The organism is Kordia sp., from assembly GCF_050633145.1.
Classification (GTDB): domain Bacteria; phylum Bacteroidota; class Bacteroidia; order Flavobacteriales; family Flavobacteriaceae; genus Kordia.
This window is the reverse complement of record NZ_JBOEFY010000022.1, coordinates 1-87,780: the sequence shown is the minus strand read 5'-3', so window position 1 is coordinate 87,780 and position 87,780 is coordinate 1. Positions and strand designations below refer to the sequence as shown.

The 87,780-nt window shown below is 33.5% G+C and carries 71 protein-coding genes; 40 read left to right on the top strand and 31 right to left on the bottom strand.

Features of this window, described 5'->3' with window-relative positions:
* The first annotated feature begins 213 nt into the window (after positions 1-213).
* Positions 214-762: an NUDIX hydrolase gene (locus ACRBBL_RS11400; RefSeq protein WP_431369177.1), complete on the top strand. Its 549-nt coding sequence runs from the start codon at positions 214-216 to the stop codon at positions 760-762.
* A gap of 219 nt (positions 763-981) precedes the next feature.
* Here the strand turns inward: ACRBBL_RS11400 and ACRBBL_RS11395 are convergent, their stop codons facing one another.
* From ACRBBL_RS11395 to ACRBBL_RS11370, 6 genes are all read right to left on the bottom strand, one after another.
* Positions 982-1,401 carry a hypothetical protein gene (locus tag ACRBBL_RS11395; RefSeq protein WP_431369176.1) on the bottom strand — a complete coding sequence of 140 codons (420 nt, stop codon included), beginning with the start codon at positions 1,399-1,401 and terminating at the stop codon, positions 982-984.
* 79 nt (positions 1,402-1,480) lie between these two features.
* Positions 1,481-2,599, bottom strand: coding sequence for a hypothetical protein (locus ACRBBL_RS11390; RefSeq protein ID WP_431369175.1), 1,119 nt, complete (start codon positions 2,597-2,599; stop codon positions 1,481-1,483).
* A 20-nt stretch (positions 2,600-2,619) separates the two neighbouring features.
* Positions 2,620-3,318: a S1 family peptidase gene (locus tag ACRBBL_RS11385; RefSeq protein ID WP_431369174.1), complete on the bottom strand. Its 699-nt coding sequence runs from the start codon at positions 3,316-3,318 to the stop codon at positions 2,620-2,622.
* Entirely contained in the window at positions 3,318-4,697 is a 1,380-nt protein-coding gene (locus ACRBBL_RS11380; protein ID WP_431369173.1) for a serine aminopeptidase domain-containing protein, read from the bottom strand. The genes ACRBBL_RS11385 and ACRBBL_RS11380 overlap by 1 nt, the downstream gene beginning before the upstream one ends.
* Positions 4,698-4,860: 163 nt before the next feature.
* Positions 4,861-5,802: a helix-turn-helix domain-containing protein gene (locus tag ACRBBL_RS11375; protein ID WP_431369172.1), complete on the bottom strand. Its 942-nt coding sequence runs from the start codon at positions 5,800-5,802 to the stop codon at positions 4,861-4,863.
* A 490-nt stretch (positions 5,803-6,292) separates the two neighbouring features.
* Positions 6,293-8,767, bottom strand: a complete 2,475-nt coding sequence (locus ACRBBL_RS11370; protein WP_431369171.1) for a M14 family metallopeptidase — start codon at positions 8,765-8,767, stop codon at positions 6,293-6,295.
* 474 nt (positions 8,768-9,241) lie between these two features.
* Here ACRBBL_RS11370 and ychF point away from each other — a divergent pair, with 474 nt between their 5' ends.
* From ychF to ACRBBL_RS11320, 10 genes are all read left to right on the top strand, one after another.
* Positions 9,242-10,333 (top strand): redox-regulated ATPase YchF, encoded by a 1,092-nt coding sequence (ychF, locus tag ACRBBL_RS11365; RefSeq protein WP_431369170.1) that lies wholly within the window; start codon positions 9,242-9,244, stop codon positions 10,331-10,333.
* A gap of 159 nt (positions 10,334-10,492) precedes the next feature.
* Entirely contained in the window at positions 10,493-11,644 is a 1,152-nt protein-coding gene (locus tag ACRBBL_RS11360; protein WP_431369169.1) for a DUF4274 domain-containing protein, read from the top strand.
* 81 nt (positions 11,645-11,725) lie between these two features.
* On the top strand, positions 11,726-12,622 hold the full coding sequence (locus ACRBBL_RS11355) for a DMT family transporter (RefSeq protein ID WP_431369168.1): 897 nt from the start codon (positions 11,726-11,728) through the stop codon (positions 12,620-12,622).
* 161 nt (positions 12,623-12,783) lie between these two features.
* Positions 12,784-13,584, top strand: coding sequence for a hypothetical protein (locus ACRBBL_RS11350; protein WP_431369167.1), 801 nt, complete (start codon positions 12,784-12,786; stop codon positions 13,582-13,584).
* A 141-nt stretch (positions 13,585-13,725) separates the two neighbouring features.
* Positions 13,726-15,582, top strand: a complete 1,857-nt coding sequence (locus tag ACRBBL_RS11345; protein WP_431369166.1) for a DNA topoisomerase IV subunit B — start codon at positions 13,726-13,728, stop codon at positions 15,580-15,582.
* 8 nt (positions 15,583-15,590) lie between these two features.
* On the top strand, positions 15,591-16,067 hold the full coding sequence (locus ACRBBL_RS11340) for a hypothetical protein (RefSeq protein WP_431369165.1): 477 nt from the start codon (positions 15,591-15,593) through the stop codon (positions 16,065-16,067).
* Positions 16,067-18,682, top strand: coding sequence for a DNA gyrase/topoisomerase IV subunit A (locus ACRBBL_RS11335; protein ID WP_431369164.1), 2,616 nt, complete (start codon positions 16,067-16,069; stop codon positions 18,680-18,682). Before ACRBBL_RS11340 ends, ACRBBL_RS11335 begins: the two co-directional genes overlap by 1 nt.
* A 402-nt stretch (positions 18,683-19,084) precedes the next feature.
* On the top strand, positions 19,085-19,492 hold the full coding sequence (locus ACRBBL_RS11330) for a hypothetical protein (RefSeq protein ID WP_431369163.1): 408 nt from the start codon (positions 19,085-19,087) through the stop codon (positions 19,490-19,492).
* A 373-nt stretch (positions 19,493-19,865) separates the two neighbouring features.
* Positions 19,866-20,027, top strand: a complete 162-nt coding sequence (locus ACRBBL_RS11325; RefSeq protein WP_431369162.1) for a hypothetical protein — start codon at positions 19,866-19,868, stop codon at positions 20,025-20,027.
* Between the two features lie 129 nt (positions 20,028-20,156).
* Positions 20,157-21,116, top strand: a complete 960-nt coding sequence (locus tag ACRBBL_RS11320) for a sterol desaturase family protein (protein WP_431369179.1) — start codon at positions 20,157-20,159, stop codon at positions 21,114-21,116.
* A 14-nt stretch (positions 21,117-21,130) separates the two neighbouring features.
* Here the strand turns inward: ACRBBL_RS11320 and ACRBBL_RS11315 are convergent, their stop codons facing one another.
* The 8 genes from ACRBBL_RS11315 to ACRBBL_RS11280 all read right to left on the bottom strand — a co-directional run bounded on the left by ACRBBL_RS11315 (position 21,131) and on the right by ACRBBL_RS11280 (position 30,154).
* Positions 21,131-21,568 carry a hypothetical protein gene (locus ACRBBL_RS11315; RefSeq protein WP_431369161.1) on the bottom strand — a complete coding sequence of 146 codons (438 nt, stop codon included), beginning with the start codon at positions 21,566-21,568 and terminating at the stop codon, positions 21,131-21,133.
* An 81-nt stretch (positions 21,569-21,649) separates the two neighbouring features.
* A complete protein-coding gene (locus ACRBBL_RS11310; RefSeq protein WP_431369160.1) occupies positions 21,650-22,375 on the bottom strand; it encodes a hypothetical protein in 726 nt (241 codons plus the stop codon).
* A 176-nt stretch (positions 22,376-22,551) separates the two neighbouring features.
* Positions 22,552-23,415, bottom strand: coding sequence for a GIN domain-containing protein (locus ACRBBL_RS11305; RefSeq protein WP_431369159.1), 864 nt, complete (start codon positions 23,413-23,415; stop codon positions 22,552-22,554).
* Positions 23,416-23,571: 156 nt separating this feature from the next.
* The gene (locus ACRBBL_RS11300) at positions 23,572-24,315 is read right to left on the bottom strand and encodes a response regulator transcription factor (RefSeq protein WP_431369158.1); all 744 of its coding nucleotides are present in this window, start codon (positions 24,313-24,315) and stop codon (positions 23,572-23,574) included.
* Positions 24,316-26,355 (bottom strand): tetratricopeptide repeat-containing sensor histidine kinase, encoded by a 2,040-nt coding sequence (locus tag ACRBBL_RS11295; RefSeq protein WP_431369157.1) that lies wholly within the window; start codon positions 26,353-26,355, stop codon positions 24,316-24,318.
* Between the two features lie 219 nt (positions 26,356-26,574).
* The gene (locus ACRBBL_RS11290; RefSeq protein WP_431369156.1) at positions 26,575-27,603 is read right to left on the bottom strand and encodes a hypothetical protein; all 1,029 of its coding nucleotides are present in this window, start codon (positions 27,601-27,603) and stop codon (positions 26,575-26,577) included.
* 244 nt (positions 27,604-27,847) lie between these two features.
* The gene (locus ACRBBL_RS11285) at positions 27,848-28,264 is read right to left on the bottom strand and encodes a thiol-disulfide oxidoreductase DCC family protein (protein ID WP_431369155.1); all 417 of its coding nucleotides are present in this window, start codon (positions 28,262-28,264) and stop codon (positions 27,848-27,850) included.
* A 642-nt stretch (positions 28,265-28,906) separates the two neighbouring features.
* Entirely contained in the window at positions 28,907-30,154 is a 1,248-nt protein-coding gene (locus ACRBBL_RS11280) for a mechanosensitive ion channel family protein (protein ID WP_431369154.1), read from the bottom strand.
* 258 nt (positions 30,155-30,412) lie between these two features.
* Here ACRBBL_RS11280 and ACRBBL_RS11275 point away from each other — a divergent pair, with 258 nt between their 5' ends.
* A complete protein-coding gene (locus ACRBBL_RS11275) occupies positions 30,413-31,843 on the top strand; it encodes a pyridoxal phosphate-dependent decarboxylase family protein (protein ID WP_431369153.1) in 1,431 nt (476 codons plus the stop codon).
* Between the two features lie 215 nt (positions 31,844-32,058).
* Entirely contained in the window at positions 32,059-34,860 is a 2,802-nt protein-coding gene (locus ACRBBL_RS11270) for a triple tyrosine motif-containing protein (RefSeq protein ID WP_431369152.1), read from the top strand.
* A gap of 92 nt (positions 34,861-34,952) precedes the next feature.
* On the opposite strand, the gene ACRBBL_RS11265 is transcribed toward ACRBBL_RS11270, so the two are convergent.
* The gene (locus ACRBBL_RS11265; RefSeq protein ID WP_431369151.1) at positions 34,953-35,123 is read right to left on the bottom strand and encodes a hypothetical protein; all 171 of its coding nucleotides are present in this window, start codon (positions 35,121-35,123) and stop codon (positions 34,953-34,955) included.
* Positions 35,124-35,467: 344 nt separating this feature from the next.
* Here ACRBBL_RS11265 and ACRBBL_RS11260 point away from each other — a divergent pair, with 344 nt between their 5' ends.
* From ACRBBL_RS11260 to ACRBBL_RS11160, 21 genes are all read left to right on the top strand, one after another.
* Positions 35,468-38,569 (top strand): SusC/RagA family TonB-linked outer membrane protein, encoded by a 3,102-nt coding sequence (locus ACRBBL_RS11260; protein WP_431369150.1) that lies wholly within the window; start codon positions 35,468-35,470, stop codon positions 38,567-38,569.
* Between the two features lie 86 nt (positions 38,570-38,655).
* Positions 38,656-40,170, top strand: a complete 1,515-nt coding sequence (locus ACRBBL_RS11255) for a RagB/SusD family nutrient uptake outer membrane protein (protein ID WP_431369149.1) — start codon at positions 38,656-38,658, stop codon at positions 40,168-40,170.
* A 32-nt stretch (positions 40,171-40,202) separates the two neighbouring features.
* Positions 40,203-42,059 carry a hypothetical protein gene (locus ACRBBL_RS11250; RefSeq protein WP_431369148.1) on the top strand — a complete coding sequence of 619 codons (1,857 nt, stop codon included), beginning with the start codon at positions 40,203-40,205 and terminating at the stop codon, positions 42,057-42,059.
* Between the two features lie 156 nt (positions 42,060-42,215).
* On the top strand, positions 42,216-45,401 hold the full coding sequence (locus ACRBBL_RS11245) for a glycoside hydrolase family 2 TIM barrel-domain containing protein (RefSeq protein WP_431369147.1): 3,186 nt from the start codon (positions 42,216-42,218) through the stop codon (positions 45,399-45,401).
* A gap of 12 nt (positions 45,402-45,413) precedes the next feature.
* Positions 45,414-46,850, top strand: coding sequence for a carbohydrate-binding protein (locus tag ACRBBL_RS11240; RefSeq protein ID WP_431369146.1), 1,437 nt, complete (start codon positions 45,414-45,416; stop codon positions 46,848-46,850).
* A 107-nt stretch (positions 46,851-46,957) separates the two neighbouring features.
* Positions 46,958-47,782: a glycoside hydrolase family 16 protein gene (locus tag ACRBBL_RS11235; protein ID WP_431369145.1), complete on the top strand. Its 825-nt coding sequence runs from the start codon at positions 46,958-46,960 to the stop codon at positions 47,780-47,782.
* A gap of 67 nt (positions 47,783-47,849) precedes the next feature.
* Positions 47,850-51,311 carry a hypothetical protein gene (locus ACRBBL_RS11230; RefSeq protein WP_431369144.1) on the top strand — a complete coding sequence of 1,154 codons (3,462 nt, stop codon included), beginning with the start codon at positions 47,850-47,852 and terminating at the stop codon, positions 51,309-51,311.
* A 15-nt stretch (positions 51,312-51,326) separates the two neighbouring features.
* Positions 51,327-52,616: a glycosyl hydrolase family 17 protein gene (locus ACRBBL_RS11225; protein ID WP_431369143.1), complete on the top strand. Its 1,290-nt coding sequence runs from the start codon at positions 51,327-51,329 to the stop codon at positions 52,614-52,616.
* A gap of 2 nt (positions 52,617-52,618) precedes the next feature.
* Positions 52,619-54,133 (top strand): glycoside hydrolase family 30 protein, encoded by a 1,515-nt coding sequence (locus ACRBBL_RS11220; protein ID WP_431369142.1) that lies wholly within the window; start codon positions 52,619-52,621, stop codon positions 54,131-54,133.
* Between the two features lie 15 nt (positions 54,134-54,148).
* Positions 54,149-55,585 carry an MFS transporter gene (locus ACRBBL_RS11215; protein WP_431369141.1) on the top strand — a complete coding sequence of 479 codons (1,437 nt, stop codon included), beginning with the start codon at positions 54,149-54,151 and terminating at the stop codon, positions 55,583-55,585.
* A 27-nt stretch (positions 55,586-55,612) separates the two neighbouring features.
* Complete coding sequence (locus ACRBBL_RS11210) at positions 55,613-56,521, top strand: glycosyl hydrolase family 17 protein (RefSeq protein ID WP_431369140.1); 909 nt, start codon at positions 55,613-55,615, stop codon at positions 56,519-56,521.
* Positions 56,522-56,533: 12 nt separating this feature from the next.
* The gene (locus tag ACRBBL_RS11205) at positions 56,534-57,418 is read left to right on the top strand and encodes a glycosyl hydrolase family 17 protein (RefSeq protein ID WP_431369139.1); all 885 of its coding nucleotides are present in this window, start codon (positions 56,534-56,536) and stop codon (positions 57,416-57,418) included.
* A gap of 314 nt (positions 57,419-57,732) precedes the next feature.
* Positions 57,733-59,319, top strand: coding sequence for a T9SS type A sorting domain-containing protein (locus ACRBBL_RS11200; RefSeq protein WP_431369138.1), 1,587 nt, complete (start codon positions 57,733-57,735; stop codon positions 59,317-59,319).
* A gap of 109 nt (positions 59,320-59,428) precedes the next feature.
* Entirely contained in the window at positions 59,429-60,427 is a 999-nt protein-coding gene (locus ACRBBL_RS11195; RefSeq protein ID WP_431369137.1) for a LacI family DNA-binding transcriptional regulator, read from the top strand.
* Positions 60,428-60,531: 104 nt separating this feature from the next.
* A complete protein-coding gene (locus tag ACRBBL_RS11190; protein WP_431369136.1) occupies positions 60,532-62,487 on the top strand; it encodes an endonuclease in 1,956 nt (651 codons plus the stop codon).
* Positions 62,488-62,506: 19 nt separating this feature from the next.
* Positions 62,507-63,610: a helix-turn-helix domain-containing protein gene (locus ACRBBL_RS11185; RefSeq protein WP_431369135.1), complete on the top strand. Its 1,104-nt coding sequence runs from the start codon at positions 62,507-62,509 to the stop codon at positions 63,608-63,610.
* Positions 63,611-63,759: 149 nt separating this feature from the next.
* Entirely contained in the window at positions 63,760-64,233 is a 474-nt protein-coding gene (locus ACRBBL_RS11180; RefSeq protein ID WP_431369134.1) for a hypothetical protein, read from the top strand.
* 268 nt (positions 64,234-64,501) lie between these two features.
* Positions 64,502-65,569, top strand: coding sequence for a hypothetical protein (locus ACRBBL_RS11175; RefSeq protein WP_431369133.1), 1,068 nt, complete (start codon positions 64,502-64,504; stop codon positions 65,567-65,569).
* A gap of 11 nt (positions 65,570-65,580) precedes the next feature.
* Positions 65,581-66,207, top strand: coding sequence for a hypothetical protein (locus ACRBBL_RS11170; protein WP_431369132.1), 627 nt, complete (start codon positions 65,581-65,583; stop codon positions 66,205-66,207).
* Between the two features lie 13 nt (positions 66,208-66,220).
* Complete coding sequence (locus ACRBBL_RS11165; RefSeq protein ID WP_431369131.1) at positions 66,221-67,081, top strand: alpha/beta hydrolase; 861 nt, start codon at positions 66,221-66,223, stop codon at positions 67,079-67,081.
* A 247-nt stretch (positions 67,082-67,328) separates the two neighbouring features.
* Positions 67,329-68,255 (top strand): hypothetical protein, encoded by a 927-nt coding sequence (locus ACRBBL_RS11160; protein WP_431369130.1) that lies wholly within the window; start codon positions 67,329-67,331, stop codon positions 68,253-68,255.
* A 141-nt stretch (positions 68,256-68,396) separates the two neighbouring features.
* On the opposite strand, the gene upp is transcribed toward ACRBBL_RS11160, so the two are convergent.
* The 3 genes from upp to ACRBBL_RS11145 form a co-directional block, all read right to left on the bottom strand.
* Entirely contained in the window at positions 68,397-69,053 is a 657-nt protein-coding gene (gene upp / locus ACRBBL_RS11155) for a uracil phosphoribosyltransferase (protein ID WP_431369129.1), read from the bottom strand.
* A 170-nt stretch (positions 69,054-69,223) separates the two neighbouring features.
* The gene (locus ACRBBL_RS11150; RefSeq protein ID WP_431369128.1) at positions 69,224-72,088 is read right to left on the bottom strand and encodes a T9SS type A sorting domain-containing protein; all 2,865 of its coding nucleotides are present in this window, start codon (positions 72,086-72,088) and stop codon (positions 69,224-69,226) included.
* A gap of 9 nt (positions 72,089-72,097) precedes the next feature.
* Positions 72,098-73,006: a hypothetical protein gene (locus ACRBBL_RS11145; protein WP_431369127.1), complete on the bottom strand. Its 909-nt coding sequence runs from the start codon at positions 73,004-73,006 to the stop codon at positions 72,098-72,100.
* Positions 73,007-73,332: 326 nt separating this feature from the next.
* Between ACRBBL_RS11145 and ACRBBL_RS11140 the strand changes: the two genes are divergently transcribed.
* Positions 73,333-73,995 carry an HAD family hydrolase gene (locus tag ACRBBL_RS11140; protein ID WP_431369126.1) on the top strand — a complete coding sequence of 221 codons (663 nt, stop codon included), beginning with the start codon at positions 73,333-73,335 and terminating at the stop codon, positions 73,993-73,995.
* Here ACRBBL_RS11140 and ACRBBL_RS11135 read toward each other — a convergent pair whose 3' ends face one another.
* The 10 genes from ACRBBL_RS11135 to ACRBBL_RS11090 form a co-directional block, all read right to left on the bottom strand.
* Positions 73,996-74,973, bottom strand: coding sequence for a hypothetical protein (locus tag ACRBBL_RS11135; RefSeq protein WP_431369125.1), 978 nt, complete (start codon positions 74,971-74,973; stop codon positions 73,996-73,998).
* Between the two features lie 120 nt (positions 74,974-75,093).
* The gene (locus ACRBBL_RS11130) at positions 75,094-75,312 is read right to left on the bottom strand and encodes a hypothetical protein (RefSeq protein WP_431369124.1); all 219 of its coding nucleotides are present in this window, start codon (positions 75,310-75,312) and stop codon (positions 75,094-75,096) included.
* A gap of 22 nt (positions 75,313-75,334) precedes the next feature.
* On the bottom strand, positions 75,335-75,709 hold the full coding sequence (locus tag ACRBBL_RS11125; protein ID WP_431369123.1) for a hypothetical protein: 375 nt from the start codon (positions 75,707-75,709) through the stop codon (positions 75,335-75,337).
* A 37-nt stretch (positions 75,710-75,746) separates the two neighbouring features.
* Positions 75,747-76,280: an RNA polymerase sigma factor gene (locus ACRBBL_RS11120; protein ID WP_431369122.1), complete on the bottom strand. Its 534-nt coding sequence runs from the start codon at positions 76,278-76,280 to the stop codon at positions 75,747-75,749.
* A 166-nt stretch (positions 76,281-76,446) separates the two neighbouring features.
* Entirely contained in the window at positions 76,447-77,166 is a 720-nt protein-coding gene (locus tag ACRBBL_RS11115; RefSeq protein WP_431369121.1) for a metallophosphoesterase family protein, read from the bottom strand.
* 10 nt (positions 77,167-77,176) lie between these two features.
* The gene (locus ACRBBL_RS11110; RefSeq protein WP_431369120.1) at positions 77,177-77,752 is read right to left on the bottom strand and encodes a pyridoxine/pyridoxamine 5'-phosphate oxidase; all 576 of its coding nucleotides are present in this window, start codon (positions 77,750-77,752) and stop codon (positions 77,177-77,179) included.
* Between the two features lie 179 nt (positions 77,753-77,931).
* Positions 77,932-78,198, bottom strand: a complete 267-nt coding sequence (locus ACRBBL_RS11105) for a type II secretion system protein GspG (protein ID WP_431369119.1) — start codon at positions 78,196-78,198, stop codon at positions 77,932-77,934.
* Positions 78,199-78,325: 127 nt separating this feature from the next.
* Positions 78,326-78,697: a hypothetical protein gene (locus tag ACRBBL_RS11100; RefSeq protein WP_431369118.1), complete on the bottom strand. Its 372-nt coding sequence runs from the start codon at positions 78,695-78,697 to the stop codon at positions 78,326-78,328.
* Positions 78,698-78,747: 50 nt separating this feature from the next.
* Positions 78,748-79,227: a hypothetical protein gene (locus tag ACRBBL_RS11095; protein WP_431369117.1), complete on the bottom strand. Its 480-nt coding sequence runs from the start codon at positions 79,225-79,227 to the stop codon at positions 78,748-78,750.
* Between the two features lie 47 nt (positions 79,228-79,274).
* Entirely contained in the window at positions 79,275-79,712 is a 438-nt protein-coding gene (locus ACRBBL_RS11090) for a DUF1801 domain-containing protein (protein ID WP_431369116.1), read from the bottom strand.
* A gap of 205 nt (positions 79,713-79,917) precedes the next feature.
* On the opposite strand from ACRBBL_RS11090, the gene ACRBBL_RS11085 reads away from it, so the two are divergent.
* A complete protein-coding gene (locus ACRBBL_RS11085) occupies positions 79,918-80,343 on the top strand; it encodes a COG2426 family protein (RefSeq protein ID WP_431369178.1) in 426 nt (141 codons plus the stop codon).
* 534 nt (positions 80,344-80,877) lie between these two features.
* Complete coding sequence (fusA, locus tag ACRBBL_RS11080; protein ID WP_431369115.1) at positions 80,878-82,950, top strand: elongation factor G; 2,073 nt, start codon at positions 80,878-80,880, stop codon at positions 82,948-82,950.
* A gap of 255 nt (positions 82,951-83,205) precedes the next feature.
* On the opposite strand, the gene ACRBBL_RS11075 is transcribed toward fusA, so the two are convergent.
* Positions 83,206-83,640: a hypothetical protein gene (locus ACRBBL_RS11075; RefSeq protein WP_431369114.1), complete on the bottom strand. Its 435-nt coding sequence runs from the start codon at positions 83,638-83,640 to the stop codon at positions 83,206-83,208.
* A 131-nt stretch (positions 83,641-83,771) separates the two neighbouring features.
* Positions 83,772-83,960: a hypothetical protein gene (locus tag ACRBBL_RS11070; RefSeq protein ID WP_431369113.1), complete on the bottom strand. Its 189-nt coding sequence runs from the start codon at positions 83,958-83,960 to the stop codon at positions 83,772-83,774.
* Positions 83,961-84,238: 278 nt separating this feature from the next.
* Between ACRBBL_RS11070 and ACRBBL_RS11065 the strand changes: the two genes are divergently transcribed.
* The 3 genes from ACRBBL_RS11065 to ACRBBL_RS11055 are packed head-to-tail and all read left to right on the top strand — an operon-like array spanning position 84,239 to position 86,820.
* Positions 84,239-84,784, top strand: coding sequence for an RNA polymerase sigma factor (locus ACRBBL_RS11065; protein WP_431369112.1), 546 nt, complete (start codon positions 84,239-84,241; stop codon positions 84,782-84,784).
* Positions 84,768-85,355, top strand: coding sequence for a hypothetical protein (locus ACRBBL_RS11060; protein WP_431369111.1), 588 nt, complete (start codon positions 84,768-84,770; stop codon positions 85,353-85,355). Before ACRBBL_RS11065 ends, ACRBBL_RS11060 begins: the two co-directional genes overlap by 17 nt.
* Positions 85,348-86,820 carry a hypothetical protein gene (locus ACRBBL_RS11055; RefSeq protein WP_431369110.1) on the top strand — a complete coding sequence of 491 codons (1,473 nt, stop codon included), beginning with the start codon at positions 85,348-85,350 and terminating at the stop codon, positions 86,818-86,820. Before ACRBBL_RS11060 ends, ACRBBL_RS11055 begins: the two co-directional genes overlap by 8 nt.
* 177 nt (positions 86,821-86,997) lie before the next feature.
* Here ACRBBL_RS11055 and ACRBBL_RS11050 read toward each other — a convergent pair whose 3' ends face one another.
* A complete protein-coding gene (locus ACRBBL_RS11050) occupies positions 86,998-87,642 on the bottom strand; it encodes a response regulator transcription factor (protein ID WP_431369109.1) in 645 nt (214 codons plus the stop codon).
* Between the last annotated feature and the right edge of the window lie 138 nt (positions 87,643-87,780).

Sequence of the window (87,780 nt, the reverse complement as noted above, 5' to 3'; positions counted from 1 at the left end):
GGTATTTGGTATTAGTAAGTTTTTTAAGAACGTACAGATGCATGAACAGATAACTGACAACGAATGAAGTTCAGCTGTTTATAAGTTTAAGAGTTTGTGCTTTGAAAAAAACAGGAAGTAAAGAACTTAACTCACAACTCACAACTCACAACTCACAACTCACAACTCACAACTCACAACTCATAACAAGAGCAAAGCGACAAACCAAAAACCATGGAACAAATCGACATCCTAGACCAACACGGAAAACCCACAGGCGAAATTCTTCCCAAACGAGAAGTACATCGCCACGGACATTTTCATGCGTCAACACATTTATGGTTATATACAAAGAGTGGAAAAGTGGTCTTACAATTGCGTGCAGCGATCAAACCAAACTTTCCAAACTGTTGGGACGTTTCTGTTGCAGGACATATTAGTGCAGGAGAAACAGCTTTAAATACTGCCGTAAGAGAAGCACAAGAAGAACTTGGCATCAAAGTACAGACAGAACAACTACAACAAATAGGACATTTCCGAATCGATTACCAGCATGCGGAAGACTACCGCGATCGTGAATTCATCACCATTTTTGCCTGTGAAATTCCAGACGAACCATTAAACGCAATACTCCAAGAAGAAGAAGTTGCCGATGTAACAATGCTTCCACTAGCACAAGTAGAAGCTGAATTAGCAGACACTGAACTTGCTAAGAAATACGTTCCCTTCAATAAAGCGTATGCGAAGGAAGTGTTTGAGAAACTTACGGAGCTTTTTTGTTAGTTATTAGTATTGAGATATTAGCATTGAGTATTGAGATTGTTTAAAACGTCATTGCGCGGAAGTATGACAAAGCAATCTGTTTCTACAATTACAAATCGTCACTTCGAGTGAATTTCTGTAAAGAAATTAGTATCGAGATGTGCTTGGAGTTTCAAAATAGTTAGCAATAATTCTATACCAAACTGGAGCTGTCCAATTAGCATTAGTATTGAATGATATCTATTTTTGGTGCTGTAAAAACTGTTTATAAGGCGCTATTAATCGTTCCGATATGAATAGAACTTCATGGGGTTTATTTCTCACGGCTGTGGCATTGGTAATAAAAAAGGTTGCCTCAGGAGTACTATGTGTGGGTTCTCCATAAAGAGATTTAAAATGATTAACAAACTGTTGTTCTTCATGAGCATCCGTTAATATCCAAACAATATCCAAAGTATCATCAGCAAAAATGAGTTCTACTTTTCGTTTTTTACCAGCATACATAAAACCATGTACATCCAATTGCGATTGATTGTTTTTTGCCGTAGGCAATTGAATGGGCTCATTGAGTCTTACAGTAATAGAATCTGATAATGTGCTTAGACGTTCCTTCATTTCAGCCATAGAATTACCAAACTCAAAAACGGATGGCTTTACCATGATTTTCTTTTGGCTACCACAGGAGCTAAGGAATAGACTCATTAATACGGAGATATATAAAATATAGTGTTTCATTATTTTAACTTTTTATTTCTTTTAAATTTTCATCATATTGTTTCATTCCAGATATGCTACCATCTTCAGCATATTTGTACTCTATAGCGGCAAAATTTGCTCCTTGAGGTTTCTTAAGGTTTCCATCAGCATCTACATATCTAATCCATTCAATACGCTTACCATCTTTGCTGTATTGTCGTTGTACCCTTTGAAGTAGCTTATCTTCTATATCTAGCGCCTTAACTTCTATTTGATTGTTGTACTTGTCGTAGGTATTTAAAACTCTAGCCACTCCAGATGGCATCGCTCTTTTTTTGCCATACACTCCAAAACCTCTAAGTTCTACTTTATTTCCTTTAGCATCGTACAAATGCTCGCCAATGGCAAAATCTGGAGCGTTACCGTTAACTGGTTTTAAATCTTTATCGAATACCATCCAACGAGAAAAATTCTCTTCTTGATCATACACAATGCGATCCAAGCCAGCTTTCATTACGTTGTTAATAATAGTTCCATCATCGTCTAGGTGATATACAAAATCCAACAAATCATCATCGCCGTATTCCAGTCTTACGGTATAGAAGGTGAAATTTGGTCGAATGGTTTTTGGTTCACCTTTTAGGTCAAAACGTTTTTCCAGAATTTTTCCTTCTCCTAAGTCAGTCCATTGATACTCATGAATTCCCCAAGCATTTTCTGATGGTTTGTTATCCTTATCGTAGAACTTTACAGCTTTTCTCTTACCGTTTTCATCCAAATCGAAAACAGCTTTGTACATTTTGCCATGGGCTTCTATTTTTTCATTCAAGCGATTGTAGTAATGTCTTATTTCTTGGTTGCCCTTGTATTCAATCGTCATCTTGGCTGAAAACCAAATAAAACTATCCCAATTGTCATTGTTATTTATAATAAAATCCCCAAGCCTGTGAGAGACTTCAATTAACCGATCTTGATTGTCGTACACAAAGCGGTAATGTGTTTCTTTTTGTGCTGTTTCTTTATTAATTGGATGATTTCCTCTAGTATCTGAAAATGGAGTTTCTCTAAAAATAAGATGCCTGTAGTATGCAGTTTTTTGAGCAAAAAGCTCCGTAGAAACTAATGACATAAGTAATGATAATGTTATGAGTATATTTCGCATAGTATTCAATGTAAATTTGATTATTTGTGTGTGTTAATTGCAGTTTTGAAATAGTCTAAAGAGGCTGGTTCAAAAACATATTTTTGTTCTTTTTCATTGAAATACCCCATAGAGACTATTCCAACTAATTTTCCGTTTTTATCAATTACTGGACCTCCGCTGCACCCTCCGTAGTTTCCTTTTGGTACATCGAGTTTTAAATTATTGTCTTCTGTGAGTCCAATAAAAGTCCCTGATACGGTTATGGGATGTTCATTTTTATAGGGGTAGCCTAAAAAGTGAACTGTTTCATTCATTTTTAAAGGAGTATTTCTTAGGGAATAAATGGCGATGTTATCAGGAATTTTCCCTTTTACTTCAAAAATTAACCAGTCTCCTTTAGGTGGCATTATGATGGGTTCATCTATATTTTCATTGATGAGTTTCCCAGTAATTAGCCTATTAGCTTTATTCTCCTTCGAGTATAAAATCCACGACTTTAATTCATCACCAAAGCTGATGGTTTTCATGCTATCCGTTTTGGCGAAAAACAAAACATGTTTTGCTGTTATTGCATAAATTTTATTGTTGTGACGTAGCAAAAATCCGCTTCCTGCATGTTGGTTATCAAATTTGGAATTTTTGAAGGACGCTTTGCATACCAAAACAGAGTCGATTTGGGCATTTGTTTTACAAGTAAAAGCGAAAAGGCTAAAAAAGATTACTAATTTTAAATACATTATTTTTTGATTTTGCTTCGTATCCATTTCACACTTTCCTTACCTAAACTAGTACTATAATTGTCTCGTGCATGACTCATATAGCTTCCATTGCCTAAGGTTTCAACATTGTGTTGCATGGAATCAAAGTTTACAAAACCGTGATCTGCATTTTTTATCAGGATAAAATCGCCACGACCTTTATTTTTATTTACGATCTCAGCGATTCCCTTAGCACTTTTAGGGCTAATAGCCTGAATATCAAATTCACCATACATGGCCAAAACGTTTGTAGTTACTTTGGACCAAGCTTCAGGAATATTGACATCTGCTAAGTTTTGCCAAAAATCAAAATGACGACCTATGTATTGATTTTGTTTAAAGTTGAGTTCGTTTGCACTGAAGAACGCTGCGTACGCCGTATTCTTCAGTATTTCTGTACCTGATAGTTTATTGATCAGGAAATCTTCGTTAAACTTTAGGTTTACTTTATTAACTTCTTTAATCTGTGCATCAGACACACCAAAATGTTTGGGTTGAATGGTATATAAGTCTACCATATAATCATACCAGTTTTGCGCTATGCTTCCATACGTTATAATACCTCGAGGTGATTTTATAGTATGTATAAGAGGTGCGATAACACCGCCCATAGAATGCCCAAACATGAAGATGTTATTTGCATCTATAGATTCTTGCTTCAAAAGGTCTTTATACCCTTCCTTAAAGGCAGTAAGCTCTTCGTCGAAGCTTAGTTGCATACAGTGTTTTTTACTCTGACTATCTCCAACACCTGGCTTTTCAATTCTATAAACAGCATAACCAGCATTCACCCAATCGTTCATAAGTTTTTTCATTGGATTACTGTCTGAGACTGTTTCTATTGAACCACAAGTATATCCCTGCAAGAAATAAACCACAGGTGCTTTTTTAGTTTCTTTTGGTGTTACCAAAATACTTCTTAAAACGTTACCTTCATAAACAACCGCTCCATAGGTAACATTACCATTTTTAAATGTTTCATGGGGGCGACCTAATAATGATGTAGATTTTGTTTTCTTTTTGCTATTAGCATAAAATTCGACTTCTATTGTATCACCTTCATATAGATTGCTAGTAATTGCCAGTACATCTTGAATTGTATGTACCAATGTATCATTTATCCGTATTAAGATATTTCCTTGAGCAATACCCAAGTTCGCAAACGTCGAATTGGGCATTACTGTCATGATACGTATACCCGAATTGACTTTTAAGTTATGCTGTTGTGCGATGCTATCATTTATCGTTTGCATTGTAATGCCTAAAAGACCTTTTCGTTTAAGGGTTTGGGCACTGATGGTTTGTAAACTGAAAACAAACAGAAAGATTAGTAATTTAAAAAAGTGTAAATGTTTCATTAATATATATTTGCTGAGAGTGCATTGCAACACTCTATAATAGATTTTCTAACGCAAACGTACTTTTTAAATCAAGTCGTGTCGTCCGAATACCTGCAAATACAGAAATTAGTACCTTTATTTAAGAGTTATTTAACAAAACAAGAAGGATACACCTAAAGGTTTATCCATAGAGAGAAGTCATATAATTTTTTCTGTAAGCAGAAGGTGTTTGTCCTTCCATTTTTTTAAAGACCGTATTAAAAACAGATTTACTGTTAAAACCAGATTCGTATAAAATGGTAAGAATAGTCATATCATCATTACCATTCTTCAAAAGTGATTTAGCTTCTTCTATACGATAAAAATTGATGAAGTCGTAGAAATTCCCCTTGTAAAAGGTGTTAATTAAAATGGAAATATTTCGAGCCGATTCACCAAGAGCATCTGATAAGTCACTAATTTTTAAATCAGATTTTTTATAGAGCTTTTTTTCTACCAGCAAATTGCAAAGCTTAGTGTAAAGCGCTTTATTTATTTTAGGATTGGTAGTTTCCTTTTTTAGTTTAATCGTTAAGTTATTATAGAAAAACTCAGGATGATTTAATAATTGAAATAAAACAATATTAGATAAAATCAACAATAACAAAAAACCAATAAAAGTAAATGCTGTAGCCAGATTTGGCGATTCCTCGAGGAGTGAACTTACTCCAAATAATAACCAGACAACAATAAACAAAACCAACGTTTGCTTGAGCCATTTTGCAATTCTTTTGAATCTTAAGTTGTCACTTTTGTGTTTATAAACCACCCAAAACGAAATAAATGTATACACAAGCACTTGAGCAAAATATAATTTGTCAAATGAATTTCTAATCCATAAGATAGTTTCGGTAGCCTTAGAGTTTTCCATAGCTATAAACATCGTTACAAGTACTATGTTTAAAACTGAAAAGATGATAAATGGAATAAAATGCACCCAATACTTTTTTAAGGACAAACTTCCTTTAATGATACTTTTGGCAAATAGAAATAAAATGGGTGCGTAAAAAAATAGAAATGAATTTAGGATAATTCCTGAATAAAAAATGGACGTATTTTCTGGGAAAATAGATTTGGTAATCATCAAGTTACTCACCAATGTTAATCCTTTACCAATTAAAAAGAAGGAAAAAACATAAATAGCAATATCTAACTTCTTTTTATAATGCCAAATCAGTACAGCAAAAAGAAGGAAATTAAAAGCCGCTATGCATTGTATAAACGCTATAATTTGAAATTTTTATGATGATATAACAAATATCGTAATTTAAAAGCAAAGTGATTTAAACTTTGATATTTTTTGATTGTTAAATGATGAGTTAAAGCAATGCCGATTTGCACTTAACTCTAGCATTTAGAAAGCAAAGTGTCTCTAATTTAAGATATTTAAAAATAACGAAAAACAATAAACTTATTTACAGTTAGCAAGCAACCAACATCTAAAAGCGCTTTAGCGCAATCTAAAAGCAAAGCGATCTAAGAGATTCGCCTACACGAGAACGAGTCTAAAAGCACGTCAGTGCGATCTAACAGCAAAGCGATACTAATAATCCAAGAGCGAAGCGAGTCTAAAATCACATCATCCCCGAAAAGAAAATCGCATTCATCAACAACTTATTCGTTCCGTACCAAAAAGCTCTAAAATTTGTATTATCGGTAAAAGCAATCACACGACCACTTCCCATACGAGTGGTTTGAAAAGGAACACTATTTTTCAAAAGTTCCAAATTCTCTTCTGATACATAACCGCTTAATAGAGGCGAATTTGTATACTGAATTGGGTTGTTATAACTCTTTTCATGCGGATTCACAAAAACCGTCGTATTACGAAACATTGGCAACTCGTCTTTCAAGTACCCAAAATTAATAGGATGCGATCTATCGATCTTTGTGTTAAAAATGGCACCACCAATTACTTGTGCGCCGTTATGATCTCTGCGTTGCTCAAAAGAAACATTCTTAGCGTCAATACCAGTTTTCTTAATATCGAGCTTCATAAATTTATGCTGATTTAAATAACGAACTGCATTTCTATAGGCAATCAAAGTACCACCATTTTGAACCCACTTTTTTAACTTACTCGTATGACTTTTTGATAACGAATACGTATTTGGTAAAATAATATGAGTGTACTTCGACAAATTCATTCTGTCAAAATTGCGCATATCTAATTTTGTCAACGGAATTTCATAACGTTGGTCAAATAAATGCCAAATCTCACCTGCATCGTACGAAGTAATGGGACCACCAATAAGCATCGCAACTTTAGGGTTTCCAATCGCTTCAAAATTATTACTTCCCAAATCAATTCCTTCAGTCAATCCAGAAGAAACGGCAGTAATGTTGAGGTGACTTTCTTTAGCAACATAATTTAAAAATTTCTTCATTTCTTGTGCGTTCAATCGCTGATTTTGCACAGGAATCATAATCGTTCCATAATCATAACGAACTCCTTCCAACGTAAACGGTTTCATGGCAACTTTTGCACGCAGTTTTTTCGATTTAATAATTGCCAACGCTTTTGGTGAATAATATTCGTTCCACTCAAATAAATAGGCATAATTTCCGGCTCCATTTACCGTTCCTGTTGGCGCTTGTAAATCTGTAATTTCGCTTCCAGCATTACCAAGTGACGTTAAATCATTGTATGACAAATTGAACGCTAATGGAAATGTCCACGCAGAAATATCGTAAAATAAACTATCTTGAAACTGTGTGCGTTTCTCAAAAATTGCATTAATCAATCGGTGTTGACGTTGATCTCTCGGTACAATATAACTCGCACCTTTTTTATATTTTGTTCCACTCACAGTCACATCATTTTTAACTTCGTGAATGGCAATATTGTGTCGTTTTAAAATTTCGGCTAAATGGTATGCTTTCGCAGCGTCTTTTTCATCACCAAAAATATAGGCTTTTGCTTGTGTGCGAGCGGCTTCTTTTCTTGCATTTTCATAGAATTGTCTCTGATATCGTAGAATAGTCGTGCGCATATTAGTAGCAGCTGCTAGCGTAGACAATGCAGCAGTGAATTGATTTCGAATGGCAAACGGAAATGTCACTAAACCATTCTCACTCTCCTGAACGTGTCCGCGGGCACTTCCTTGTTCAAACAAAATTCCAATACTTCCATTAATATCAGGGAATGTAGAACCTTTTCCATAATAAAAATCGTCAAAACTCTCTTCGGTATAATACAACGAACCAATCTTGTCAAATGCTTTGGCATGGTAGGTTGCAATCTCTTTCGTTAAATCTTGATTCATTTGCGGCGTTAACGGATGCGTACGCGACGGAATTCCAGGTTGAAAGAAAAAAGAGGAATTAGAACCCATTTCATGATGATCTGTCAAAATATTTGGCATCCAACGGTGAAATGTTTTAATACGCGCTCTCGATTCTGGCAATTGTACAGGCAACCAATCTCTGTTCATATCAAACCAATAATGATTGGTGCGTCCGCGTGGCCAAGCCTCGTCAAACTCTCTATCTTGTGGATCGCTAATCAAATGTTCACTTTTGTGCATATTTACCCAACCTGCAAAACGCTGTAAACCATCAGGGTTAAAAGATGGATCTAACAAAACAATCGTATTTTTTAACAAATTATCAATCTGAGTTCCTTCGGCAGCAGCCAAATAATAGGCGAGGAGCAAAGCAGCATTACTTCCACTAGCTTCATTTCCATGGATGGAAAACCCTTGATACACCACAATTGGCATATTCGTAATTTGAGCATTTGCGCCACTTTTTTCAGTCAGACTCACATGCTTTTGACGAATGCTTTCAATATTTTGATGATTCTCAGTTGAGGTTACAGTTAATAATAGTATTGGACGATCTTCAAATGTTTTTCCGCGATCTTCTAGCGTAATTCGATCCGAACTTTTAGCCAACTCTTTCATATACATCACCAATTTATCGTGTGTTACATGCCATTTTCCTACTTCATGACCTAATACACTTTCGGGCGTTGGAATATTTTTATTATACGTAACATCCGTTGGTAGGTAATAAGACAGCGATGGTTTCTCTTGTGCATTCGTCATAAAAAAGGAGAGACAAAACACAAAAAGAACAAGGTTAGAAAATCGAAACATATGGTTTTTTGGATTGGTTAAAACACAAAAATCAACTATTTGTCGCCCAATTCAAAACGGGAAAACCGTATTTAACAAAAAAGGTGTATAAATTATATGTAGGTTTTGAGTATTTAGAAGTTCGTATTGAGATGTTTCAACTGTCAATTCGAGTGATTTTGGTTGTATTGTACAAGAAATGAACTTCAGAGAACTTTCAAAAATAAGACGTGTTGATATAAATGTAATGCCAAAAAAAACTACTAGTTATCAAACTAACCCAACAGCCAACAATGCTAAATATTAAATTATAAATGCTAAATATTAAATGTAAAAATTATATTTAACCCGCATAAAACTTGGATATAAAAAAAACGAGCAATAAACATCAAACTACAATCAACAAAAAAACTATATTTGCACCACTAAAATTTTATTATCACAATGAAAGCTGGAATTGTAGGATTACCAAATGTTGGAAAATCAACCTTATTTAACTGTTTATCGAATGCGAAAGCACAAAGTGCAAACTTCCCATTCTGTACGATTGAACCTAATTTAGGAGTCGTAAATGTACCAGATCCAAGACTTGAAAAACTAGAAGAATTGGTAAACCCACAGCGCGTATTGCCTGCAACGGTAGAAATCGTTGATATTGCAGGATTGGTTCGTGGAGCTAGTAAAGGTGAAGGTTTAGGAAATCAATTTTTAGGAAACATTCGTGAGTGTAATGCTATCATGCACGTATTGCGTTGTTTTGACAATGATAATATTGTACACGTAGATGGAAGTGTAGATCCAATTCGTGACAAAGAAACGATAGATATTGAATTACAACTAAAAGACCTTGAAACCGTTGAAAAACGACTAGAAAAGGTAAAAAGAGCTGCGAAAACAGGAAACAAAGAAGCACAAAAAGAACAAGCTACTTTAGATAAATTCAAAGCAGCTTTAGAACAAGGTATTTCAGCAAGAGCTGTAAATGTTACTGAAGATGAAGAAGAATTAATGAAAGGTTTTCAATTATTAACTGCAAAACCAATTTTATACGTATGTAATGTAGATGAAGCTTCGGCAAAATCTGGAAACGCCTATGTTGAAAAAGTACGTGAAGCCGTAAAGGATGAAGATGCTGAAATTATTGTATTAGCCGTTGGAACAGAAGCTGATATTGCTGAATTGGAAGACTACGACGAACAACAAATGTTCTTAGAAGACATCGGATTGGAAGAACCAGGCGTTTCTCGTTTAATTCGTGCTGCATACAAACTATTAGACTTACAAACATATTTTACTGCAGGAGAAAAAGAAGTACGTGCTTGGACAATTCCTATTGGTTCAACAGCGCCACAATCTGCTGGTGTAATTCATACTGACTTCGAAAAAGGATTCATTCGTGCAGAAGTGATCAAATATGAAGATTATGTAACATATGGTACGGAAGCGAAAGTAAAAGAAGCAGGAAAATTATCTGTAGAAGGAAAAACATACATCGTAAATGATGGTGATGTAATGCACTTCTTATTCAATGTATAGTATTACAAAATAGATCGTATAAATGATCAAAAAATAATAGATGTTAAAACCTTCAAATTTAATTTGAAGGTTTTTTGTTTTTAGATAGAATTCGGTTAGCTTTAAAAACAAAATTATAAGAGGAAATCTCTGCTGTACTATTGATAATTTAAGAACTCTATGAAAGACTTTTTCTTCAGATTACAAGATCGCATTTACAAATTCATTGAAAATGACATAACTCCAAACGAAAGTAAGGAAACGTATGCTGCGCTAAAAACAGAAATTAGTGAATTAGATAAGTCCGATTTTAGAGATCATTCCAATCACTTTGTGCAAATGCTTGATTCTCATCACAAACGACATATAGATGGAGTATCGTTTGAAGATTTTATGAATATGGAGTTTCCTGAGCCAACAGTACGCGTAGGAAGATTGCCAGTAGATTTCAACGAAGAGAACTATGATTTCATGAAAACGCTGGGCAAAAACACAGAAATGACAGTGCAAGAGTTGGCGGATTTTATGTGGTGGAATAAATATTATCCGCAGTTCAATGTCGATATTGATACCGGAGAAATTATTCAAATAGATACCAGAAGTAAAGGACGAACGTTCAATTTTAGTAAAATCCCCAATATTTCAAAATTAAAAAAACTCAAAAAAGTTAATATTTCACATGTAACTGATGAAGTGATTGACTTCACAAAAATTGCACCGAAATCATTATACTTAAAAAAATTAGATATTAGTAGTATCACAAAAGTCAAAAAAATAATCTTAACAGGAACTATAGAAGAATGTGAATTTGATTTTGTGGAAAACCTAGAATCTTTGGACTGTACACGAATTGATTTATTAGACTCTTACTACTTTACAACTTTTTATTGTAAAAATAACGGTCCATGCATTATAACAGATGCTCAAAAAAATCACCCTTCGCCTTTTTCTAAATTCAGATGGAAGAAAGAATTGGTCAAATCAACAACAGAGGAAATTGATACTTTGGCGGCAGGCTATAACTGGGACAATGGTACAAAATTCTTACGATGGGCAATCAAGCAACCACAGTGTGACAAAGGAACAGCACTTCATATTTACTGGCGCGGCGCTCCAGAATGGTACACGCAATTCAAGTCTAAAAAAGAAGTAGATGAATGGGCGCAAGATGGGTATGCACTATTAGCAGCCATTGAAAGACGTATGAAAAAAGATGATTTTACTTCGTACAATTATAAATTCAATATCAATAAACACTTAAATAATAAACCCGTAAACTATCCAGAAAACAAAGTAAGAGACATTCCTGAGTATATGTTTGTCAATGATTAAAAAAGCTTATGTTGCTTTTGAACAGTGTAATATGAGTTTAGTTGGCAACGGCGTTAGATAAACTTACAATACTTTTGTCAAATGAAATCTAAGAGTGCATTTTTATACGGAGTTTGCATAGGTATTTTAGGGATAGTACTATTTTCTTCAAAAGCTGTCATGGTTAAGTTGATATATAACTATGAAGTAAACTCCCTAGATGCTTTATTGCTGAGAATGCTGTTTTCTTTTCCAATATATCTATACATAGCGTATCTATATAGAAACAAAGAAAATCCTGACACTACAACACATAAAGATTATGTATGGATACTTATGTTTGGATTTGTAGGCTACTATTTAGCAAGTCTGTTCGATTTTATAGGACTTACGTATATAAAGGCAAGTCTGGAGCGAATCATATTGTTTTTATATCCTACAATTGTACTGTTGCTAAATCGTTTTTTCTTAAAAACAAAAATATCATCCAAACAGCTACTAGCTATTGGTATTACGTATGTCGGAATCATTATTGCGTTTGGACAAGAAGTTCAATTTTCAGGAACCGAAACATACATTGGAGGTGCATTTATCTTGCTAAGCGCATTTACATACGCTTCCTATTTAGTTGGAAGTGGTTGGTTGATTCCAAAATTTGGCGTTGTAAAATTTACAGCCTATGTAATGATCGTTTCTTGTGTATGTGTATTTGTTCATTACGGAATTGCAGGAAGTTTTGACATATTCAATTTTCCGTGGCAAGTATATGTATTAGGATTCTTAATTGCAGTATTTGCAACTGTAATACCTTCATTCTTAGTATCAGAATCTATAAAACATATAAGTTCTTCAAACTTTGCAATTATTGCAGCTATAGGACCTATTTCTACCATAATTTTAGCGGTTATCTTTTTAGGAGAAGAACTAAGCCTTCTACAGTATTTTGGTGCATTGATTGTTATTTTAGGAATCGTATTAATCAACTTAAAGAAAAAGTAATTTTAGAATCTTTGGATTTAATAATTAAATAAAAGTAAGTTAATTCGTATGTAAAATCATTAAAAAGTAAGATTAAACATTAAGAATTTTATAAGATTACAGTAATCATTTAGATACATTGTGATCGTACTTTTATGGTATAACCAAAAATCAATTTTACCATGAAAAAAATTACCGTAGTACTTAGTGCGTTTTTGTTATTATTTGTAGCAAATATAAACGCGCAACAAGCAGTTTTAGATGATTTAGATGAAACATTCGATTCTGCTGAAATCATTCGAATTGAGGCCAAAAGAGTCAAAGCAGCTTTAAAGACCTTAACTGTTGATTATTTAGTGAACAACAATGTAAATGCAGATGTGGCAACCTATCTTCAAATTATGGATGGAAGCATGGAAGTCGTAGAAGAATTCAGTGATGAAGTAATCTATTACATAGGACAAGCTGCGCAAGGGAATAGCAATATTGATCCTGCTAGCATTCAAAGCAAAGCCTCAACTATTGAAGGAAACGAAGACTTTGTGCGCAACAAAAGTGCTGAACTAGAAACTGCGATTCAACAAAACAATAGAAATACGGCACGCAGTTTAATTCGCGAAATCAGAAGTTTACTAAACAATCAAATTAACTTAGCAAAAGAAATTAAAACAGAAGCAACCGCATTCAAAGCAGTGGCAACTGTGTACAATGTTCGTATTGAGTTGGTTGATGAAAATTCTGGAGCTTCAGTTCCGGCAAGCACATTACCTGGATATGCTGCGACAAACCAAGATACAGGAGAAATTTTCTATACTGATTATTACAGTATTGACACTTTTGCAAACTTACCAGCAGGAACCTATCGTTTTGATGCGTATGATGGATATTTTGATGGTGCGTCAAGCGCGATTGTAACCTTAGATCCAAGCTTAATTGGAAGTGACGGATTTGTTGTAGTAACACTCAATTATTGGTCAGAATAAAGACAATATGTAGAGTAGCTACTAAAAAAGCGCAATATTCATAAAATATTGCGCTTTTTGTTGATTATTTTCATGCGTTCGAGTTTTATTTTTTCATAGTAAATAGTATATTAGCGTCAAACCCTAATAGCACTTCAATTCATGTTAGAAAACTCACAATATACCGAAGATAATATACGTTCATTAGACTGGCGCGAACACATCCGAATGCGTCCTGGAATGTACATCGGAAAATTGGGTGATGGCTCTTCTGCCGATGATGGTATTTATATTCTTGTAAAAGAAGTGCTTGACAATTCTGTTGATGAATTTGTCATGGGAGCCGGAAAAACAATTGAAGTCTCAATTCAAGGAACCAAAGTAATAGTGCGCGATTATGGTCGTGGAATTCCACTTGGAAAAGTTGTAGATGTAGTATCTAAGATGAACACAGGAGGAAAGTACGATTCTAGAGCATTTAAAAAATCGGTTGGACTAAACGGAGTTGGTACAAAAGCAGTAAATGCCTTATCTACTTATTTTAGAGTAGAATCGACTCGTGACGGAAAATCGAGTTCTGCTGAATTTGCTACTGGTGAATTAAAAGATCAAGAGTTTTTAGATGAAACATCACGTAGACGCGGAACCAAAGTAACGTTCATTCCAGATGAAACCATCTTTAAAAATTTCAAGTTTAGATCGGAATATGTGGCAAAAATGCTGCGTAATTATGTGTATCTAAACCCTGGATTGACAATTATTTTCAATGGAGAAAAATTCTTCTCGGAAAATGGACTAAAAGATCTTTTAGAAGATAATAACAACAAAGAAGACATGCTATATCCAATTATTCACTTAAAAGGTGATGATATTGAAGTAGCAATTACACATAGTAAAACACAATACAGCGAAGAATACCATTCGTTTGTGAACGGTCAGCATACCACTCAAGGTGGAACACACCAAGCTGCATTTCGTGAAGCCATTGTAAAAACAGTGCGTGACTTTTACGGAAAAAGCTACGAAGCTTCTGATATTCGTAAATCCATCATTTCTGCAGTAAGTATCAAAGTAATGGAACCAGTTTTTGAATCACAAACAAAAACAAAGCTGGGTTCTACAGAAATGGGAGGCGATTTGCCAACAGTTCGTACGTACATCAATGATTTTGTCGGTAAATATTTAGACAATTATCTACACAAAAACACAGATACAGCAGAGAAAATACAGCGTAAAATTCTGCAAGCAGAACGCGAACGTAAAGAACTCTCTGGAATTAGGAAACTAGCCAAGGAACGTGCTAAAAAAGCAAGTTTGCACAACAAAAAACTACGTGATTGTAGAGTGCATTTAGGCGATATTAAAAAAGATAGAAGACTGGAATCTACTTTATTCATTACTGAGGGAGATTCGGCTTCGGGTTCTATCACAAAATCACGTGATGTAAATACGCAAGCAGTGTTTAGTCTGCGTGGAAAGCCATTAAATTCGTATGCAATGTCAAAAAAGATTGTATATGAAAATGAAGAATTCAACCTTTTACAAGCTGCACTAAACATTGAAGAATCAATGGAAGACTTGCGTTACAACAATATTGTAATTGCAACGGATGCCGATGTTGATGGAATGCACATTCGTTTGTTATTAATTACGTTTTTCTTGCAATTTTTTCCAGAATTGATCAAAGAAGGACATTTATACATCTTACAAACGCCTTTATTTAGAGTTCGTAACAAAAAAGAAACCATATACTGCTATAGTGAAGCAGAAAGAATAGCCGCCATAAATAAGCTTTCTGGGAAACCAGAAATTACACGATTCAAAGGATTGGGAGAAATTTCACCTGACGAATTCAAACATTTTATTGGAGACGATATTCGTCTCGATCCTGTCATGTTAGACAGGGAAACTTCCATTGAAGAATTATTGCAATTCTACATGGGAAAAAATACCCCAAACAGACAAGAATTTATTATTAACAATTTAAAGGTAGAATTAGACCTTATTGAAGACAAATAGAAGGCTATATGCGGTTTAATAACGCAAAATCAAAAAAGTGGGTTCCATTTCTCTACTTTTTTCTAGGAATAGGAAGCATCTTAACGATGTTGTATATATTCCTTTTTCGAGAAGATTTCAATCAAGAAAAAATGTGGTATGCAGTTCCTGCATTGCTCGTTTTTATCATTGTTATCTTTTACAGTACAGCAAAATATTTTGAATTTGACAGTGATGGCAATGTGCTAACGTTTGTCAATAAGGGATTATTTATTTCAAATTTTATCAACTATCGTGAAAATAGAGCCGAATTTCCAAAAGAAAAACTCAAGCGATATCGCATACAAAACTATATATTATATAGCTTTTTGTATGTATATGTAAAATCGAAATCCAATCAAATAAAACGTGTGCGATTTAATATATCCTTACTGAGTACACGAAAAAAAAGAGCCTTAAAAAAATCGCTTGATAAAGTGATGAAGCATAACAATCAAATTTCTTAATGGAAGAACATAACGAAGAATTACATGCTGAAAATCAGCAACATGAAAACAATGCGCAAGAAACGATTACCAAAGTTACAGGAATGTACAAAGATTGGTTTTTGGATTATGCATCGTATGTTATTTTAGAAAGAGCGGTGCCAGCCATTGAAGATGGTTTTAAGCCTGTACAACGACGTATCATGCATTCAATGAAAGATTTGGATGATGGACGTTATAATAAAGTAGCCAATATTGTTGGACACACAATGCAGTATCATCCACATGGTGACGCCAGTATTGCTGATGCAATGGTGCAAATAGGTCAAAAAGACTTGCTAATTGATGCGCAAGGAAACTGGGGAAACATTCTCACAGGTGATCGTGCGGCAGCTTCTCGTTATATTGAAGCACGTTTGTCAAAGTTTGCATTGGACGTGGTTTTTAGCCCAAAAATTACAGATTGGCAACTTTCGTATGATGGACGTAAAAATGAACCTGTAAATCTTCCCGTAAAGTTTCCATTGTTGTTAGCACAAGGAGCAGAAGGAATTGCAGTAGGTTTATCGACCAAAATATTACCACACAACTTTTTGGAACTGATTGATGCTTCGATAAAGCATTTACAAGGAAAACGCTTCCAAATATATCCTGATTTTCCAACATCTGGAATTATGGACGTAAGCAATTATAATGATGGTTTGCGTGGTGGAAAAGTGCGTGTGCGTGCAAAAATTTCACAGCTTGAAAAAAATACCTTAGTCATTACGGAAATTCCGTTTGCAACCAATACAACATCGCTTATTGAATCGATCTTAAAGGCAAATGACAAAGGAAAAATTAAGATTAAAAAGATTGAAGATAATACGGCTGCCAATGTAGAAATACTAGTGCATTTGCCAAATAATATATCTCCAGATAAAACCATTGATGCACTATATGCATTTACCAATTGCGAAAGTTCTATTTCGCCGTTAGGATGTATCATTTATGACAATACACCTTTATTTATTGGTGTGTCTGAAATGTTGCGTCGTTCAACGGATCACACTGTGGTATTGTTAAAATCGGAGTTAGAAATACAACTAGCAGAATTACAAGAACAATGGCATTTTGCTTCGTTAGAAAGAATCTTTATCGAAAACAGAATCTATCGCGAAATAGAAGAAGAAGAAACTTGGGATGGCGTTATTAATGCAATTGACGAAGGTTTAAAACCACACATTACACATTTGAAACGTGCGGTAACGGTAGAAGACATTACACGTTTAACAGAAATTCGAATCAAGCGTATTTCTAAGTTTGACATCGACAAAGCGCAGCAAAAAATTGATGCTTTAGAAGAATCTATAGCACAAGTTCGACATCATTTAGCACATTTAATAGAATATGCAATTGATTATTTTACACGTTTAAAAACACAATACGGTAAAGGAAAAGAACGTAAAACTGAAATTAGAATCTTTGACGATGTAGATGCACGAAAAGTAATTATTCGTAACACAAAACTATATGTCAATAGGGAAGAAGGTTTCATTGGAACATCGCTCAAAAAAGATGAATATGTAACGGAATGTTCTGATATTGATGATATTATTGCGTTTACACGCGATGGTAAAATGCAAATCACAAAGGTAGATTCCAAAACATTCATCGGTAAAAATATCATTCACGTTGCCATTTTCAAGAAAAAAGACAAACGTACCATTTACAACATGGTGTATCGTGATGGAAAAAGTGGACCAAGTTATATAAAACGTTTTGCGGTAACTGGTGTTACACGTGGAAAAGAATACGATTTAACACGTGGAAATAAAGGTTCAATGGTTACATATTTTTCTGCAAACCCAAATGGAGAAGCAGAAATAATAACGGTTATGTTACGCCAAGCAGGAAGCATTAAAAAACTAAAATGGGATATTGATTTTGCCAATTTAGCCATTAAAGGTCGTGGTGTTAAAGGGAATCTCGTAACTAAGTATTCTATAAAACGAATAGAACTCAAAGAAAAAGGTGTTTCTACCTTAAAACCACGTAAAATATGGTTTGACGATACGGTTCAACGCTTAAATGTAGATGGTAGAGGAGAACTTATAGGTGAGTTTAGAGGAGAAGATCGTTTACTTGTTATCAATCAAAAAGGAGAACTAAAAACGATTCTTCCAGAATTGACAGCACATTTTGACAATACTATGATTGTGTTGGAAAAATGGAATCCTAAAAAACCAATTTCGGCTATTTATTATGATGGCGAAAAAGAACGTTATTACGTAAAACGTTTCTTAGTTGAAAATACTTCTAAAGTAGAACATTTTATTACCGATCATCCAAAATCACAATTGGAACTATTAATGACAGATTGGCGACCGATGGCAGAAGTTGTTTTTTATAAGCAACGAGGAAAAGATCAAAAACCAAATATGGAAGTGAACTTGGAAGAGTTTATTTCTGTAAAAGGAATCAAAGCACTTGGAAACCAGTTGACTTCAGATAAAGTACGACAAATTAATGCATTGGAATCGTTGCCGTACGAAGAAGAGCAAGAAGTATTGCCAGAAGATATTGAGGTTGTTGGAGAAGAAACGGTAAAAGGAGAAGGAGAGACTCCTGAGGATGGACAGATAGGATTGTTTTAGGATCGCTTGACTTCTACAGGCTCAGTCACCGCGCTTTTTTGAAATACACGAACATTGAGCGAGTTGAAATGTGGATCGCTTCACTTCGACAAGCTTAGTGCGAGCGCTTTCTGATCACTTCGCGTGTCTTTTAAATACTTTTATGTTTAAAATTAAACATTTATAATTTAGCATTTCAAAATGTCACTTCGAGTGATTTTTCTGTGAAAAATTGTATCGAGAAGTACTTCGAAGTAATTTGTTTCTACAACTATACAAGTTTTCCTTTGAATGAAAATCAACAATCGTAAATCAACAATCGTAAATCATAAATCCAACATCATATTAAACCTTTTTTCAATTCGTAGGTCTTACAAATAACGTCTAGACAAACACTTATTGATAACTTTAAAAAGGAATACTATGAGATTATATGCAACATTCATTTTAAGCGCCATTTTATTTATTGGATTGTCAAGTTTTGAGACTACAAATACAGAATCATTCGTTAAGACTTGGGAGAAGCTAGGAAGTAAAAAGGTAAGCTATAAGCTAGACAAAGACGTAATTCGCGTTGGAAAACACGAAGGAACGTTTAAAAAATTGAAATTAGTTGTTACCAAAGGATCACTAAACATGCATAGAATGGTGGTTCATTATGGAAATGGAACTTCAGAAGAAATCAAACTTAAACATACTTTTAACAGACGAAGTGATTCACGTATTATTGATTTGAAAGGACGTAACAGAATCATTAAAAAGATTACCTTTATTTACGATACTAAAAATTTATCGAGACGCAAGGCAACATTGCATGTGTATGGAAAGTAATTCCCTATCGTTAATTGTTATATAAATAAAAACCATTATACGCTTTAAATGTATAATGGTTTTTTATTGGTATATGTTAAAGAAGCAAGTTTAAACATCAAACTTCATAAAGTTTTCTCCTTTGTTAAATACAGAATCAATTTAATAATCAATTGATTTAAGAAAAGTGAATATTTGCTTATATAAGCCTTTAAAAGAAGGTTTTAAATGCGATGATGTCTACGTTATATTTCAATTTGTCAACCTTTACAATAACTTGTAAATATATATCGGGACTTACATTTGTATTGATGTTTATACCTACTTTCAAAAAACTAATGGCGCTGTCCGAAAAGCCATAATAGAGTAGGAATCACATCAAAAAACTAACATCATGTTAAAAAAAATTAAAAGCGTACAAAACGCAGAAACATTAAGCAAAGAGACACAAGCAAAAATCAACGGAGGAGTTATGATTTATTGTGACAGAGATTCCGATTGTCCACCAAATTGGGCATGTAGTGCAAACGGTTTTTGTTGTCCAAATCACTACTAACATTTGCTAGTTATTTTTAGGAAGCAAATCAAAGCGTCAATTCATTATTTTGGATTGGCGTTTTTTATTTATTTTTCATTTAGAGTTGTATTGTAAGGATTTTACTCTATATTGGAAAAAAATACAAAAATCGATTTTACAAACCCACTTGTATACGGAGTACCTTGCTTTTTAGGACTGATTGCATTAGAATATACCTATAGTAAACACGGTAAGAAAGAAAAAAAAGAGCTTTATAAATCGAAAGATTTAGCAGCTAGCATTACCATGGGAATTGGCTCCGTTGTTTTGGCGCCTTTAACCAAAACGATCGCAGCAATTGTTCTCTTTAATTTTATTTACGAATTATTTAATCCAATAATTGACGGTGTTCGAACCAATATTATGGGTTGGGAATCGTTTGGATATGCTTGGTATGTTTGGCTTCTTTGCCAACTCGCAGATGACTTTAGCTATTATTGGTTTCACAGACAAAATCATAACATTCGTATTTTATGGGCTGCACATGTTGTTCACCATTCATCAGATCAATTTAACTTAGGAACTGCTGTACGAAATGGCTGGTTTACTATTTTCTACAAGCCATTTTTTTATATGTGGATTCCTGCGATTGGTTTTCCTTCAGAAATGCTCATTGTTTGCTTAGGAATTGAAGCTTTATGGCAATTTCAATTGCATTCGGTATACGTGCCTAAATTAGGAATTTTAGAAAAAATATTCAATACACATACGATGCATCAAGTACATCATTCTCAAAATATTGAATATATGGATAAAAATCATGGTGGATTTTTAAACATCTTCGATAAAATGTTTGGAACATGGAAAGCGCTTGATGAAAATATTAAAATCAAATACGGTGTGACACATCCGCCAAATTCGTATAATCCTTTGGTCATACTAACACATGAATACAGAGATATATGGAAAGATGTTAAGAAATCTAAGAATTGGTATCACAAGTTTATGTATGTCTTTGCGCCGCCAGGTTGGAGTCATGATGGAAGTACATTAACCATCAAACAATATAGAAGACAACTTAAAAAAGGACTTATAACTACTGATTCAACTGTTTTAGTAAAAAGTTGACGTGCTCATTCATATTAGGCAAATCCAAACAATTTCTTTAATCTACGATAACCATTCCAAGAGCAACTTCCGTCATTTGCAATGCGTTCTACGTTATTGTAAGTTACTAGGTAACTATCTACAGTAGTGCAACCATAATTTCCTTGTCTAGCCAGTTGCTTTTCAAAAGTTCTGGTTTTTTTTAGAAAATTGCTATCAAGTTCTTTTTTCTCACCATTAAAAATAACGTAATACGTGTTATTTTCTCGCTGAAATGTCATCGTTTCTTTTGTATTATGAAAACATCCTGTTGATGAATAGTGAATGGTGAATTGTTCTCCATCTTGCAATGTGTCTATAAAAGGCACTATGGTTTTGGAAGTTTTTGTTGTAGCTGAATCGTTATTTTGTGTTTGTGCATAATTCAGCATGACTGAAAAGCATAACAAACAACATAGATATATTTTTTTCATAATTTGATTAATTTTGATGAACTAAAACTACAAAAACTAGCTATAAAACGGAACAATGAATGCGTAAACTGATAGTTTCATTTAGTTAACGGTCGTATTTCCATAGAAAGCCATTTCAAAAATGAGCAATGGCAAGATCCATTTTTCTTCATTCAAACTTGGAGAACAATGTAATGATAGGAGTGAAGTCCCCAAATTCAGCTCTTCAAAAATGTGTGAGACAGAAGAAGTCTTTTCAACAGCATCATACAATGGCGCAATTTTAATGCTTGCGATATCGCGTTTATGTATTACCAATACATATTCATTGTCTTGATTTACAGAACGTTTTGCGTGTCCAATTCGTTTCTTATCCGCATCATACAATATTCCTGATTTGTCCCAAGAACCTAACAAAGTATCATCGCAAAACAGTGTAATATCTGAACCTTGAAATTCGTACACAAACTCTTGTTTCTTTGTAATTGCAATTAATTGTCCTTTTGTATTCATGCCGCGTTCTACACGTTCAAAAGCTACAATTGGTTTTTGATGTTTGGTATATAAATAGCCAGTTATATTGATGCTTCTAACTTCTGCCAAACGCTCAAACGTCATTGCATTTGTGATTTGAAGATACAATTCGTCTTTGTATGGTAAGAGTTTTTTACGCTTCTTCAATAGTGTTTGTCGCAGTTTCTTGCGTTCTTCTTCTAGAAATTCTTGTGTTTTTACATCTTTCGATTTTTTCAATACAAACGAAATCAGCACAATAAACACAAAGACTACGAGCGTAATCAAAATAATCATGATGGTGAAAAAGTCCATGTAAGCAGTAATTTTATATGTGCTAAAGATACGTCTTTACGAGGAGTTTACGACGAAGTAATCTGTTCCTTCAAAAACAAATAGCTTCATTACATTTCAGTAATAAAAAACTTTTTGATGAGACCCTGAATCAATACTAAATCAAGTTTAGTACATGGTTTTGGGTGATGAATTGATTAAAAAATTCGCTTCAAAAAGCTTTTGTTTGCTTCGCTAATCTTACGTAAAACCGCTTCTTCTTCAAATTTATACATTATTATGGATTTTGGACTCCCTAACAAGTCAATTTCTGAACGATCGTGCGCATCAATCGTAATCTTATCTGAGCAATTCAGTACTACTTTTGCTTGTTCGGTAGCAGTCACGTGGATTTCTTTAACTGTAAATTCATGTGCGATGAATTCTCCTTTTTCTTTCACTTCTAAGTACAATACATCAGTTTGTCCTTTCAGTTGTACTTCTCCAAATTCCACTTGCGAAGTTACTTTGGAGGCAGTTATATTCGCTTCAATCTCTGCATCTTCAAAAGCTGTAACAATTAATTCGCGTGTAGTAATTTCATAGCGTTGCTTTGTTTTTCCAAAACCGTTAATTGCAAGGGAATCGCTCATAATTCTCAAATCCATTTCTGCTTTATCCATCACATTAATCTCTGCTTTATCGATCGTTAAAGTAGTGGCAGATTTGAATTCGGCTTCATTTTCTGCATGAATACGTTTTAAATCCTTAGAAATAGTCACGTAAATTTCCAATTTCTTACTACTACGAATTTGTTTTGAGGTAGAAATACTCAGTGTTCCATCTATTACATCAATATTAAAAATCTCGTGTAGGTTTTCGTCTGCAATCACTTCTACTTTTGGAGTTTCGCCATTTAGTAAGACAATTTCGAGTTCTTCTTTCACTTCCAAAGTTGTAAACGGATCAATTTCATAAATCACCGTTGTGACTTCTCTATTACCTTTAATCTTTTCTTTTTTCTGTGCGAACGTGCTCAGTGTTACAAAAAGACAAAGAGCTGTTATTATATGTTTTTTCATGTTCTTTCGGTTTTTACGATATAAAAATACTATTTCAAGAACTCTAAAAAGAATGCGTTTCTTACTTTTTAGCGAAAAGTATACCAAGTGTAGATTTTTTGGGTAAATGGTTTAAATAATGAAATTTTAAGAAAAAAAATGTTTTGTACCGTGGATTCAAATTGGATTTTGTCTGTTCCTATAATCTTTGGCTGTGATATTAGAGTTTTTTTTGAATGCATTGCAAAAATTACTGTAGCTATTAAAACCTAACTCAAAAGCAATTTCGTTAATAGGAATATTTGTTTCTGCGAGTAACACTTTCGATTTTTCAATTTTTCGAGAAAGAATATATTGATAAGGTGATACATGTAAATATTTTGTAAAAAGTTTCATAAAATGATGTCTTTTCCATGTTGTCTTTGAAGCAAGTTCTTCAATTTTTAATTTTTCATGAATATTTTCATTTATATAACTAATTACTTCTCTTAATCTGTAAGGAATATGATCTTCAGTAGCATTCTCACTTCTGTTACTATCTATTTCTCTATGCTTATAGTTGTTTAGAATAATAGAAACAGTACTTGTAATATCCACTTCTTTAAAAGGCTTTACAATATAGCCGTATGGGCGTGTTTCATTAACTCTGTCAAGAACTGTTTTATTTGTGTAAGAAGTGATGTATAAATAAGGTACGCTATCTTTTTCTAATAGATATTTGCCAAGATCGACTCCATCTTTTTTTGTATTCAAATTAATATCTATTAATATTAGTGATATAAATTGTGTTTCAACACAAATTATGGCTTTCTCAATAGAGTTACAGGTACATACGTTATAACTCTGCTGTTCTAAGATTGTTTTTATATGCATAGCTATTAAAGCTTCATCTTCAACGACTAGAATGGTAGGTTTTCTCATTTAAGATAAGGTTAAGTTTTTAAATTGAATTTTATATTGGGTTCCTAAGTTATTTTTTACATCTAATGTTCCTTTTATTTGTATAACTAGTTGCTTTACTAATTCTAGACCAAGTGTAGTTTTTGAAGTTTGATTATTAAAAAATCCGATGCCATTATCATTAATTTCAAGTTGATAATCTGTGTCATTTAGATGTTGTAAGTTTAATTCAATGATTCCTTTTTTTCGTTCTTTGAAGGCGTGTTTGTAGGCATTATTAATCAATTCATTAATAATTAAACCTAGAGGAATTGCGGTTTGAATATCAAAATAGACTTTTCCAATTTTCGTTTGTAATTGAATATTTTGTGTTGGATTTTTATTTGAGGCAAGAATCGATTTTTTTAAACTTTCTACGTATTCATTAAAATTTACTTTACTCAGGTTATTGGTTTGATATAAATTTTCATGAATAAGTGCCATAGAAACAATTCTAGTTTGACTTATATCTAAAAAGTCATCCATATTAGATCCTTTTTGTTTGGATTGTATGTACAACAAACTCATTACTAATTGTAAATTATTCTTTACTCTATGATGAATTTCTTTTAGTAATATTTCTTTTTCTTTAATAGAATCTTCGAGATCAATATTATTTTTCGCTATAATATTATTTTTCTTTTTTGAATTAATATTGATTTTTATGAAAGTGAATATGAGTATACAAGTTATAACAAGAGAAAACGTTATAATGAAGATATAATCTTTTTGCTTAGAAATTTTAATGTCCTTTTTTAATTGTGAAATTTGAAGACTTTTTATTTTATTATCCTTTTCAGTAACTTCAAAATCTACCTGTAACTCACGAACTTTATCCTCATTAATTTTAGCATCATACGCTTCTTTTAAGGAAGCCTGTTTTTTATGGAAATAAAGTGCTTGCTCAAAATTTTTATTCTTTATTTCTATTTTAGATTTTGTTAAAAAAACAGATTGCTTTGTTTTGGAAACATTAGAAGAATCTAGTAAGCTTAGCGCTTTGTCATTATTAAATTTAGCTTTTTCTAATTGATTTATTTTTAAATAACAATTTGCTAGTAGATTATAATATTCAATATTGAACTCAAAAAAAGGATTGCCTTTTGAAATTAACTTTAAATTTTTGATAGCCAAATCATATTTATACAATTGATAATAAGTGTCCGCTATGATATAGGTATTATAGTCATTTACATTTTTAGGTTTATAAATGGATGGACTTCTATTATTTAGTAAAATTCGTAAAGCTTTTTTATGTTTGCCCATTTTATTGAGAACAACCGCTTTTTCAATATTTACATCTACATTTTCTTCATTGGTATTTGCTAAATCTAAATACTCAATAGATTTATCGAGTTCACCTAAATCAGTGTAAATAAATGCCATATACAGATAAAGTTCTGATTTATTTTTGTTATTTGAAGAGTCTTTATCATAATAAAACAGTGCTTTTTTATATAGATTTAATGAATTATCAAGTTTACCTTCATAGTAGTTTATAAGTCCTAAAAGGCGAAAAAAACTTCCTGTTTCGGTATTTAAATTTTGCTTTATGGCTAATCGTAAACTTGTATTGATTATTTCTTTAGCCTCTGTATACTTAGAAAGATTCATGAAGGCATTTGCTAAGTAATACTGAGTCTTTAAGAAATATACAGTATCCTTAACTTTTAAAAATATAGAAGCTGCTTTTTTTGCAGTTTCGACTCTATCTTTTCCTAAATCTTCATTAATATGAATTAGATGGTAATGATACAGACCAATGCCTCTTTCATAATCATTTTTTTTAGAAAGCTCAACTAAATGATCATTGTAAAATATAAGTGTATCTAAGCTCTTTTTCCTGTAGGCTTCACAAAGTAAATTACAAATGTTAATTTTAGAAACTGCATTTTTCTCACTTTTAAAAACTCGTAATAAACTATCAATTCTATTTACATTAGTACTTATTTGCGAATAAGTATTTAATATAGAGAAAAATAGTAATAATAAGTACAATCTTTTAGTAGGTTTAATATTCACTTTATTTGTTTTGGGCTTTTCAAATGTACGATGGATACAGAGTATATATCTTACTGTTATATCGTAAAAATCTTAGTGTTTTATCTTACTTTTATAGGTTTTGTTTAATGATTTTCAGTGATATACAAGAAATCGTTAAACAAAAAAATCTGACTAAAAATGATTAGCCAGATTTTAGATATGAAATATAAACTTTGGAGCGTAGTATTTCAATTTTCATTAATCAATAATATAAGCTGCTACTCTGAATTCATGCGATAAGTGCTCTTTTACTACAATGGTATGATACATTCCAGGTTGTGCATAATTATCATTAAAAGCATTAACATTTACCTTTCGTTTATCCATATAACCTCCGTGAGGTCCGAAACCAACCTCTATTCCTACAGCATAATTTCCTCTAAATTTGATTGGAAATTTCCACTCGGTTTGTACTGGAACCCATCTTTCTTCGAGTTGATATCTAACAGATTTTCCATTTGGAACATGTACCTGTGGAAAATAGAAATTTTCTGAAAAAGATTTTTCATTAGTGTATGTATAAGAAGCTCCTAAAGTAACTGCTACAGAAGCTTCACCTTCGGCAACAAATGGTATTCCTATAGAACCTCCAGCCGTGACAGTAGAACTTGCTTCAACGGTAAATGAGTGAGAAGATGACTGAGCAGTTGTAATCCAAACTTGCCCAGCAGCATGATTATTTGGATGAACTTGAGCACTTACACCAGAAACTCTTTTCCATAATGAGAAACCAGTATTTTGGCTTACATCTCCTTGGCCATAAAATTGAAATTCTGGAGTTGATGGATTACTGATATCTGACCAATAATTTCCCCATCCATACTTATCTGAATTATTTGGTCCTAAGGAAACAGACACTACTCCCCAATGACTAATTGGTAATCCAAAATTTGGTCCTGTGTAGCCTGAAAAATACTCATCAGTAACTACGTTAAATACTTGATTATCTGCAATACCTACGGCTCTAACCTCATTTTTTGTAATTCGTTTCCAAGGAGTTGTTGCTGTTAAGGTTGTAGGCCTTGATTTTCCTAATTCTTCAATAGTCTTACCAAATTTGTATGTTTCAGAAACAGCATTTGGTTTTACTTTTGACAAATCTAAGTCGTCATCAACTTCAGTAGTCACTATTGAATCTTCCTCTGCTAAATCACCTTTTTCACAACTTGTAATAAAGAAAAAAGAGATTAAAATTAATGCTGCTATACAGCTGTTATTTTTTTTCATTGTTAATAATTTTTATAGGTTATTATTTATTTACAACAAAATTAAACGCTAGAAAAAAAGTGATCTATCGATTAGTAATTTCAACTATTGATTTGTGGTATTATTGAAGTAATAACATCATATTGTATGGTATTCCAATAATTGATATATGGTTTATGAGTTTCTTTTTGATGGAGAAACCGTAGTTAATTTTTGAGAAATAGAACTCTATTGTAGAAATGTGGTAAATACCATGTGAGTTGCATTATAAAAACTTCCCACGTTCCGCAGCAGTCGGCATTCTACAAGTATCTTTTTGTCCAAACCACTTATAACGGTATTTGGCAACGATATTATACCCAAAATCATTAATGAATTTAGGTAAAATACGAAAGACTTGCAACAACTTCCATGCGCCGCCAAATTCGTTTAAAATACGGAATGCTGCCGAAGATTTGTGGTAATAGGTCTTTTCTGGTACATACAAAATCACAGAGTCTAGTTGGGAAGTATCCAATTGCAAATGTTCCTGTATCGCGACACCAATTTCTGACTGCAAAGACGCAAAACGAAACACATCCTTTTTATCATGTGCAATGATCTTATCGACAAAGCCGTTGCATAAGTTGCAAACTCCGTCAAACAATACAATCTTCTTATCTTTTGGTAAGGTATCAATCATTTTTTTGCTGTTTCAAACAGTGTTGCAAAGATACGATAATGAAATTTTAAATTATAAATGTTGAATTTTAAATTTAAAAGTAGTTTCAAAAATGAATTGTGCTATGATTTAGACAGATTACTTCGTCATGCTTCCTCGTAATGACGTTTCAAAGAAAGAGTATTGAGATATTAGTATTGAGTATTGAGAAGTTTCAAACGTCACTTCGAGTGGCAAATCTCCGATTTGTTGTATCGAGAAGTACTATGATTTCAAAATTATTAATTATTCAACATTTCTCGTTTCAAAGTACTTCTCGATACATTTTTTATGTCAGCTTCGCACAATAAAAAACACTCGAAGAGACGGCTTTAGGAGTGTTTATCTGTTAATTTGAAGCGATATACAAAGAACGAATCAACGCTTCGACAAGCTCAGTGTAAACAATAAAAAAATTACTAGTTTAGATTTTGAAATAGACTGGAAGTACCTAATACAACCGACAACGGAGCAAGGCGACCAACCCACAACATAGTTTATTATACTATGAAATAAACTGGAAGTAAGTAAATTTACCCAACACCCAACACCCAACACCCAACACCCAACAACAGGAGCAAAGCGACAAATCCAAAAGCAAAGCGCGTCTAAAAATCTAACAATCTAAGAGCCTTGTGAGTCTATAGCCAATTCATAAAGTTCCAAATTAAAGTAAGGAAGTGCTGCCAACAAATGGTCAAAGATATCGCCCATAATGTATTCGTAGTTTTTCCAGACTTTATCTGTGCTAAACGCATAAATTTCCAACGGAATTCCTTGTGGGGTTTGTGCCAACTGACGACTCATAATAGTCATATCTTTATTAATGGCAGGATGCGTGTGTAAATACGATTCCACATACTTACGAAACACACCAATATTGGTCATATTTCTTCCGTTTATTAGTAATGATTTATCAATATCATGTGCTGAATTGAACTTCGAAATAGTGTCCTGACGTTCTTTTAAATACTCAGAAATCAACTGAATTTTCTTAAAAGATTTAATCTCTTTATCACTTACGTAATGAATACTTTGTGCTTTGATAATAATAGCGCGTTTTATACGTCTTCCGCCAGATTCGTCCATTCCGCGCCAGTTTTTAAACGAATCCGAAATCAATGCATAGGTTGGAATGGTTGTAATTGTTTTATCAAAATTCTGCACTTTTACAGTTGCCAAGCTAATTTCTACTACATCACCATCGGCGCCGTATTTTTCAATCGTAATCCAATCGCCAATACGAACCATATCGTTTACGGCAACTTGAATACTTGCTACAAAACCAAGAATTGTATCTCTAAAAATTAATAGAATAACTGCCGATAAAGCTCCTAAAGTCGTCACAAACGCAATAATGGATTTTCCCGTAAGGATGGAAAAACACAAAATAATTCCGACCGACCACACAAAAATCATAAAAACTTGAATGTAACTATCAATCGGTTTGTCTTTAAACGCATTTAAAGTCTTTAAGAAATCGCGTAAAGAATTTAGAATACTACGAATCACTCTAATAACAAGGATTACCAAGAAAATATCGATCACGATTAAAAAACTATGTTCAAAATTGGGGAAATGTTGAAATAGGTGTGGAGTCGCTTGTTCAATCAAAAACACAGGAAACAAATGCGCTACATTTTTCGGCGTTTTATTCTTGATCAGAAAATCGTCAAAATTACTCTTTGTCTTTGGTGCTAAGCGATGTGCCAACGCAATCAACAAACGTCGCATGATATAATCTAAAATAAAAGCCAGTAGTGCAACTGCTATAATACCTGCGATTAAGTTTAGGTAAATTGCAGTTTCTTCACTAAATTTTTTAAATATCAAAAAATCATATACAATACGAAATAATTCTTGTGCATTCATAAAAAATAATATTTGCTACAAAGATACTGAATCAAATTCAACACGGGCTTCTCAAAACAAACTTAAACACTAGTGTTTGTATCTCTTTTAGTACAAATGAGATTGTAAAAACGTTTTTTGTAATACAATAAACAAACAGTTTCAAAACAATTTGTTTCATATCGGTAATTGGGGAACTTATTCAGTATCTTAAGAGTAAAAAGTTACTTCTTTTAAGTACTTTTGCAAAAGATTTCAAAAAAGAAAAATAGACAAAAAATGAAGAACGTAATTAACGCGACATTGAGTCTCTCAAAAGAGGAAATGCGTGAATACGGATATCAAATTATAGATCATATTGTAGCGCATTTTGATACGCAAGAAGAGAAAAATCCTGTAGCAATGGCTTCTCGAAAAGATATGGAAGCATTATTAATGGAAGAAGTTCCTTTGGAAGCTACAAATGCGCAAGCTGTGTTAAATGATGTGATGGAAAAAATTATGCCAAATAGCACGATAGTTTCACACCCTAAATCATATTCGTTTGTGCCAGGACCAAGCAATTATATTAGTACAATGGCAGATACATTGGCTACTGGTTTCAATATATTTTCTGGCGGTTGGGCAGCATCTCCTGCCGCCGCAGAGTTGGAGATTATAACGATAGGTTGGCTGGTTGAAATGTTTGGATTTCCAACTGAAAAAGGAGGTGGCTTGTTTACAAGTGGCGGTTCTATGGCAAACTTAACTGCTTTGGTAACGGCTAGAAGAGTAAAATGTGGCGATGATTTTTCAAAAGCGGTGATTTACTTATCCGATCAAGCACATTCCTCAAACATAAAAGCAATTCGAGTATTAGGTTTTAAGAAAGAACAAATTCGAATTATTCCTACTGACATCGAATTTAAAATGGCAGTGAACAAACTTAAAAATGCTATTGCAAAAGATCGGTTAGAAGGTTTGCATCCTTTCTGTATTATCGCTTCCGCGGGAACGACTAATACAGGAACAGTAGATCCGTTAGACACCATTGCCGATATATGCAAAACAGAAGATATGTGGATGCATGTGGATGGTGCGTATGGTGGTGCAGCTATATTAGGAACACACGGAAAAGAATTACTAAAAGGAATAGAAAAAGCAGATTCTTTAACGGTAGATCCGCACAAATGGTTTTACCAACCGTATGAAATGGGTTGCTTGATAGTGAAGAATCACAAATGGTTGAGCGAAACGTTTACTGAAAAACCAGAATATTTACGCGATGTAGAAGGAAATGAATCTGAGATCAACTTCTACGATCATGGAATTCAGTTAACACGTCGTTTTAGAGCTTTAAAATTTTATATGTCTGTCAAAACATTTGGGCTAAATTCATTTAAAGCTGCGGTACAATACAATTTAGAACTAGCAGAAAAAGTAGAAGGTATATTGCGAAAAAGTGCTAAGTGGGAAGTAATTTCTCCAGCAACTTTGGCTGTTATTAATTTTAGATACAATCCTATTGGGAAAAACTTCTCAGAAAAGAAATTGGATGCGTTGAACCAAGAAATATCAAAACAAGTCATTGGTTCTGTTGAAGCATTGTTAGTAACAACGGTATTGCAAGGACAAGTTGTATTGCGAATGTGTTTAATAAACCCAAGAACAACATTGCAGCACGTACAAGAAACATTAGACTGCTGTGAAAAAATAGCAGCTACTTTATAATATTGTATAAACAATTTCTATAACCACAAAAGCTCGTTTTCTAGTAAGACGAGCTTTTTGTTATTATATTCACTTGTAGTTTGTATGATGAACTTTATGTTTTGTATATAAATATAGTAGACTAATGATTATTTTAGAAAGATTATACAGTACATAAACTATTAAAATCAAAAAAATAATACTAAATTTAGACTCAAACCCAAACCAATTCATTTTTGCGAACCCTAATTAATGTATTCTTAGTATTCTTTTTAAGTTTTTCCTTTGCACAGGAATTACCTCCTATTATTAACTACACACCCAAAATATACAAAGCGGACAACCAAAACTGGATGATCTCGCAATCTGATGATGATTGTATTTATGTAGCAAACAACAAAGGTTTATTAGAATTTAATGGTGCGCAATGGAAATTGTACAAATCTCCAAACGAAACCATTATGCGTTCGGTAAAAGTAATTGATGACCGCGTGTATACAGGTTGTTATATGAACTTCGGATATTGGAAACGCAATGATACAGGTACTTTGGAATATGTATCATTGACGGATGAGTTGAAGGTTGAAATGGAAGAAGACGAACAGTTTTGGCAAATTATTGAACTGGATAAATGGGTGCTTTTTCAATCTTTAGATCGAATTTATATTTATGATACTATTGATAATTCGCTAAAAATAATAAGTGCAGACCGTATAATTACAAAACTATATAAGGTTGAAGACGAATTGTTCTTTCAAGTACTTGATGAAGGTTTGTATAGTATAGAAAATGGCGCGAAAAGACTTGTAAGCGATAATGCCATTTTACGCAAGAGTAGGATTGTAGGACTCTTTCCGAGAGGAAATCAAAAAATAATTGTTACGCGTGATGCTGGCTGGTTTACTTTTGATGAAGATGGACTAACGGCGATTCAATTTCCATATCAAGAAAAATACAATCAAAAAAGTATCTATACTAGTATACAATTATCTGATGGTAGTTATGTATTAGGAACAATAGCCAAAGGTATTTATCATATTTCTGCAGATGGTGAATTCCGCTACCGAATAGACCAATCTAGCGGTTTGGGCGATAATACAGCACTTTCACTATTTGAAGATAGTAACGGAAATGTTTGGACTGGTTTGGATAACGGAATTAACTGTATCAATACAAAAGAACCTTTTAAATACTTTGCCGATCAAATTGGTCGCATAGGTACTATTTATGCTTCTGTAATTCACGAAGGATATTTGTATTTAGGTACAAATCAAGGGTTATTTTATAAACAAGCAAGTAGTAGAGAAGATTTTAAATTTATAGAAGGCACAAAAGGGCAAGTTTGGTGTTTACGTGTTATTAATAATGAATTATTTTGTGGGCATGATTCTGGAACGTTTCTCATAAAAAAAGGAGAACAAGAACGAATAGCTGCTATTCAAGGTACTTGGGATATAAAAACTATTCCTGGAAAGCAAAATCAAATCATTCAAGGAAATTATGACGGTTTGTATGTGCTAAATAAGCAAAATAATGTTTGGAAGTTGGATTATAAACTGAAAGGATTCCATATTTCATCTAAGCATTTTGAATGGGCAACACCAACAAAAATCTTGATGAATCATGAATATAAAGGAGTGTATGAGCTTACGCTAGATGAAAATCATAGAGAAGTAACAAAGTTTACCAAAAATACTACGATTCAAAAAAGTGCAAACACAAGTTTGGTTCAATTTGATGGAAATATATACCAAGCCAATAAAAATGGAATATTTAGATTTGATGAAACTACAAATAGCTTTCAGAAAGATGAAATATTAAGTTCCATCTTTGAAAATGACGACTATACTTCGGGAAGGCTCATTGTAGATAATGTTGGATATTTATGGGCTTTTACAAATAATTACATCAATTATGTGACAAAAGAAAGGCTTGACGGTAATTTTAAAGTACAACGAATTGCCATTCCACAATCGTTGCGTAATGAAATGAAAGGGTATGAAAACATATCGCATCTTACAGGTAAAAACTATCTCTTAGGAACTTCCAATGGTTACATTACAATCGATTTAGCCAATATCAATTCTAAAGAATATGAAATCAAAATTAATTCAGTAATCAATGGTTCGCTTGCAGGTGGTCATCATAAAGTTGCTTTACAAGTTGAAGATCAAGAATTTAATGCCAAAGAAAACTTCCTAGCGTTTATGTATAGCATTCCAGCTTATAACAAATACGAAGTTTCTGAATATTCATACAAGTTAGAAGGTTTATATAATGAATGGAGTGAGTGGAGTACAAAATCGGACATTTCTTTTGAAAACTTACCACATGGAAGTTATGAATTTAAAGTACGCGCACGCATCAACAACCAAACTACAGCAAATACCGCAGTGTATGCATTTACAATAAACAGACCTTGGTATTTATCAAATTTAGCTATTGCTATATATGTTATTTTAACCGTTTTATTGTTTACTGCAATCAATAGTTTCTATAAAAGGTATTACAAAAAGCAACGTGAACGCTTACTAGAAAAGAAAACTCGTGAATTGGCTTTAAAAGAATTAGAAGCGCAAAAAGAAATCATTCAACTAAAAAACACTCAATTAAATACAGATATTGAATCTAAAAATCGTGAATTGGCAATTGCAACCATGAACATGATTAAAAAGAATGAGACATTAAACAGTATCAAACAAGAATTGCAAAAACAAAAAACAGATACGCAAGGTGTAAAACCAGTAATTCGATTAATTGATAAGAACATTAACAATGCAGAAGATTGGAAGTTTTTTGAAGAAGCCTTCAATCATGCAGACAAGGATTTCTTTAAAAAGGTAAAAGAGCTACATCCGCAACTTACAGCAAACGATCTTCGTTTATGTGCATACTTGCGTTTAAACCTTTCTTCCAAAGAAATTGCACCTTTATTAAATATTTCTGTGAGAAGTGTAGAAATAAAGCGTTATCGCTTACGTAAAAAGATCAGTCTTGCACGTGAGATCAATCTGAATGATTATTTCTTAAACTTATAATTCTATCATTATTAAATAACAACAAAAAAATAAGCTACAATACATTTTGCATTGTAGCTTATTAAACAAAGTTTTTTAAAACTATTTAAAGACTATGCTGTAATAGTAGTTGGGCATTCTGGCTGCGTTTTTGCGCCTCCACACCCTTGTTGACCTGAACGCTCTTCAATTGGAGCTCTAAGTCCTCCATTAATAGCAGGAAGCTCATTTAATTTTAAAATAGATCTTTTGTTTAAATTTAATCTCTTTACTGATTTTTTCATGATTTAAAGTTTTAAATTAATAATACTATAAAGTTAACCTAAATAGAACCTAGGAAAGAAAATATAGGCATACACGGTTACAGCATATTAAAAAATACCATAACATTTTAAAAAAACACTACAACATTACCACAACAACAACGTTGTAGTGCCTTATTTTAGGCTTCAGTAGCTCTTTTTTTTTAAATTTTTCACAGTTACGAATAACGTACAGTTAAAGGGCTTAAGCTGCTAATTATGCAATAGAAGTGTAAAAAAAATAACATGTATGTTTTTTGTATAGGTGTTTTTTAAGGATTCGTTAACAATAGTGAATACATTGTGTTCAACAAAAAATCAACTATATGAACCGCTATTTAATCATCCTTGCACTTATGCTCTCCTCAATTTGGAGCTACGGGCAAAACTTTGAAATTAAAGGAAAAGTGCTGGAGGAAGGAACCAACATGCCGCTCCCAGGCGTAAACGTACTAATAAAAGGTACCAATCAAGGAACAGCTACAGACTTTGATGGATTATTTTCTTTAAAAAATGTACCTACAGGAAGTACACTAGTATTTACTTCTATTGGATATACACCTCAAGAGGTTGTAGTTACTTCAAACAATGAACTAACCATTACAATGAAGGAAGATTCAGAGTCATTAGAATCTGTTGTTGTAATTGGGTATGGAACTCAAAAAAAGAAAGAAGTTACAGGTGCTGTAAGCATTATTGATGCAAAAGCAATTGAAAAACTAAATCCAGTTAGGGTAGAGCAAGCACTGCAAGGTCAAGTTGCCGGTGTAAATGTAACTTCCAATTCAGGTTCACCTGGTAGTGGATCTAATATTAGAATACGTGGTATTACTACAAACGGTGATAACGCTCCTTTAATATTAGTAGATGGAAATAGAATAACAGATTTATCAGTTATAAATCCAAACGATATTAAAACTATAAATGTATTAAAAGATGCTACTGCCGGTATTTATGGAGTTCAGGCGGCAAATGGAGTTATCTTAATAACAACAAAATCTGGAAAAGCAAATACAGAATTAAAATTCCAATTTGATACATATACTGGTTTTCAAACTACAAGTAGTAAAATAGATTTACTTACTGCAAGAGATTTTGCTATTTATGTAAATGATGCAGCAGATAATACAGAGTTTTTTGTATATCCTAGCCAAGGAACAGATTGGCAAGACGAAGTTTTTGAAAATGCAAGCATTAGCAATGTCAACTTTAGTGGTAGTGGAGGTACTGAAAAATCTGCTTACGGATTTGGTATTTCATATCTAAATCAAGACGGTATTGTTGGTGGTAGTAAAAATAACTTCGAACGATTAACTGCTAGAATAAATTATCAATATGATATTTTAGATAATTTAAAACTTACAGCAAACGGATTGCATACAATATCAGAAAAACAAAACCTTCAAGAAGGCGGAATTGGAGCAGTATTGTATAATGCGGTAAATATAAATCCAACAATGTCTGTAAGAGATGAAAATGGCGCTTTTGCACTTGCAAATGATATTTCTCAAATTGAAATTATTAATCCAGTAGCACAGATAGAAAATACCTTTAATACTAGTAGAGTATCTAAATTTAGTGCTGTAATAGGGTTAGATTATACGTTTTTAAAGAACTTTAAAGCAAGTTCTAAATTTCAAATCAATCATGCCAATGTGCGTGATGACGTTTTTAGACCAGAAGTATTTTATGGAAATGGTAAAGCTGCCAATTTTGGTGATATAAATGATGATAATATTAGTAATTTTATTGTTGATTTTGGAGCTGATTATGATGATTTTACTTGGGATAATTACATTTCATACGACAACACTTTTAATGACACACACAATCTTACAGTACTTTTAGGAACATCATTATATAGAAACAAAGGATTCTTTTATGGTTTTACTGGAGCAACAGAAACAGGAACAAACCAAGAAGGTCAATCTATTAACGACATAGGAATGGTTGTAGAACCACGTTTCAACGATGCAGCAGTCGAAAATGGTGCAGAATGGTTCGATGTACGTTTATCTTCACTTTTTACAAGACTACAATACAATTACAAAGAAAAATACCTATTATCTCTAGTACTACGTAGAGATGTATCTTCTCAATTCTCTTCTGTAGATGATAACAATGTTGGGTACTTCCCATCAGGTTCTATTGGATGGAATGTTACTGAAGAATCATTTTTAGAAGAGGTTACTTGGTTAAACAGCTTAAAATTAAGAGGAAGTTACGGTATTATTGGTAACGACAAAATTCCAAGTTTCGCATACATTACAAGATTAAACGGACAGGCTACTATTGATCCAGGAAATATTACAGATATCAGCGGATTAGTTTTTGGTAGTGCGCCAGGAGAATTAGGAAACCCAAATCTAAAATGGGAAGAGCAAGAAACTGCAAATATTGGTGTTGATGTACGATTACTAGATAGTAAATTAAGCTTATCAGCAGATATATATCGTAAACAAACAAAAGATTTATTAATAAGACCACAAGCTTCTGCGGTTCTTGGTACTACAGCACCAGGATCTGCCTCTCCAATTGTGAATGCAGGTACGGTTGAAAACAAAGGTTTTGAATTTGTAATAAATTACAATGACAACATTTCTGATGATTTTAAATTTAACATCGGCTTTAATTTTACAACAATAGAAAATGAAGTTGTATCTTTAAATGGAAGGATTCCTCCTGTAGGCGGAGATTTTGGAGTAGGATTAGGAATCACAGATGTTACACGTATGATACCTGGATTACCATTAGGACATTACTACGGATATCAAACAAATGGTTTATATCAAACCCAAGCTGAAATTGATGCTTTAAACGCAACAGCTCCTTCTGGTACGTACAGTACTGTAGGTGATATTGTTCCTGGAGATTTAAGATTTGTAGATACCAACGGAGATGGCGAAATAACACCAGAAGATAGAACAAATATTGGTGATCCGATACCAAACATTACGATGGGATTAAATATTGGTTTTACCTATAAAAACATAGATTTTAGTGCCAATGCCTTTGCATCTATCGGTAATGATATGGTGAGAGATTATGAGCGTAAAGATTTATATGCTAACAGAGGAGTCTATATGTTAGAGCGTTGGCAAGGATCTGGGACAAGTAACTTTGTACCAAGAGCAAGCTCTGGAGCTTCAGTAAATACAGACGTCTTTTCAGACTTTTTTGTAGAAGATGCTTCATTCTTACGATTACAAAATGTACAAGTAGGATACACATTTGGCGATGGCTTCAATTCTAGTTTCGGAATCGATAAACTTAGAATATATGTTTCAGGAAATAACTTATTAACTATTACTGATTATTTGGGTTACGATCCTTCAGCAAATACAGGTGCTCCTTTAGGAGGAGGAATCGATAAAGGTTTTTATCCAGTAGCATCATCATACTTATTAGGAATTAATTTAAACTTTTAATCGTCATGAAATTAGCCATGACAAGTTTAGAGGCTACTCTAAATGATAATTGGCAAATTCCATCTGACCTAAAAAATAACCAACAGATGAAAAAAATAGTATTAATTTTATTAACCATTACTTGTTTCCATTTTACGGGATGTAGTGATGATTTTGTAGAAGTTGAACCAGCAGGTTCAAATGCAGATAACTTTTTCAACTCTGCAGAAGAATACAATAGCGCTTTAATTGGTGCTTATGACTTATTACAAGCAACATTTTGGAATGTTTTGACAGGTATTGTAGCTTCAGATGATTATGCAGCTGGTGGCGATTCATTTAATTTTGATCAGCCTACGTTACAAAACATAAACCTTATGTCGCAAACTCCTTCTGATGAAAATCAATTAAGAGATATTTGGGGCTTAATGTATGCAGGTTTAAACAGAGCTAACTATCTATTAGAGTTCAAAGATAAAACAGACTTTGCTGGACGCGATCAAGTAGTTGCAGAAGCATACTTCTTAAGAGCATACTTTACGTTTGAATTAGTTAAAAACTTTGGAAACATTCCTTTAAAGACAGAAGAACGTAACGGAGTTTTAAGAATCATGGATGCACGCGTCATTGCTGAAGATGAATTTGGCATGACTAGAATTGCTGACATTGCTACAGCGTATCAAGTAATAGAAGAAGATTTAAAGGAAGCAATCCTAAACTTACCAGTAACACAAGACTTACCATATAAAGTAACAAAAGGAGCTGCGCAAGCATTATTAGGAAAAGTGTACTTATATCATGGTACGTATGACCAATCAAAATTTGGAGATGCATCTAGCGTATTAAATCAAGTTATTTCTGGTAATCAATACAGCCTAACTACAGGAAGTGATTACTCAGTACTTTTTGACAACGTAGGAGAAAATGGTACAGAATCTGTATTTGAAATTCAATACACAGGTGTAGAAGGCGCAAGTTGGTCATGTATAACATGTAGCCAAGGAACATACTTCCCTAAATTTTGCGGACCAAGATCGCCTTACGACAATCCAGATTATGAAGCTGGTTGGGGATTCTGCTTGCCTTCACAAGAATTATATGACTTATTCGAAGACGGAGATGCAAGAAGAGATGTAACTTTTTACGATTTAAGAGATGCACAAGACAGCTACTCACAAGGACGTGACGACACCGGACTTTTCAATTTAAAATATATGCCTAGAAAAGGGAATAGAAACCTTTCTTCAGATCCATTAAACTATGCGCAAAACTACCGTTCTATACGTTATGCAGATGTATTATTAATGGCAGCTGAGGCTGAGGCTGAAAGTGGAGGTCCAAATGCTGAAAATTATTTAAACCAAGTAAGAGCAAGAGCTTATGGTGACAATAGTCATGATTATACTGCGGCTGAAGGAGACATATTAGAAGTAATCTACACAGAAAGACGTAAAGAGTTAGCAGGAGAAGGACATCGTTTCTACGATCTTGTTAGAACAAACAAAGCAGCCTCTACAATAGAAGGTTTTCAAGTAAACAAAAATGAAGTTTTCCCAATTCCACTTATAGAATTACAATTAGCTAATGCGCAAGAGCGTTGGGGACAAAACCCAGGATATTAAAAAAAAAGATGTTAAACACTAAATATAGAGAAATGAAAATATTAAAAAGCGGATTAATGATGCTGTTAGTACTTGTTTTAGGTATTACGGTTTCTTGTAACCAAGATGATGATTTAAATATCATTGCAGGTTTAGATTTTGTAACAGCAGCATTAAATGCTGAAGGAAATGAAGTAGGAGTTTTGCCTTCTACAGTTCCACCAGATGGTAGAATAGTATATACTGTTGACTTTGGTGCAGCTACTGATGGTTCAGATGTATTTGAAACAAGTGGACCAATGGTAATATATACCTATCCTGAAGAAACCGCAACGTATACAATTATGGTTACTGCATCTTTACCAGGTAGAGACGATGTTAGCATAACAAAAGAATATACTGTAGTTATCGTTCCAGATGAACCAGCTCCAAGTGACAATCCTTTAGTAGGAACATGGAGATTAGCTCCTGAAGCTGGAGCATTAGGTGTTGGGCCAGCTTTAGACGATGTGTCTTGGTGGTCTAGCTCATTAGATGATGTTGCAACTAGAGCTTGCTTATTTGATGATGAATATGTATTCAATGCTGATGGAACATTCCAAAATGTATTAGGAGCTGATACTTGGGTAGAAGCTTGGCAAGGAACAGATCCGGAAGCTTGTGGGACACCAGTTTTCCCTCATGATGGAACAGCTGCTGCTACATATGCATACAATTCAGGTGCAGGAACTTTAACAATTGACGGTACTGGAGCATTTTTAGGTTTAGCAAAAGTGAATAACGATGGTGAATTAGCTTCGCCAGGTGACGCTCCAACTTCAATTACATACATAGCAACACTTGTAGACGCAAATACATTAGAATTAGATATAGCTTTTGGAACAACAGGTTTCTGGTCATTTAAATTAGTAAAAGACGCACCACCAGCTCCTTCTGCATTAGAAGGTACTTGGAGATTAGCGCCAGAATCAGGAGCGTTAGGTGTTGGACCAGCATTAAACGACGTATCATGGTGGTCTAGTTCATCAGATGATGTAACAACTAGAGCATGTTTATTTGATGATGAATATGTATTCAACGCTGATGGAACATTCCAAAACGTTTTAGGAGCTGACACTTGGGTAGAAGCTTGGCAAGGAAATGACCCAGAAGGTTGTGCTGCGCCAGTTTTCCCACACGATGGAACAGCTTCAGCAACATACGATTATAATGCAAGCGCAGGAACTTTAACAATTGACGGTACTGGAGCATTCTTAGGATTAGCAAAAGTGAACAATGCTGGCGAATTAGCAGCGCCTGGTGATGCTCCAAGTTCAATTACATATTTAGCTGAATTATCTGCCGATGGAAACACACTAGAATTAGATATAGCTTTTGGTACCACAGGTTACTGGTCGTTCAAATTAGTAAAAGATGTAGTTCCAACTGGTATTCAAGGAGCATGGAAACTAGCTCCTGAAGCTGGAGCCTTAGGTGTTGGACCAGCATTAGACGATGTATCATGGTGGGCTAGTTCATCAGATGATGTAACAACTAGAGCATGTTTATTTGACGATACGTATGTATTCAATGCAGACGGAACATTCCAAAATGTATTAGGAGCTGATACTTGGGTAGAAGCTTGGCAAGGTAATGACCCTGAAGGTTGTGCTACACCAGTTTTCCCGCATGACGGAACAGCTGCTGCTACCTATACGTACGATGCAGGTGCAGGAACCATAACAATAGATGGAACAGGAGGATTCTTAGGATTAGCAAAAGTGAACAATGCTGGTGAATTAGCCGCACCTGGAGATGCTCCAAGTTCAATTACGTACTTGGCAGACTTATCAAGTGATGGTAATACATTAGAAATAGATATAGCTTTTGGAACAACAGGTTACTGGTCTTTCAAACTAGTTAGAGAATAAAACAAAATCACACCCAAATTTCTAGTACTCACAATTAATTTGGGTGTGTCTCAATAAAATATTTTAGTAAAAGGGATTATGATTCTTTTATAACAATGAGTCACATAGGGCAATGAATATACTATCTGACAGATAAAAAACAATAAATATAAACAGATGAAAAAAAATATCGTAATACTAGTATTCTTCTTCATAGTTTCATCAGTTCTTTCACAAGAAAAAAAGGTATATGTTGAAAATAACGATGAAGGATCAAAATTAATTGTAGATGGCAAGCCATTTATGATTAATGGGATGAATTGGGATTATGTGCCAATTGGAACAAATGTTATCAACGCCGAATTCTACAAAAAATCTGATGATATTATTAAAGCCGGATTAGATGCTGAAATGTCTCTTTTACAGAACATGAATGTCAATGTAATTCGTCAATATACAGGTGTTCCTGCTAAATGGGTTAAATACATATATGAAAACTATGGTGTTTACACCATGCTAAATGATTCATTTGGTAGATATGGTTTAACTATAGATGGTGTATGGACTCCGATTACAGATTATAAAGATCCTCGCACACAAGAATTACTGTTAGGAGAAATCAAAAAAATGGTAACTGATTACAAGAACACACCAGGTATCATAATGTACCTTATAGGTAATGAAAACAACTATGGTTTGTTTTGGCAAGGAGCAGAAACTGAAGATTTCCCTGATGGACAAGAAAAAATTGATGCCGTTGGAGAATTAAGAGGTAGACCTATGTATAGGTTGATGAATGAAGCGGCGAAAGCAATGAAAGAAATAGATCCTAATCATCCAGTAGCAATATGTAATGGTGATTTACTATTTATGAGCATCATTGCTGAGGAATGTAAAGATGTAGACATTTACGGAACAAATATGTATAGAGGTGAATCTTTTGGAGATGCTTTTACACGTGTTAAAAAAGAATTTGGTAAGCCAATCATGTTTACTGAGTTTGGTTCAGATGCATATAATGCAATTGAGAACGCAGAAGACCAAAAAATGCAAGCGCATTACATGGTTAAAAACTGGAAAGAAATATATGATAATGCTGCTGGAGTAGGAGGAGCGAAAAACTCTATTGGAGGTTTTACATTTCAGTTTAGTGATGGTTGGTGGAAAGCTGGCTTTGATGACAGAAAAGATGCCGATACACATCAAACAGAATCTACTTGGAATGCTGGAGGTTATAAGATTGACGAAGCATTTCCAGGAGCAAACAATATGAACGAAGAGTGGTTTGGTATTTGTGCCAAAGGACCAACCAATTCAAGAGGATTATACACACTATACCCAAGAGCTGCATATTACGCACTAAAGGAAGCACACAATTTAAATCCGTACGCGGAAGGTGTTGATGCCGATTTTGTAGACAATTATTTCAAAAATATAAATCTAATGGATGCAGTCTTAAGAGCTAGAGGCGATAAAGCTGCTATTGGAGGAAATGAAAAAATACGTATAAGTCAATTACGCGCAGAATTTACAACATTCAATACTGGCGGAAGTCTTATTACAACACCAGATACAGAAGATCCTAACGCTAATGTATTTCCAAACCAATTAGGGTTTGATCATATGCAATCTTACTACATAGGAGTTGAAGGTAATCCTGCACCAGGAATGAGAGCAGAGGTGAAATTTAATGTTCTAGGAAATGTTGCAGAAAACCCTATTGATGAAATTTTCTATGAAAATGTTGGAAGACCAATTACGGTAGCCGGAGTTGATGGCGGAAATGATATAGATGTGGAAATAGCAGACTTTAATAGATTACGTGTCTATCAAGCTGAGTTTGAATGGAATCATAAAAAATTCGATTTAAGAGGTTTCTATCGTACTGGACATTACCATTGGGCATATGAAGGTGACTTTTTTAACCTTTATCCAGAAGCCAATTACGGACCTAACTTAGATATATATAATGGAGAAATTTTAGGAGTAGAGTTTGATGCTAAAGGAGACTTAGAAGGTCTTAAGGCAGCATTTGGACCACAATTATGGTGGGGAGCAAACCCTACAATGCTTTTTAAATATTCTAAAAACATTAAAGGCTGGGGACTAACAGGAGTATATCACAGAGACTTTAATACAGATCTTGAATTTGACGAAAATGGTAGACGTGTATTAGATGCAAATCAACTACGAAGTGGTATTATTCCAGCTTGGCCAACAGAAAGAGCAACGTTAGTTGTAGAAAAAGATTTTGGAAAATTTGGTATAACAGTCGGAGGAATTTGGGGAGGTAACCCATTAAAAGGTAGTTCTTTCCAAGTATATGAAGAAAGAAGAGACCTAATTTTAGTCGATAAAGTACAAAGTAGCGACACTTGGGGAGCTAAAGCTAAAATAGAATATCAAGGAGGTAAATTCAATTGGTATGCGCAAGGTTCTTACATGGGCTTAGTAGCCAATGGAGGAGTAGATCAAACCAGAACATTTACTGGTTGGAGACTTAAAGATTCTGGAAGTGGTAACATGACTAATTTCCTTTCTGGATTTACTTATTTACTAGGAAACTTACAAATAGCTCCTAACTTCTTATACCAAAAACCATTGGTAGATCCTATGCCAAATGGAGTATTTGCACCTGGACGATTAAGAAATGTAATTGACGATCCATTTGCTGTAAGAGGAGGAAATAGAGAAACTTATGGTTATGAAATGTTAGTAACATTCGATCCTACTCCAGGTTCATGGATGTACGAGTGGGACAATGATAGAGCAGAAGATGCGAAACTTGCCGTAAGTGCAGGATTTGTATACAAACGTTTACCAACAACACAAGATGCACACATTGGTTTCCTAGCAAATCGTTCATTTTTTGCCTTTGGCGAATCAGCACCAGCTGAAGATTTATGGGAAGCGCATACACGTATTGTTTCAAAATTGAGTCCAGATATTGGAATTATAGGTAATTTCTACTACGGAAATGGTCAAGCAAATGGTGATTCTCAAAGAACTATTGATCGCTTTGGAGGAGATATAAGAATGCTATACAAGAATTTTAAGGTTACATCTCAAGTTAAACTTAATGATTGGGGACCATTTGATTATCATCGTGATTTCAACTTAACATATCCTGTGCAATTAATGCTTGATGTGTCTACTACCTTAGGAAAACCAGACTGGTTTATATTACCAAGTACACAAATAGGAATTAGAGGAACATGGCGTTCTATGGACGCAAATTCTCCACGCTACTCACCAAATCAAGCAGCAGAATTTGCAAACTCGCCAATTGTTAGTCCTGTAGGATTTCCAAATGGTAGAGAATGGGAAATAAGAACGTACATACACATTAATATTGGTAAATAAAAAACTATGATTATGAAAAAAATAAATTTAAAATACTCCATTTTCTTTCCTGTTTTAGGATTGTTATTTGCTGTGTTGATAAGTTGTGAAAGAGGCTTTTCTGATGATATAGATTTAGCTACCTTTCCTAATACAGCAGAAATATTTACTGATACACCAGTAGGACTTACGGATGCATTTTTTATATCCTTTGATCCAGCTGGAGGTGCCAATACAAGTGGTTTTGGTACCGATACTAATGAAGCGTATGAAGGGTCAACATCGATACGAATTGATGTACCAGCACCTAACGATCCAGAAGGTGGTTTTATAGGAGGAATCTTTAAAGACCGTGGAGAAGGAAGAGATTTAACAGGTTATGACGCTTTAACTTTTTGGGCAAAAGGCTCAACAACAGCAACTGTTGGTCTTTTTGGTTTCGGAACTGACTTTATAGATAATAAATATGCAGTAGCACTAACAGATACGCAACTTTCAACAGATTGGAAAAAGTATGTTATTCCAATTCCAGATCCATCAAAATTGGTACAGGAAAAAGGAATGTTCATTTTTTCTGCAGGAACACAAAGCACTAACGGTGCAGGGTTTACTTTCTGGATAGATGAAATACGTTTTGAAAACTTAGGTACACTAGGACAACCAAGACCAGCAATACTTGGTGGACAAGACCAAACTGGACAAGCAAATATTGATACGTCTGTAACATTAATGAATTTATCACAAACATTCAATCTTGCAAATGGTCAAGATGTTACTGTTTCTGCAACACCAGCATACTTTGATTTTGCAACATCTAATCCTTTTGTAGCTTCAGTAACTGATACTGGTGTAGTAACAGTTGAAGGTCCAGGAGAAATTGATCCAGAAACAGGTATGGTAGACAATACTGCAGTAATTACAGCTACTTTGGCTGGAGTGGAAGCCGCAGGATCATTAACAATCTCATCTACAAATATTGATGTCATTTCTATTTTTAGTGATGTATTTGCCAATGTACCAGTAGATAATTACAATGGTTTCTACTTAGATGGTTTTCAAACCACTCTTGGAGGCGCTATTGACGAAGGTGGTAATAATATTATAGATTATACCTTGCTCAATTTCGTAGCAATCGAATTCTACGGTAGAGATGGAAGTGGTGTACAACCTATTGACGCTACAGACATGACACACTTACACATAGACATTAGACCTAATGAAACTGTAGAAGCTTCAGATTTCTTCAGAATTGAGATATTCAACAACTTCACACAAGGAAGCCAATTAGCAGGAACTTTCACTATTTCAGGAAGCGAATTGCTAAGCAATGATTGGACTGGATTTGATATTCCTTTATCTAGCTTCAGCGGACTTACTAGTAAAGATGCTCTTGGAGCTATGATTTTTGTTTCAGATGCAACAATTGCAAATATCTCTTTAGATAATATCTATTTCTATTCTGAAAATTAATATAAAAATTTATAACGATGAAACATCCTATAATTAAAATCTAATCAGATACAAAATGATTATATGGATGTTCCATCTGACAGATAAAAAGTAATAAAGACAAACAGATGAATAAAATTTTAAATATAAATTCAAACAACGTCTATAGTATATTGTGCATTCTTGCTTTCACTTTAACTACAAGTTGTGATACTGATGACACGCAAGAAGTGATAACACTTACCAATATTGTTTTAGAAGACAATTTTGATGTAGATGGTGCGCCAAATCCAGCTATTTGGGGATACGATATCGGAACCGGAGACAATGGCTGGGGAAACAATGAATCACAATATTATACGGATAGACCAGAGAATGTTGTAGTAGAAAATGGAATGCTCAAAATAACTGCCATTAAAGAAGATTTTGAAGGTTCTGGGTATACATCTGCTAGAATTAACACTAAAGGACTGTATTCACGAAAATACGGACGATTTGAAGCACGTATAAAATTACCTTGGGGACAAGGAATTTGGCCTGCTTTCTGGTTGTTAGGAAACAATATTGATACTGTTGGTTGGCCACAATGTGGAGAAATTGACATTATGGAATATCGTGGTCAAGAACCTACAATTGTTCATGGAAGCCTTCATGGTCCTGGATATTCAGGAGGAAATCCTATCACAAAAAGTTACGAATTGTCAAACGATCGATTTGATACTGATTTTCATGTATTTGGTATTGAATGGGGAGAAGGATACGTTAATTTTTACGTAGACGATGTACTATACAATCAAATCACTCCAGCAGATGTTACTGGAGAATGGGTATACGATCATGACTTTTTCATAATTATGAATCTTGCCGTTGGAGGCTCATTTGCAGGCGCTCCAAATGCGAATACTGTTTTTCCTCAAACAATGTTAGTTGACTACGTTCGCGTATATCAATAAATTATTTTTTGAACAAAATACATTAAAAATTCCCCTACTTCCCTGGAAGTAATAATAACGACCAATAATGATTAAAGAAGCAAACTTAGATCAAGATATTCTATCAAATATGTCTCAAATAGAAACAGTACAAATAGATAACGAGCGCTTTTACAAAATATCCAATAGCGATACCATTAGACCATTTTTTATGAGTATCGTAAGTGATTCTAACCATTGGATGTTTATATCTAGTAATGGTGGATTAACCGCAGGACGTAAAAACTCAGAGTTTTCATTATTTCCATATTATACAGATGACAAAATCACGGAATCTGCCGAAATAACTGGAAGCAAATCTATTTTTCAAGTAACGAAAAATAGTAAAAATAGCTTGTGGGAACCTTTCTCAGAACGATTTGAAGGAATGTACCATATAACGCGTAATCTATATAAAAACAATTACGGAAACAAAGTAATGTTCGAAGAAATCAATCACGATTTAGAACTTACATTTCGTTACCAATGGAATTCTAGTGATGAGTTCGGATTTGTAAAAAAATCAAACCTTATCAATAATTCACAAGAAGCTGTAGATATAAACGTTTTAGATGGAATTCAAAACATATTACCATATGGCGTAGGTTCTGATATACAGAATGCCAGTAGTAATTTGGTGGATGCATACAAACGTACAGAACTTGAAGAAAGCACAGGTTTAGGTCTTTTTGCACTAAGCGCAATTATCGTAGATAAAGCAGAACCAAGTGAAGCTTTAAAAGCAAACATTGTTTGGTCATTAGGAACAGAAAATGCTCAATACTTATTGTCGTCATTACAATTAAAAGCATACCGTAAACGCCATCCAATTCAACAAGAAATAGATGTAAAAGCAGAAAAAGGTGCATACTTTATCAATACAGAAGTGCATTTGGAAGCATCTGAAAATAAAGAATGGATGACAATTGCAAATCTAAATTTAGATCATAGTGAAATTGCAAAATTGTCCTATCGTATTAAAAATGAACTAAACTTAGTAGAAAGAGTTCAAGATAGTATTAATGAAGGAACAAAAAAGCTAATTCAATTGAATGCTGCTTCTGACGGAATGCAATTAACAGCAGACAAATTTAGAGATACACGTCATTTTTCAAACACGCTTTTTAACATAATGCGTGGTGGAATTTTTGACAACAACTATCAAATAGAGAAGTGGGACTTTAAAAACTATCTAGCGAAAGCAAACAAAAAAGTTGCCAGAACTTCCGAAGATATTATTGCAACATTGCCAGAAAAATTCTCATTAGCAGACATACAAAAGGTTGCTTATGCAAGTTCAGACAAAAACTTTAGACGTTTATGTTTAGAATATATGCCATTAAAATTCAGTCGTCGTCATGGAGATCCAAGTCGTCCTTGGAACAAATTCTCTATCAATACACGAAGTGAAGTAGATGGCTCTAAAATACTAGATTATGAAGGAAACTGGCGCGATATTTTCCAAAACTGGGAAGCGTTAGCACTTTCATATCCAGAATTTATTGAAAGTATGATTCATAAATTCTTAAACGCAACTACTTTCGACGGATACAATCCGTATCGTGTAACCAAAGATGGATTTGATTGGGAAGTAAATGAACCAGACGATCCTTGGTCGTATATTGGATATTGGGGCGATCACCAAATCATATACTTACAAAAGTTCTTAGAAATCATAGAAAATCACAAACCAGGTAAACTGGAAAGTTTCTTTGCAAAAGACTTGTTTGTGTATGCAAATGTGCCCTACAAAATAAAAGAATATCAGGATTTATTAAACAATCCTAAAGATACAATTGAATTTGATGAACCATTAGATCATAAAATTCGTGAACAACGAGACGAATTAGGTGCCGATGGTGCTTTACTGCGAGATGAAAACAGATTCATTGTCAAAGTAAACTTCATTGAAAAAATACTAGCAACAACACTTGCTAAACTATCCAATTTTATTCCTGAAGGAGGAATTTGGATGAACACACAACGTCCAGAGTGGAATGATGCTAATAATGCGCTTGTTGGTAACGGCGTATCTATGGTAACCTTATACTATTTAAGACGCTTCCTTAAGTTTTTCAACGGAGTCTTTTCTGAAACAACTACTGAATCTATTGAAATATCAAAAGAATTAGCAGAATTTTTCCATGCAGTTACAAATACGTTCAAAGCACATCAAGATGTACTATTAGGGAAAATTAATGATAAAGAACGTAAGTATGTTTTAGACGGTTTAGGAACTGCGGGAAGCGATTATAGAAATCAAATTTATACGCATGCTTTCTCAGGAAGGAAAACAAATATATCAATCGAAGAACTTAAAGATTTTGTATCAATAAGTCTTAAATATTTAGAACATTCTATAGAAGCAAATAAGCGTTCAGACAATCTATATCACGCATATAATTTAATGACTGTGAACGGTGACAATAGCATCTCTATTTCATATTTAAATGAAATGCTAGAAGGTCAAGTTGCGGTATTAAGTTCAGGATATATTTCATCTGCGGAAGCGTTGGCAGTACTAGATGGACTCAAAGCGAGCAAACTATTTAGACCAGATCAATACAGTTATTTACTCTATCCAAACAAAGAGTTAAAAGGATTCATAAAGCGTAATACAATTCCAAAAGAAGCTGTTGTAAAATCAGCACTCTTAAATAAATTATTAAATGATAACAACGGAAGTATTCTAACACGCGATATAAATGGTGAATTCCATTTTAATGGAAACTTTAAAAATGCAGGTGATTTAAGTGAAGCACTAGAAAACTTAAGTGACACACCTTATCAAGAACTTGTACAAGAAGACACTTCTTATGTATTAGAAATCTTTGAAGAAATCTTTAATCACAAAGCTTTTACAGGTCGTTCAGGAACATTCTACGGATATGAAGGTTTAGGTTCTATCTATTGGCACATGGTGTCAAAGCTACAATTAGCAGTACAAGAATGCTGTTTAAAAGCAATTAAAGATAAAGAAAGTGATGAAGTAGTAGGTAGATTGTTAGAACACTATTACGAAATTAATGAAGGAATTGGAGTGCACAAATCACCATCATTATATGGCGCATTTCCAACAGACCCGTATTCGCATACGCCAGCAGGAAAAGGAGCGCAACAACCTGGAATGACAGGACAAGTAAAAGAAGATATTTTAAGTCGCTTCGGAGAACTAGGTGTATTTGTAACGAATGGTAAACTATACTTTGATCCGTGTATGTTACGTAAAAATGAATTTTTATTAAAAGATAGAACATTCAACTATGTAAATGTTGATGCAGAAACAAAACAACTTTCTGTAGCAAAAGGATCGCTTTGTTTTACCTATTGCCAAGTACCAATTACATACACGGTTGCTGAAGAAAACTCATTAACAGTACATTTTTCAGACGGAAATGTACAATCATTCAACAGTTTGAGCTTAGATGCAGCAACAAGTCAAAAAGTATTTGACCGTGCAGGCGGTGTAGCACAAATAAACGTACATATCAAAAAAGACCATTTAAAATAAAAACATTTGACACTCATGAGAACATTAAAGCACATATCTAAATTCATATTGGTAACGCTATTAATCGTGTCTTGTGATAAAGCGGAAAAGAAAAAAACGACGTCAAAACAAACAACACAAAAACAATTGACAGCTAAAGATATATTAGGAAATAAAAACTATCAAGCAATTTCTTATGGAGGTTATCGCACCAAAACACGCGATACACAGCCTACCATAGCAGAGATTAAAGATGATATGAAGATTCTCCATGCGATGGGCATCCGAGTTTTACGTACATACAATGTACAATTACCACAAGCTACTAACATTTTAAAAGCGATCAGGGAACTGAAAAACGAAAACGCAAAATTTGAGATGTATGTAATGTTAGGCGCTTGGATTGATTGTAAATATGCTTGGACAGGCCAAGCTCCCGATCACAATCAGGAAAGTGAGCAAAACGAAGGTGAAATTGAAAGAGCTGTCGCATTGGCGAATCAATATAAAGATATTGTAAAAATACTAGCAGTTGGAAATGAAGCCATGATACGATGGGCTACAAGTTACTATGTGCAACCCAATGTCATCTTAAAATGGGTAAATCATTTGCAAGACTTGAAAAAGTCTGGAAAACTTTCAAAAGATTTATGGATCACTTGTTCTGATGATTTTGCCTCATGGGGCGGAGGAGATCCTAGTTATAGAACAGAAGACTTAGAAAAAATTATCAAGGCAGTCGATTATGTTTCCATGCATACATATCCGTACCATAACTCACATTACAACCCTGAATTTTGGCATGTGCCAGAAGCAGAGGAGAGCTTAACAGATAATGAAAAAATTGAAAAAGCTATGACTCGATCTATCGAGTTTGCTAAGAAACAATACAATACTGTTGCCACTTATGTAAAAAGTTTAGATGCAGACAAGCCTATTCACATAGGAGAAACGGGTTGGGCTAGTATCTCTAATGGTCATTATGGACCTACAGGTTCAAGAGCAACAGATGAGTACAAGCAAGCTATGTATTACAAGCTAATGCGAGAATGGACAAATGCCAACAATATATCATGCTTTTATTTTGAAGCATTCAATGAGCCATGGAAAGATGCGCACAATGAACAAGGATCTGAAAATCATTTTGGTCTATTTACGGTAGATGGAAAAGCTAAATACGCGCTATGGAATATGGTTGATGAAGGAACCTTTAAAAACCTAACAAGAGACGGAAAATCAATTACTAAAACATACAATGGTAATAAGGATGCATTATTATTAGAAGTGCAAGTGCCACCAGTAAAAAAAGTAACTGTAAATCACTAACCATGAAAAAACAATACATATATAGCCTTTTAATGCTACTCATTATGATTTCAGCGTGCAAAGTAAAAGAAAAAAAAGCAGAATCAAAGCTTGAAGCAACCGTGTTTGAAACTTCTGAAAGTGGAAACAAACTAACGAAACTTACTGAATTCAACACACCAAAAGATACACTAACGAAAACGACTTCGATAGTACTTACTCCTGAAAAAAAATACCAAACAATCACTGGATTTGGCGGTTCATTTACTGAATCATCAGCATATTTATTGAATAAACTAGGAAAAGAAAACAGAGCTAAAATTATTGAAGCATACTTCGGGAATGAGGGAGCACGCTACTCACTCACACGAACACACATAAGTTCTTGTGATTTTTCACTAAGTAACTATACGTATGCACCTGTTGCAGACGATATGACCTTAGAAAACTTTTCTATTAAAGAAGATAAAGATGACTTAATTCCAATGATCAAAGATGCAATGAAAGCCTCTGAAGACGGATTCAAAATCATTGCTTCACCTTGGACTGCACCGCCATGGATGAAAGACAACAAAGAATGGGTTGGTGGAAAACTATTGCCTAAATACAATGATGTCTATTCATTATTTTTCTCAAAATACTTAGATGCTTACAAAGCTGAAGGAATTGATATTTGGGGAATCACGGTTGTAAATGAGCCACACGGAAACGGTAATAACTGGGAAAGTATGCACTTTTCGCCAAAAGAAATGACAGATTTAGTGCAAAACCATTTAGGACCTAAACTAGAAGCTGATGGAAAAGGAGATGTAAAAATCTTAGGATACGATCAAAACCGTGCAGGTATAAAAGAATGGGTAGATGAAATGTACAAAGATGAAGCTTCCTCAAAATACTATGACGGAATAGCAATTCACTGGTATGAAAGTACCTATGACTTCTTCCCTGAAGCATTGCAATACGGACATAACAAAGCGCCAAACAAATACCTTATAGAAACAGAAGGTTGTGTAGATTCACAAGTTCCTGAATGGAAAAATGACGCTTGGTACTGGAAAAAAGAAGCAACAGATTGGGGCTGGGATTGGGCATCTGAAAAAGACAAACACCTGCATCCAAAATACGCACCTGTAAATCGATATGCACGAGACATCATTGGTTGTTTAAACAACTGGGTTGATGGATGGGTAGACTGGAATATGGTCTTAGACAGACAAGGAGGACCAAACTGGTTCAAAAACTGGTGTGTAGCGCCTGTAATTGTCGATCCAGATGCAGATGAAGTATACATGACGCCAATTTATTATACCATGGCACATTTCAGTAAATACATTCGCCCAGGGGCAAAAATCATTGATGCAAAAAACACAGACAAAGATTTAATGGTCACAGCAGCAAAAAACCCTGATGGTAGCATTGCAGTTGTAGTATTTAATGAAGGTAAAACTGAAAAATACTTTTCACTTCACTTAGGTGAAACAGTAAAAAATATATCAATTAACCCACAAGCGATTCAAACTATCGTACTAACCAACTAAAACTAACGTATCATTATGCCAACAGTAGAAAAAGCAGCTAGAAATAGAGTTCCAATTGGTCAAAAAGCAGCCTTTGGAGCTGGTCACTTAATTAATAACTTAATACCTGGAATTCTAGGTGTTTTTGTAGTTTTCTTAAAATCTTCTGAAGGATTTGCAATGAATACTGTATTAGCAGGTTTAATTGTTGGAATTCCTCGTCTATTTGATGCTATCACAGATCCTGTAATGGGATATATATCAGATAACACAAGTTCACGATATGGAAGAAGAAGACCTTATATATTTTTAGGAGCCATTCTGTCAGGAATCATCTTTACCATATTATGGCAAGTACATGATGTAGACCCAGAATCATACAACTTTTGGTACTTACTTATCTTTTCAATCTTATTGATATTTGGTAACACTATATTTTCAACACCATTAATTGCACTAGGATATGAAATGACATCCGATTATAAAGAACGTACGCGGTTAATGGGCTTTGCCAACATAATTGGTCAAATAGCATGGATGTTAGTACCTTTTCTATATGTGCTTATTCCAGATAAAGAACTTTTTGATTCTATTCCAGAAGGTGTACGAATAGTAGCATTAATAGCAGGATTTGTAATCATTCTTCTAGGTATTTTACCAGCAATTTTTTGTAGAGGAATTGATTCAAGTAAAATGGAAGGTAGAGAAGAAATTACACCAAAAGCTCTATGGAACAGCATGGGTAAAATCTTTGATGGAATCAAACTAGTATTGAAAAATAAACCTTTTGTAAAACTTTGTTTAGCAACGTTCTTAGTCTTCAATGGATTTCAAATTGTTGCAGAATTCGGAGTATTTATTATCAACTTCTATATGTTCGATGGTGATTGGGGAGCTTCCAAGTGGTGGGTAGCATTATTCCCAGCAGTTACGGCTGCCTACACTGCATTTATTGCAATTCCAATCATTAATATGATGGCAAACAAATACGGCAAAAGAAAAGCGTTTCTCATAGCAACGGCAATTTCAATGCTAGGATACATATTAAAATGGTGGGGATTCGATCCAACAAATCCATACATGTTATTCTTACCAATTCCATTAATGGCATTCGGAATGGGATGTTTATTCACACTAATGATGTCTATGACTGCAGATGTCTGCGATTTAGATGAACTTGAAAATGGAATGCCGCGTAAAGAAGGAACATTTGGAGCCATCTATTGGTGGATGATTAAAGTTGGACAAGGTTTAGCATTAGTATTCTCAGGAATTATTTTAAGCCTACTAGGATACGATTCATCTGCATCAACACAAACAGCAGAAGCATTAATTGGAATGCGAATTACTGATATTGTATTACCAGTACTTACAGCAGGACTTGCTATATGGGTAATGTGGGATTACAGCTTAAATGAAGAAAGAGCTATGGAAATAAAAGAAGAGCTCGTAAAACGAAGAGGAGAATTATAAATCAAACAATCAGAATAAAATTAAAAAATGTCATATAGAGACGAAGAGTATCACTTATACGGAGGAATTAACTTTACCGAACATTCAGGAATAGATTTTGAAAAATATTCCATTGAGGAGTTAAAAAAACTTTGGAGAGCAACACTTAAAAAAGGAATGCACGGTATCTGCTTTAGCATGTATGAAGATGGACAAGAGCCTGGTGATATCGTAAGTGTAGAGCAAGTAGAAAGAAGAGTAAAAATTTTAAAACCATACTCAAAATGGATACGCTCTTTCTCGTGTATTGAAGGAAATGAACACATTCCACGTATCGCCAAAAAACATGGTATGAAAACGATGGTTGGCGCCTGGTTAGGAGATGATAAAGAAGAAAATGAAAAGGAAATAGAAGCCTTAATAGAATTAGGAAATGAAGGAGTCGTAGACATTGCAGCAGTCGGAAATGAAGTGTTGTATAGAAACGATTTGACTCTAGAAGAACTTCTAGAATATATAAGAAGAGTAAAAGAAGCATTGCCAAACGTTCAAGTTGGATATGTAGATGCATATTACGAGTTTTCTGTGCATCCGCAACTTGTAGAAATTAGCGATGTTATTTTAAGTAACTGCTATCCGTATTGGGAAGGTTGTCACATAGATGGATCTTTAGCGCACATGCAGCAAATGTTTGGACAAGCATCTGATGCAGCACAAGGAAAAAAAGTCATCATCACAGAAACTGGATGGCCAAGTCAAGGAAGTAGTTTAAAAGGAGCGGAATCTAATGAGATAAACGCTATAAAATATTTCATTAACACCCAAGTTTGGGCAAACAAAGACAACGTAGAAGTATTCTATTTCTCGTCATTTGATGAGTCATGGAAAGTAGGAGACGAAGGAGAGGTTGGTGCATACTGGGGACTTTGGGATAAGCATGAACAATTAAAATTTTAACAAACAAAGAAAATGTCTTTAAGAAAAGAAAAATTTTTTGCACTAGCAGATTTAGATTTTGAGGGACAATCTTTAGTCGATTTAAAATCGCAATGGAGACGCACATTAAATGCAGGAATGCACGGACTATGTTTTAGCCCTTATGAAGAAGGACAAAAACCTGGAGATACGCTTTCGGAAGCACAAATAAGGCGTAGGCTAGAAATTATTAAACCTTATACAGATTGGGTACGATCATTTTCATGTACAGAAGGTAATGAGTTAATTCCTATAATAGCAAAGGAATTAGGTATGAATACTTTAGTAGGCGCTTGGTTAGGAAATGATCCTGAGACAAATGAAGCTGAAATAGAAGGATTAGTAAATCTTGCTAAAAGTGGCTATGTAGATATTGCAGCAGTTGGAAACGAAGTTATGTATCGTGGCGATTTAACTGAAGAAGAATTGTTGAAATTTATTTATGATACAAAAAAAGAAATCAAAGGAATTCCTGTAGGTTACGTTGATGCGTATTATGAATTTACTGAACGCCCTGCAATTACAGAAGCATGTGATATAATCTTAGCCAATTGCTATCCTTTTTGGGAAGGTTGCGATCAAGATTATTCTCTATTATATATGAAAGATATGTACAATAGAGCAAAACGAGCAGGTAACGGGAAAAAAGTTATCATCACAGAAACAGGATGGCCTAACAAAGGAACAAGTTTGGAAGGAGCATATCCATCTGATGTAAACGCAATAAAATATTTTATAAATACCCAAAAGTGGGCCAAAGAAGAAGAGGTAGAAATATTCTATTTTTCATCATTTGATGAATCATGGAAGACAGGAGATGAAGGTGATGTTGGTGCATATTGGGGACTTTGGGATAAAGAAGAGGAGTTAAAGTTTTAAAACATACTTGTAAAGGTAAATATTAAGGCTAAGCACACTACAACAATACTACAACATTACCACAACATTCTAATTTTTTATATTTTAAATTGCTGTATTACAGTTGAGTGAATATCTTTTAAAGTACCGTTTCTATTGAGTTTTGCATTTTTTTTTACAACTGTATGTTTTTTGTTGTAGTGGTAAATGCTTTTTCTTAAAAATATCAATATATATTGAAAAAGAATTAAAACTTCTCTCGAAAGTTGATGTTGAATACTTTCATTGGAATTAATAAATCAAAAACTAACACATCAAAATTAAAAATAACTAATATGAAAAAAATTACGTATTTATTTTTGTTATTTGCATGCATAGCGTATGCACAACCAACAGACAATGCTACCGATCCACCAACTAGAGATGCGGCAGATGTAATCTCTATTTTTAGTGGTGCATATGCAGATGTTGCAGGTTCAAACTACAACCCAAATTGGGGACAGGCTGGATTTGGGACTGCAAATACTGCTTTTGACCCAGGAACAGGAAACCTAGTACTAGCATATCCAAACTTTAACTACCAAGGAAATCAATTCGGAAGTACTCAAAATATTTCAGCAATGGAATTTTTACACGTTGATATCTGGATAGATGGAACATTTAACCCAAATGTTTTTGTAATTAGTTCTGGTCCAGAAATTGCACATCCAATAACAAATACTGGTTCAGGTACATGGATTAGTGTAGATATTCCAATCGCAGGAATTACTGGAGACACTTCTTCTGCAATACAATTTAAGTTTGATGGAGGAAATGGATCTACGGATGGAATTTATGTAGACAACTTATATTTCTGGAAAAATCCAACAGCAGCAGGTTCCGATGCAACTTTAAGTGACTTACAAGTTGATGGAGCTACAATAAGCGGATTTGGTCCTGGAACAACAGATTACACAGTTGAATTAGCACCTGGGACAGTTGTAGTACCACAAATTACTTCAGCAACATCTACAGACCCAGCTGCAACGAGTGTAACTATAAACCAAGCACCAGCAGTTCCTGGTGATGCAACAGTTGTAGTAGTTTCTCAAAATGGTTCTGTTACAGAAACATATACAGTATCTTTTGTAATTAGCGGGCCAGCTACAGCAGCTCCAACACCACCAAATAGAGCAGCAGCAGATGTAGTCTCTATTTATAGTGATGCCTATGCAGACATAGCAGTAAGTACCTATGATGCAGGTTGGTGCGGTGTAGCAGTAACAGAAGTAGCTATAGGAGGTAATAGCATGTTTAAAAAGAATACTGGTATTCCTTGCCAAGGAATTGACTTTTCTGCAAATAGACAGAATTTAACAGACTTTACACATATACACTTCGATTTCTATACGGATGATGTTGATTTAGTTGGTGATGTATTCAATGTAAAATTAGTTGACTTTGCCGGTGGAGGTGGAGAAGCTTCTGCGTTAGAAGTAAACATTAATACTGGAACGATGCCAGCTATTGTTGCAGGAACTTGGGTTTCTGTTGATGTTGATATTACATCTTTAGGAGGTGTTGTTGCTAACAGTCTTACAAGAAGTGACATTGCTCAAATTGGAATTACAACAGCAAACTTAACTAATGTATGGTATGACAATATCTATTTACACAAAAATACAGTATTAAGTGTTGACGAATTTAATACATCATCTTTCAGAGCATATCCAAATCCAACAAATGATTCTTGGAATGTGGTAACGGAAGATACAGTAATCAATACAATTCAAGTATTTGATATTGCAGGAAGACAAGTTATGGCTCTAGAGCCAAAAGCTATTCAAGCATCAATTGATGGTACTGCATTACAAAGCGGAATATATTTTGCTAAGATTAGTACAGACAAAGGACAAAGTAGTGTCAAATTAGTTAAAAACTAATAACTAATAGCAAGTAGAAAAAGTGTGTTTATGAAAATAGACACACTTTTTTATATTTTATACTTCAAATTATTACTTTTATAGGCACTTAACAAATAAAACAGGATACATGAAAAACGTAGTTTCTTTAAAATCATTAGCAAAAGAATTAAATATATCTGTATCAACTGTATCAAAATCTTTAAACGATAGCGAAGAAATAAGTGCACAAACGAAAGAGCGTGTAAAAAACTTAGCCAAACTAAGAGGCTATTCCCCAAATCCCATTGCTGTACGCTTACAAAAGCAAGAAACCATGCAAATTGGTGTGGTTTTGCCAAATATTGAAAATCCTTTTTTTGCTTCTGTATTGAAAGGAATTGACGAGTTTGTAAGTGCTTCAAAATACAATATCATTACATTCTTAAGTAATGAAAGCTTAGAAAGAGAAAAAGAATGTTTAGATTATTTCTCAAGAGGAAATGTTGACGGAATTTTAATTTGTATTGCAGAAGAAACCAACAAAAAGAAAACATTCGATCATATTATTAACATCAAGCAAAAAGGAATTCCTTTGGTATTATTTGATCGTATTCCAATGCAACCACTAGGCTTTGATACTGTACATGTAAACGATTATGATAGTATCACTAGCGCATACGATCATCTAAAAAATAAAAACTGTCAAAACATTGCTTTCGTATCTTCAATTCCAACATTAATAGTTGGACGTTTACGAGAAGAAGGATACTTATCGCAAACGGAAAACCCTACAGTAATAGCTTTCGAAGACTTAACAGAACTTCGACGAACACTTGAAGAAACGTTAAAAGAAAACAAAATAGATGGTTTTATAGCTGCCGATATCAACGCTACCTTACTTTGCAACAGTGCTATTCAAAAACTAGGGTTCTCACCAGGAAAAGAAGTTTCTCTAATTGGTTATGTAAATAGTTCACAAAATGACCTATCGTACCCAAAAATATCCTACATCGATCAACATCCAAAAGAGATCGGAAAGCAAACTGCAAAAATGTTACAGATGCGATTGCAATCAAAACTAGAAAACGTTCCTGCAAGTGATATTATACTCAATACAACAATCACTATTGGCGAAACAAGTAGTTAATTAACATATTTCCAAAACATTAAGATTAGCTGTCTTTACAATTAATTCTATCTAAAAATATATTATAATAGTTCTAATATTGTACTTTTGTGAAAAGTAGAATAATGAAGAATATATTTCCCATATTCTTAATGCTATTGATGAGTCAGTTTGCATTAAGTCAAGTTGTTGTGATAAATGAAATTGATTGTGATACGCCAGGAACTGACACAGGTGAATTCATCGAATTAAAATCTCAAACTCCAAACTTCTCGCTAGATGGCTACGTTTTAGTACTATTTAATGGATCTACGTCAGGAAATGATAGTAGTTATTTTGCATTAGATTTAGATGGACAAACAACTGATGTTAATGGTTTACTATTGATTGGAAGTAGTACAGTTTCACCTGTACCACAACTTTTAATAGGTTCTAATGTTATTCAAAATGGAGCAGATGCAGTAGCAATATATCAAGCAAATAGTTTCGATTTTCCGCAAGGAACACAAGCCACAACAACCGATTTAATAGATGCAATTGTATACGATACAGGTGAAGCTGATGATACAGGCTTGTTAAGTTTACTAGGTTTAACAACACAAATTAGCGAAGGCGGAAATAACAATACAGACTCCATTCAACGCAACGAAACCAACGGAAGCTATTTTACAGGTACACCAACACCAAGACAACTAAATGATGGAAGCGGAATAATACTAAACGGAATTTCTATCAATGTAGCAAACGATCAATATACAGAGGGAGAAACTTTTACAATAGAATTCACAACGGAAACTGCTGTAATCTCAGATTTAGACATAACATTTACGCTGGATAATGGAACTTTTGATACTTCCGATTTTACAGGAACAACTACGGTAACCATTCCTACGGGACAAAGTTCAATAACAACCATGATAACGTTGGTTGACGATACATTGGACGAAGGTGATGAAGAACTCATTATTGACTTAGTAGATAACTTTTCTGTAGAATACATCATTTTAAATGATGCCGTTTTAATTCGTGCTGTTGATGATGACTTTACAGTAGCACCTTTTGGAACGCCTTTAAATCCTACATTTGGAACGGTTGCAAGTACAGCTCCAACAGGTTATTATAATACAATGGATGGCTTGGCAGATGATGCTTTGCGCGATGCAATGCAAGCAATCATTGCTGATGTTAACACTGTACGTGCGCAAACTTATGCAGATGTATACGATATGTTGCGTGAAGCAGATCAAAATCCAGCAAATAGCAATCAGGTTTGGTTGGTATATACGGAACAAGGACGTGCAAAATTAGATCAACAATCAGGTTCAAATAGTACCGGAGCTTGGAACAGAGAACATACTTTTCCACGATCATTAGCAGGTTACGGAAGTATAGAAGCAGATGATATTGCAGATGGAAGAGACGTATTTTGGATTACAAGAGCCGATTCATTACGTCATGGAAATTCGGACGGACATGCATTACGCGCGAGTGACGGACCAGAAAACAGTTCGCGAGGAAATCAACATTACGGACAATATACAGGTCCAACAGGAACTGCGGGAAGCTTCCGTGGCGATGTTGCGCGAAGTGTATTATTCTTGGCTGTTCGTTACAACGGATTATCTATAGAAAATGGATTTCCTGCTGTAGAAGGACAATTAGGAGACTTAGCAACCTTATTGACTTGGCACAGAAACGATCCGCCAGATGATTTTGAAATGAATCGTAACAATGTAATCTATACGTGGCAATTCAACAGAAATCCATTCATAGATCATCCAGAATTAGTAGAGCATATTTGGGGAAATCAAACTGGCGTTATGTGGTCGCAACCATTATCAACAGAAGAATTTACTTCGGAAACGATCAAAATATATCCAAATCCCACAAAAAACAGTATCAATATCGTTGGAATAAAAGAAGAAGCTACGATTGATATTGTTTCTCTAGATGGACGAAAATTACTTTCAAAACCAATTTCAGGAATTACAAAAATTAATCTAAATTTGACTTCGGGAATGTATCTCGCACGAATTAAAACACAAGGTAAAACAATTACCAAAAAAATCGTGATTCACTAAGTTTTGCTAACAGTATAATTTGGATTCTATCAATTACAACATTACCAGTCTCGTAGACTTTCTTGGCTTAGTACAAGGAGTATTTTTGGGTGTGTATTTGATGATAGAAAATAAAAAGAACAGACCAACACTATTATTGGGCGCTTTCTTAATAGCATTTAGTATTGAATTGCTTGAGACTATTTTGGAAGATTCAAACATTATTGACCAATATCCATCCTTATTATTTTTACCGTTAAATTTTTATTATCTAACATTGCCTTTGTTTTACTTATATGTAAGACATATAACAGATACGAAATTTTCTAAAAGAGACAGCTTCATCATCATCTTACCAGGAATTATTGAGTTTGTACTTATGACAATACTTTTCTTATTACCAACAACGACAAAGGTTGGTATAGAAGACAATGTGTTCTTTGAGCTTTCTTTAATAATTTTTATACTACTCTCTTTTCCATATTCTGTCTACTATGTAATAAAGACAATACGACATATAAACAAGCATAATAAAAATGTAAATGCATACTATTCCAATACGGCAGGAAAGCGCTTAAATTGGGCAAAAAAAGTAGCTTATTTTGTATTGATATTCAATTTTTTATGGATTATAGAGATTTTTCAAGAAGATAAATTCTTTGAAGATTATACGTATCCAATACTATCTTCCATAAATGTAATTTTTATTTTTTGGATAGGAATTTCAGGCTTGCGACAATCAAAAATATCTGTGACAGCAAGTGAAATAGAATTACCTTTAGGAGAAAATACTATTTCAGAAGAAACTGCAAGCGCAGAAAGCAAACAATTAATTGCGTTAATGGAAACTGATAAATTATATAAAGAATCTGATTTATCATTATCCGATGTTGCACAATCGATCGGAATTCCGCAACGAAATCTTTCACAACTCATTAAGCAACATACAAACAAAAACTTCAATCAGTTTGTAAATTATTACCGTGTAGAAGAAGCAAAACGACTCTTAAAAGATCCTGATTATGACAATTTAAACATGCTAGGAATTGCTTTTGAGTCAGGATTTAGTTCAAAAGCAACATTCTATGCCGTTTTTAAACAATTTGCAGGAAAAACTCCAAATGCTTACAAACAAGCAGTTTAACTAAGTATTTCAGAGTCCAGAATTATGTAAAAGAGTCTGAAAACACGATTTCAGACTACCTCATCTATATCCAAGACCCTTTTCGAACAATTACATTTCATCTTTGTGGAAACAAAATCAAAGTCGAACAAACTTTAAAAAATAACAATATGAAAAAAGTAATTGTATTAGGATTATTAGTCCTTGGATCTGTATTCGGAGCAAACGCTCAACAACAATACGAATACAAAGTAATCACAAGTGTAGAGTCAATTGTACCAAGCGGATTAGGAAGATCGCGATTAATTTCTGCTTCTGAAGAGAGAGATTATAAAAGTTTCACTTCAAGTCGTTCTGAAGAAAATAACAAAAGAAACAAATCGAAAAGAAAAGACATTCGTGTAAAAAATTTCGAAGAAACAAAACTATTAAACTTCTATAACATTGCAGGAATTCGTTTTCAAAACATTGCTGCCAATGACGCCTTAGTAACTTCAAAAATCAATACAATGGGAGAACAAGGTTGGGATTTAGCTTTTGTAGTAAGCGGTGTGGAAAGTGATGCTGGAGATGAAGATGGACAAGGAATCTATATAACACGATATATTTTTAAGCGTGTAAAAGAACAAAAAACAAAAGAGTAACTATTGATTTTTAAACTAGCCAACCATCAAATTCACCAAAAAAAACTAAGATGAAATTTAAAAATTATAAAAAGGAAAATCTGGCTTTTTTGCTCATTATTTGGACCATTTTTTTGATATGGGAATTGCAAGTTATCAAATGGGCAGGAACAGTCGAAGACCCAATAATACGGGTTGACTTAGTAGTAATCCTGCCAGGAATCATCATTCTTAGTTATTACTTATTGAGGAGTTTAAAAAAAAATAACAATCTATAAAAACACGTTACATGAAAAATATAATATGGAGTTTAAGTCTATTGTTTTTATGTGCCATTACTTCTTGTAATGGGCAAAAAGCAGTAAGCTCAAATACACAACAAACTTGTGAAGAGAAAGATGGATATTGGTACAACAATAAATGTTGGGAAGGGTTTACAGATGAAGGAATTGCCAAAAAAGATATTGATAGTGTTGTAGTTGCACAAATGAAATTGCTTAAAGATGCTTCAATCATAGTAAACGGAAAAAAACATGAAATTAATTTCTTTTTTCCAGAACAAGATGAAGGTAATATCATATTAATTACATCTTTTAAAAATATGAAAGAAAGCATTTTAGTTATTGCTTCAGAAGATGCTATCGAATATGGAAAAAAAGGAAGTTTTGAAGCGCAAGCGATTTACCTAAAAGGTGATATTATGAATCAAGAAGGAGGAGAGCCTGAAATGATTGCACAAGGAACAGCTAGCGGAACAGTAGATGAAGACTTTAATGTGCAAATTAGTGGAACATTGAAAGGAGAAAGTGAATATAATTTTGCCATCAAAGGAAATGAAGCGATAATGGGCGCTGGAAATAGTAAGATAGAAATCAAAGGGAATGAAGCATATCTTTCTGGTACTTTGGGAACGATCACCTATCATCAAATAAAAAATATCATTGACAATCATAAAAACGTAAAAACAATCGTATTAACACAGGTTGACGGTTCTATTAATGATGCTGTAAACATGCATACAGGACGTATTTTAAGAGAAGCAGGATTGCATACAAAAGTACTAGCAGATAGTAATATTGCATCTGGAGGTGTCGATTTATTTTGCGCAGGAAACAATAGAACCATTATAAAAGGAGCAAAATTAGGTGTGCATTCTTGGGCAGGAGAAAATATTAGAGCAGATGAATTGCCAAAAGATCATCCAGCACATCAATATCAAATTGCATATTTCACACAAATGCTTGGAGCAAAAAATGGACCTGATTTTTATTTCTATACACTTACTTCTGCACCGCCAGAAACGGTACACTACATGTCTGATAAAGAGCTAAAAGATTGGAAATTAGAAAATAAATAATAAAAATTGCTATGAAAAAGATACATGTAAAATACAGCATATTGATATTGTTTGTTGCTACACTATTGACATCTTGTAAAAGCGACGATGATGCTACAACAATAGATTATTCAACAGTAAATGTCTTTGATATTTTCACGGTTCAATCAGATAATGAAACTGTAATTATGAATGGAGAAATTAAAAGCAGAACCTTGCAAGATTTCAACAACATGCTAGCTGGACATCCTGAAATCAAACAAATTCACATGGCAGAAGTTCCTGGCTCTAGTGATGATGAAATAAATCTTCAAGTAGGAGCAAAGGTTCGTCAGAATGGCATTAATACACATATACTTGACAATGGATTGATTGCTTCTGGAGGTGTTGACTTTTTTTTAGCGGGCGTACAAAGAACTAAAGGTAACAATACTCAAATCGGTGTACATTCTTGGGCAGATGGAAGTGGAAATGAAGCTACCAATTATCCTAACGATAGTACTGAACACTTACGATACATTCAATACTATGAAAGTATAGGATATACAAATCAGTGGTCGAGAGACTTCTATTTCTATACTATAAATGCGGCTTCAGCAGATAACATTCATTGGATGACAGAAGCAGAAATTACACAATACGGATTAATTACAGAATAATTTAAAAAATACTATGAAAAGAATACATATCAAATATTATCTATTAGTTCTATTTATTGGAACATTAGTTACTTCTTGTAACTCAGATGATGATGCTACTACAACAACGATAACTGGATATCAACAAACCGTGATTCCAACAGCGATTCAAGATTTATATCAAGCAAAAGGAACTGCCACAAAAGATACCGTAATTGTATATGCACATGGAGGGCCAACACCTTCATTAGATACACAAGATGCAGAAGAGTCGCAATTTCAAAATTACTACAGAGTATATGTAAAACAGGCACAGCATATCAATCAAACAATAGGAAGTAATGAAATTACTTTTGATCAAGCGATAGCTGAAGACAACATCTCTACAGAAATGTATTATGAAGTTTTAAAGCATTTTAAAGATGAAGGTAAAGTTGTAATTGCAATGTCTCACTCTTTCGGATCTTTTATTTTACCAAATGTATTGGCAACGAAACCAAATATTGCAGACAAAGTAGTCATTATGGCTGGACGTTTAGATATGCCAGCAATTGTTTGGGAAGGATTCAGAGACGGAAATTTATACGGTTTTCCTGATGGTGTAACGCCAACAGCAGATGGTGATGGAACAGTAAGTGGTGGAGAATTATCGGCAACTAGATTGCAAGCAGGCTTAGGAAAAAACAGATTTACAGAGCTTTTAGCAACAAAAGACATAACCAATGTAATCTATGTGTTTGGAACAAGAGATGAAGCAGTAGGAAGTCTAACAGCAGCAGAGGAACAGTTTCTAACAACAAAGAATGCAACTGTTCTAAAAATTGACAACGGAGATCATAGTTCTATGTTTCAACCAGATGCTTTAGATGCTATTCTAGGAGAAATTAGACAGTAAAAAAATTAGACGTGTTTTGGTAAAAACGCTCATTAGTAACATAATGTAGCGTTTTTGCTTTTTTAATAAAACATCGAAGTAGCAAAACAAGAGTGCAAACCTGAAAAATCCTTAGGATGACTTTGACTTTGAGTAAGAAAATTGTAGTTTTAAAAATAGCTAAATATTTAATAAAAAAAGATTTGGTTATAGTAGAAATAACAGGAGTTTCTGTTATATATAGGTTGGCAATAAGCAAAATAAAAGAATGGAAATCGACATAAATTTTATCCCAAAATCAAGAAAATATTTAGAAAAATTTGTTCACTCTAACTATAGAGACTTTCTTTTGGATATGAATGAATATCGTCCTTCAAATGGATATGGAGAATTCCCTAATTCTAGCTATATTGTTCAATGTATGCGTGAGATAACTCATATAATTGGAGGTGATTTTAGTGATTTATCAATACCTGAAAAATTTTCGACCTCTGAAGATTTAATTTTACAAGTCAAAAATTTCATAGATCATTTAAAGTCATTTGAAAATTACTTTGTAGAATCTGTGAATGAACTTACTTCAAAATCAAAAGAAATTCCTATTCCAATTCTGACTATTAATGGAAATAGAAAAAGGACAATAGAAGTTTTTGAAAAATTTATAAACCTTGCAGAAATAGAGTCTGACCAACGAGAAGGAATTTTAACTAAAATTCATAATCCAACTGACATAGAAAAAGTTGAAAATATTTTAAAACGATTTCATTCTGTTGTTAATCAACTAAAAAATCGAAGAAAAGAAGAAGGAATTCCAAGAAATACAATAAAAATAAAAGATGAGTACGATGTCCAAGATTTACTTCACGGACTACTAAAAATTCATTTTGATGATATTAGAGCAGAAGAATGGAATCCTAGTTATGCTGGTAGTTCAAAGAGAAGTGATTTTTTATTAAAAAAAGAAAAAATTGTTATCGAAGTAAAAAAAACGAGAACTAATTTAAAAGACAAACAAATTGGTGAACAATTAATAATTGACAAAGCAAATTATAGTAAACATTCCGATTGTAAAGTTTTAATCTGCTTTGTTTACGACCCAGAATTGCTAATCAAAAACCCCATAGGAATAAAAAATGATTTGAAAGAAGTCTCAGATGATTTTACTACTTTGGTATATATTCTGCCAAATGAATAAAAAACTGTCGTTAATTTAATTGATATATAGATGATAACTTATTAGTTACATACACTCGAAATTATTACATATTCCAAAAGCAAAGCGCGTCTAAGAGCGAAAGCGATACCAACATTCCAAAAGCAAAGCGCATCTAAAAACCTACGAACGCTTCGTTCCATACGCCAAGTCTCCAGCATCGCCCAATCCAGGAACAATATATCCGCGAGAATTCAAGGTGTCATCAACGGCAGCAATCCATAAATGTGTGTGCGCTGGAAAATGTTCTTGTACATAATCGACACCTTCCGTAGAACCTAATACAGACATGATATGTATGTTTTTTGGCGTTCCTTGTTGCAACAACACTTCATATACATTTTTCATTGTGCGACCAGTTGCCAACATCGGATCAACCAATAACAAAGTTTTCCCTTCTAACGATGGCGTTGCCATATAATTTACAACAATCTCAAATTCATCTCCATCATCAATATGATCGCGATAGGCAGAAACAAAAGCATTTTCAGCTTGATCAAAATAATTTAAAACTCCTTGGTGCAATGGCAAACCAGCACGTAGAATAGAACAAATAACTACGTCTTTTACAGGCAATGTCATATCTTTTGTTCCCAAAGGTGTTGTTACGGTTTCCGAAGTATTTTCTAACACTTTACTACATTCATAACTCAGAATTTCTCCAACACGTTCAATATTTCTGCGGAAACGCATAGAATCTTTTTGAATAGAAACATCGCGCAGTTCAGAAATAAATTGATTTAATAAAGAAGATTGTGTTGTGAAATCGTGAATAGTCATAAATTATATTTTTGCGGGCTAAATATACTACTTTAAAAAGAATTTAAAACGAGTATTTTGTGTGTTTAAATTGGTAGATACATAAAAATGACGATTTCCTATTTCTAGAAAATCGCCATTAATAAACAATTAAATTCGACTATTATTAAAGCTATAAATAGATATGCTGTTTAGTTTTTAACTAGCTTCAATGTCTTTAATAAGTTTTGGTTATCGTATACTTTTACAAAGTAAATTCCCGAAGCCAAATTCTCAATATTTATAGAAAAGGACGATGATCCTTGTGAATTCATTTCTAAGGCATACTTTCTTCCAGCCAAGTCAAAAGCTTCTATGCTAATATCTTTATCTATATTTTCTTTATCAATATACAGATTGACATAGTTGTTTGCTGGATTTGGATACAGATGAATTCCTTCCAGAGTCTCTTTATCTTTAAGCTCAGATTTTTCAAATAATACATCTTCAGTATTGGCTGCACGACCTGCTACTGATGGATCTTGAATTTTTGCCTTATAATCACTACTGTTACAAAACGCATTAATTTGCCCCATATCTGCATGTATCATAGGTTGAGAAAGATTGAATGGAGAATCAATCCACATAGATATTTCAGGAGAAATAATTGATTCTGGCGAAGTTTCAATCTGATTTCCTGCTATAATATTTACAGTATATCCACCAGTTGTACTTAAGTTTCCAGTAATATCAATATTGTTCCAAGCACGACAGTTGTATTCTGTTCCATTAAGCCAGCAACCTTCTACAGGACTTCCATCAAAGACAACATCTTCAAAACCTAAGTTTTCATTAGACAGTGTTGTATCATATTGATTGTGAAGGTTTGGATCAATTATATCATACGTATATGGTTCACTACTGTACTCAATATTATCACCTTTAATATCAAAAGTCAAAATTTGTGTACTTGTGTTATTTTCTCCGTATTCGTTTTTCGTTTCATACTCAATATCAACCATCAATACCAATTCGATATCATAAAATTCAAAATGAAATCCTTGAAATACTTCTAGAGGAAAGTTTGGATCATCAGGAAATGTACAATCGACACAACCGAAATCGAAGAATTCTTGTTTTAAACCAAGACCTACTGTAAAGTTTTTCAATGCATCTAGTGGAACAAAAGAAGTCTGAAAGCTTCCATCTTCATCTCCATAATCACCGCCATAACCTAGCCAATTTGATGCTACACTATTGGTAAAAGGCGTATTCGTTTGATTAATCCAAGGATCATACACATCTACATCATAATTTGTAGAATTTACATTGGTTGTATAATGCGGATCTAAAAATACATTGTAATATACTTGTCCATTCAGTGAAACATCTGTTTTTGCTTTGAATCGAAATGCTGCCTTGATTTCATGGTTTTTAATATCCAACGTTTCGTTTAGTGCATACATTAAATCGTTGCTGATTTTAAGTTGATATTCTCGACTCCATGCTTTGTAATGAATTGGATTCCAATATGCATCCACTAAAAAAGTATCTTCAAAAACACTGTCAGGTATATAGCGATTAGCAATTGTAATTGCTGGACTGTTTAATAGTGCAAAACTTCCTAAAACATCATTATACACAGGATATTCATACATGGTTTGCAGAATAGGATCTTCCATGTCACCAGTTCCTGTATTTAGTACTTGTGTAGCTGCTGTTCCGTATGTTCCTGGTGTATAAAAGGTTGGTCCACCTTTTATTTGCGAATCTATAATTGATCCTTCAAAATGCATTTCTGTAAACGTTACGCTAGGCGTTTTTGGTTTTGTTGGTGCAGGTTTTTTCTCAAAGTTTTGTTCAATATAGGTTTTGGCATCAGAACCAAGAACCTTTTTGGCTAGTTTTAATATATTAGAAGTCTTTAGTTTATCTGCTTTTTTTATGAAAGCTCCATATTTCTCTTTCAATTTGGTAAACCATTCATCACCTGCTATTGGACCTATATCAATTGCAGTAGGATCTGCTCCTAAAGTAAACACAGCATATAACGTATATTTTAAAGCTTTTAATACATTTAAATTATGCTCTACAACTTTATTATGCCTATTCACAGCGAGTAAATCAGCTTTGTATTTCTCATAACGTGCAATATAATCGTCTACTAAAGTTTGTAATCCTTTGTAAATTAAAATTCCTCCTTTTTCTGCATCGTTTCCAGAAGCATCAAAACCTGTAAGGAACGTCATTGGATCAAGTTTTAAGTCACCGTCAATTAGATCGTCTTCTACAGATAAACTTCTACCGTGTAATTCGATGTCTTCTTCTGAGATTTGATTAAAACTTAATTGAAGTTTTGACGGATAGTAACACGTACATGGGTCATAGGCAATTTGAAAATCAGCTGAGAACCACTGACGCTGTGCATTTGTTGCTTTTGCCAAAGATTTCATGGTTGTGACTTTCGAATTTTGATCCAACGGTAAATCTTTTCCACTGTATAAACGTGTCAATCCAGTAGCACCAGAATTATCATTATTAAGTACAAAACTCATTACAACTTCTACGGCATCAGGTCCGTCACCTACCAATTGGTCTAATCCGAAATTGGCAAATACACGAACAACACCAGAGTATCGGTTGTAAATAACAATGTATGGTAAGGCTTGAAATGTCTCATTGCTATCGGCCACATCTATATCATTTGGATAACGCCCAAGGTTAACTAATAAGAGTTCCCAACCATTTTTTGGTATAGGTCTAGGCGATGTGTTAATATAATTATAATGTGGAATTGATGGTGCCCAAATATTGTCCATTTCTAACAATGGCGTTCCTGACCAAAACATATTACTTAGGTCAAAATCTTCTAAACTTCCTCCTGGAGTTAATGGAAACCAATTGGTTCCGTTTAAATAGCGTTCATCACCATCAGGATTCAGTAAATCTTTTGGAAGTGCATTATTTGTTGGGTTTTCCGGATCTGTACTAACATCATTATCACATTGCGCTTGTACAGAAGCAGTTCCAATAAAAAGGATAACACACCAAATGCATATTTTATTAAATATTTTCATAGTTGTGTGTTATTTTTTTTCTTCTAATTTCTTTAAACGTGCTTCTAATTGTAAGATGTACAAGGTTAATTCTTCAACTTTTTCTACCATAATACGATTCATTTCTCCTAAATCGGCACCATTTTCCTCTACAACTTTTGCAGAAGGTACATTTGGTAAGTGTTTATTTTGAGCGATATAGCTACGTAATTCATCAAATGACAATAACTTATAATCATTTTCAAATACATAATCAGGGAAAGGATTTAGTGTAGTTACATACTTTCTAGCATATACTTCACCTGTTGGTTTTACAGCAAAGTTTACATCATTTCCATTAGTACTTACTACTTGAAGTGCATTTTGTGTGTCTTTACGAGCACGTACACTTACACCATATGCATCTTCTGAAGAACTTCTCGTATGAACATACAATCCATTATCTGAAGTAGTTCCAATATTGGTTGAAGCTAAATCAGTACTAGTAGATGGAGTGTAGTAACTTTGTGATCCCATCCAAATTCGTTGATGATCTCCATGAAGTCGTACTCCAACCGCGCCAGAAGTAATAGATAAAATTTTACGTTCTTGATTTGTAATGTAAAAGTTTAATTTAGACATTCTTAACATAGCTCCATCGCTAGATAAAGCGCCAGTTTCTGTATTTGTAATTCCAATTCGGGCTGTTTTTCCAGCATTCAGTACTCCGGCAGCTTTTTCAGATTTTGCGTTTTTACGAATATCTTGTTGCGCTTCTTCCAAGCGTATAATGTAATCTGTAATTCCGTGTACTTGAAAGTTGAAGTTTACATTATTTTGATCGATTCCTGTACCAATTCCAACATCTCCATTATTGGGATAAGGAAATGTATTATCAGCTTGACTGTACATAAAGCTACAAGAAATAATTGCTAAAACTGTGAATAATTGTTTTTTCATGGTTGTTTAAATTTTTGTCGTTGTTGAAACAAAAGAATGCCAATAAAAACACTAAAAAAAACACTTTATATGACCTTTTATAAAATATCATAGATAACATTTATAGAGATAATTAGGAGTTACATACGGATTTTATTTTCAGAAAAAAACACTATATTTTTCAATGCAAAATGTTGATATATAAGCTGTGAAGGGAATTATTGAAGTGCAGCGATTTTATAAAAAACGTATACTTTTTAAATAGTCATAAAAACGTAACTTTCAAATAATATAGTATCACACAAATATCAACACACTTTTAGTATATTCGCCAAAAAATAGAAGCAATGTTAAAAGGAGTTTTATTTGATATGGATGGTGTAATTGTAGATACTGAACCATTACATCATAAAGCCTATAATGGTATGTTTGATGAAGTAGGTATAGATGTTTCTCCGCAATTATATCAATCGTTCACAGGTCAATCTACCATAAATATTTGCCGAAAATTATGTGATCATTTTAGTTTATCTGAAGCTCCAGAAACTTTAGTGCAGCTAAAACGTAACAACTTTAAGCATTTATTTGCGAACGATCCGAGTTTAACATTGATTGATGGTGTGTTAGACATTATCAAAGAATATCATGAAAGAGAACTCAAACTTGTCTTAGCTTCTTCGGCTTCTATGATGACAATTAATAATGTTTTTGAACGATTTGACTTGAATCAATACTTCATTGCAAAATTTAGTGGTGCCGATTTAAAACAATCCAAACCACATCCAGAAATCTTTGAAAAAGCAGCATACGCAACTGGGTATGAGCGTGCAAACTGTATGGTCATAGAAGATTCAACCAACGGAATAAAAGCGGCAAATGCTGCGGGAATCTTCTGTGTAGGTTATGACAGTGTACATTCCAAAAATCAAGATTACAGCATTGCGAACATGGTCATTTCAGATTTTTCGGAGATTCAGCATGACAAAATTCAGGAAGTGTTTAAAAAGTAATTATAATTCTTTTTTAATATTTAACGCAACTACATCAATAGTATCTTTAGATCTAGTGATAAAAACTTTCTTATTGGAATAATTGAAAAGGTAGAAGGAATATTTATTCGTTTTCTGGAGTGTTCCTAGTGCCGTACTACCAGTATGTATAGTATCAACAGTTATTAATTTTCGATCTTTAACTACACTAAGTAATACATTTCCCATTGACATTCCATAAGAAGAATTGCTAATTTCTGTTTCGTTTAAATAGTATAATTTGTTTTTAATAATAAAGGCATCGTGTATAAGAAGACCAAAAGTGTCAATAATTTTTTCAGTTCCTTTCAGTAAATCGTCATGAGTCAATCCTTTGTTAATCCACCAATTATTTTTTATAGGAGTTCCTTTTTTTACTTCGATTAAAGCTGTAGGATCTTTTATTTCAAGTATTTTGCTAGAAGCTCCTAAATGACCTAATGCACTTGTTAAATAGTAGACATTGTTTAGTTTATTAACACTGGTTAAACAACTTGCTACGCAACTATATATTTTTTTTGTCTTCTTATGCTCAAAAAATATAGTCCCACCAAATTCACCTTTGCATTGCGAACTCACGATATAATCTTCGTCTTCATAAAATACATCGCTAAAATCTTTATCAGTTACAACAACCCATTCTTTAGTTGAAGTAAGCATATAAGGACCATCTTTTTCCTCTCTATTGTCATACATGAGTAGTTTTCCTTTATGTATAGCAAAAAATCTAGGAGGAATTCCTGGCTTTATTTTTTGTGTAAGATCCGTATCAATTTCAAAATTTGAGTTTAAAAAGTATAGTTCATTATTTTCTGTAGTAACAACAAAACCATCATCAAATTTTATACAATATAGAAATGCAATAGAACTTTGGGAATTTGATTTAATAATAGTTGGTGCTTTTTGCTTTGAACAGGAAAATAATAACAAAGAAAGAACACCGAAAACAAATAGTCTCATGATGGTACATAGGTTGGTGTACTATCAGAACGTTTATTTCTATTACTTAGTGTTATTCAATCTAAAGTCAATCAAGGTTGTTTAATTTTAGATTTCCCTCAATGCCATTTACAACATTCTTCAATCTGCCAATGCTTCAATAGTAAAATCGTGTTCTTTGACCATTTCAATGACAGCTTTTTCGGTTAAAGAAGCTGTCGTTTCAATTCTTAGTACATTATCAATATCTTCAAGATCAATTGACCAATTTAAAATATGCGTATGATTGTTTAATACAGGTTCTATAGAAGCCACGTTTTCCGCTGACTTAATATTTGTTTGAAAGATTAAAATTTCCAAAATGATTCTAGGATTTTAAATGTTATTCTGATTCAGTAATATCTGTTGTATTTTCTTGTCGCTCAATATATTGCTTGTATAATTGATCGCCTTCTTCTTCCCAAAATTGATCGTAATGCTTCCATTTAGAGAAATCAGTTTTTGAATCGTCTTTACATTTATGTTTTGATGATTTTCCACTGCTACTGCTGCTTCCACAACCTCCAAGAAGTAATTTTAATAGTATAAACAAACCAACAGCCTGCCAGTATGTAAGTGTAGTAAGTCCAAAAATTTCTGGCATCAACCAATTCCACAACCACATAATAACAAAACCAAATAAAATGGCTAATCCTGTTATTGCAATAACTCCAAAAACAATCATTCCAGCAATGTGTAATGGAGATTTTGTTCTCATTTTATGGGCAAAATAATTTCTCATAATCTGCTATATTTTATTTTTTATTAATTTCTAATTCTATTTTTTTATACAATATTCCAATGGCTCTATGGCGCCTAGACATTAAAGTTCCTTGAGGAATTCCAGTTTCTTTTGAAATCTCTTTATACGAATATCCTTCAATATCAACAGCAATAATAATGTCTCTATATGGCGGATTGAGCTGTTTAATACAATGCTTTAAAAGCGCAATCATTTCTTCAGAAATTGGATCGTCTGCAGATTGCTGCAACATCTCTGCGATTTCAGAAAACTCACTATCAATCGTTATTGGCTCCACCTTTTTAGGTTTTCGCATAATGTCAATAATTCTATTTCGTATGGAAGCATACACAAAACCAGCAACATTATTTATAGGAGCATATCTATCAGCTCCCGAAAAAAGTTTTAAAGCAACATCCTGAATAATGTCTTCTGCATTACGATTTGCAGTATCTCTTATTTTGGTGTTCACAAAAACCTTGAGAGATTGATATTCTCTTCCAAAAAAATCTTTAAGCTTTTTATTATTGTCTGATTCCAAACTCATTTAAAACCTTTTATGATTGGCTTTTGATTTAAAAGACGGAGTTTTTTTAATCTATTGCAATTTTTTTATTTTTTATTTGAAATAAAACAAAGATACATAAGATGCTTTTTCGCTTTTAGGAGTTGTATCTATAGAAATACAGGTCACAAGAAGAATGGTAATGAATTTATTTAGTATCGAATAAAATCAGTTCAGTTTCAATGCCAGCTTCAGTAAATTCAAGAATGCGATACCCAAAATTAGCAGTTTCAATTTTAACTCCATCAGGAATTTTAGCAATTTGATATGATGCAGCTGAGGTAATATATTGAGTAATATTTTTATACGTTTGAACATCATCAAAATGATAGTGACCAGAGAATAAGGTAACTTTAGTAGAAAGCCGTTCTAATTCCAAACGCAATCTATCTCTGTGAATCAAGTAATACTTTCGATCTACTTCTGTATGGACAGGTAAAATTGGATGATGAATAAAAATTGCGATTTTCTTATCGGTAATCAATTCATTTTTAAACCAAATAAATTGTTCATCATCAATTGTATTCAAACTAGAATCAAGAAAAATAAACTTATAAGAGGAAGTATTTTGTGTATAATAAAATGCTTTCTTATTGGTGTTAGAAACAGTTGTATCATATTTTATAACTTCATTAAAATCATCATGATTTCCCAATGAAACAGCTATATCAAAGGATTTTAACGAATCAAAAAAATAAGCGCTTGAAGATTTTTCACCAATATCACCGCCAAAAATAATAGAAGTAATTCCTTTGGATTTTACATCATTTAAAATAATATCCCAATTCTTTCGCGTATCAATTCCTTGATTGATTGGAAAGTCTTCATCAAGATGAATATCAGTTATATATGCAATTTTTGAAGTCATAAATTACGTATTATGGTTGCAAGAAGTAAGATTTCCAATTTCTAATTTCGCCTTCAAAAACAATACGTTCGTGTAATCTACTCGTTTTAAATTCCATAAATTCAATGCGTTTTGGTTGAATGCAGATGCCACTCCAATTTTTAGGTTTTTCAATAGTAGAAATGTCTAATGTTTCTTTTTTCTGTTGAAAAAGGGCTTGCATCGTATCAAAATTCTTGATCGCTTTCCCTTGATCAAAAATGGTAGAAACTAATTGCGAATCTCTATTTCGTTCTTTAAAATAGCGTATAGCTTGTTCTTGGGAAATTTCAATAACATCACCTTGTATTCGAACTTGTCGTTCGGTTGCTGTCCACCAAAAAGTCAAAGCAGCTGTTGGTTTCTGTTCAATTTCTACACCTTTTTGAGAAGAAAGTGTTCCCGTAATTATAAAACCAACTGCCGTAACTTCTTTAAGCGATACAAAACGTGCGTTCGGATACCCATCAACGCCAATTGTAGACAAACAGCATGCGGCAGGAAGACGCAATTGACTTAGTTTACATTCTTCATTAAACCAAGATTCAAATTTTTTGAGTGGATTCATTTACGCATATTGTTTTAAAAATAGGAGTGAAGTTTTATTCAAAATTTTGGCACCTATTTTTTATTAATAATGAACACTTCAAATATAATTAAAACCAAAATTATACCATTGAGAATATGGTTGTTTCTGATTTTAAAGAAATTAAGAACAGCAAAATTTAGGAAGCATTTAAAAAGTAATCAATTGTAAGTTGAATCGTATTTTTTAGGACATATATCATCATCTGTATACGGAATACCATCACTACCTACAGAAAATAAAACATAGTCTTTTCCATCGTCAATACATTCATATTCAAACACATTTCCCCAACCATCTTTAAGTCTATATCCTTGATCTATATAGCATCTCAATTCATAAGGATATTCGTTGACAGCAGCTTTTTCAGAAGCTAAGAATTTTGCACATGAACGCAATCTCCACTTCGTTACTCGTTCCTTTTTCATAGAAATATAAGACGAAAAAAATAGTATTGTAACTAAGAAGAACACAGCAATACTAATATAAGAGACTATTTTTTGGAATGTTAAAATGCTTTTCATGCTATTGCATATATGTAGAAAAAGAAATTGTTTAGTGCTTTATATCTTTTGAGCTTCTAGAAATATCATCATCTGTAAAAAGAATACCATCCTTGCCTTTAGATACTAAAAGATATGCTTGACCATTATCAGATCGTTCATAATAAAAAGTATTTTTCCAGCTATCAATAAGTACATTTTTCACATCAAATCTATTATTCTCAAAACAGGTTATATCATAAGGATATTCACCAGTTTCTTTTTTTTCATAACGCAATAAAAAAGTCGTAAAATCTAGTCTATCTTCAGTTACCTGAAGTATTTTCATTGGAATATAAGAAGAGAAAAATACAATAGAAATTAGCATAAAAACACCCATACTTGCATAGGAAATTAATTTTCGATAAGATTTAAAATTTTTCATCAGTAGTAAATATAATAAAATTTGTAAGAAAAATAAATCAAAACGTGAATTTATTCCAAACTAGAAGTCATCGAAATATCATCATCTGTATTTAAAACTCCATCTTTTCCTTTTGAAACTAGGGTGTAAGCGGCTCCATTTTCTATTTTTTGGTAGATAATTCCTTGCTCCCAACCATCAATAGTTAAATCGCCATGAATTGGATTTTTACGAGAAAGTTCAATAATATTTTCAGGATATACGCCATTTTGTACTTTATCTTGATTTAATAAATATGTAATAGAAAGTAGCGTATCTTTTGTATCTCGCTCTTGCTGAACTGGTTTTACAAACGAATAAAACAAAAAAGAAACAGCAACAATAATAATTGGAACTACTGCAAACGCTTGTGTAAGCGGTGAAAACATACGTTTTTTAGAAAGTTTATTTTCTTTCTCGTATGCGCGTCTTTCCTTTTTTTTCTTATAAAACTTCCATTCTTCAGAAATAATAAATACTTCTCCAAAAAATGCAATTATCCATGAAATCATAACTATGCTATTTTAATACCGTATATGTATAAATATAATGAAAAAAGTTACCTTTTAATCTTAGAAATTGTTTTACCAATCATTTTTGAAGGCTTTTTCATATCAGAAATGGCAAAATCAATGGCATTTTGCACGAGCGCTTCTACCTGTACATTTCTATAATCGGCTGTAGTTACAATAGGAATGTGTCGAATCAATTTTCCTGTGCCTTGTAATAACTCTTTCGGATCTTCTAAAAGTGTTCCTTTATTAAAGCCCAAATTCAAATGTTTCGTATAGATGGGAATCATACAAAAAGCATCTGAAAGTTTTTCAGAAATCGAAAATACAGAGGTAAGTGCATGTGTATGATATAAAATTTCATTTGCATCAGGGTAGAATTGCAATACAAAACTTCTCAAATCAGTAAACAATTCAATACAACTATCTGGTTTTAAATGTAAAAAGTGTTCAAAATCTGGATGAATAGTTCGTGTAGCGCTCATATAATTTTCTATTGGAAGTAATTCAAAGATACGAAATACACTAAAAAGGGAAGATTTGACTATAAATCAGCGATATGAACACGTATACAATTGTAAAATGAATTTTTACCAAAACTTTACATCAGTAAAATTTGTTCACAGTACAAATTCACGTAATTTTGCATTTCTTTAAAATAAAACCGTGATTGAAGATATACTAATAACCATGCTGTGGAGCATTTCTCCACTAGGAGAAGCCAAAGTTGGAATCCCTATTGGGTTGCAATCAGATGTAAATCCGTATGTAATTTTTGTAGCAGCATTTGTTGCAAATGTATTGGTGTTTCCTGTCATGATATTTTTTCTAAATCACGTTAATAGATACTTTTTACGCTATCGATCCTACAAAAAAGGAGCGTTATGGGTAGCGAGAAGAGCAAAAAAAGGAGCCAAAGACAAAATTCAAAAATACGGTTTTTGGGGACTAATGTTTTTTGTAATGATTCCTGTCCCAGGAACTGGTGTTTATGCAGGAACAATTGCTACTTATTTATTCAATATTGAACGTAAACAAGCATTTGCAGCCAATACCATCGGAATCTTTTTCTCTTCTGTATTTGTTTGGGTTGCGTTTATGTTCTTTAGGAACTAAATTTTTTTATTCGCAATAAAAATATATATTTGCCACAGAATTTTACGAAAATGAAAACTACAAACGTTAACATCATCGCATTAAACGGCGCTATCAGAACTGTGTTTCTTGGTAGAGCAACACTGGTATTCTAAAAAGACAAATCTTCATATAAAATATACGTAAGACTTTCTTTTTAGAAAGTCTTTTTTGTTCTACCCAATTTCAATCGACTATTTACAATAGCATTTTAAACGAACAAAAAATCCCAAACATCATGTTTACATTAAAAATCATAGTAACTAAAATGTTTCTACAAACGTAGGAGAGGATTGCTATTGTACAAACTTAGCGTAAAGCCTCTCGTAATGAGAGGCTTTTTTAGTGAAACTCATTTTTGAAAAGCCGTTAGGCGAATTCAAAAGTGTAAGTTGAACTAATCCCGTTGAAAAACGGGATCTCAAGAAATGATTATCAAAACTCAATTCTGAAAAGCCTGAAAAAAAGATGCTTTCCGCTAAAAGAAAGAGTATAAAATTATTAAATTAGAACAAAATGAAACGATTACAAGACATACGAAACATAGGAATTATTGCGCACGTAGATGCTGGAAAAACTACCACAACCGAGCGTATACTTTATTACACAGGAACCATTCATAAACCTGGAAATATAGATGATGGAAATACAGTAACCGATAGTGATGCGCAAGAAGCTTCACGCGGAATTACAATTTCCTCTTCGGCAATTTCTGCAGATTGGGAATACAATGACAAGCTGTATCAAATTAATATCATAGATACACCTGGACATATTGATTTTGCGATTGAAGTAGAACGTTCGTTACGAATTTTAGACGGCGCGGTTGCTTTATTTTGTGCGTCTTCGGGAGTAGAATCGCAATCGGAAACGGTTTGGAGTCAATCAGAACGGTATAAGATTCCAAAAATTGGATTCATCAATAAAATGGACAGAATTGGCGCCGATTATTTCAAAGTATTAGCTCAAATAGAAGAGGAGTTTGGTGCGACAACTTTGCCAATTCAAATTCCTATCGGAGATGCAGACGATTTTAAAGGTGTAATTGATCTATTAACAATGAAAGCAATGTATTGGACTGCGGACGATTATGGAAAGTCATGTACTGAAACTGAAATTCCTGAAAGTTTAGTCGAATTAGCTCAAAAATGGCGATCAATCTTACTAGAACGTATTGCAAATTTTGATGATGCAATTATGGAACAATATCTGGATGATGTTGTTAGTACGATGGATGATTTACATCGAGCCATAAGAAGAATTACGCTGGAACGAAAAGCCGTTCCGATGTTGTGCGGTTCAGCGTATAAATACATTGGTGTACAGCCTTTATTAGATGCTGTTGCGAATTATTTACCAAAACCGCAAGATATTGAAACAGTAGAAGGTGTCAATTTGATAACTGATGAAACGGAAACCTTAGCTTGCACGGTTGACGAACAATTATCAGCGTTTGTTTTTAAAGTCATCGTTGATAAGTACGTTGGTAAATTGGCAATGGTACGATTGTATTCAGGAAGTATTGATGCTGGAACACAAGTATTAAATTCTAGAACTGAAGCAAAAAATAGAGTCAGTCGAATTTTAAGTATCCAAGCAGATAAATTCACAGAATTGAATCAAGCAAATGCGGGAGATATTGTTGCATTAATAGGATTAAAAAATGTGAAAACAGGTGATACTTTATGCGAACTTGGAAAACCGTTTGCTTTAGAATCGATAGAAGTTTCTGAAGCTGTGATAAGTTTAGCAATAGAACCAGTTTCTAAAAATGATGAAAAGAATTTTGGTGATGCTTTGGCGAAACTTTTAGACGAAGATCCTTCGTTGCGCGCTTCTTACGACAATCAGACAGGACAAACCTTATTACACGGAATGGGCGAGTTGCATTTGGAAGTTCGTATAGAAAAGTTACGAAGTGATTATAAAGTAGAAGTAAACAAAGGAAATCCGAAAGTTTCCTATCGTGAGTTATTGACAAGCGCAGTAACACATACTGAAATGTTGAAAAAACAAACAGGAGGAAGTGGAAGTTTTGCGGAAATTACATTCACAATGGAACCGAGAACAAATAATGAAAAAGGATTGTTATTTGTAAATCAAACCAAAGGTGGTGTAATTGCGAAAGATTGTATCAATGCTGTTGAAAAAGGATTCCGAGAAGCGATGAAATCTGGCGCATTATTAGAATATCCAGTAGAAGGAATGCAAATTACCTTATTGGATGGAAAAATGCACGAAAAGGATTCGAACAGTTCAGATTTTGAAACTGTAGCGCATCAAGCTTTTAGAACAGCTGCGAAACAAGCGAATCCTGTATTATTAGAGCCAGTGATGGATGCAGAAATTAATTGTCCGGAAGAGTATCTTGGAAATGTGACTTCTGACATTAATAAACGTCGTGGAATGATTGTTTCGATCAATGAAAACGGAAACCGAAGAAAGGTTAATGCAGAAATACCCTTACTGCAAACCTTCGGATACATTTCGTCATTACGAACCTTAACTAGTGGAAAAGGTTCAGTTAGCTTAAAATTGAAAGATTACAAGCAAGTACCTGAACATATATTAAACCAACTAGTTTGTTAGAATAGGATAGAGGTTGTTTACTTTAGAGTAAATGGCCTCTTTTTTTAGGCCTTTTAGACTCTTTAGATCGTTAGATTATTTGAAACGTCATATCGAGTGATTTTTTGTAGTAAAACGGAGAAAAATTGTATCAAGATATACTTGGAAATACTATTTTTTCATCACGAATGCACGAATGATTTTACTTTTTTAGAAATAAGTTACAAAAGAAACTTCTCAATACTCACTACTAACACCTCACTACTAAATTAATACCTACAAAAACAAACTAGAAATTGCTAGTATAACTAACAAAAGCAACCCAACTATAAAAATTCCTATCAGTTTTCCAGAAACTTTGTCTTTTTCTTCTTTTGTTGCTTTTGAAAAAGTTTGGTAACTCTTTTCATACCGTTTCTTAGAACCAAAAAGCAATGCTACTACCAAATATATAATGACAATTAATGGTATGGCTACAATTTGACTGGCAGCTTTTCCCATACTTCTTCCAAAAACACTTTGCAAAGGTTTCGTTAAATCATCCAAAATATCTTCAGAAATAAAATTTAAAACAATGATGACAATAAAAAGATAGATAAGAATTATTGCGGTAAATAGTAGATTTCCATAAAAGCGTCCTTTTTGTACATCGTAACCTTTATTCTCTAATTCGGAGTACTGACCTCCGTAAAGCGCATCAATTATGTTCATAATTTCTTGATTTAACTTTTTAAATTTCAATAAAAATAATAACCTATGCAAGTATGATTCTATTCTACGCATAAAAAAAGCAGAAACCAACCGAAGTATGTTTCTGCTTTTATGAATAATTTTCTATGCATTTAACATACTTGCCATCTGCTACATCCAGGACCTTTGCTAAAACATGCGTCATCAAAAGTACACATTGCATTGTTTGATGGTCCACATCTAAATGAATAACCTGTTCCGCCTTTCGCAGCATCTATATTAAAGTTGCTCACCGTTTTTTTGCTAATAGTCAATTTGTTTTTTAAACTTCTTTTTTTCATGGTATTTGTTTTTTGGTTATAAATAAAATTACATGAAAAAGTATTTAATGAGGTACGGTTGTCCCATAAATTATAATAAGTTTTAAAAAAATAAAATGCTAAAAAAATAGCGAGCAAACCATTGTAAAATATAGCATAAGCGAAAAGGTAAAAGAAATTAAAACGTAAAAAAACACAGCAATTGACATGTTTTTTATAATTTATTGTCACATTGTAAAAACTACTACGTCTTTAGAGATGTATAGCAATAACCAAAACCACAAAAGCGAACCAATTGTATGTCTCAAATTGAGCTCATCGAAAAGTGTAAGAAGAACGACAGGAAAGCACAACTGCATCTGTACAGGCAGTATTGTGAAGGAATGTTTATTGTTGCCAATCGATTTTTGAAACATACACAGGATGCCGAAGATGCCATGCAAGAAGCATTCATCAACGCATTTCAAAAGATCGATCAATATACAGCTGAAGTAAGTTTTGGAGCCTGGCTAAAAAAGATTGTCATTAATAAAAGTTTAGACAAATTACGTGCTAAACAAAATTATTATATCACTATTGACGAAGCGCAGCTAGAAGTGGTTGCGGATGAAAATAATTGGCAAACAAGTGATGATACTACGTTGGAAGAAGTGAAAACTGAAATTGAAAATCTGCCCGATAAATACCGAGTCGTTGTGATTTTATTCTTGTTAGAAGGATACGATCATCAAGAGATTTCAGAAATATTGAGTATTTCAACATCAGCATCACGGACACAATTATTACGAGGAAAAAAGAAGTTACAACAAGCATTAAAAAAGCAGCGTCATGGGACAGGATATTAAAGATTTGTTGAAAAAAGAACCATTACATATCAAAAAAGGATTGTCTGACGGACATGAAGCTCGTTTTTTAGAACGATTGGAAGCTGCATTGCCAAAAGAAAAAGAACAGGTGACTAAACGTTCATTTTCTATTTATAAAATTGCTGCTGCTGCTATTTTAATTTTCAGTTTAGGCGGATTGGCATATCAACAATTACAAGAAGAACTAGTCATCCTAGATGCTGAAGTAGCAAATACAGACGAGGCAGACGCTAAAAAACCTTCTTTAAAAAGCTTAGGCGATGTTTCTCCCGATTTAAAAAAGATTGAAGACTATTATGTGGCAAGTATTAATTATGAATTGACACAAGTTGAAGTCTCCGAAATTGGGAAACAATTGTTTGAAAGTTACATGAAAAAATTGTCTCAATTGAACAAAGAACACGAAGTATTGCAACAAGAATTAACAGATATTGGGCCTAACGAACAAACGGTCAATGCTATGATTGACAACTTACAATTTAGACTGAAATTGCTATACCAATTAAAGGAAAAATTAAGCGAACTAAAAAAATCAGAAAACGATGCATAAATCAAAACTAACACAAAGTGTACTGATCGCATTACTAGTGATCACCTTTGGATATTCACAATCAAAAAAACGAACAAAAAAAGAGGTTTTTACGGTAAATAAAGATGTTACTTTAAATATAAACACATCACATGCCGATGTAGAATTTGATACTTGGAATAAAAATAAAGTAGAAATTACTGCCACTATTGAAGTAGAAGATGCAACCGACGAAGAAATGGAAGCATACATGAAAAAGTGGAATTTTAAAGCTATTGGAAACAGTGAAAAAGTCACGGTTACTTCTAAAGGAGGTCATTCTTTATTCGGTAATGCGAATGAATTTGTCTTAGCAGATCCAATCATTATTGAACAAATAGAAATGCCAGAAATTGCTGAAATAGCCGAAATAGCTGAATTTCCAGAAATGGCAGAAATTGTTGAAATTCCAGAATTACCTGAAATTGTAATAGAGTCAATGGCTGATATAGAATTTGACTACAAAGCATTTGAAAAAGATGGAGAAGCATATTTGAAAAAATGGCAAAAAGAATTCAAATCTGACTTTGATGAGAAGAAATTCAAAGAAGAAATGGAGAAGTGGAAGAAGAAATTTGAAGCACAACATAAAAAGCGTGAAAAAGTGCTGAAGAAGTTCATGAAAAGCCAAGAAGGACAGCAAAAAAAACTTGCCAAAATACAAGAGAAAGCTCTTAAAATGGCAAAAAAATATCAAGAAAAAGCGCTAAAAACACAAAAACTAGCGTTAAAGAGATTGGAATCTGCAAAAGTTCTTGAATTAAAAGGAAGAGCACATTTGAAGCATGGACAGGACGATAATATTTTCTTTATTTCTAGTGATGGAAAACATTTAAAGGTAAAAAAGACCATAAAAATAAGAATGCCTAAAAAGGCAAAGTTAAAACTCAATGTACGTCATGGAGAGGTAACCATTGCTGCGGTAGGTGAAAATATGGATGCAAAGCTGTCACACGCAGCTTTGTATGCCAATGTTATTGAAGGTGCAAATACGACGATAGAAACGTCGTATGCACCAATTCATGTTACTAAATGGAATGATGGTGCATTGAAAGTAAATTTTGTGGAAAATGTTGATTTACAAACTGTAAAAAACATCAATTTAATGTCAAACTCTTCTAAAGTAAGTGTTGGAACGCTAGGAGAGAAGGCAATTATAAGTGGAACTTTTGGGAACTTGTTAATTCACAATGTTGGAGAAAATTTTAAAACCTTGGATATTATTTTAGAAAACACAGACGCACGAATTCAATTACCAACTTCTGCCTTTAAACTATATTATATAGGATCAAGTTCTAAAATTTCGTATCCAGAAACTGTAAAAGGAATTGAAAATAAAACGCAGTTCAATACCATTGTTCGTGGGTATCAAAAGAATGCAAATTCAGGTAGTGAAATTAATATCAACGCTAAGTATAGTGATATTACGTTGAATAAGAAATCGTAATGTGGTTTATGAGTTATGAGTTATGAGTTATGAGTTATGAGTTATGAGTTATGAGTTATGAGTTATGAGTTATGAGTTATGAGTTATGAGTTATGAGTTATGAGTTATAAAGTATAAACACTTTGTATCAAATACCCAACGGCAAAGCGTGCCAAAACCAAACACCCAAAACCTAATCTACGGTAAGTAGATTTTATTTTTTATTGCATAAATTACAAGCCCAATTCTATTCTTCACATTTAGTTTTTCAAACAATGCATCTCTGTAGCCATCAATTGTTTTAGGACTTAAACACATTTGATCGGCAATTTGTTTATAGGTCATTTCCGTACAAACCAACTTCATAAATTCAATTTCATTTTCTTTCAGTTTCGTTCCAGAATTTCCTTTTCCATTTAACGATCCTATTAAAATATTTGTCACATGTTTTGAATGGTAAAAACCGTTGGTAATTACTTCATTAAGCGCCATTTCAAGGACACTTTTTTCTACATCTTTCATCAAATATCCTTTCGCGCCAGCACGTAACATTTGAATAATAGTGCGTTCGTCTTCTTCAATAGAAAGTCCAATAACATCAATATTTGGAAAATGTTCTGTAATCCAGGTTGTCGTTTCAATACCATTCATCAATGGCATATTAATATCCATTAACACAATATCGGGCGTATTGGTATTTTTCTCTTCTAAACGTGTAATTAGTTCTTTTCCGTTTTTACACAAATAGCTGACTTTAAATCGTTCAAATGAATCGACTAAGCCACCAATTGCTTGGGATAATAATACGTGATCTTCTACGATGACAACAGAATATGTTTTCAATTTTTTTTGATTTTATATTTTAGCTCTTGGCGATTTGCCACTAGCTTTTGATTAATTTTTTATTTCGCTTGTCAGTTTATGAGTTTAGATGTTTAAAAATTTATTTACTCTAACACCTAACACCTAATACCTAATACC

Coding starts and splice junctions, on each gene's coding strand:
- ACRBBL_RS11400 (WP_431369177.1), top strand. CDS start 214: ATGGAACAAATCGACATCCTAGACCAACACGGAAAACCCACAGGCGAA.
- ACRBBL_RS11395 (WP_431369176.1), bottom strand. CDS start 1,401: ATGGTAAAGCCATCCGTTTTTGAGTTTGGTAATTCTATGGCTGAAATG.
- ACRBBL_RS11390 (WP_431369175.1), bottom strand. CDS start 2,599: ATGCGAAATATACTCATAACATTATCATTACTTATGTCATTAGTTTCT.
- ACRBBL_RS11385 (WP_431369174.1), bottom strand. CDS start 3,318: ATGTATTTAAAATTAGTAATCTTTTTTAGCCTTTTCGCTTTTACTTGT.
- ACRBBL_RS11380 (WP_431369173.1), bottom strand. CDS start 4,697: ATGAAACATTTACACTTTTTTAAATTACTAATCTTTCTGTTTGTTTTC.
- ACRBBL_RS11375 (WP_431369172.1), bottom strand. CDS start 5,802: ATGATTACCAAATCTATTTTCCCAGAAAATACGTCCATTTTTTATTCA.
- ACRBBL_RS11370 (WP_431369171.1), bottom strand. CDS start 8,767: ATGACGAATGCACAAGAGAAACCATCGCTGTCTTATTACCTACCAACG.
- ychF (WP_431369170.1), top strand. CDS start 9,242: ATGAAAGCTGGAATTGTAGGATTACCAAATGTTGGAAAATCAACCTTA.
- ACRBBL_RS11360 (WP_431369169.1), top strand. CDS start 10,493: ATGAAAGACTTTTTCTTCAGATTACAAGATCGCATTTACAAATTCATT.
- ACRBBL_RS11355 (WP_431369168.1), top strand. CDS start 11,726: ATGAAATCTAAGAGTGCATTTTTATACGGAGTTTGCATAGGTATTTTA.
- ACRBBL_RS11350 (WP_431369167.1), top strand. CDS start 12,784: ATGAAAAAAATTACCGTAGTACTTAGTGCGTTTTTGTTATTATTTGTA.
- ACRBBL_RS11345 (WP_431369166.1), top strand. CDS start 13,726: ATGTTAGAAAACTCACAATATACCGAAGATAATATACGTTCATTAGAC.
- ACRBBL_RS11340 (WP_431369165.1), top strand. CDS start 15,591: ATGCGGTTTAATAACGCAAAATCAAAAAAGTGGGTTCCATTTCTCTAC.
- ACRBBL_RS11335 (WP_431369164.1), top strand. CDS start 16,067: ATGGAAGAACATAACGAAGAATTACATGCTGAAAATCAGCAACATGAA.
- ACRBBL_RS11330 (WP_431369163.1), top strand. CDS start 19,085: ATGAGATTATATGCAACATTCATTTTAAGCGCCATTTTATTTATTGGA.
- ACRBBL_RS11325 (WP_431369162.1), top strand. CDS start 19,866: ATGTTAAAAAAAATTAAAAGCGTACAAAACGCAGAAACATTAAGCAAA.
- ACRBBL_RS11315 (WP_431369161.1), bottom strand. CDS start 21,568: ATGAAAAAAATATATCTATGTTGTTTGTTATGCTTTTCAGTCATGCTG.
- ACRBBL_RS11310 (WP_431369160.1), bottom strand. CDS start 22,375: ATGGACTTTTTCACCATCATGATTATTTTGATTACGCTCGTAGTCTTT.
- ACRBBL_RS11305 (WP_431369159.1), bottom strand. CDS start 23,415: ATGAAAAAACATATAATAACAGCTCTTTGTCTTTTTGTAACACTGAGC.
- ACRBBL_RS11300 (WP_431369158.1), bottom strand. CDS start 24,315: ATGAGAAAACCTACCATTCTAGTCGTTGAAGATGAAGCTTTAATAGCT.
- ACRBBL_RS11290 (WP_431369156.1), bottom strand. CDS start 27,603: ATGAAAAAAAATAACAGCTGTATAGCAGCATTAATTTTAATCTCTTTT.
- ACRBBL_RS11285 (WP_431369155.1), bottom strand. CDS start 28,264: ATGATTGATACCTTACCAAAAGATAAGAAGATTGTATTGTTTGACGGA.
- ACRBBL_RS11280 (WP_431369154.1), bottom strand. CDS start 30,154: ATGAATGCACAAGAATTATTTCGTATTGTATATGATTTTTTGATATTT.
- ACRBBL_RS11275 (WP_431369153.1), top strand. CDS start 30,413: ATGAAGAACGTAATTAACGCGACATTGAGTCTCTCAAAAGAGGAAATG.
- ACRBBL_RS11265 (WP_431369151.1), bottom strand. CDS start 35,123: ATGAAAAAATCAGTAAAGAGATTAAATTTAAACAAAAGATCTATTTTA.
- ACRBBL_RS11260 (WP_431369150.1), top strand. CDS start 35,468: ATGAACCGCTATTTAATCATCCTTGCACTTATGCTCTCCTCAATTTGG.
- ACRBBL_RS11255 (WP_431369149.1), top strand. CDS start 38,656: ATGAAAAAAATAGTATTAATTTTATTAACCATTACTTGTTTCCATTTT.
- ACRBBL_RS11250 (WP_431369148.1), top strand. CDS start 40,203: ATGAAAATATTAAAAAGCGGATTAATGATGCTGTTAGTACTTGTTTTA.
- ACRBBL_RS11245 (WP_431369147.1), top strand. CDS start 42,216: ATGAAAAAAAATATCGTAATACTAGTATTCTTCTTCATAGTTTCATCA.
- ACRBBL_RS11240 (WP_431369146.1), top strand. CDS start 45,414: ATGAAAAAAATAAATTTAAAATACTCCATTTTCTTTCCTGTTTTAGGA.
- ACRBBL_RS11235 (WP_431369145.1), top strand. CDS start 46,958: ATGAATAAAATTTTAAATATAAATTCAAACAACGTCTATAGTATATTG.
- ACRBBL_RS11230 (WP_431369144.1), top strand. CDS start 47,850: ATGATTAAAGAAGCAAACTTAGATCAAGATATTCTATCAAATATGTCT.
- ACRBBL_RS11225 (WP_431369143.1), top strand. CDS start 51,327: ATGAGAACATTAAAGCACATATCTAAATTCATATTGGTAACGCTATTA.
- ACRBBL_RS11220 (WP_431369142.1), top strand. CDS start 52,619: ATGAAAAAACAATACATATATAGCCTTTTAATGCTACTCATTATGATT.
- ACRBBL_RS11215 (WP_431369141.1), top strand. CDS start 54,149: ATGCCAACAGTAGAAAAAGCAGCTAGAAATAGAGTTCCAATTGGTCAA.
- ACRBBL_RS11210 (WP_431369140.1), top strand. CDS start 55,613: ATGTCATATAGAGACGAAGAGTATCACTTATACGGAGGAATTAACTTT.
- ACRBBL_RS11205 (WP_431369139.1), top strand. CDS start 56,534: ATGTCTTTAAGAAAAGAAAAATTTTTTGCACTAGCAGATTTAGATTTT.
- ACRBBL_RS11200 (WP_431369138.1), top strand. CDS start 57,733: ATGAAAAAAATTACGTATTTATTTTTGTTATTTGCATGCATAGCGTAT.
- ACRBBL_RS11195 (WP_431369137.1), top strand. CDS start 59,429: ATGAAAAACGTAGTTTCTTTAAAATCATTAGCAAAAGAATTAAATATA.
- ACRBBL_RS11190 (WP_431369136.1), top strand. CDS start 60,532: ATGAAGAATATATTTCCCATATTCTTAATGCTATTGATGAGTCAGTTT.
- ACRBBL_RS11180 (WP_431369134.1), top strand. CDS start 63,760: ATGAAAAAAGTAATTGTATTAGGATTATTAGTCCTTGGATCTGTATTC.
- ACRBBL_RS11175 (WP_431369133.1), top strand. CDS start 64,502: ATGAAAAATATAATATGGAGTTTAAGTCTATTGTTTTTATGTGCCATT.
- ACRBBL_RS11170 (WP_431369132.1), top strand. CDS start 65,581: ATGAAAAAGATACATGTAAAATACAGCATATTGATATTGTTTGTTGCT.
- ACRBBL_RS11165 (WP_431369131.1), top strand. CDS start 66,221: ATGAAAAGAATACATATCAAATATTATCTATTAGTTCTATTTATTGGA.
- ACRBBL_RS11160 (WP_431369130.1), top strand. CDS start 67,329: ATGGAAATCGACATAAATTTTATCCCAAAATCAAGAAAATATTTAGAA.
- upp (WP_431369129.1), bottom strand. CDS start 69,053: ATGACTATTCACGATTTCACAACACAATCTTCTTTATTAAATCAATTT.
- ACRBBL_RS11150 (WP_431369128.1), bottom strand. CDS start 72,088: ATGAAAATATTTAATAAAATATGCATTTGGTGTGTTATCCTTTTTATT.
- ACRBBL_RS11145 (WP_431369127.1), bottom strand. CDS start 73,006: ATGAAAAAACAATTATTCACAGTTTTAGCAATTATTTCTTGTAGCTTT.
- ACRBBL_RS11140 (WP_431369126.1), top strand. CDS start 73,333: ATGTTAAAAGGAGTTTTATTTGATATGGATGGTGTAATTGTAGATACT.
- ACRBBL_RS11135 (WP_431369125.1), bottom strand. CDS start 74,973: ATGAGACTATTTGTTTTCGGTGTTCTTTCTTTGTTATTATTTTCCTGT.
- ACRBBL_RS11125 (WP_431369123.1), bottom strand. CDS start 75,709: ATGAGAACAAAATCTCCATTACACATTGCTGGAATGATTGTTTTTGGA.
- ACRBBL_RS11120 (WP_431369122.1), bottom strand. CDS start 76,280: ATGAGTTTGGAATCAGACAATAATAAAAAGCTTAAAGATTTTTTTGGA.
- ACRBBL_RS11115 (WP_431369121.1), bottom strand. CDS start 77,166: ATGACTTCAAAAATTGCATATATAACTGATATTCATCTTGATGAAGAC.
- ACRBBL_RS11110 (WP_431369120.1), bottom strand. CDS start 77,752: ATGAATCCACTCAAAAAATTTGAATCTTGGTTTAATGAAGAATGTAAA.
- ACRBBL_RS11105 (WP_431369119.1), bottom strand. CDS start 78,198: ATGAAAAAGGAACGAGTAACGAAGTGGAGATTGCGTTCATGTGCAAAA.
- ACRBBL_RS11100 (WP_431369118.1), bottom strand. CDS start 78,697: ATGAAAAATTTTAAATCTTATCGAAAATTAATTTCCTATGCAAGTATG.
- ACRBBL_RS11095 (WP_431369117.1), bottom strand. CDS start 79,227: ATGATTTCATGGATAATTGCATTTTTTGGAGAAGTATTTATTATTTCT.
- ACRBBL_RS11090 (WP_431369116.1), bottom strand. CDS start 79,712: ATGAGCGCTACACGAACTATTCATCCAGATTTTGAACACTTTTTACAT.
- ACRBBL_RS11085 (WP_431369178.1), top strand. CDS start 79,918: ATGCTGTGGAGCATTTCTCCACTAGGAGAAGCCAAAGTTGGAATCCCT.
- fusA (WP_431369115.1), top strand. CDS start 80,878: ATGAAACGATTACAAGACATACGAAACATAGGAATTATTGCGCACGTA.
- ACRBBL_RS11075 (WP_431369114.1), bottom strand. CDS start 83,640: ATGAACATAATTGATGCGCTTTACGGAGGTCAGTACTCCGAATTAGAG.
- ACRBBL_RS11070 (WP_431369113.1), bottom strand. CDS start 83,960: ATGAAAAAAAGAAGTTTAAAAAACAAATTGACTATTAGCAAAAAAACG.
- ACRBBL_RS11065 (WP_431369112.1), top strand. CDS start 84,239: ATGTCTCAAATTGAGCTCATCGAAAAGTGTAAGAAGAACGACAGGAAA.
- ACRBBL_RS11060 (WP_431369111.1), top strand. CDS start 84,768: ATGGGACAGGATATTAAAGATTTGTTGAAAAAAGAACCATTACATATC.
- ACRBBL_RS11055 (WP_431369110.1), top strand. CDS start 85,348: ATGCATAAATCAAAACTAACACAAAGTGTACTGATCGCATTACTAGTG.